97 protein-coding genes (2 of these 97 only partly in view) are annotated in these 114,037 nt (G+C 68.1%); 24 read left to right on the top strand and 73 right to left on the bottom strand.

Translation table 11 applies throughout. From position 1 onward, the window contains the following. From K7G19_RS01975 to K7G19_RS01950, 6 genes are all read right to left on the bottom strand, one after another. Positions 1–567: the 5' portion of a TauD/TfdA family dioxygenase gene (locus K7G19_RS01975; RefSeq protein ID WP_226105477.1), read on the bottom strand. Its footprint begins 363 nt before the window's first position; 567 of the gene's 930 nt are visible here — the first part of the coding sequence; the start codon lies at positions 565–567; its stop codon lies beyond the left edge, outside the window. Between the two features lie 92 nt (positions 568–659). Further along, a complete protein-coding gene (locus K7G19_RS01970) occupies positions 660–1,067 on the bottom strand; it encodes a cupin domain-containing protein (protein ID WP_226105475.1) in 408 nt (135 codons plus the stop codon). A 4-nt stretch (positions 1,068–1,071) separates the two neighbouring features. Then, a complete protein-coding gene (locus K7G19_RS01965) occupies positions 1,072–1,551 on the bottom strand; it encodes a carboxymuconolactone decarboxylase family protein (protein WP_226105473.1) in 480 nt (159 codons plus the stop codon). 165 nt (positions 1,552–1,716) lie between these two features. Continuing rightward, positions 1,717–2,217 carry an Ohr family peroxiredoxin gene (locus tag K7G19_RS01960; protein ID WP_226105471.1) on the bottom strand — a complete coding sequence of 167 codons (501 nt, stop codon included), beginning with the start codon at positions 2,215–2,217 and terminating at the stop codon, positions 1,717–1,719. Between the two features lie 13 nt (positions 2,218–2,230). Next, positions 2,231–2,983 carry an SDR family oxidoreductase gene (locus K7G19_RS01955; protein ID WP_226105469.1) on the bottom strand — a complete coding sequence of 251 codons (753 nt, stop codon included), beginning with the start codon at positions 2,981–2,983 and terminating at the stop codon, positions 2,231–2,233. Positions 2,984–3,198: 215 nt separating this feature from the next. Continuing rightward, positions 3,199–4,170, bottom strand: coding sequence for a GlxA family transcriptional regulator (locus tag K7G19_RS01950; protein WP_226105467.1), 972 nt, complete (start codon positions 4,168–4,170; stop codon positions 3,199–3,201). A 352-nt stretch (positions 4,171–4,522) separates the two neighbouring features. Between K7G19_RS01950 and K7G19_RS01945 the strand changes: the two genes are divergently transcribed. Then, entirely contained in the window at positions 4,523–5,551 is a 1,029-nt protein-coding gene (locus tag K7G19_RS01945; RefSeq protein WP_226105465.1) for a LysR family transcriptional regulator, read from the top strand. An 89-nt stretch (positions 5,552–5,640) separates the two neighbouring features. Here the strand turns inward: K7G19_RS01945 and K7G19_RS01940 are convergent, their stop codons facing one another. From K7G19_RS01940 to K7G19_RS01930, 3 genes are read right to left on the bottom strand one after another with little or no spacing between them, the layout of a single operon-like run. Next, positions 5,641–6,399: an enoyl-CoA hydratase/isomerase family protein gene (locus K7G19_RS01940; protein ID WP_226105463.1), complete on the bottom strand. Its 759-nt coding sequence runs from the start codon at positions 6,397–6,399 to the stop codon at positions 5,641–5,643. A 54-nt stretch (positions 6,400–6,453) separates the two neighbouring features. Beyond that, positions 6,454–7,191 carry a glutathione S-transferase family protein gene (locus K7G19_RS01935; RefSeq protein ID WP_226105461.1) on the bottom strand — a complete coding sequence of 246 codons (738 nt, stop codon included), beginning with the start codon at positions 7,189–7,191 and terminating at the stop codon, positions 6,454–6,456. A gap of 40 nt (positions 7,192–7,231) precedes the next feature. Beyond that, positions 7,232–8,212: a quinone oxidoreductase gene (locus tag K7G19_RS01930; RefSeq protein ID WP_226105459.1), complete on the bottom strand. Its 981-nt coding sequence runs from the start codon at positions 8,210–8,212 to the stop codon at positions 7,232–7,234. A gap of 212 nt (positions 8,213–8,424) precedes the next feature. On the opposite strand from K7G19_RS01930, the gene K7G19_RS01925 reads away from it, so the two are divergent. Both K7G19_RS01925 and K7G19_RS01920 read left to right on the top strand, forming a co-directional pair. Beyond that, complete coding sequence (locus K7G19_RS01925; protein ID WP_226105457.1) at positions 8,425–9,624, top strand: CaiB/BaiF CoA-transferase family protein; 1,200 nt, start codon at positions 8,425–8,427, stop codon at positions 9,622–9,624. A gap of 58 nt (positions 9,625–9,682) precedes the next feature. Beyond that, on the top strand, positions 9,683–10,711 hold the full coding sequence (locus tag K7G19_RS01920; RefSeq protein WP_370639467.1) for a Bug family tripartite tricarboxylate transporter substrate binding protein: 1,029 nt from the start codon (positions 9,683–9,685) through the stop codon (positions 10,709–10,711). A gap of 112 nt (positions 10,712–10,823) precedes the next feature. Here K7G19_RS01920 and K7G19_RS01915 read toward each other — a convergent pair whose 3' ends face one another. Further along, positions 10,824–11,507 carry a GntR family transcriptional regulator gene (locus K7G19_RS01915; RefSeq protein ID WP_226105455.1) on the bottom strand — a complete coding sequence of 228 codons (684 nt, stop codon included), beginning with the start codon at positions 11,505–11,507 and terminating at the stop codon, positions 10,824–10,826. A 406-nt stretch (positions 11,508–11,913) separates the two neighbouring features. On the opposite strand from K7G19_RS01915, the gene K7G19_RS01910 reads away from it, so the two are divergent. Next, positions 11,914–12,543, top strand: a complete 630-nt coding sequence (locus K7G19_RS01910; RefSeq protein WP_226105453.1) for a DUF4142 domain-containing protein — start codon at positions 11,914–11,916, stop codon at positions 12,541–12,543. Between the two features lie 170 nt (positions 12,544–12,713). On the opposite strand, the gene K7G19_RS01905 is transcribed toward K7G19_RS01910, so the two are convergent. Together K7G19_RS01905 and K7G19_RS01900 are read right to left on the bottom strand one after the other, a co-directional pair. Further along, complete coding sequence (locus tag K7G19_RS01905) at positions 12,714–14,408, bottom strand: hypothetical protein (protein WP_226105451.1); 1,695 nt, start codon at positions 14,406–14,408, stop codon at positions 12,714–12,716. A 70-nt stretch (positions 14,409–14,478) separates the two neighbouring features. Then, complete coding sequence (locus K7G19_RS01900) at positions 14,479–15,519, bottom strand: Bug family tripartite tricarboxylate transporter substrate binding protein (protein ID WP_370639466.1); 1,041 nt, start codon at positions 15,517–15,519, stop codon at positions 14,479–14,481. Between the two features lie 179 nt (positions 15,520–15,698). On the opposite strand from K7G19_RS01900, the gene K7G19_RS01895 reads away from it, so the two are divergent. Next, the gene (locus tag K7G19_RS01895; RefSeq protein ID WP_226105449.1) at positions 15,699–16,397 is read left to right on the top strand and encodes a GntR family transcriptional regulator; all 699 of its coding nucleotides are present in this window, start codon (positions 15,699–15,701) and stop codon (positions 16,395–16,397) included. A gap of 133 nt (positions 16,398–16,530) precedes the next feature. On the opposite strand, the gene K7G19_RS01890 is transcribed toward K7G19_RS01895, so the two are convergent. The 3 genes from K7G19_RS01890 to K7G19_RS01880 all read right to left on the bottom strand — a co-directional run bounded on the left by K7G19_RS01890 (position 16,531) and on the right by K7G19_RS01880 (position 18,832). Further along, the gene (locus tag K7G19_RS01890; protein ID WP_226106277.1) at positions 16,531–17,283 is read right to left on the bottom strand and encodes an amino acid ABC transporter ATP-binding protein; all 753 of its coding nucleotides are present in this window, start codon (positions 17,281–17,283) and stop codon (positions 16,531–16,533) included. 40 nt (positions 17,284–17,323) lie between these two features. Continuing rightward, positions 17,324–17,977, bottom strand: a complete 654-nt coding sequence (locus tag K7G19_RS01885; protein ID WP_006576339.1) for an amino acid ABC transporter permease — start codon at positions 17,975–17,977, stop codon at positions 17,324–17,326. A gap of 63 nt (positions 17,978–18,040) precedes the next feature. Continuing rightward, the gene (locus K7G19_RS01880; RefSeq protein ID WP_226105447.1) at positions 18,041–18,832 is read right to left on the bottom strand and encodes an amino acid ABC transporter substrate-binding protein; all 792 of its coding nucleotides are present in this window, start codon (positions 18,830–18,832) and stop codon (positions 18,041–18,043) included. 187 nt (positions 18,833–19,019) lie between these two features. Between K7G19_RS01880 and K7G19_RS01875 the strand changes: the two genes are divergently transcribed. The 4 genes from K7G19_RS01875 to K7G19_RS01860 all read left to right on the top strand — a co-directional run bounded on the left by K7G19_RS01875 (position 19,020) and on the right by K7G19_RS01860 (position 23,146). Continuing rightward, positions 19,020–19,901 (top strand): Ku protein, encoded by an 882-nt coding sequence (locus K7G19_RS01875; RefSeq protein ID WP_226105445.1) that lies wholly within the window; start codon positions 19,020–19,022, stop codon positions 19,899–19,901. Next, a complete protein-coding gene (locus K7G19_RS01870; protein ID WP_226105443.1) occupies positions 19,898–20,818 on the top strand; it encodes a tetratricopeptide repeat protein in 921 nt (306 codons plus the stop codon). Before K7G19_RS01875 ends, K7G19_RS01870 begins: the two co-directional genes overlap by 4 nt. A gap of 778 nt (positions 20,819–21,596) precedes the next feature. Continuing rightward, positions 21,597–22,457: a DUF342 domain-containing protein gene (locus K7G19_RS01865; RefSeq protein WP_149318239.1), complete on the top strand. Its 861-nt coding sequence runs from the start codon at positions 21,597–21,599 to the stop codon at positions 22,455–22,457. A 53-nt stretch (positions 22,458–22,510) separates the two neighbouring features. After that, the gene (locus tag K7G19_RS01860) at positions 22,511–23,146 is read left to right on the top strand and encodes an N-acetyltransferase (protein ID WP_226106276.1); all 636 of its coding nucleotides are present in this window, start codon (positions 22,511–22,513) and stop codon (positions 23,144–23,146) included. 59 nt (positions 23,147–23,205) lie between these two features. On the opposite strand, the gene K7G19_RS01855 is transcribed toward K7G19_RS01860, so the two are convergent. The 3 genes from K7G19_RS01855 to hppD all read right to left on the bottom strand — a co-directional run bounded on the left by K7G19_RS01855 (position 23,206) and on the right by hppD (position 27,132). Beyond that, the gene (locus K7G19_RS01855) at positions 23,206–24,408 is read right to left on the bottom strand and encodes an amino acid aminotransferase (RefSeq protein WP_226105441.1); all 1,203 of its coding nucleotides are present in this window, start codon (positions 24,406–24,408) and stop codon (positions 23,206–23,208) included. 96 nt (positions 24,409–24,504) lie between these two features. Continuing rightward, positions 24,505–25,890, bottom strand: a complete 1,386-nt coding sequence (locus K7G19_RS01850; protein WP_149318237.1) for an amino acid permease — start codon at positions 25,888–25,890, stop codon at positions 24,505–24,507. Positions 25,891–26,058: 168 nt separating this feature from the next. Then, positions 26,059–27,132, bottom strand: a complete 1,074-nt coding sequence (hppD, locus tag K7G19_RS01845; RefSeq protein WP_226105439.1) for a 4-hydroxyphenylpyruvate dioxygenase — start codon at positions 27,130–27,132, stop codon at positions 26,059–26,061. Between the two features lie 261 nt (positions 27,133–27,393). Here hppD and K7G19_RS01840 point away from each other — a divergent pair, with 261 nt between their 5' ends. Beyond that, the gene (locus tag K7G19_RS01840; RefSeq protein ID WP_149318235.1) at positions 27,394–27,867 is read left to right on the top strand and encodes an Lrp/AsnC family transcriptional regulator; all 474 of its coding nucleotides are present in this window, start codon (positions 27,394–27,396) and stop codon (positions 27,865–27,867) included. Positions 27,868–28,098: 231 nt separating this feature from the next. After that, positions 28,099–28,797 (top strand): SDR family NAD(P)-dependent oxidoreductase, encoded by a 699-nt coding sequence (locus K7G19_RS01835; protein ID WP_150083509.1) that lies wholly within the window; start codon positions 28,099–28,101, stop codon positions 28,795–28,797. A 148-nt stretch (positions 28,798–28,945) separates the two neighbouring features. On the opposite strand, the gene K7G19_RS01830 is transcribed toward K7G19_RS01835, so the two are convergent. From K7G19_RS01830 to K7G19_RS01820, 3 genes are all read right to left on the bottom strand, one after another. Then, on the bottom strand, positions 28,946–29,896 hold the full coding sequence (locus K7G19_RS01830) for a tripartite tricarboxylate transporter substrate binding protein (protein ID WP_226105437.1): 951 nt from the start codon (positions 29,894–29,896) through the stop codon (positions 28,946–28,948). A gap of 72 nt (positions 29,897–29,968) precedes the next feature. Then, a complete protein-coding gene (locus tag K7G19_RS01825; protein ID WP_226105436.1) occupies positions 29,969–30,871 on the bottom strand; it encodes an oxaloacetate decarboxylase in 903 nt (300 codons plus the stop codon). After that, complete coding sequence (locus tag K7G19_RS01820; RefSeq protein WP_226105435.1) at positions 30,868–32,049, bottom strand: TauD/TfdA family dioxygenase; 1,182 nt, start codon at positions 32,047–32,049, stop codon at positions 30,868–30,870. Before K7G19_RS01820 ends, K7G19_RS01825 begins: the two co-directional genes overlap by 4 nt. Positions 32,050–32,152: 103 nt before the next feature. Here K7G19_RS01820 and K7G19_RS01815 point away from each other — a divergent pair, with 103 nt between their 5' ends. Further along, entirely contained in the window at positions 32,153–33,049 is an 897-nt protein-coding gene (locus K7G19_RS01815; protein WP_149318230.1) for a LysR family transcriptional regulator, read from the top strand. Between the two features lie 127 nt (positions 33,050–33,176). Here K7G19_RS01815 and K7G19_RS01810 read toward each other — a convergent pair whose 3' ends face one another. From K7G19_RS01810 to tcuA, 13 genes are all read right to left on the bottom strand, one after another. Then, positions 33,177–34,115, bottom strand: coding sequence for a LysR family transcriptional regulator (locus K7G19_RS01810; RefSeq protein WP_226106275.1), 939 nt, complete (start codon positions 34,113–34,115; stop codon positions 33,177–33,179). Between the two features lie 124 nt (positions 34,116–34,239). Further along, a complete protein-coding gene (locus K7G19_RS01805; protein ID WP_226105434.1) occupies positions 34,240–34,755 on the bottom strand; it encodes a DoxX family protein in 516 nt (171 codons plus the stop codon). Between the two features lie 112 nt (positions 34,756–34,867). Continuing rightward, complete coding sequence (locus K7G19_RS01800; protein WP_226105433.1) at positions 34,868–38,032, bottom strand: CusA/CzcA family heavy metal efflux RND transporter; 3,165 nt, start codon at positions 38,030–38,032, stop codon at positions 34,868–34,870. A 14-nt stretch (positions 38,033–38,046) separates the two neighbouring features. Beyond that, on the bottom strand, positions 38,047–39,273 hold the full coding sequence (locus K7G19_RS01795; protein WP_226105432.1) for an efflux RND transporter periplasmic adaptor subunit: 1,227 nt from the start codon (positions 39,271–39,273) through the stop codon (positions 38,047–38,049). Positions 39,274–39,291: 18 nt separating this feature from the next. Next, positions 39,292–40,596 carry a TolC family protein gene (locus K7G19_RS01790; RefSeq protein WP_226105431.1) on the bottom strand — a complete coding sequence of 435 codons (1,305 nt, stop codon included), beginning with the start codon at positions 40,594–40,596 and terminating at the stop codon, positions 39,292–39,294. An 80-nt stretch (positions 40,597–40,676) separates the two neighbouring features. Further along, positions 40,677–41,132, bottom strand: a complete 456-nt coding sequence (locus K7G19_RS25000) for a cobalt-zinc-cadmium resistance protein (RefSeq protein ID WP_304524162.1) — start codon at positions 41,130–41,132, stop codon at positions 40,677–40,679. A gap of 126 nt (positions 41,133–41,258) precedes the next feature. After that, on the bottom strand, positions 41,259–42,266 hold the full coding sequence (locus tag K7G19_RS01780) for a D-2-hydroxyacid dehydrogenase (RefSeq protein WP_226105429.1): 1,008 nt from the start codon (positions 42,264–42,266) through the stop codon (positions 41,259–41,261). 26 nt (positions 42,267–42,292) lie between these two features. Further along, a complete protein-coding gene (locus K7G19_RS01775) occupies positions 42,293–43,228 on the bottom strand; it encodes a Bug family tripartite tricarboxylate transporter substrate binding protein (protein ID WP_370639491.1) in 936 nt (311 codons plus the stop codon). Between the two features lie 97 nt (positions 43,229–43,325). Next, positions 43,326–44,219, bottom strand: a complete 894-nt coding sequence (locus tag K7G19_RS01770) for an amidohydrolase (protein ID WP_226105425.1) — start codon at positions 44,217–44,219, stop codon at positions 43,326–43,328. A 34-nt stretch (positions 44,220–44,253) separates the two neighbouring features. After that, complete coding sequence (locus K7G19_RS01765; protein ID WP_226105423.1) at positions 44,254–45,231, bottom strand: tripartite tricarboxylate transporter substrate binding protein; 978 nt, start codon at positions 45,229–45,231, stop codon at positions 44,254–44,256. Positions 45,232–45,280: 49 nt separating this feature from the next. Beyond that, positions 45,281–46,069: a class II aldolase/adducin family protein gene (locus K7G19_RS01760; RefSeq protein WP_149318221.1), complete on the bottom strand. Its 789-nt coding sequence runs from the start codon at positions 46,067–46,069 to the stop codon at positions 45,281–45,283. A 48-nt stretch (positions 46,070–46,117) separates the two neighbouring features. After that, complete coding sequence (tcuB, locus tag K7G19_RS01755) at positions 46,118–47,290, bottom strand: tricarballylate utilization 4Fe-4S protein TcuB (RefSeq protein ID WP_226105421.1); 1,173 nt, start codon at positions 47,288–47,290, stop codon at positions 46,118–46,120. Then, entirely contained in the window at positions 47,277–48,719 is a 1,443-nt protein-coding gene (gene tcuA / locus K7G19_RS01750) for an FAD-dependent tricarballylate dehydrogenase TcuA (protein ID WP_226105419.1), read from the bottom strand. The genes tcuB and tcuA overlap by 14 nt, the downstream gene beginning before the upstream one ends. 403 nt (positions 48,720–49,122) lie before the next feature. Here tcuA and K7G19_RS01745 point away from each other — a divergent pair, with 403 nt between their 5' ends. Next, positions 49,123–51,303, top strand: coding sequence for a DUF6351 family protein (locus tag K7G19_RS01745; RefSeq protein ID WP_226105417.1), 2,181 nt, complete (start codon positions 49,123–49,125; stop codon positions 51,301–51,303). A gap of 128 nt (positions 51,304–51,431) precedes the next feature. Here the strand turns inward: K7G19_RS01745 and K7G19_RS01740 are convergent, their stop codons facing one another. Further along, on the bottom strand, positions 51,432–51,953 hold the full coding sequence (locus K7G19_RS01740) for a hypothetical protein (protein WP_226105415.1): 522 nt from the start codon (positions 51,951–51,953) through the stop codon (positions 51,432–51,434). A 13-nt stretch (positions 51,954–51,966) separates the two neighbouring features. Next, positions 51,967–53,088: an XRE family transcriptional regulator gene (locus tag K7G19_RS01735; protein ID WP_226105414.1), complete on the bottom strand. Its 1,122-nt coding sequence runs from the start codon at positions 53,086–53,088 to the stop codon at positions 51,967–51,969. A gap of 241 nt (positions 53,089–53,329) precedes the next feature. Between K7G19_RS01735 and K7G19_RS01730 the strand changes: the two genes are divergently transcribed. Continuing rightward, positions 53,330–54,250: a tripartite tricarboxylate transporter substrate binding protein gene (locus K7G19_RS01730; RefSeq protein WP_226106274.1), complete on the top strand. Its 921-nt coding sequence runs from the start codon at positions 53,330–53,332 to the stop codon at positions 54,248–54,250. Between the two features lie 144 nt (positions 54,251–54,394). On the opposite strand, the gene pcaD is transcribed toward K7G19_RS01730, so the two are convergent. From pcaD to K7G19_RS01695, 7 genes are all read right to left on the bottom strand, one after another. Further along, positions 54,395–55,177, bottom strand: coding sequence for a 3-oxoadipate enol-lactonase (gene pcaD, locus K7G19_RS01725; RefSeq protein ID WP_226105412.1), 783 nt, complete (start codon positions 55,175–55,177; stop codon positions 54,395–54,397). Between the two features lie 160 nt (positions 55,178–55,337). Next, positions 55,338–55,622, bottom strand: coding sequence for a muconolactone Delta-isomerase (gene catC, locus K7G19_RS01720; protein WP_149318216.1), 285 nt, complete (start codon positions 55,620–55,622; stop codon positions 55,338–55,340). A 45-nt stretch (positions 55,623–55,667) separates the two neighbouring features. Beyond that, complete coding sequence (locus K7G19_RS01715) at positions 55,668–56,723, bottom strand: cyclase family protein (protein ID WP_226105409.1); 1,056 nt, start codon at positions 56,721–56,723, stop codon at positions 55,668–55,670. 82 nt (positions 56,724–56,805) lie between these two features. Then, positions 56,806–57,102, bottom strand: a complete 297-nt coding sequence (locus tag K7G19_RS01710) for a YciI family protein (RefSeq protein WP_149318214.1) — start codon at positions 57,100–57,102, stop codon at positions 56,806–56,808. A 57-nt stretch (positions 57,103–57,159) separates the two neighbouring features. Continuing rightward, positions 57,160–58,503: a short-chain fatty acid transporter gene (locus K7G19_RS01705; RefSeq protein WP_149318213.1), complete on the bottom strand. Its 1,344-nt coding sequence runs from the start codon at positions 58,501–58,503 to the stop codon at positions 57,160–57,162. Positions 58,504–58,814: 311 nt separating this feature from the next. Next, the gene (locus K7G19_RS01700; protein ID WP_150083573.1) at positions 58,815–59,603 is read right to left on the bottom strand and encodes an IclR family transcriptional regulator; all 789 of its coding nucleotides are present in this window, start codon (positions 59,601–59,603) and stop codon (positions 58,815–58,817) included. A 167-nt stretch (positions 59,604–59,770) separates the two neighbouring features. After that, positions 59,771–60,556: an IclR family transcriptional regulator gene (locus tag K7G19_RS01695; RefSeq protein ID WP_226105407.1), complete on the bottom strand. Its 786-nt coding sequence runs from the start codon at positions 60,554–60,556 to the stop codon at positions 59,771–59,773. A gap of 225 nt (positions 60,557–60,781) precedes the next feature. On the opposite strand from K7G19_RS01695, the gene K7G19_RS01690 reads away from it, so the two are divergent. Together K7G19_RS01690 and K7G19_RS01685 are read left to right on the top strand one after the other, a co-directional pair. Further along, on the top strand, positions 60,782–61,936 hold the full coding sequence (locus tag K7G19_RS01690) for an acyl-CoA dehydrogenase family protein (RefSeq protein ID WP_226105405.1): 1,155 nt from the start codon (positions 60,782–60,784) through the stop codon (positions 61,934–61,936). 72 nt (positions 61,937–62,008) lie between these two features. After that, on the top strand, positions 62,009–62,986 hold the full coding sequence (locus tag K7G19_RS01685) for a tripartite tricarboxylate transporter substrate binding protein (protein ID WP_226105403.1): 978 nt from the start codon (positions 62,009–62,011) through the stop codon (positions 62,984–62,986). Positions 62,987–63,177: 191 nt separating this feature from the next. Here the strand turns inward: K7G19_RS01685 and K7G19_RS01680 are convergent, their stop codons facing one another. Continuing rightward, positions 63,178–63,615, bottom strand: a complete 438-nt coding sequence (locus K7G19_RS01680; protein ID WP_149318210.1) for a PRC-barrel domain-containing protein — start codon at positions 63,613–63,615, stop codon at positions 63,178–63,180. A gap of 184 nt (positions 63,616–63,799) precedes the next feature. Between K7G19_RS01680 and K7G19_RS01675 the strand changes: the two genes are divergently transcribed. Further along, positions 63,800–65,404 (top strand): alkaline phosphatase, encoded by a 1,605-nt coding sequence (locus K7G19_RS01675; protein WP_149318209.1) that lies wholly within the window; start codon positions 63,800–63,802, stop codon positions 65,402–65,404. Between the two features lie 189 nt (positions 65,405–65,593). Here the strand turns inward: K7G19_RS01675 and K7G19_RS01670 are convergent, their stop codons facing one another. The 8 genes from K7G19_RS01670 to K7G19_RS01635 all read right to left on the bottom strand — a co-directional run bounded on the left by K7G19_RS01670 (position 65,594) and on the right by K7G19_RS01635 (position 75,435). Next, positions 65,594–66,424 (bottom strand): M55 family metallopeptidase, encoded by an 831-nt coding sequence (locus K7G19_RS01670; RefSeq protein ID WP_226105401.1) that lies wholly within the window; start codon positions 66,422–66,424, stop codon positions 65,594–65,596. A 76-nt stretch (positions 66,425–66,500) separates the two neighbouring features. Beyond that, positions 66,501–67,685 (bottom strand): P1 family peptidase, encoded by a 1,185-nt coding sequence (locus tag K7G19_RS01665; RefSeq protein ID WP_226105399.1) that lies wholly within the window; start codon positions 67,683–67,685, stop codon positions 66,501–66,503. A gap of 15 nt (positions 67,686–67,700) precedes the next feature. Next, a complete protein-coding gene (gene gsiD / locus K7G19_RS01660; protein ID WP_223819641.1) occupies positions 67,701–68,615 on the bottom strand; it encodes a glutathione ABC transporter permease GsiD in 915 nt (304 codons plus the stop codon). Between the two features lie 8 nt (positions 68,616–68,623). Then, positions 68,624–69,544: a glutathione ABC transporter permease GsiC gene (gene gsiC, locus K7G19_RS01655; RefSeq protein ID WP_149318206.1), complete on the bottom strand. Its 921-nt coding sequence runs from the start codon at positions 69,542–69,544 to the stop codon at positions 68,624–68,626. A 147-nt stretch (positions 69,545–69,691) separates the two neighbouring features. Beyond that, positions 69,692–71,257 (bottom strand): glutathione ABC transporter substrate-binding protein GsiB, encoded by a 1,566-nt coding sequence (gsiB, locus tag K7G19_RS01650; RefSeq protein WP_149318388.1) that lies wholly within the window; start codon positions 71,255–71,257, stop codon positions 69,692–69,694. A gap of 147 nt (positions 71,258–71,404) precedes the next feature. Further along, positions 71,405–73,324 (bottom strand): dipeptide ABC transporter ATP-binding protein, encoded by a 1,920-nt coding sequence (locus K7G19_RS01645; protein WP_226105397.1) that lies wholly within the window; start codon positions 73,322–73,324, stop codon positions 71,405–71,407. Between the two features lie 31 nt (positions 73,325–73,355). Further along, positions 73,356–74,360, bottom strand: coding sequence for an isoaspartyl peptidase/L-asparaginase family protein (locus K7G19_RS01640; protein WP_226105395.1), 1,005 nt, complete (start codon positions 74,358–74,360; stop codon positions 73,356–73,358). 49 nt (positions 74,361–74,409) lie between these two features. Beyond that, positions 74,410–75,435, bottom strand: a complete 1,026-nt coding sequence (locus K7G19_RS01635) for a MurR/RpiR family transcriptional regulator (RefSeq protein WP_226105393.1) — start codon at positions 75,433–75,435, stop codon at positions 74,410–74,412. 217 nt (positions 75,436–75,652) lie between these two features. Between K7G19_RS01635 and K7G19_RS01630 the strand changes: the two genes are divergently transcribed. Next, a complete protein-coding gene (locus K7G19_RS01630; RefSeq protein WP_149318202.1) occupies positions 75,653–76,390 on the top strand; it encodes a type 1 glutamine amidotransferase domain-containing protein in 738 nt (245 codons plus the stop codon). A 205-nt stretch (positions 76,391–76,595) separates the two neighbouring features. Here the strand turns inward: K7G19_RS01630 and K7G19_RS01625 are convergent, their stop codons facing one another. The 5 genes from K7G19_RS01625 to K7G19_RS01605 all read right to left on the bottom strand — a co-directional run bounded on the left by K7G19_RS01625 (position 76,596) and on the right by K7G19_RS01605 (position 83,236). Further along, entirely contained in the window at positions 76,596–78,047 is a 1,452-nt protein-coding gene (locus K7G19_RS01625; RefSeq protein WP_226105391.1) for an FAD-binding oxidoreductase, read from the bottom strand. A gap of 24 nt (positions 78,048–78,071) precedes the next feature. Then, a complete protein-coding gene (gene hpaI, locus K7G19_RS01620; protein WP_226105389.1) occupies positions 78,072–78,875 on the bottom strand; it encodes a 4-hydroxy-2-oxoheptanedioate aldolase in 804 nt (267 codons plus the stop codon). A 109-nt stretch (positions 78,876–78,984) separates the two neighbouring features. Beyond that, positions 78,985–80,460: an NAD-dependent succinate-semialdehyde dehydrogenase gene (locus K7G19_RS01615; protein WP_226105387.1), complete on the bottom strand. Its 1,476-nt coding sequence runs from the start codon at positions 80,458–80,460 to the stop codon at positions 78,985–78,987. A 142-nt stretch (positions 80,461–80,602) separates the two neighbouring features. Continuing rightward, entirely contained in the window at positions 80,603–82,126 is a 1,524-nt protein-coding gene (locus K7G19_RS01610; RefSeq protein ID WP_226105386.1) for an altronate dehydratase family protein, read from the bottom strand. Between the two features lie 75 nt (positions 82,127–82,201). Next, positions 82,202–83,236, bottom strand: coding sequence for a tripartite tricarboxylate transporter substrate binding protein (locus K7G19_RS01605; RefSeq protein ID WP_226105384.1), 1,035 nt, complete (start codon positions 83,234–83,236; stop codon positions 82,202–82,204). A gap of 155 nt (positions 83,237–83,391) precedes the next feature. Here K7G19_RS01605 and K7G19_RS01600 point away from each other — a divergent pair, with 155 nt between their 5' ends. Further along, entirely contained in the window at positions 83,392–84,378 is a 987-nt protein-coding gene (locus K7G19_RS01600; protein ID WP_226105382.1) for a LysR substrate-binding domain-containing protein, read from the top strand. 16 nt (positions 84,379–84,394) lie between these two features. Here the strand turns inward: K7G19_RS01600 and K7G19_RS01595 are convergent, their stop codons facing one another. From K7G19_RS01595 to K7G19_RS01585, 3 genes are all read right to left on the bottom strand, one after another. After that, the gene (locus K7G19_RS01595) at positions 84,395–85,918 is read right to left on the bottom strand and encodes a TAXI family TRAP transporter solute-binding subunit (RefSeq protein WP_226105380.1); all 1,524 of its coding nucleotides are present in this window, start codon (positions 85,916–85,918) and stop codon (positions 84,395–84,397) included. Further along, the gene (gltS, locus tag K7G19_RS01590; RefSeq protein ID WP_226105377.1) at positions 85,903–87,096 is read right to left on the bottom strand and encodes a sodium/glutamate symporter; all 1,194 of its coding nucleotides are present in this window, start codon (positions 87,094–87,096) and stop codon (positions 85,903–85,905) included. Before gltS ends, K7G19_RS01595 begins: the two co-directional genes overlap by 16 nt. Before the next feature lie 151 nt (positions 87,097–87,247). Continuing rightward, positions 87,248–88,588 (bottom strand): dicarboxylate/amino acid:cation symporter, encoded by a 1,341-nt coding sequence (locus tag K7G19_RS01585; protein ID WP_150083476.1) that lies wholly within the window; start codon positions 88,586–88,588, stop codon positions 87,248–87,250. Positions 88,589–88,914: 326 nt separating this feature from the next. On the opposite strand from K7G19_RS01585, the gene K7G19_RS01580 reads away from it, so the two are divergent. Together K7G19_RS01580 and K7G19_RS01575 are read left to right on the top strand one after the other, a co-directional pair. Beyond that, positions 88,915–90,864: an ATP-binding protein gene (locus K7G19_RS01580; RefSeq protein WP_226105375.1), complete on the top strand. Its 1,950-nt coding sequence runs from the start codon at positions 88,915–88,917 to the stop codon at positions 90,862–90,864. After that, on the top strand, positions 90,861–92,261 hold the full coding sequence (locus K7G19_RS01575; protein WP_149318191.1) for a sigma-54 dependent transcriptional regulator: 1,401 nt from the start codon (positions 90,861–90,863) through the stop codon (positions 92,259–92,261). Before K7G19_RS01580 ends, K7G19_RS01575 begins: the two co-directional genes overlap by 4 nt. Before the next feature lie 199 nt (positions 92,262–92,460). Here the strand turns inward: K7G19_RS01575 and K7G19_RS01570 are convergent, their stop codons facing one another. From K7G19_RS01570 to K7G19_RS01560, 3 genes are read right to left on the bottom strand one after another with little or no spacing between them, the layout of a single operon-like run. Beyond that, a complete protein-coding gene (locus K7G19_RS01570; RefSeq protein WP_226105373.1) occupies positions 92,461–93,444 on the bottom strand; it encodes a tripartite tricarboxylate transporter substrate binding protein in 984 nt (327 codons plus the stop codon). A 19-nt stretch (positions 93,445–93,463) separates the two neighbouring features. After that, positions 93,464–94,411, bottom strand: a complete 948-nt coding sequence (locus tag K7G19_RS01565) for a phosphate/phosphite/phosphonate ABC transporter substrate-binding protein (protein WP_226105371.1) — start codon at positions 94,409–94,411, stop codon at positions 93,464–93,466. Then, complete coding sequence (locus tag K7G19_RS01560; protein ID WP_150083471.1) at positions 94,408–95,409, bottom strand: ornithine cyclodeaminase family protein; 1,002 nt, start codon at positions 95,407–95,409, stop codon at positions 94,408–94,410. Before K7G19_RS01560 ends, K7G19_RS01565 begins: the two co-directional genes overlap by 4 nt. Positions 95,410–95,525: 116 nt before the next feature. Between K7G19_RS01560 and K7G19_RS01555 the strand changes: the two genes are divergently transcribed. After that, positions 95,526–96,413, top strand: a complete 888-nt coding sequence (locus tag K7G19_RS01555) for a LysR family transcriptional regulator (RefSeq protein WP_149318187.1) — start codon at positions 95,526–95,528, stop codon at positions 96,411–96,413. Between the two features lie 104 nt (positions 96,414–96,517). Here the strand turns inward: K7G19_RS01555 and K7G19_RS01550 are convergent, their stop codons facing one another. The 5 genes from K7G19_RS01550 to K7G19_RS01530 all read right to left on the bottom strand — a co-directional run bounded on the left by K7G19_RS01550 (position 96,518) and on the right by K7G19_RS01530 (position 102,032). Continuing rightward, the gene (locus K7G19_RS01550; protein WP_226105369.1) at positions 96,518–97,705 is read right to left on the bottom strand and encodes a cytochrome c; all 1,188 of its coding nucleotides are present in this window, start codon (positions 97,703–97,705) and stop codon (positions 96,518–96,520) included. Between the two features lie 124 nt (positions 97,706–97,829). After that, positions 97,830–98,696, bottom strand: a complete 867-nt coding sequence (locus tag K7G19_RS01545) for an ABC transporter ATP-binding protein (RefSeq protein ID WP_226105368.1) — start codon at positions 98,694–98,696, stop codon at positions 97,830–97,832. Further along, positions 98,690–99,793, bottom strand: a complete 1,104-nt coding sequence (locus K7G19_RS01540; protein ID WP_226105367.1) for an ABC transporter permease — start codon at positions 99,791–99,793, stop codon at positions 98,690–98,692. The genes K7G19_RS01545 and K7G19_RS01540 overlap by 7 nt, the downstream gene beginning before the upstream one ends. Before the next feature lie 3 nt (positions 99,794–99,796). Beyond that, positions 99,797–100,825: an ABC transporter substrate-binding protein gene (locus tag K7G19_RS01535; protein ID WP_150083467.1), complete on the bottom strand. Its 1,029-nt coding sequence runs from the start codon at positions 100,823–100,825 to the stop codon at positions 99,797–99,799. A 94-nt stretch (positions 100,826–100,919) separates the two neighbouring features. Next, the gene (locus tag K7G19_RS01530) at positions 100,920–102,032 is read right to left on the bottom strand and encodes an LLM class flavin-dependent oxidoreductase (protein ID WP_226105366.1); all 1,113 of its coding nucleotides are present in this window, start codon (positions 102,030–102,032) and stop codon (positions 100,920–100,922) included. 181 nt (positions 102,033–102,213) lie between these two features. On the opposite strand from K7G19_RS01530, the gene K7G19_RS01525 reads away from it, so the two are divergent. Next, a complete protein-coding gene (locus K7G19_RS01525; RefSeq protein ID WP_226105365.1) occupies positions 102,214–103,419 on the top strand; it encodes an acyl-CoA dehydrogenase family protein in 1,206 nt (401 codons plus the stop codon). Between the two features lie 52 nt (positions 103,420–103,471). On the opposite strand, the gene K7G19_RS01520 is transcribed toward K7G19_RS01525, so the two are convergent. Beyond that, positions 103,472–106,381, bottom strand: a complete 2,910-nt coding sequence (locus tag K7G19_RS01520; protein ID WP_226105364.1) for an EAL domain-containing protein — start codon at positions 106,379–106,381, stop codon at positions 103,472–103,474. 339 nt (positions 106,382–106,720) lie between these two features. On the opposite strand from K7G19_RS01520, the gene K7G19_RS01515 reads away from it, so the two are divergent. Next, positions 106,721–107,176: a nuclear transport factor 2 family protein gene (locus tag K7G19_RS01515; RefSeq protein WP_226105363.1), complete on the top strand. Its 456-nt coding sequence runs from the start codon at positions 106,721–106,723 to the stop codon at positions 107,174–107,176. A gap of 123 nt (positions 107,177–107,299) precedes the next feature. Here the strand turns inward: K7G19_RS01515 and K7G19_RS01510 are convergent, their stop codons facing one another. From K7G19_RS01510 to K7G19_RS01495, 4 genes are all read right to left on the bottom strand, one after another. Continuing rightward, positions 107,300–108,316 (bottom strand): tripartite tricarboxylate transporter substrate-binding protein, encoded by a 1,017-nt coding sequence (locus K7G19_RS01510; RefSeq protein ID WP_149318179.1) that lies wholly within the window; start codon positions 108,314–108,316, stop codon positions 107,300–107,302. A 239-nt stretch (positions 108,317–108,555) separates the two neighbouring features. Continuing rightward, the gene (locus K7G19_RS01505; RefSeq protein ID WP_149318178.1) at positions 108,556–109,482 is read right to left on the bottom strand and encodes a LysR substrate-binding domain-containing protein; all 927 of its coding nucleotides are present in this window, start codon (positions 109,480–109,482) and stop codon (positions 108,556–108,558) included. Between the two features lie 137 nt (positions 109,483–109,619). Further along, on the bottom strand, positions 109,620–112,751 hold the full coding sequence (locus K7G19_RS25030) for an autotransporter outer membrane beta-barrel domain-containing protein (RefSeq protein ID WP_226105362.1): 3,132 nt from the start codon (positions 112,749–112,751) through the stop codon (positions 109,620–109,622). A 314-nt stretch (positions 112,752–113,065) separates the two neighbouring features. Continuing rightward, on the bottom strand, positions 113,066–114,037 hold the 3' portion of the coding sequence (locus K7G19_RS01495; protein ID WP_370639465.1) for a tripartite tricarboxylate transporter substrate binding protein. It continues 33 nt past the right edge of the window; 972 of the gene's 1,005 nt are visible here — the last part of the coding sequence; its start codon lies beyond the right edge, outside the window — the gene reads right to left on this strand; its stop codon occupies positions 113,066–113,068.

The following is a 114,037-nucleotide window of genomic DNA, read 5'->3' as shown; positions in this document are numbered from 1 at the left end:
ACGATACTTCTTGCGCCCCTCCGCCTCCTGCTCGCTCGCGCCGTGGTCGACGCGGGTCTCGGCGTAGTCGAAGTCGTTGCCGTGGACGGCCCACAGACGATCGGCGATCGCCTTCAGTTCTTCCGGCAGCGCGTCATAGGCGGCCACCGTGTTGGCCCACACGGTATCGCCGCCTACCGGCGGCAAAACCACGGCCCGCAGGATGCAGACCTTGGGCGGCGCGACCTTGAAGGTCACGTCGGTATGCCAGGAATCGGCGCGGCCGCCATGGCGCGAGTCGAGTTCGAGGAAGGTGGTGCCGTCGGGCGCGGGCACGGTGGGGTGCGATTCGATCTCGCCCCACAGCCGGCCGAACGCCTGGTGCGTGGCGTCGTCCAGATGCTGCTGCCCGCGCAGGAACAGCACGCGATGCCGCAGCAAGGCGGCCTTCAGCGCCTCCAGCGTGCTCGGGTCGAGCGAGCCGGACAGGCGCAATCCGCGCACTTCGGCCCCGATGCGGGGCGAAACCGGAACGATGTCCAGCTCGCTGGACGTGATGGCAGGACGATCCTGGATGACGGCGCTCATCGCTTCTCCGTGGCATGAATGGGACCAGACAATGGTATGGGTCCCATTCCGCCAGGAGAACGAAGCAAAACGTATGTCGATATGCGCGCGAACTACTTCACCGGCGTCAGAATCGGCGCGCCCTGCTTCTTGATCAGGAACACCACGAACTTGGCCGGCTGCGTCTTGCTGGCGTTGCGCCCGACGGTGTGGATGTCGTTCGGGCCCTCGTGGAAGGTGTCGCCGGCCTTGAGCATGACCTCCTTGCCGCCCTTGACGCCCATCACGATGCTGCCCTCCAGCACATAGACGAAGCCGTGTGCGTCATGGCGATGCACGGGGTCGGCGCCGCCCGGCGCGTAGTCGACGACGATCATCTCGACTTCCTTGCCGGGGTACTCGGGCAACGGCTGCGTCAGCAGCGGCTTGACCGAGACGCCTTCTCCGGCCGCGATGGCGGGCTGCCCCATCATCATGGACGACAGCAGCAGCGTTGCGGCAAAAGCAGTGACTGGCTTCATCGCATTACTCCAGGTTGGCCTTGTCGAGGCCGAACGCCTTGTCGGACGAGCCCGGCACGGTGCGGAACGCGACGTTCAGGCGGTTCCAGGAATTGATCGCGCCGACCAGGAAGGTCAGGTCCGACAGCTCCTTCTCGCTGTACTGGGTCCGCACGCGTTCGTAGATGTCGTCGGGCACGCCGTGGGCCGGGATATGGGTCAGCACCTCGGCCCACGCCAGCGCGGCGCGCTCGCGCGGCGAGAACAGCGTCGATTCGCGCCAGACGGCCAGATGATGCAGGCGCAGTTCGCGCTCGCCGTGGATCTTCGCCATCTTGATGTGCATGTCGACGCAGAAGCCGCAGCCGTTGAGCTGCGAGGTGCGGATCTCGACGAGTTCGCGGATATGGGGCTCGATCGTCGTCTTCTGGAACATCGTGCCGAGTTCGATCAGCTTCCTGGACAGTTCCGGCGATTGCTGGAAATAGTTGAGGCGTTGGGTCATGGTGGCTCCTGGTGAGCGGAAATCAGTGTTGTCTTCACCGAGGCCGCATCGCGAATCGATGCGGCTCGGCTTGGATGGCATCGTAGGGTTGGGGCCGTTTCCCCGGTAGTACCGCCAAGGTGCGCACGCTGTTGCCGCTTCGGCACCAATCGCGGATTCCCGTCCTCAAACCGACACGGTAATGACGGTGCGAATGCCTTCGCGCGCCATCTTGGCGTAGGGACAGAAGCGCTCGGTATGGCGAACGAGTTCTTCGGCGACCGGCTTGTCGACCCCCGGCATGCGGATATGGATCTCGGCAATCAAGGCGTAGCCGCCGTCGCTGGGATCGCGGCCGAACGAGACCTTGGCCGCGACGGTCATTGCGGTGACATCGATCTGCTCGCGCTGCGCCAGCAGGCTCAAGGCCCCGTGGAAGCACGCCGCGAAGCTAGCGGCAAAGAGTTGCTCGGGATTGGTGCCGCCGCCCGGGCCGCCGAGCGCCGCCGGCAACCTCAGTTCGAATTGCAGGTTGCCGTCATCGGACCGCGCGATACCGGAGGCTCGGCCGTGCCCGGACTCGCCTCCCGATACCGTCACGGTGGTCGTGTACAGCGTGGCAAAGTCGCGTCCGCGATAGCGGTCGAGCAGCGTCAGCGGTGGCGGTTTGAGCCCCTTGTTTTCCATCGGCACGCCGCGCCTAGTGGGCTTGCGACTTGCGCATCCAGTCTTCGAAGCGGACGCGCCCGAGATGCGCCTGGCCCTCCGGCACCAGCGTGCCCGTCTGCAGCTCGGCGCCGAAGTAGCGCGCGGCGGGATCGACCTGCACGGTCCGTGCATCGCCGATCGCCTTCAGATAGCGCTGCACGAGGTCGCTCATCTTGAACTGCTCGGGACCGGCAATCTCGACGATGCCGTTCGCCGGCGCGGCCAGCGCGCGCTCGGCCACGGCCTGCGCGACGTCGTCCGACGAAATGGGCTGGATCAGCGCCGACGACAGCCGGATCGCGTCGCCCTGCGCCGCGGATTGCACGATGCCGCCGAGAAACTCCATGAACTGGGTCGAGCGGACGATCGTGTAAGGCACGCTGGACTGGCGGATCAGCGCCTCCTGCGCGATCTTGGCGCGGAAGTAGCCGCTCTGCTGCAGCTTGTCGGTGCCCACCACCGACAGCGCGACGTGGTGCGCCACGCCCGCTTCCTTCTCGGCAACGGCGAGATTACGCCCCGAGGTCTCGAAGAAATGCAGGACCGCCGCGTCCTCGAACGACGGCGAATTGGCGAGATCGACTACCACCTTCGCGCCCGCCAGGGCCTCCGCCAGGCCTTCGCCGGTCAGCGCGTTGACGCCGGTCTGCGGCGCGGCGGCAATCACCTCATGGCCCTGCGCCGACAGTCTCGCCACGACCTTCTTGCCGATCAGGCCGGTCCCGCCAATGACAACGATCTTCATGATGCGTCTCCCTGCTGTGTGTGGAGTGAGTGGAAATGGAACAGCTCCACCTCATGCTAGGGGTCGCGGGGGTTGGGCACCAGACCGAAGCGCGGACCACGGTGTTTCCCGTTTGGCACCAATCGCGCGGGCAGCAGGCATCCCGGCCGCACTGCCGGTCGCGGCGGCGGGACGCGGGACGGAAATCGCAGGATGGCTCGAAGGCGATGCGCGGATCAGCGATTGACCCGCAGCCGGTATTCGCTGGGCGAGAAACCGAAGTGCCTCTGGAAGGCGACCCGCATGCGCTCCTCGCTGCCAAAGCCGCATTCGCGCGCGATCTGGTCGACCGGCTTGTCCATGTCCTGCAGCAGGCCGCGCGCTGCTTCCATGCGGAAGTGCTCGACCCCCTTGGCGGGCGTGCGTCCGGTCTTTTCCTTGTAGACCCGCGCGAAGTTGCGAGGACTCATGCCGACGCGATCGGCCAGTTGCTCGACGGACAGGTCTTCGCGGGACAGATTCTGGACGATCCACAAATGCAGCGTCTCGAACAGCGGTACCTGCCGGCTCTGCGTGATCAGGATCTCGCTGAGCTGTGGCTGTGCCCCGGGGCGCTTCATATAGACCGCCAGCTCCTTGGCGACGTTGAGCGCGACCTCGTGGCCGCAATCGGCCTCCACCATGGCGAGCGCCAGATCGATGCCGGTGGTGACGCCGGCCGAGGTCCACAGATTCTGCTGCTGCACGAAGATCGCATCGGCATCCAGGTCGACCGTCGGGAACATCTCGTGAAACCGCTGCAGCATCGCCCAATGCGTGGTGGCCCGCTTGCCATCGAGCAGCCCGGCGTGGGCCAGCAGGAACGCCCCGCTGCAGACAGAGGCCGTGCGACGGACCCTGGCGGAGGCCATGCCCAGCCATTCGATCAGCGATCCGGAGTCGATGGCGACCTGGAGAATGTTCGGCGAGCCCGGCACGATCACGGTGTCGACCTCGCGCAGGTCCAGGGTATCGAGCGCCACGGTCTGCATCGCCGTGCCCTCCACCGCCGCGACCGCCCCGCCGGACTCGCTGGCGACATGGCAGCGATAGCCCGGCATGCCGCGCTCGTGGGCGTAATGGGATGCGGCCCAGAACACGGTCTGCGGGCCGGCGAAATCGAGCAGGCTGACCTCGGGATACAGCACAAACACGACATTGCGCGGCATGGGTTCAATGGGCGCGGAGGCGGAGGGCGAGGGATTCAATTCCATGGCAGCCGAGAAGAGGACACCGGATGTTATGTCGTGCCGGCGATGGCGTGCAAGCGCGCGCAAGCGTGTGCAACGACATGCAAGGGCGTGCGAGCAGCGTATCCATGCGGCGCCCCATGCGGCAATGCGGCAATGCGACGCCGTTTCCATTTCTGCACCAATCTCGATCGCACATGGCAAAGCGCGCGGAAACCCGATGGCAGCCTGGCAGAAAATCAGGGAACGCTGTCATTTACCGTACACCGGCGCCTGATTAGCATCCAGGCACGCCTCATTTCTTGCGGCGATGCATTCAGGGAGTGCTGAAATGAACGAACCGGAAACAGCGGAACGCGCCTTCCGCCTCAGCCTGCCCAATCGCGCCGACGCGCTTTCCACCGGCTTTGCGGCGAGCTATGCCGGCATCATGGCGTTCATGGCTGTCGCCAGCGAGGGCAGCTTTGCCAAGGCCGGCGAGCGCCTGGGCATCGGCCGCTCCGCGGTCAGCCGCAACGTGCAGAAGCTGGAGACCCAGCTCAGTACGCGGCTGTTCCTCCGTACCACGCGCACCACGCAGCTGACGCGCGAAGGTCAGCGCTTCTTCGAAAACTGCCACCAGGGCGTGACGCATATCGTCGAGGCGATGAACGACATGCTGGAGCTCCGGGAAGGTCCGCCGCGCGGCCTGATCCGCATCAGCTCGACGGTCGGCTTCGGCAGGAAGATCATCGCGCCGCTGCTGGAACGCTTCATGAAGGCCTATCCGGATATCGCCATCGACCTGCTGCTCGACGATCGGCCCACCGACTTCGCCTCCGAGCAAATCGACGTGGCATTCCGCAACGGTCGCATCGAAGATTCGAGCATCATCGCCAAGCGGCTGATTCCGATGCAGATGGCGTTGTGCGCTTCGCCCGCTTATGTGGCCGCGCACGGATTGCCGCAGACGCTGGAACAACTCGCCGAGCACGATTGCATCAATTTCCGCTTTGCCAGCGGGCGGATATTCGAATGGGAATTCAAGGTCGATGGCGCCGTGCGCAAATACATGCCCACGGCGCGGCTGACCTTCAACGACGCCGATCTGGTGTTCGAAGCGGTGCTGCAGGGATGGGGCATCGCGCAAATGGCGGGATACCAGATCTGCGATCACATCGCGGCCAATGAACTTGTCGTGGCGCTGGCCCGGCACGCGCCGGACGATCGCGGCCACTTTATCTGCTATCTCAGCCGCCAGCACCTGCCGACCCGCATTCGCGTCTTTATCGACTTCATGACCGATCAGATCCGCGCGCTGGATCTCGATTGCCTGACGGGATTCAACGCGAAAACGCTGGAGCAGGAACTGGCGGCTTGATATCCGGTTCAACGCCCTGACAATCCGACGACCTGGCGCCCCGACGAACTTGACGGCCTACGGGCCTACCGGCCTGGCCGCCGACCGTACTATCGCCCGACAAACCTCGGCACCCGCTTTTCCTTCCAGGCGATGGCCCCCTCCTTGATGTCCTCCGATTGCACCGAGCGCTGCATATCGGCGGCCAATGCTTCGACGTCCAGCACGCCGCGCGCAATCGCATTCAGATGCTTCTTCATGCCGAACACCGAAATCGGCGCCAGCGACGCGATGGTGGAGGACAGTTGCTCGACGCGTTCGCGCAGCGCCGAAGCCGGCAGCAATTCGGTCAGGAAGCCACAACGGAACATCGCCTCGGCATCGATCTTCTCGGCCGTCAGGAACAGATGCTTGGCGGCATTCAAACCCAGCCGCGAGACATAGCGCTCCATGCCACGCTGATAGAAATGCAGGCCCAGCCGAGCGGCCGGCATGAACATCTCGGTGGCGAGTGTCCCGATGCGGAAGTCGCATGCCAGCGCGAGATCGGTGCCGCCGCCGTAGACCCCGCCGTGAATCTCGGCAATCGTCACGGGGCGGCAATCTTCCAGCGCATTGACCAGCGGCTCGAACCCGGCGCCGCGCTGACCCGCGGCCAGCTTGCCGATATCGAAGCCGCTGCAGAAATACTTGCCGCTGCCGCGGATGCGTAGCACCAGCACGTCGGCCTCATTGACCGTGTCGACATGCTGGCGCAGCGCGGCCAGGTCGTCCGGGCCGAGCCGGTTGGCGACCTCCGGCCGGCTCAGCGTAATGGTGGCGATGCGGTCTTCGATTTCCAGAATGGGGAGCGATCCGGTGTCTGACATGGGCTGGCCTTGCAATGAGAGGGAGTGGTCGAATCAAGGGGAAAGCAATGCGGCTTACGCGCTTGCCACGGCGGCATCGAAGCGATCGATCCGTGCTTCGGCAAACGCGGGACGTGCCTGCACCCGCCGCCACCAGTCCGCCACGGCGGGCGCGGCATCCGGCGACAGTGCGTCGGCATCGAGTTCGGCAAGACGGGCCACGAACGGCACGGCGGCGATATCGGCCAGCGTGTAGCGATCGCCGAACAGCCAGGGGCCGTCCTCCAGCATCGCCTCCATCTTCGGCACGATGGCCTTCAACTGGTCCAGCGCGGCGCGCTTCTCGTCGTCGGTATAGGGCCGTCGCGCGACGCGCAGCCACGCCTCGCGCCGCTGCGCGGTCGGCACGCGGGCCAGCCGTTCGGCCAGCTCCGCGTCGGTCCATTGCGACGCCTGCGCCTGGAATACCTGGCTCCAGTTCAGGATCAGCAGATTCGGCAGCGCGCGCTCGTCGGTCCAGCGAATGAAATTGCGCATCTCGGCGCGCCGATAGGGATCGGCCGGCCGCAGCGGCGGCTCCGGATGCGTGTCGTCGAGGTATTCGCAGATGGTGCTGCTTTCGTGCAGCGCCCGGCCGTCGTCCAGTACCAGCCCGGGCACCACGCCGTTGGGATTGACGGCCAGATAGGCCGCGGAGTGATGCTCCTGCCGGCGCATGTCGACCGGCACGCTGTCGTAGCGGATGCCCTTCTCCGCCAGGCACAGGCGCACGCGGCGCGACGCACTGGACAGCCAGCTGTGATAGAGCTTCATGCCGCTTCTCCTGGTAATACGGTTTCCATCGCAGGCGGGACTACGGAATCAGGACCACGGCGCCGCTGGTCTGCCGGGCTTCGAGCTGCCGGTGGGCCTCGCGCGCGTCGGCAAAGGCAAAGCGCTGGCCGACTTCGAGCCGCACATGCCCTGCCCCGACCGCCTCCGACAGCGCGGCCATGCCCTGGCGCAGCGAGGCGGCATCGGCAATGAAGGTGCGCAGCGTGGGACGGCAGACCATCAGCGACTTCGCGTGCAGCAGTTGCAGGTCGAACGCCTCGACATCGCCGGACGCGGTGCCATAGTTGATCGCCATGCCCAGCGGACGCAGGCACGACAGCGACGGCACGAACACATCCTTGCCGACGGCATCGTAGACCACCGCGACACCGCGGCCGTCCGTCAGTTCAAGCGTGCGGGCGACGAAGTCCTCGCGCCGATAGTCGATGACGTGATGGCAGCCATGGGCCAGCGCGATCTCTCGCTTGGCCTCCGAGCCGACCGTGCCGATCACCGTCGCGCCCAAGGCACGCGCCCATTGGCACAGGATCACGCCCATGCCGCCGGCCGCCGCATGTACCAGCACCGCATCGCCGGGTTGGACCGGGGAAATCCGGCGCAGCAGATATTCCGCGGTCAGGCCGCGCAGCAGCGTGGCGCCTGCCACGTCTTCGGGGATCTGCGCGGGCAATGGCACCACGCGTGCCGCCGGAACGTTGCGCACCACCTGATAAGCCCCCGGCTGGAAACAGCCGACCGATTGGCCGACCTCCAATCCGCTGACGCCCGGCCCCACCGCTTCGATGCGGCCCGCCCCCTGCGAGCCGAGCACGATCGGGAACGAGGTCGGCTGATGGGGGCCGTGGCTGCCGCGCCGTTGGTAGATGTCCGCGAAATTGACGCCGATCGCGCTCTGCCGGATCTGGACTTCGCCTTCGCCCGGCGGCGGCACGGCGACTTCGATGAACTCCAGTTCGTCCGGGCCGCCGTTTCTCTGTATTTGTATTGCCGCCGATTGCATACGATTCCTTGAAGGGGGACGCACGTTCGTCGCCTGGAGGTCACTTATTGGTGCCGCACTCTGGCCGTGCGAGCGATCACGTGCGGCCGCAGGCCACCGCACAGCGCAAAGTCTAGGACACAGAGCGACTCTCCGCATCCATACAACCCCCTATTCGTATACATACGATTGTTGTGCGTATACTCCCAGCACCCAATCATCCTTCCCCTGCCATGGCCCAATCCGAATCCCAACTTCCATTGCACGGCATCAACGTCCTCGACCTGACCGTCGCCCGCGCCGGCCCGGCCGCGGTACGGCTGCTCTCCGACTGGGGCGCCAATGTCATCCGGCTCGAGCCGCCGCCGCCAAAGGACCACGGCTCGGTGACCGGCCAACGCCGCGGCTCGGATGAGCAGAACCTGCACCGCAACAAGCGCAGCATGTGCGTGGACCTGAAGACGCCGGAGGGCGCGCAGATTCTGGCGCGGCTGCTGGAGAACACCGACGTGGTGGTCGAGAACTTCCGCTCGGTGGTCAAGGCCAGGCTCGGGCTGACATACGAGGCGCTGAGCGCCCGCAATCCGCGCGTGATCCTCGCCAGCATCTCGGGCTTCGGCCAGGATGGCCCCTACAGCGAACGGCCCGGCGTCGACCAGATCGTGCAGGGGATGTGCGGGCTGAGCTCGGTCACCGGCGAGCCGGGGCGCGGCCCGGTCCGCGTCGGCATCGCGATCTCGGACACCACGGCGGGCATGTTCCTGGGCCAGGGGATTCTGCTGGCGCTGTTCCACCGCGAACGGACCGGTCGCGGCCAATGGGTCCATACCTCGCTGATCGAGTCGATGCTCAACAAGCTCGATTTCCAGGCGGCGCGCTACACGGTCGACGGCGAAGTGCCGACGCAGCAAGGCAACGCCCATCCGACGCTGGTGCCGATGGGCACCTATCGCGCCAGCGATGGCCTGGTCAATATCGCGGCCAGCACGCAACGGATGTGGGCCAACTTCTGCCAGGCGCTGGAGGCGCACGATCTGATCGACCACGCCGACTATCGCGACGCGCGTTCGCGTGCCCGCAATCGGGCCGCGCTCGACAAAGCGATCCAGGCCCACACCTCGCGCTTTACCTGCTCGGAATTGATGGCGCGGCTCAATCCGGCCGGCGTGCCTTGCGGCCCCGTGCTCGATATCGGGCAGGCCTTCGAGGACCCGCAGGTCCGCCACCTCGGCATGACCCGTACCGCGCGCCATCCTGTTTTAGGCGAACTCGACCTGCTGCGCTCGCCGATCAACCTGTCCGCCGCGCCCCACCCCGAGCGCTTTGCGCGCGCGGCGCCGGACCCCGGTGAGCAGACCGACGAGCTGCTCGGCGAGCTGGGCTTTGCGCCGGAGCTGATCGCGCAGTGGCGCGACAAGGGCGCCATCGCCTGACGATCGACGAGGGGCCGCAGAGCCCCATCGACCCAAGGAACATAACAAGGAGACACCGATGCACAGCCATTCCACAGCGACCTCCGCGGCCTCCCGGGCCTTTAGGGCTTCCAGGGCCTCTGCCACTGTCGCGGCCCTGGCGGCCGTGGGTCTGATCGCCGCCATCGCGCCCGGCGCCGCGATGGCCGAAGGCTATCCGAACAAGCCGATCCGGCTGGTGATCGGCTACACGCCGGCCGGCGCGGCCGATTTCGTTGCGCGCGTGGTGGGCGAGGCCATGTCCAAGGAGCTGGGACAGCCGGTGGTGGTCGAGAACAAGCCCGGTGCCGGCAGCACGCTCGCATCGGCATGGCTGGCGCAGGCGCCGGCGGACGGCTATACGCTGGGGCTGGCCACGGCGACGATCTATGGCATGGACCAGCACCTGTACAAGGTCAAGTACAAGGCCGACAGCTTCACGCCGATTACGCGGCTGACCATCTCGCCGCTGATCCTGGCCGTCAACAAGGACCTCGGCATCGCCGACGTGAAAACGCTTGCGGCGAAGGCCAAGGCGAATCCCGGCAAGTTCAACTACTCGTCTTCGGGCATCGGCGGATCGCCGCATGTCGCCGGGCTGTCGTTTGCGAACGCGGTCGGTGTCGACATGACACACGTGCCGTACAAGGGCGGCGCGCCGGCCTTGCAGGCGGTGGCGGCGGGCGAAGTGGAGTTTTCCTTCGGCACGGCATCGTCGGTGCTGCCGCTCGGCACGCAGGGCGTGGTCAAGATGATCGGCGTCACGACGCCGCAGCGCTCCGCCGTGGCGCCGGGGCTGCCGACCATTGCCGAGCTCGGTTTGCCAGGCTTCGACTACACGTTCTGGTTCGGGCTGTTCGGACCGGCGGGGCTGCCGAAGGAGGTCACGGACAAGCTCTACGCCGTCGCCACCAAGGTGCTGGCCGATCCGGCCATTCGCACGCGTCTTGTCGACAACGGCAGCGAACCGGCACCGTCGCGCTCGCCAGCCGAGTTCAAGCAATGGGCGCAGCAGGATGGCAAGAACGCGCTGCAACGCACGGTGCAGGCGGGCGTGAAGATCGATTGAAACGCGCGGCGCCGGCTGGCGCGGTTGTTGGTGCACAGGCTGGCGTGTCTTCTGTCGCGCTTGCTGACGCGCACGCTGCCGTGCTTTCTCGCGCTTGCCTGGGCGCCCCGGCTCAGCGCGCCCCCTTGGCGCCGACGGCCTCGTCCGGCATCGACGCGATCATGTCCGCATAGACATTGCCGCCGGTCGAGATGTGCTCGACCATCGCCCGCGCCGCTGCCTCTTCATCGCCGCGCAGGATCGCCTCCATCACCGCGCCATGTTCCTCGAGCGACGCGCGAATGCGCGCGGGCTTCTCGAAGCGGTAGTCGCGCATGCCACGCATGCGGGCCCGCATCGTGCGAATCTGCGCGCTCAGGATCTCGTTGCGGCAGGCCTCGTAGATGACCGCGTGGAAACGGTCATTGGCCTCGCGGTAACGGTCGGCACTGGCCTGCGCCGCCGCCTGCTGGCAAGCCGCATAGGCTTCCCGCAGCGCCTCCCGTTCGGACTCGGTGATACGCCGCGCCGCCAGCTGGGCCGCCAATGCCTCCAACTGGACCAGGATCTCGCTCATGGCAACGTATTCGCGCAGCGTGATGGCGGACACTATGGCGCCGCGGCGCGGCACCAGATCGACCAGCCCCGCCGACGCCAGCCGGATCAACGCCTCCCGCACCGGCGTACGCGATACCGAGAAACGCGACAGCAGTTGCTGTTCGTCGAGTTGGGCGCCGCTGGCCAGCTTGCCGGACAGAATCTCCTGTTCGATGGTGGCGCGGATCGTTTCCGCCAGACTCGTTCGCTCTTCGGGCATGCGGCAGGGACATCGGTTTGAGTGGGGGCAATTCTACTACGGGGGCCACCCGGAACGCCGTTTTTGCATGCACTGCGCGGCGTTATGTGTACGGAGACGTGGCCGGACGTTGAACTGCCTGCCAAGCCGGCCACCGGGCCGAGCGTTTTTACCGTCGCATGCAATTTTTTCGCCGGCCTTGTCGCCGCCTTGGTCGCCGGCCATACGCCGACCGATATGCGGCGGTGTCATTGCGATGGCGCACGACATCCCAACGCCAGCCTTGTGCAGGCCCGGCACAGGCCCTGCACAAGCCCCAGCAAGCCCTGCGCGAGCCACGGGGCGAAGGCGGTGATCGGCGAGGCCGGCGTTGGGCGCGGATATTGCTGATTGGTCGTACCTATCCACCTTCAAGGGAGAACACGCCATGCCTATCCGTACCGCAGCACTCAGTGTCGTCAGTACCGCCGCCTGTTCCCTGCTGCTGTCCACCGCGGTGATGGCGCAAGGCACCAGCACCGCGCCGAAGAACACGGCGCCCGGCAATATGCCCGCCACGACCGCAACGGATCAGACCACCACGCGAGGCACCGCGGGCGACACCAGCAAGCTGGTGCGCGCCGACCGCAGCTTCCTGGAAAACGCCGCGCAGGGCGGCCTGGCCGAGGTCGAGGGCAGCAAGCTGGCCGAACAGAAGGCTTCCAATGCCGACGTCAAATCGTTTGCGGCCCGCATGATCAAGGACCACACCGCGGTCAACGAGGAGCTCACCAAGCTGGCCTCGAGCAAGGGCTATACCCCGCCGACCGAGCCTTCGGTCGTGCAGCGCACCGAGCTGAAGGGGCTCAGCGCGCTCGATGGCGAGCGCTTCGACAAGATGTACGCCAGCCGGATCGGCGTCGCCGCGCATGAAAAGACCGTGAAGCTGTTCCAGGAAGCCGCGAAGAACGCGAAGGACCCGGACATCAAGGCCTTCGCCGCCAAGCACGTGCCCGATCTGGAGCAGCATCTGCAGATGGCGCGTGACCTGAACAAGAAGGTCGGCAACGACAAGTAAGGTCCCGTCGTTAGAGGCCCCGTCGTCAGGCCCTCTTGCGGGGCCAGTCGTAAGGCCCTGCTATCAGTCCCAGTCTTGCCGCTGGCAGGCCGCCGCATCTGACCGCGGCGGCCTGCTGGTCCGGTCGATCACCGCTCCGCTTCGCCCCAGGCCTATCCGCCGCGCGCGCCTCACTCCGATGTCGCACCGCCATGGCAGCAATGGCCGCCCTGCACCGGCGCTGCCTCCGTGCCGCAGCAGTTGCCCGGCAACACCGGCGCCTGCACGCCGCTGTGATTACAGCACCCGCCCTTCCACCAGCGCGCGCCCTCGCCTTCGCAGTACTTGGCATCGGCATCGACCATCCGCATGAACATCGGGTGGTAGTTGCGGCAGACCTCCAGCTCGGTCTTGACCCAGTGCAGCGGGTCCTTTGCATAGTGCGACCAGTAGTCGCCCTGCATATTGATGCCCGGCACCGCGGGATTCCAGCTCTCGTCGAGCCACAGGTCCGGATCGCCGTATTTCGCGCACAGCTTGCGGATGGCGGGGTCGTCGAGCGCCAGCAGGCGGCCGTTCTCGATGATGTTCTCGTTGTCGCCGGACCGCTCGGTGGTGTACGTGGGGAAATACAGGTGCAGGTGCCAGTGGCCGACCAGATGCCCCATCCTGGCGGCCTCGCGCTCGGCCATCGAGGAGATGATGGTGCCGAAGCCCATATGGATGACGCCGGAGCGCACGCGCTCGTACAGGCAATTGACGAAGCCCGACGGGAAGTCCTTGCGCGGCCGGTGGATATGCGGATTGGTGCCGATCGACGCCTCCCACCAGTACATCAGGCCCTTGCCTGGGAAGGTCGGATACTGGATGTCCCGGGTCTGCTCCATCACGTTGCGCAGCTTGTCGCCAAAGTCGCCGCCGGCGTTGATGCGCGTGATCTTCGAATTCTCGACCACGAGCTGGGTCCAGTCGCACGGCGCGATATGGTTGGTGGTGCCGGCGATCACGCCGCAGCCGTCCTCCTTGAACGGATGAAACATCCACGGCCGCCCGGTGATATGCCCCGGCAGATAGGTCTTGCCGAAATGCTCGTTGCCGCGCCAGGTCGCCGCGGTCAGGTCGGGGTGATAGAACTCGCGCCGCGCGTCCCAGTAGTCGTCGTGATTGGTGAAGCTGATGTCGGTGCCCTCGGGGTCCGTAATGCGCGCCCGCCGCGCGGTACGGATGCGGTCCCAGGTCCAGCGGTCGATCGCGTTGATGACCTCGATCGGCATCGCATGCGCGGGCGAGGCCAGGATCTCCGGCGTGATGAAGGGCATGCGCTGGATCTTGATGAAGCGCTCGGCCAGCACCGGGCCGCCGTAGCCCATCAAGATCTTGTCGTACTGCTGCTTCTTTTCTTCCTCTTCCCACATGTCCATCCACTGCGCCAGCTCGCGCGTGCGGAACAGGTAGTAGTCGACCTCGTCGGCCCCGACCCAGGTCGGGATCGGGCCGCGATCGACCTTCTGGATCTCGTACCTGACCTTGTACTTCTCGAGGATGCGCTGGCATGCCTGGATCGTCAGCTCGCTGTGCCAGTTGTCGACGCGCAGCAGCACGCGCTCGCCCTCCTTCAGGTCCCAGCAGGCGTTGAGCCCGTGGTTGTACGGACGGCGCGCGACGTGTTCGAGATACGGCAGCAGCTGGTCGGCATCGGTGATCTCGACGAACGGCGGGCATCGCGGGCGGCGACTGTCCTTCAGCGGCGGACGGTCGTAGTGCGGCAGGCCGCTGCGATCGTCGGCGGCAGGCGAGCGGTGGTTGGCGTTGGCGTTGGCGTTGGCGTTGGCGTTGGCGTTGGCGTTGGCGTTGTGGTTGGGCTTGGGAGCGGAATTGGCGGTCATGTCTCTCTCGGTCCTTGCGATGGGATGGCAGCCAGCCGGTCGGGGCGGCGGGACGTAGGGCTTTCAGCGATCAATCGACGCTGGCGCCGGAGCGCTTGACCAGCGCCCCCCAGCGGTCATATTCGGCACGAACGAATTGCGCGAAGGCGGCGCTCGATTGCGGTACCGGCTCGGCGCCGCGGTCCAGCAGCTGCTGCCGCAGCGCGGGGTCGGCCAGCGCCTTCTGAATCGCGGCGTGGACCTTCGCGACGACATCGGCCGGCGTGCCCTTCGGCACGAAGATGCCGTCCCACGCGCTGACCTCGAAGCCGGCCAGGCCCTGCTCCGCCACGGTGGGCGCATCGGGAAAGCTCGGCACGCGCTGCGCGGTCGTCACGGCGAGGCCCTGCACCTTGCCGCCGCGCACCGCCGGCATGACGTTGGGCATCACCTCGATCATCAGGTCGACCTGGCCGCCCATCAGGTCCGTCAGCGCCAGCGCGCCCCCGCGGTACGGCACATGGACCATCGAGACGCCGGCCGATGCCTTCAGCAGTTCGGAAGCCAGATGCGAGGTGGTGCCGTTGCCGGCCGACGCAACCGTGTATTTGCCGGGATTGGCCTTCAGCACCTGCAGCAGTTCGGGGAAGGTCTTCGCCGGAAAGCCGGGACGCGTGACCACCATCGTGGCGATGCGCGTCAACTGCGCGACGGGCACGAAGTCCTGCATCGCATCGAAGCCGGTGCGCTTGTACAGCGCGTGATTGATGGCGAAGGTGCCATTGGTGCCGTACAGCAGCGTATAGCCGTCCGGCGCCGCCTTTGCCGCGGCCTGCGAGCCGATATTGCCGCCGGCGCCCGCCACGTTCTCGATCACCAGCGACTGGCCAAGCTCCTTGCCGGCGCGGGTCATCACGAGGCGGGCCAGCGTGTCGCCGCCACCGCCGGCGGGGAACGGGACGATCAGGCGGATCGCCTTGGACGGATACGGCTCGGACGCGGCAACGGCTGCAGCGGGGCCAGCCAGCAGTCCGGTTGCCACCGCCGCGAGCGCGAAGGCTGTCGCACGGCGGCGCGGGGAAACGACGGGCGAGCGCGGGGCTTGCCGCCGCCGCAGGAATCGGGATGGCACGGCGCTTGTCTCCTGTCCGGCATTTTGTCGCTGTTTGCATGCAAACATGCTTGCCAATGCCGTTTATCGTCGCCCTATGATGCCTTTTGCATGCAGTATTGGCGATGCACCCGGCTGCGTCAAGCTGGCCTCATGCCATAATGAAACCCCACATGTCTGCCCAACTCCACTTTTGATCGATGGCCTCCCAGATAGAACGCGTGACGATGGAATTGCGGCGCCGCATCCTGGCCGGCGACCTGCGGGCCGGCGAACGGATCCGCGAGGTGCAGTTCTCCGGGGAATTGGGCGTGTCCCGGACCCCGCTGCGGCTGGCGCTGGGCGAGCTGGAAAAGGAGGGTCTGCTGGAGCGTCTGCCGACGCGCGGGTTCCGCGTGCGTCAGGTCACGCTGGATGAAGTGGCCATGGCGATCGACGTGCGCGGCACGCTCGAAGGCATGGCGGCACGGCTGCTGGCGGAGCAAGGCGTCACCAGAGAGATATTCGCGGTGCTGCAGGCCTGCGTCGACGAGGGGCGGCTACTGGTCGAGCAGGCGCTGCTCGGGAAGGATGCGCCGGTCGATACCGCACGCTGGGCGGCGATGAATGCGCGCTTTCATCGGGCACTGGTCGAGGGCGCGGGCAATCCGGCGCTGGCATCGGCGCTCGACCATATCGCCAGGACGCCGATGGCGGGCCCTGGCGCGCTGGGCGCGGCGGGAGTGCAGCCGTCGCTGGAACTGGCCTTCGTGCAGCGCGCGCAGTTCGATCACGAGGATGTGGTGCGGGCCATCGTCGCGCATGAAGGGGCGCGGGCCGAGGCGCTGATGCGCGAGCACGCGCGCCGCAGCCGGGACAACAAGCGCGCGCTGGTGCAGGGGCTGCATCCGGCGACGTAGCGGGCCAAACGCCCGGCCCAGTCCAGCCCAGCCCAGCCCAGCCTCGCCTCGCCTCGCCTCGCCTCGCCTCGCCTCGCCTCGCCGCGCAGCGCAGCGCAGCGCAGCGCAGCGCAGCGCAGCGCAGCGCAGCGGCTTACAGCATATGGGCCAGAAACTCCCGCGTGCGCGGATGCTGCGGCGCGCGGAAGAATTCCTCGGACGGCGCGCTCTCGACGATGCGGCCCTGGTCCATGAAGACGACCCGGTGCGCGACTTCGCGCGCGAAGCCCATTTCGTGCGTGACCACCAGCATCGTCATGTGGTCATCCGCCAGCTGCCGCATCGTGCGCAGCACCTCGCCGGTCAGCTCGGGATCGAGCGCCGAGGTCGGTTCGTCGAACAGCATGATGTCCGGCTCCATCGCCAGCGCGCGGGCGATCGCCACGCGCTGCTTCTGCCCGCCCGACAGGCGCGACGGATAGTTGTCGCGCTTCTCCAGCAGGCCGACCTTGCGCAGCAGCGCATCGGCGATCGGCACGATGGCATCGCGCGCCATGCCCTTGACCGTCATCGGCGCCTCGATGATGTTCTGCAGCACCGTCATGTGCGGGAACAGATTGAAGGACTGGAACACCATGCCCATCTTGCGGCAGATGCGGCGCACCTCGGCGTCCGGCACGTAGCGGCTGCGCTGGTCCGCGCCGGGCTCCGCCAGCGTCTCGCCCTCGATCTCGATGCTGCCGCCGTCGATCGTCTCGAGATGGTTCAGGCAGCGCAGCAGCGTGCTTTTGCCCGAGCCGGACGGCCCGATGACCGCCACCACCTCGCCCTTGCGCAGCGTCAGCGAGACGCCGTGCAGCACGCGATTGGCGCCGAACGACTTGACGATATCGCGGGCGCGGATCATCACCGGGCGCTCCTGCCCTTCGCCGCCGCGGTTCTGCGGCTCATTGATCGTGTGCGGCATAGCGTTTTTCCAGGCTTTGGAACATCCAGGTCAGCAGCAGCGTCATCAGCAGATAGAACGCCGCGGCGACCAGGAAAGGCGTGGTGGTGAAGTCGCGCTGCACGATGCCGCGCGCGGTGCGCAGGATGTCGTTCAGCGCCAGCACGTAGATCAGCGAGGTGTCCTTGACCAGTGTGATGGTCTCGTTGCTGACCGGCGGCAGCACGCGCCGCACCATCTGCGGCAGCACCACGCGGCGCATCGTCTGCAGGTAGGTCATGCCGAGCGCCTTGCTGGCTTCGTACTGGCCGCGGTCGACGGACTGGATGCCGGCGCGGAAGATCTCGGCGAAATACGCCGCGTAGTTCAACGCGAAGGCGACCACCGCCGCGGGAAAGTCCGGCAGGCGCACGCCCACCACCGGCAACAACGGCAGCGCGAAATAGACGAACAGCAGCTGCAGCATCAGCGGCGTGCCGCGCATCAGCCAGATATAGCCGTTGACGGCCACGCTCAGCGGCCGCCATGCCGACAGCCGCGCCAGCGCGAGCGCCAGGCCCAGCGGGACCGACAGCGCCAGCGTGATGAAGAACAGCGAGAGCGTGATCCGCGCGCCCTGCGCCATCGGTCCCAGCAGGGAGAGAACGTAGTCCATGGATCGAAACCCGGCGCGCGGGATCCAGAAAAAAGCGGCGCCCCGTGAAGGGGCGCGGCGGGCTTACTTGATCAGATTCGCGCCGAACCACTGCTGCGCGATGCGGGAGGCCGTGCCGTCCTGCTTCATCTCGGCCAGCGTCTTGTCCAGCTGCGCCAGCAGTTCGGTGTCGTCCTTGCGCAGGCCGACGCCGTAGTCCTCGGTGCCGAAGTTCTCGTCGAGCACGCGGTACTCGCCGGCGCGCTTGCTGACCAGATAGCGGCCCACGACCTCATCGACCACGATGGCGTCGAGGCGGCCGGCGGCCAGGTCCATCAGCGCCGTCACGTTGTCGCCGAAGGTCTTCAGCTCCTTGATGCTGGCGGCCACCTGCGCCTCCTTGCGGATCGCGTCGACCGCGCTGCTGCCGTCCTGCGCGCCGACGATGCGGCCGGCCAGGTCGGCCTTGGCCTTGATCGGCGAGGCGCTGCCCACCACGATGATCTGGTGGTTGCTCATGTAGGGCGCGGTGAAGCTGATGTTCTTCTTGCGCTCGTCGGTGATGGTCAGGCCGTTCCACAGCACGTCGACGCGCTTGCCGTTCAATTCGGCCTCCTTGGCGCTCCAGTCGATGGGCTTGAACTCGACCGTCATGCCGAGGCGGCGCGCGGCCTCCTTGGCCATGTCGATATCGAAGCCGACCAGTTCATTGTTGGCATCGCGAAACCCCATCGGCGGGAAGTTGTCGTCCAGGCCGACCACGACGGTCTTGGCGGCCGCGGCCGGCGCACCGGCGGCGGGGGCTTGTTCGGACTTGCCGCAGGCGGCGAACAGGGCCACGGCGGAGACGATCAGGAGGGCTTTCAGAGTTTTCATGGTGGGAGAGGCGCAGAGGGAGATCAGGGCGTCAGAGCAGAGGGCGGGCGGTGCCCGGCAGCCGTCCGCATCCCGCGTTGGCGCGGTGACATGGCGGCAAACCCGCCATTATACGAAAGCCTGAGGCAGGCGTGCAGACGAAGCGTCGACTATTCTTTAGCAATACGCCAACCCGAAAGGTGACGACATGGCCGCACGCTCCATTGCCTCCCTCTCGCTGAGCTTCGGCTTGGTTTCCATTCCGGTCCGGGTCTTTTCCGCGACCGAAAGCAAGTCCGGCATCGGTTTCAACCTGCTGCACAAGGGCTGCGGCTCCCGGCTGCGGCAGCAGTACATCTGCCAGCGCGAGGGCGTGGTGGTCGAGCGCGCCGACATGGTCAAGGGCTACGAGTTCGAGAAGGACCGGTACGTGGTATTCACGCCCGACGAGCTCGACGCGCTGGAGACCGGCGCGCGCCACACCATCGACATCGTCGCCTTCATGCCGATGGGCGCCATCGACCCGATCTATTTCGACAAGGCCTACTATCTGGCGCCCGACAAGCGCGGCGCCAAGCCATACAGCCTGCTGACCGAGGCGATGCGCAAGACCGGCACCTGCGCGTTGGCCACCTGGGTGTGGAAGGGCAAGCAGTACATGGTGCAGGTGCGTGCCAACGACGAGGGCCTGGTGCTGCAGCAATTGCTCTATGCGGACGAGGTCCGCTCGATGGCCGACCTGAACGTCGAGCGCACCGATATCCGCCCCGCCGAACTGACGCTGGCCGAGCAGCTGATCGAGCAGAGCACCGTGGAGGCCTACGACCCGGCCGCCTATCAGGACGAGGAAAAGCAGCGCGTGCTGGCCGAGATCGACAAGAAGATCGAGGGCAAGAAGATCACGGTCTCGGCGACGGCGGAGCGGCCCAGCGAGGGCGGCGAGGTGATCGACCTGATGGCGGCGCTCAAGGCGAGCCTGAGCAAGTCGCAGGCCACCGCGAAGAAGCCCGCGCGCGAGGCGGCGCCGCGCAAGGGCGCCAAGCGCGCCACGGAGGCCGCGACCCCGATCCGACGTACTGCCAGGAAATGAGCGCGGTCGGCAAGGACAGCTTCACGCTGAAGGACATCGAAGGCACGTTCGGCGTCTCGCGCGGGACGGTGGCGAGCCTGACGCGAGCGGGTTTGCTCGAACCGATCAAGGGCAGCCGCGGCGAGCGCCAGTTCTCGTTCCAGGACGTGGTGCTGATCCGCACCGCCGATTCGCTGAAGAAGGCCAATGTGCCGCCGCGGCGCGTCACGCGGGCCTTGCAGCGATTGAAGGCGTGGTCGCAGGACCGGCCGCTGTCGGGTGTGCGGATCGCGGCGGTCGGCAATGGCGTGGTCGTCTCCGAGGCGCATCGCCAGTGGGAGGTCGAGACCGGCCAGCTGGTGATGGAATTGCAGCCGAGCCGGTCGCAGCCGGGCGCGGTGCTGTCGATCCAGTCGGCAAGGAAGGCCGACAACCGGGCCGAAAACAGCGCTGATAACTGCGCTGACAACCGCGCTGACAACTGCACCGACCCCACCGAGCACCGCGCGGAGGAGCATACCGGCCACGGCCCCGACGCCGCTACATGGTTCCAGCTCGGCTGCCAGCTCGAAGCACAGGACATGCGCAAGGCCGAACAAGCCTACCGCCGCGCGATCGCGATCGCCCCCGACTACGCCGATCCCTATTTGAACCTCGGCTGCCTGCTGACCGAGGCGGGGCGCGTGCAGGAGGCCGAATCGCTGTATCGGGACGCGCTCACCGCGATCTGCGACGAACCGCTGCTCCACTTCAATCTCGGCGTCACGCTCGAAGATCTGGAGCGATACGAGGACGCGCTGCGCAGCTATCACCGCTGCATCGACATCGCGCCGGACATGGCGGATGCGCATTTCAATGCGGCCCGGCTGCATGAGCAGCTGGGCGACGCGCATCGCGCGATTCGGCATTTCAACCAGTATCGGAAGTACTGTCGCTGAGGGCTGCCGATGATGGGCTGCCGATGAGGGGCTGCCGATGAGGGGCTGCCGATGAGGCTCGGCCGTTGAGCGTCTGCCGCTGGGGGGCTGTGGCACGGGCTCTGTCGAGGGCGCATGGTGCGCCGCAGGGTTGAGACTTCTCAACGGCTATGGGATACTCGGCCTGCTTTCAGCCGTTTTTCCCCGGTTTTCCGGGCGATGGAGCAAACGCTCCACCGAAGACACCGGCTCACTCCTTCCTCTTCTTCGCGACCGAATGCAACTCGTCCTGCGCCGCTCCGCCCTTTTCCAGCATGCCCTGCATGCTGTGGCGGCACGCGCGTACGGCGACGCTTGCGGCTTTGCCGCGCGCCAGGCCATGGTCGCCCGCACATCCCATATTCCCGCCGTGCTTCTCTCAGCCGTGCGGGGAGTCCGGGACTAGCACCAACAGTCCCACACCGGTCTCCCTGGCACGGCACATTGCCCGGGGATCGCCATCGACGATCGGCGATCCACTGTTCAACGTGCAATTGGGAGAGCGCATGTCCGCCAAGACCAGAAAATCCGCCGTCGTCTATCGCCGCGCCCTGCTCGCCATGGCCGGCATTGCCGCGCTTTATCTCGCGGTTGAATTCATCGTGATGAATCCGCTGTAGGCGGTTTGAACGCGGTTTCCCTCCGCGCCTCCCTCTCCCGCGTGGGGAGAGGGAGCGCGGCATCGCGCTTGCATTCGTGCGTGCCACCGCCCAAGGCACGACAGCCCCACCCTTCACCGACTACCGAGGTCCCGATGTCCATGGAACTCACCCAGAATTTCGTCAAGGCGAAACGCCCCTGCGCGGACGGCTACAAATGGTTCCTGCGCAACCGGCATGACGGCAGCGACTACCAGCGGCTGCTCGATGCGCTGGTCGATGCCGGCCGCGTCGGCGATGCGTGCTGGCTGCTGGACCAGTTCGGCCCCACCGATGCCGTGCTGACGCTCGATGCGCTGAACGCCGGCGCGCTGGTGTTCGCCGGCACGCTGGTCGTGCGCGGCGCCATCGATGTCGATTCGGTGGTCCGGGCCGGCCGCACGATCCGCGTCGGCGGCGGCATCCGCGCGGGCACGGCGATCATCGCCGGCGAAGATATCGACTGCGCCGGCAATCTCTACAGCGGCGGCGCCATCGAGGCCGGCGGCGACATCAAGGCCGCGTGGGGCATCGACGTCGCAACCTTCCTCGATGCCAAGGGCAGCGTGCGCGCGGGCTGGGACATCAGCGCGGGCGAGCACATCCACGTCGGCCGCAATCTGCGCGCGGGCGACAGCATCGCCGCGCAGCACGCGATCCGCTGCGGCGGGACGCTGAAGGCCGACGGCGATCTGCAGGGCCACGGCATCAGCGCCGGCCAGGGCATCGAGGCCGGCGGCGCGATCCGCAGCAGCCACCATATCGAAGCCGGCTGGGGCATCAAGGCAACGGGATCCATCGTGGCGGAGAGCGCGATCAAGGCCGGCGAAGGCGTGCAGACCGACGAGGACATCGTCACCGGGCCGGGATATGGCATTCATGCGGGACTGAACGTGCGGATCGACATCTGGGACGTCAGCGCGCGCATCGTTGCCCGCCGCAAACCCGAGAACCTGGTCAGCGGCGCCTGGCAGAGCGGTTGACGACGGCCATGTCGCTCCTTCTCGCCCATGCGGCCGCCGGCCCCGCTTCATGGATGGACTCGCCGCGACAGCGGCATACAAGCCGCTCCACCCTCGCCCGCCTGCTGCGCGCCATCGAACTGCGCATCGATGTCGATCACGCCCCCGACGCGCTCGAGGCCGAATTGCAGGCGCTGTACGACCGGCTCTACCAGCCCGGCGACTGCCTGCATGGCATCGCGGCCACGCCCTCGGCCCTGCCGGGGCTGGTGGTGCGCTACCGCGAGGCGGATGGGGAGTATTACTTCTATGTCGAAGACACCGTGCGGCGCCGGCTTGCCGGCTATACCGTCTTCAACCGGCTGGTTGAACTGGACCGCCGCGCCGACCGCCATCTGCGCGCCCCGCATTCGAAGTTCGCCCCGCCCTACCAGCGCCGTGGCCTCGCCTCGGCGATCTATCGCCGGTATCTCGATGCGGGACACTGCCTGATCACCGGCGCACGCCAGTCGCCGGGCGCGCATGCGCTATGGCATGCCCTGGCGGCGGACTACGAACGCGGTTATGTGGAACTGCGCGACAAGGCGCTGCGCGACCTGGGGCCGCAGGTGTCCGAGACCGTGCGGGACGACCTGCATACCCGCATGGTGCTGCTGGGACGGGGATGGACGATGGCGGCGCTGGGGGCCGCGACGGGGATGGTGGTGTAGATGGAACAAGGGCCCGCGCCTTGCCGTGCGCGGGCCCTTCGTTTTACTGCGCTACGCGATCAGCCCTTCGCGGCCATCACGCCGGCGATCGCCTTCGCGACCACCGCCACATTGCCGTGGTTCAGGCCGGCCACGCACATGCGGCCCGAGCGGACCAGATAGACGCCGTGCTCGGTGCGCAGCGTATCGACCTGCTCGGCGGACAGGCCGGTATAGGTGAACATGCCCCGCTGCGCCAGATAGCGCGACAGGTCCGCATCGCCGACCAGGCGCTGCAAATTGCCGTGGATCGCCGTGCGCATCGCCGCGATGCGCTCGCGCATGGCGGCCAGTTCGGCCTCCCACGACTGGCGCAGCGCCGGCGTGGTCAGCACCTTGCCGACGATGCGGGCGCCGTGCGTCGGCGGGTTGCTGTAGTTGGCGCGCACCGCGCCGGTCAGCTGGCCCAGCACGCGGCCGGCTTCCTCGGCGTTCGCGCAGACCACCGACAGGCCGCCGCAGCGCTCGCCGTACAGCGAGAAGTTCTTCGAGAACGAATTGGCGACCAGGCACGGCACGCCTTCGCGCACGAGTTCGTGGATCACGAAGGCATCGTCCTGCAGGCCGGTGCCGAAGCCCTGATAGGCCATGTCGACGAAGGGCAGCAGCCCGCGCGACTTGACCACGGCGATGACTTCGCGCCATTGCGCCTCGTTCAGGTCCACGCCGGTCGGGTTGTGGCAGCAGGCGTGCAGCAGCACCACATGGCCCTTCGGCACCTGGCGCAGCGCGTCGATCATCGCGTCGAAGCGCAGGCCGCCGGTGGCGTCGTCATAGTACGGATAGCTGTTGACCTGGAAGCCGGCGCGCTCGAACACCACGCGATGGTTGTCCCAGCTCGGATCGCTGATCCACAGCTGCGCCTCGGGGAAATAGCGCTTCAGGAAATCGGCGCCGACGCGCAGCGCGCCCGAACCGCCCAGTGTCTGGATGGTGGCGACGCGGCCCTCGGCCAGCGCGGGGCTGTTCTCGCCGAACACCAGCTTCTGCACGGCCTGGCGATAGCCGGCGATACCGGCCATCGGCAGATACGGGCGCGGACCCTGGTCGGCGACCAGCGCGGCTTCTGCTTCGCGCACCGCGGCCATCAGCGGCAGGCGGCCTTCGTCGTCGAAGCAGACGCCGATCGTCAGATTGACCTTGTCCTGACGCGGGTCTTGCGCGAAGTTCTCGTTCAGGGACAGGATGGGGTCGCCGGGGTAGGCGTCGATATGAGCAAACATGAAAACCTCAAGCCAGATTGAGACCGATGCAAGATCGGAGATGACGCGCGGCGTCGCGAGCGGCGCCGGGCGCCGCCTCGCATTGCCGTCACTGCCTCAGCGCACCGGTGCGCCCTGCGGCAGCGCCTGCGCCGCGTCCTTGTTCCGCAGCCGGTAGCACACGGCCAGCACGCCCAGCCACACCGGGATCAGATAGACCGAGAGGCGCAGGTCCGGCGTCAGGTACATGATCACCAGGATGCCGGCCATGAAGACCAGGCACAGGTAATTGGTCAGCGGGTAGCCGAAGCTCTGGAAGCGCGTGGTCAGGCCGGCGCTGCGCTTGTGGGCGCGGAACTTCAGATGGATCACGCTGATCATCGCCCAGTTGATGATCAGGGCCGACACCACCAGGCCCATCAGCAGCTGGAAGGCCTTGCCCGGGATCAGGTAGTTGATCAGCACGCAGACCGCGGTGGCAGCCGCCGATGCGCCCAGGGCCACCACCGGAATGCCGCGCCGGTTGACCTTCAGCAGCGCCTTGGGGGCGTTGCCCTGGCGTGCCAGGCCGAACAGCATGCGGCTGTTGCAGTAAACCCCGCTATTGTAGACCGACAGCGCCGCGGTCAGCACCACCACGTTCAGCACGTTGGCGACCCAGTTGCTGTTCAGCGCATGGAAGATCAGCACGAAGGGGCTGCCGCCGCTGGCGACGTTCTCCCACGGGTACAGCGACAGCAGCACGCCGAGCGCGCCGACATAGAAGATCAGGATGCGATAGATGACCTGGTTGGTCGCCTTGGGGATGGTCTTCTCGGGCGAATCGGCCTCGGCCGCGGTGATGCCCACCAGCTCCAGGCCGCCGAACGAGAACATGATCACCGCCATCGCCATCACCAGGCCGGACACGCCGTTCGGGAAGAAGCCGCCGTGCTGCCACAGGTTGGCGACCGAGGCCTGCGGGCCTGCCTCGCCGGACACCAGCAGATAGCCGCCGAAGCCGATCATGCCGATGATCGCCGCGACCTTGACGATCGAGAACCAGAACTCGGTCTCGCCGAAGGACTTGACGCTGGCCAGGTTGACCGCGTTGATGATCAGGAAGAAGGCCAATGCCGACACCCAGGTCGGAATCTCCGGCCACCAGTACTGGACGTAGATGCCGACCGCCGACAGCTCGGCCATGCTGACCAGGATATAGAGCACCCAGTAGTTCCAGCCCGACATGAAGCCGGCGAAATGGCCGTAGTACTTGTCGGCGAAGTAGCTGAAGGAGCCGGCCACCGGCTCGTCGACCACCATCTCGCCGAGCTGGCGCATGATGAAAAAGGCGACGATGCCGGCGACGGCATAGCCCAGCAATACCGAGGGGCCCGCCATCTTGATGGTCTGGGCAATGCCCAGGAACAGGCCCGTGCCAATGGCACCGCCCAGCGCGATCAGCTGGATGTGCCGGTTCTTCAGGCCGCGCTTGAGCGAGCGGTCCGATTGATCTGCATGCATGAAGTGTTTCCTCTACCCATTCTTTTGGAATGATAGCCGGGCGCCTCTATGGGGGCGGGCGCTTATGGCTGTGCGCTGCCGCGGCGCGGGTAGCGCCGGGCAGTCGGTGGATATGACCCTGTGAACAATCCCGACGCGAGCGGCCGGGGTCGCCGACGAGCTGACGGATCAGACGTTCAGCACGCCCCGCTCGATCTGGTCACGCTCGAGCGATTCGAACAGCGCCTTGAAGTTGCCTTCGCCGAAGCCTTCATCGCCTTCGCGCTGGATGAACTCGAAGAACACGGGACCCAGCAACGGCTTCGAGAAGATCTGCAGCAGCAGGCGGCGCTGGCCGCCCTCGGTGGTGCCGTCGAGCAGGATGCCGCGGGCCTGCAGCTGGTCGACCGGCTGGCCATGGCCGGGCAGGCGCTTGGCCAGGTTGTCGTAGTAGTACTGGTTCGGCGCGGTGGCCAGCGGCACGCCCGACAGCTGCAGGTTGTCGATGACCTCGATCAGGTTGTCGCACAGGAAGGCGATGTGCTGGATGCCTTCGCCGTTGAACTGCATCAGGAATTCCTCGATCTGGCCGCCGCCCTTCTGCGATTCCTCGTTCAGCGGAATGCGGATCTTGCCGTCCGGCGCGGTCATCGCCTTCGAGGTCAGGCCGGTGTATTCGCCCTTGATGTCGAAGTAGCGGATCTCGCGGAAGTTGAACAGCTTCTCGTAGAAGTCCGCCCAGTACGCCATGCGGCCACGGTAGACGTTGTGCGTCAGGTGGTCGATCAGCTTCAGGCCATGTCCGGCCGGGCGGCGGTCCACGCCTTCGATGAATTCGAAGTCGATGTCGTAGATGCTCTTGCCGTCCTCGAAACGGTCGATCAGGTACAGCGGCGCGCCGCCGATCCCCTTGATCGCCGGCAGGCGCAGTTCCATCGGGCCGGTCGGGATCTCCACCGGTTGCGCGCCGAGCTCGAGCGCGCGGGCATAGGCCTTGTGCGAGTCCTTGACGCGGAACGCCATGCCGCAGGCGCTGGGGCCGTGCTCGGCGGCGAAGTACGCGGCCAGGCTGTTCGGCTCGCGATTGACGATGAAATTGACGTCGCCCTGGCGATACAGCACCACGTCCTTGGAGCGGTGGCGGGCCACCAGCGTGAAGCCCATCTGTTCGAACAGGGGCTCCAGCACATTCGGCGTCGGCGAGGCGAATTCGACGAATTCAAAGCCCATCAGCTGCATCGGGTTGTCAAAGAGATCGCTCATATCGTCTTCTGGCAAGTGGGTTGTGGGTCCGGGATGCCGGGGCATCCCCCGGGAAATATTATTTCGGCTGCTCATGCGTCGAATCGCGCCGGCGGGTGTCGGGTCCCAGCAGGGCCCCGACATGTCGCCTGAGGGTCGAACGCATGCAGCGATGCGATGCAGTTTATATTTCGCGGCGCCAAATTGGATTTCGTTAAAACCACAGGGAAACCCTAGGATGTGAGATAACATTTCATCAAATATGGCTCCGGAGAAATAAAGATGCATTCGATCGAACTGGACCGCACCGACCGCCGCCTGCTGGACGTCCTGCAGGAGCACGGCCGCGCCTCCAACCTGGAACTAGCCGAGGCCATCAACCTGTCGCCGGCCCAGACTTTGCGGCGTCACCGCCGCCTGGAGGAAAGCGGCATCATCAAGCGCTACGAGGCCCGGCTCGACGGCGCCATGCTCGGCTTCGGCGTGGTGGCCTTCATCCATGTGACGATGGAGCGCGGGCATATCCGCGACCTGTCGAAGTTCAAGGGCCTGGTGACCGAGCTGGCCCAGATCCAGGAGTGCTTCTCCGTGACGGGCGATATCGACTATGTATTGAAGGTGGTCGCGCGGGACCTGAAGTCGCTTTCGGACTTCCTGCTCGATACGCTGATGCGGATTCCGGGCGTCAGCGGCGTGCGCTCCAGCGTCTGCCTCGACGAAATCAAGTGCACCAGTGCGATGCCGCTGGATTTGTAGGCGACTTTTTTAGACAACTCGGGGACGCCGCCGAGGCCTCTCACGCCAGGACCGGCGCGGTGCCGCAATTTTCTGCCGCGACACAGGGTTAGCCCGAGCCGCAATCGCAACATCCTGTTGGGCGCGTCGCCATACACTGGGCGCCGGCCGCATCGGCCGACATACATCGGGACGCCGGCCGCATCCGCCGACGTCAGCGGCGCGATGCAACGCATTCCCTGGAGACCTGACATGGCATTCGACTTCCACGACAAGACCGTCCTCATCACCGGCGCGGCCGGCAACCTCGGCCGCGCCGTCGCCGACGCCTTCGCGCGTGCCGGCGCCCGCCTGGTGCTGGTGGACCGCCCGGGCGTCAGCCCCGCCCTTCCGGCCGGCGCGCATCTCGCGGTGGAAGCGGACCTGCTCGACGCCGGGGCGGTAAAGCGCGCGATCGAACAGGCGATCGGCAGTTGCCAGCGCATCGACGTGGTCTGCAATCTGGCGGGGGGCTTCGGCATGGGTCCGGTCGTCGGCGAAGGCGCCGATGCCCAGTGGGAGCGGATGTTCGACCTGAACCTGCGTACGGTGCTGAACGTGTCGCGCGCGGTGGTGCCGCACATGATCGCGGCCGGCGGCGGCAGGATCGTCAATGTCGGCGCGAACTCGGCCGCGCGCGGACTGGCGCAGATGGGTGCCTACTGCGCGTCGAAGGACGCGCTGGCGCGGCTGACCGAGGCGCTGTCGGCGGAGGTGCGCGACCAGGGCGTGCACGTCAATGCCGTGCTGCCCAGCGTGCTGGATACCCCGGAAAACCGCGCGGCGATGCCCGACGCTGATGCCTCGCGCTGGGTCGATCCCGCGGCGCTGGCCGACGCGATCCTGTTCCTGGCCTCGGATGCGGCCCGCGCCATTCACGGCGCGCTGCTGCCGGTGGTGAACCGGGCCTGAAGGCGGCATGGGCGGCATGGGGGGCCTCGCGCCGCCCGCCGCGCTCACCTGGGCCGACGTCGGCTCGTCGGCTCGTCGGCTTCTCGGCTCCTCGGCTCCTCGGCTCCTCGGCTGACCTCGGCCGACCTCGAATTGAACTCGGCTCCCCTCAGCCCACCCGCGTGCCGGTGAGCGCGACCACCTTCGCCCAGCGGGCGATCTCGCTCTGCAGGAAGCGCGTGAATTCGGCGGCATCGCTGCCGACCGGCACCAGCCCCTCGCCCTGCAGACGCTTGCGCATCGCGGGCGAGGCCACCGCGGTGCGCACGGCCTTGCCCAGCTGCCCCACGGTATCGGCGGGCATGCCGGCAGGCCCGAGCAGGCCGTACCACGAGCTGTAGTCGAAGTTCGGCACCACCTCGGCGATCGGGGCCAGCTCCGGCATCGACGGCAGGCGCTGCGCGGTACTGACGCCCAGCCCCTTGATCTTGCCGGCCTGCAGCAGCGGCTGCACCGTGGCCACATTGCCGAGCAGCAGATCGGCCTGGCTGGCGACCACGTCGGCCACCGCCGGCGCGGCGCCCTTGTACGGCACGCTGATCATCTCGATCCCAGCCTCGCGCTTGAACATCTCGCCGGCAAGATGGTTGGCGCTGCCGACGCCGGCCACCGCCAGGCTCAGCTTGCCGGGCCGCGACTTGGCCAGCGCGATCAGCTCGCGCACATTGCCGACGCCGAGGTCCGGACGGGACACCAGCACCAGCGGCGAGCTGGCGATCAACGAGATCGGCGTGAAGTCCTTCAGCGGATCGAACGGCTTCTTGTCGAACAGCGCGGGGTTGATCGCGTGGCTGGTATAGCTGAGCAGCAGCGTGCCGCCGTCGGGATCGGCCTTGGCCACCGCCATCGCGGCGATATTGCCGGCGGCGCCGCCGCGATTCTCGACGATGAACGATTGCTTGAGCCGCTGCTCCAGTTCGGCGGCCAGCGCGCGGGCCACCAGATCGGTACCGCCGCCCGGTGTCGCGCCGACCATCATCCTGGTAACGGCGGCCGCCTGTGCCGCGCGGGGCCATATCGCGGCCGCAGCGAGCAGCCCGAGGAAATCGCGTCGTTGCATGGTTGTCTCCCCCTGGGGGTTTTTATATAGGTCTGTCGATCGATGGGCGCGCTAGTGGACGGGAATTGGCGCTCAGTCGTCGCCGGCATACCGCCTGGCGGTGTCGAGCAGCTCGGGCGTGCCGAGCAGCGCGTTCAGCGCATCGAAATCGTTCATCTCGCCGGCGAAGGCGCGCGTGGTGCCCGCCGCCTTGAGGCCCGCGAAATAGCGTTGCAACTGGCGCGAGGCGAAGCGTACCGTGCCGCCGGGATAGATGACGATGCAATAGCCGCGCCGGCCCAGTTCGGGCGCGCTCTGGATCGGCGTCTTGCCGCCTTCAACCATATTGGCCAGCAAGGGAATGCGCGCGGCGAAACGGCCGCAGACGCGGTCCATGTCCTCGGCCGACACCACCGCCTCGATGAACAGCGCATCGACGCCGCAGGCCAGATAGGCCTCGGCGCGCTCGATCGCGGCGTCCAGACCCTCCACCGCGACGGCATCGGTGCGCGCGAGGATCAGCGTGTCGGCATCGTGCCGGGCATCCAGCGCGGCCCGCAGCTTGCCGCACATCTCGGCGGTCGACACCAGCGACTTGCCGGCCAGATGCCCGCAGCGCTTCGGAAAGCCCTGGTCCTCCAGCTGGATCATCGCGGCGCCGGCGCGCTCGAACGCACGCACCGTGCGCTGCGTGTTCAGCGCGTTGCCGTAGCCGGTATCGCCATCGACGATGATCGGCAGCGAGACGCGGTCGGCGATGCGCGCCAGCACGTCGGCGGTCTCGGTCGCCGTGGTCAGGCCGACGTCGGAGCGGCCCAGCAGCGTGTAGGCGACCGCGCCGCCGGACAGATACAGCGCCTCGAAGCCGGCCTGCTCGGCCAGCAGCGCGGACAGCGCATCGTAGACGCCCGGCGCCAGCACCGGCTCCGCCCGCGCCTGCATCAGCCGCGCCTTCAGCGAGCGGGACCGTCCCGCTTCCCCCGCGGTGCCGCTCATGCGACGGCCACCGCGTTGGCGTAATTGGCCAGGATGCGCGCCATGTCCTCCTGCCGAACCTGCGGGCGCCACGGCTCGAACAGCATGTTCAGCGCCGCGGCCTGGCGCTTCTCGTAGTCCAGGAAGGCCTGCGTGATCGCGCTGCCGCGCACGCCGCCGCGCACCGAGCCGGCGCGCACGTCGCCGTAGTACTCCTTCCAGTCGTCCGGCAACGGCTGCGAGCCGGGCACCGCCAGCCACAGCCGGAACAGATGGCGCTTGCGGTCGGGCTCGTCATGGTCCTCGAACGGCGTGCGCGAATGCAGCGTGACGTAGTTGTTCAGCAGCTGCATGTCGCCCTGCTCCAGCTCCATCGTGTAGCACAGCAGCTCGCTTGGCATCAGCTCGTCCAGCAGATCGAGCGCCGCGATCTGCTGCGGGCTCAGCCGTGGCAGTTCGGGAAAGTCGCGCTGCGCGGCCACGGTGTTCTTGCGGTTGGTGCGCGCCGCGAAGTACTCGGGATGGCTGCCAAAGATCGGGCAGCGGTAATACGGCGGCTGGCTCGGGTCCTGCGTGCCCTGGTAGCTATGGAAGAAGGTGCCCTTGAGCACCGGGATCAGGTCCGGGCGGCGGCGCTGCACTTCATCGTACAGCGCGATCGAGCTGATCACCTTGCTGGTGCCGCCGGCCTTGGCGGTGCGGCGGCACAGCAGGCCGACCACATCGCAGGAATCCTGGTGGAAGTCGAGGCCGGCATTGGTGTTGTAGCCGCGGCCGCCCTTGACCTTGTACTCGCCGCCTTCGTTGCGCACGTCGTTCATGATCTCGCTGGCGCGGTTCTGCGTGCGGGCCACACCCATATGCAGGCTCATGCCCCAGTAAGCGAGCCTTGCCTCCTGCTCGGTCCACTCGTCGACCGGGAAGCCCTTGAGCAGGCACATGCCCCAGCGGCCCTGCGTGGTGTCGATGGCTTGCCGCAGCACGTCGCGCGCGGCGTCGTTCAGCGGGAAATCGGCCTGCTCCATCTCCAGCAGCGGCTTGTTGACGGCCTTGGCATGGGCCAGTGCCTCGCGCATGCCCTGGACCTGCGCAGCGTTCAATCGCAGGACCCAGGAGCGGTCCTCGCTGGCCTGCCGCGCCGTCCAGGGCTGCGGACGTTGCGCGCGTTGCGCGGGTTCGGTTGCGGCGGTGACTGCCATCGGGACTCCTCCACATGTTGTTCGATACGTTGGGAACAAGTCTAGCGAGCCGGCGTATGATGAGAAAAGCGAACTTATTTGAGATGCTTCATAAGGATTTTTGATGAAGATCGAGACCTTCCATACGCTTGCCGCCGTGCTGGAGACGGGCACCTTCGCCGCCGCGGCGCGGCAGGCCAACGTGACCCCGAGCGCCGTCAGCATGCAGATGAAGCAGCTGGAGCAGTATCTGGGCAGGCCGCTGTTCGACCGCTCGGGACTGCAGGCGCGCCCCAATCGCCTGGCTCATCAGGTTTCGGAGACGATGCAGCAGGCACTGCAGAACCTGGAGGCCCTGCGCGCGGGCAACAGCATTGCGGTGGAAGGCGTGGTGCGTCTGGGGATCATCGAATCGTTGCAGCCGGTGCTGCTGCCTGGCATCGTGCGCTTCGTGCGGGAGCGCCATCCTCGGCTCGAATTGCGGCTGGAGCGCGGCCGCAGCAGTACCCTGACCGCCTCGGTCAAGGCCGGCGAGCTCGATGCGGCGCTGGTCGCGCAACCGCCCTCGGGCGGAACCGCGCGCTTGCGCTGGACGCCGATGCTGCGCCGCGAACTGGTGCTGATCGCTCCGCCGGGCGCGATGGAAAGCAATGTGGCGTCGCTGTTCCGCCTGTACGACTGGATCCGCTACGACCGCAATACCGTGTCGGGCGCGCTGGCAGCGCAGTATGTCGGCAACCATGTGCCGGAGATCCGTGGCACCGTGGAATTCGACAGCGCGCCGGCCATCGTGGCCATGGTCAGCGCGGGACTGGGCGTGTCGATCGTGCAGTCACCGGACCCCGTGGTGCTGCAGGGATATCCGGTACGCATCGTCCGGCTCGGCCGCGCGGCGCCGGTGCTGACGCTGTCGATGGTGACCCGCAAGGCCGATGACGACAACCGCTCGGTCGCCGCCGTGCGCGACGCGATGCGGCATACCGCGGTGTCGTTTCAGCGTGCCGTGGCGGCGGCGCATTGACGCGGAGGGTCGTCAAGGGCGGTCCTTCGGGACGGTCGGTCAGGACGGTCGATCAGTAGGGTCGTTTCGGGATGGTCGTTTCAGGAAGGTCGTGCCGGACAGTCAGGACGGTCATCCAGCGCCATCGTCATGACGCCCGCCGCCGCGACGATGCGCCGGCCCGCACCGGCCCGAAGCGCTCTTCATACAGCGCCGACACCCAGTCGACAAAGACCCGCACTCGGGGCGCCAGTTGGCGCTGCGAGGTGTACATGACCGACACCGGCAGCTCCGAACACGGCCAATCGGCCAGCACCTGCACCAGCCGGCCCGTGCGCAGATGGTCCTCGATGCGGAAGCGCGGCACCTGGATCAAACCGCAGCCGGCCAGCCCGGCCTGCGTATAGCACTCGGCGTCGCTGACGGTGATCCAGCCGCGTGGCTGGTATTCGACCACCTCGCCGTCGACGCGCACGGTGAACGGATAGCGGTAATCGTGATTGCGGGCGAAAAAGCCCACGCCCTGATGCCGGGCGAGTTCGTCCGGGTGGCGGGGCACGCCGTGCCGGTCCAGATAGGCCGGGCTGGCGCAGATCACCTCGGTCAGGTTGGCGAGCCGTCGCGCCACCAGCGAGGACTCGCGCGGCACGCCGGCCCGGACCACGCAATCGATGCCCTCGCCGATCAGATCGACCAGCCGGTCGCCGCTGCTGATCGCCAACTCGATATGCGGATAGCGTTGGTGGAATTCGCCGATGCGCGGCAGGATGATCATCGCCGCGTGCGTGCCATGCAGATCGAGCCGCAGCGTGCCGCGCGGATCGGTGGCGTGGCTGCTCAGCGAGGTCTCGGCATTCTCGAGTTCGGCGAGCACGCGCTTGCTGCGCTCGTAGAACGCCTGGCCGTCGAGCGTGGGGCGGACCTGGCGTGTGGTGCGTTCCAGCAGCCGGGCGCCGAGCCGCGCCTCCAGTTCCTTGATCGCATGCGTGGCCGTGGCGCGCGGGATATTGAGCGCATTGGCGGCACCGGAGAAGCTGCCGAGCTCCACGATGCGGGTAAACAGTTGCAAGGCGTCGAAGCGGTCCATGCCGTTGGGATCGATCTGCATTGAAGGTCCGGCAGAATTAACAGATCGATCGGGCGGCGGTCAATCCTTTCCTTGCCGTGGCGGCGCGCTGCCGCCGGGCCGCGCCGGGCCGTGCCGGCCTGCTCTAGGCCCGCCGGCGCGCATGCAGCGCGGCATCGACCGACCACGCTCCGCCGCCTCGCGCGGCGATCAGCAGCACCACGGCCAGCAGCACCAGCGGATATTCCATGCCCCGGTCGATCCACGCGAAGTGCTGCCGGTGGATATAGCAGATCGCGATCATCTGCACCGTCATCAGCGCTGCCAGCGGCCGGGTCCATGCCCCGGCCACCAGCATCGCACCGCCGAAGGTCTCAAGCACGGCCACCAGCCAGGCGAGCACCGGCGCGCCGGGCAGATGCAGGACCTCGGCAATCAGCCGCGTCGCGCCCGCCATTGGATCGGCCATCGAGCCGTGGCTGGTGCCCAGCAGCTTGGGAAGGCCGTGGGTCATCATCACGATGCCGAAGACGATGCGGAGCAGCAGATAGGCGACGGGTTCAAAGCGCGCGCCAGCGGCGTGCCGGCGCCGCACCGATCCATCGGACATCCCGGCAACTGCCGGCCCCGGCTGCCCCTCTTCGATGATTCGCTTCGTCATGTCTCTCTCCACCACTGCGGCACCCCGGCCGCGATGGAGCCCATTCTGTCGATGGCGGCCGGAGCGGACAATCCGGCCGCCATTGGCTTGTGTTTCCAATGGACTCCAACAATCAGGCGGAGTGCGGCACGGCAGCGGCCGGCACCACCGCATCGCGCCGATGCGCGAGCCGATACAGCACCGGCAGCACCAGCAGCGTCAGCGCCGTCGATGACAGGATGCCGCCGATCACCACGGTGGCGAGCGGCCGTTGCACCTCGGCGCCGGTGCCGGTGGCGATTGCCATCGGCACGAAGCCCAGCGAGGCGACCAGCGCCGTCATCAGTACCGGGCGCAGCCGCGTCAGCGCGCCGAGCCGGATCGCCTCGTCGAGCGGCTTGCCTTCGTCGCGCAGCGTGCGGATGAACGACAGCATCACCAGGCCGTTGAGCACCGCAACGCCCGACAGCGCGATAAAGCCGACCGCCGCGGTGATCGACAGCGGCAAGCCGCGCAGCCACAGCGCCAGGATGCCGCCGGTCAGCGCAAACGGAATGCCGGTAAACACCAGCATGCCGTCCTTGATGTTGTTGAACATCGCAAACAGCAGCACGAAGACCAGCAGCAAGGCGACCGGCACGACGATCTGCAGCCGGGCCGTGGCCGAGCGCAACTGCTCGTAGGTGCCACCCCAGCCCAGCCAGTAGCCGGCCGGCACGCTGACCGCCTTGTCGATCGCGGCCCGCGCTTCGGGCACGAAGCTGCCGATATCGCGGCCGCGGACATTGGCGCTGACGACGACGCGCCGCTTGCCGTTCTCGCGCGAGATCTGGTTCGGGCCGGGCGCGATCTCGATCGTCGCGACCTCGGCCAGCGGGATATAGCTGACTCGAGCATCGGCCCCTCCGCCCTTGGGCAATGCGATCGGCAGCCGGCGCAGCGCCTCGATGTCCTGCCGGACCGTATCGGGCAGTCTTACGATGATGTCGAAGCGCCGATCGCCCTGGTAGAACATGCCCGCCTCCTTGCCGCCGATGGCGATCGCCACGGCGTCCTGGATATCGGCCAGATTGAGCCCATAGCGCGCCGCCTTGTGCCGGTCGATGCCGACGGTCAGCATCGGCAGGCCGGTAGTCTGCTCGACCTTGACCTCGGACGCGCCGGGCACGTCCCGCAGCACCGCCGCAATGCGTTCGGCGGTCCGGTCGAGCACCGCCTGATCGTCGCCGAAGACCTTGACCGCGACGTCGGACCGAACGCCCGAGATCAGCTCGTTGAAGCGCAGCTGGATCGGCTGCGAGAACTCGTAGCGATTGCCTGGCAGCCTGGCGACCTCATCCTGCATCGCTTCGAGCAGCGCCTCGCGTGTCCTGGCCGGCTGCGGCCATTCGGATCGCGGCTTCAGCATGATGTAGCCGTCGGAGATATTGGGCGGCATCGGGTCGGACGCCACCTCCGCGGTGCCGGTACGCGCAAACACGCGCTCGATCTCGGGGAATTTCGCCATCAGCGTCGTTTCGAGCTGCTTCTGCATCTCGACCGACTGCGACAGGCTCGTGCCGGGAATGCGCAGGGCCTGGATCGCGATATCGCCCTCGTTCAGATTGGGAATGAACTCGCTTCCGAGCCGGGAGGCCATGGCCAGCGAAAGCACGACGGCGACGCCGGCAAAGGTCAGCACGACCGGCGCATTCGCCAGCGACCGCTCCAGCCAGACCGCATAGCGCCGCTTCGCCCATGCCATCAGCCGGTTCTCCTTCTCGGCGACGCGCTCGCCGATGAACAGCGCGACGGCGGCCGGCACGAACGTCACCGACAGCAGCATCGCCCCCAGCAAGGCCAGCACCACGGTGAACGCCATCGGGTGGAACATCTTGCCTTCCACGCCGGTCAGCGCAAAGATCGGCAGATAGACGATCATGATGATCAGTTGGCCGAACAGCAGCGGCCGCCGCGCCTCGCGCGCGGCGGCGAACACCTCTTCGAAGCGCTCCGACCGGGTCAGCGGCCTGCCGCGATGCGCCTGCGCATGGGCCAGTCGCCGCACGCAGTTCTCGACGATCACCACCGCGCCGTCGACGATGATGCCGAAGTCCAGCGCGCCCAGGCTCATCAGGTTCGCGCTGATCCGATAGCTGACCATGCCGGTAAAGGTAAACAGCATCGACAGCGGAATCACCAGCGCCGTGATGATGGCCGCGCGGATATTCCCGAGAAACAGGAACAGTACCGCGATCACCAGCACCGCGCCCTCGAGCAGGTTCTTCTTGACGGTGGCGATCGCCTTGTCGACCAGCCGGGTCCGATCGTAGACCGGCACGATGCGGACGCCCTTCGGCAAGGTGCGGTTGATCGCGTCGACGTGCTCGCCGACCGCCTGCGCCACCGCGCGGCTGTTCTCGCCCATCAGCATGAAGACGGTACCCAGCACCACCTCCTTGCCGTTCTCGGTGGCGGCGCCGCTGCGCAGCTCCCTGCCGACGCCGACCTCGGCGATATCGCGCACGCGGATGGGCTGCCCTTGTGCGCTGCCGACGATCACGTCGCGGATGTCGGCCTCGCTGCGGACCTGGCCCGGCGCGCGCACCAGATACTGTTCGCCGCTGCGCTCGATATAGCCGGCACCGACATTGTCGTTGTTGCGGTAGAGCGCGCTGACGACATCGGCCAGCGTCAGTCCATACGACGCCAGCTTTTCCAGGCTCGGCGCGACCAGGTATTCCTTGTCGAAGCCGCCGATCGAATTGACCTCCGTGACGCCCGGCACATTGCGCAATTGCGGCTTGACGACCCAGTCCTGCAGCTCGCGCAGATCGGTCGGCGTGTAGGGCGAGCCATCCGGCTTGCGCGCGCCCTCCTCGGCCTCGACGGTCCACAGATAGATTTCGCCCAGTCCCGTCGAGATCGGCCCCATGGCCGGCGACACGCCGGCCGGCAGCCTCTCCCTGGCCTCCTGGATGCGCTGGTTCACGAGCTGGCGTGCGAAATGAATGTCCGTGCCTTCGTGGAAGATCACGGTGACCTGCGACAGCCCGTAGCGCGACAGCGAACGGGTCTGCTCGAGGCCCGGCAGGCCCGCCATCGCGGTTTCGATCGGATAGGTGATCCGCTGCTCGGTCTCCAGCGGCGAATAGCCCGGCGTCGAGGTATTGATCTGGACCTGGACGTTGGTGATGTCGGGCACGGCGTCGATCGGCAGGCGCGTGTAGCTGAGCGCGCCCAATACCGCCATGCCGAGCACGGCGAGCAGCACCAGCCAGCGCTGCGCGATGGCGAAACGGATGACACGTTCGAACATGGCGACCTCCCGTGTCAGTGCTCGTGCCCGGCAGCGTCCTTGCCGAGGTCGGACTTCAGCACGAAGCTGTTGCGGGCGGCATAGCGCACGCCGGGGCGAAGCCCCTCGCGGATCTCGACCAGCTGGCCGTCGCTGCGTCCCGGCACGACGCGTTGCGCGACAAAGCCCTTCGGGCCGGCGACAAATACCACCCGCTGGCCGTCGACCTCCTGGATCGCATCGGCCCGCACCGCGACGGGAACTGCCGCCTTGGCGGTCAGCACCTCGACCGTGACGAACAGGCCGGGCCGCCAGGCCAGATTCGGATTCGTCAGCGTCACGCGCGCCTTGGCCGTGCGGGTCTGCTCGCCCAGCAGCGAGCCGACATACGAGATCTTCCCTTCGGCCTTGCCGTCGGACGCGGCCGAACGGATCCGCGCCGTCTCGCCGACGCGCACGTGTTCCAGATCCTTGGCGGCAACGACGAATTCGGCCCAGACGGTCGACAGGTCCGAGATCGTGAAGATATTGGCGTTGTCCGCCACAGCCTCGCCCAGGGCCAGGTGTTTCTCGACGATGACGCCGTCGAATGGCGCGCGCAGCTCGAACTGGTTGAGCCGCGCCGCCGAAGGCGTGGCACCGACCGCGGTCAGCTTCTGCTGCGCGTTCTGCACGGCGATGCGGGCCTCCTCCAGCGCCGCCCTGGCCTGCAGATAGTCCTGCTCGGCGGAAATCTTTTCTTCCCACAGCTTGCGTTCGCGCTGGTAGGTCGCGCGGGCAAGCTCCATGCGGCGTTGCGCGGCAAGCAGCTCGCTGCGCTGATCCGACAGCGCGGTGCTGGCGATCACCGCCAGCAACTGCCCCTTCCTGACCTGCTCGCCCAGCGTGGCCGGCACGCTTTCGGCGACGCCCGCCAGACGCGGCACCACGTGCGCGGTGCGGTCCTCGTTGAAGCGGATTTCGCCGGGAAACTGCAGTCCCGACTGGATCGTCGCGGGGCCGGCGGTCTCGATCGCGATGCCGGCGCGCTGGATCTGTTCGTCGGTCAGCGCGATGGGCGCGTCGGCGTCGGCATGCTTGTCCGCGGCCGGCGTCGCGGCGGAAGCGGATGCCTGCCCGGCGCCATGCGCGTGCGCGTCGCCGTGGTCCCCATGCGGGACCGCCGAGCCTGAGCGGCCGGTCAGCAGCACGGCCGCGGTCGCCAGCGTGCCGGCCGCGAGAATGGCCGCGATGGCGGCCCTTTGCTTCGGTGTGATTGCCATGATTGAAATCGGTCCTGATCAGCGTCCGACGATGCGGTCGATGGTGGTGGCCGCCTGATAGGCGCGGGCCAGCACGCCGAGGTAGCGGATGCGCGCCTGGAACAGCGTGCGCTGGGCGTCGAGCACGTTCAGGAAGTCGAACTTGCCGGCCTCGAAGCCGCGCGTGGCGGCCTCGTAGGCGCGCTCGGCCGCGGGCAGCACGGTGGTCTTGAGCGTCTGCGCGGAGCTGCGCGATACCGTCAGCTGGTTGCTCGCCTGTTGCAGCTCGTTGGTCAGCCGGATGCGGTTGGCGAGAAATTCGTCCGCGGCCTTGTCGGCGCGCCGGATCGATTCGTACAGATTGCCCTGGTTGCGGTCGAACAGCGGCAGCGGTATCGCCACGCCGAGCACCGGCATGGTGCGATTGGCCTCGTTGTCCCGCTTGGTGCCCACGCTGACCGTGATATCGGGATAGCGGCGGCTGCGTTCGACATCGACCAGCGCCTGCCGGCGTCCCACTTCGAGACGGCTGCTCTGCAGCAGCGGCGAGTCCTCCAGCGCGGCCAGCAGCTGCTCGGGCGCGGGACGGGACGGCAGCGCATCGAGGTCGCCGCGGACTTCGGTGAATTGCGGCGAGGCATTGCCCCACAGCGCGGCCAGCGCCTGCCGGGCCGACTGCAGTTCGGCCGTGGCGTCGGCCAGTTCCAGTTCGGCATTGGCCTGCTCCACCGCGGCCCGGGTCTCCTCCAGCGGCGAGACCTTGCCCGCGGCGACGCGTCTTGCCGCCGCATCGGTGCCCTTGCGCGCGATGTCGACCGAGGCGGCGGCCAGCCTGACGCGCTCCTGGGCCACCGCCACGCCGAAGAAGGCGGCGATCACCGTGGCGCGCAAGTCGGCCTGGGTGCTGCGCCATTGCGCCTGGGCGACGTCGCGGCCCAGCTCGGCGGCGGAGATGCGGGCCGCGCGCTTGCCGCCCAGTTCGATCGGCAGATTGAGCTGCGCCGTGGTGGCGCGGGTCTCGCGCCGCGTGTCCTCCATGGCGAGCGCCACTTCGGGATTGCGCAGCGTGCGGGCCTGGCGGATCGCGCCTTCGGTGGCGTCGAGCTCCCTGGCCGCGGCCGAAAGCGAGAAATTGCCCGCGGCGGCCAGCGCCAGCGCCGTGTCGAGCGTCAGCGGTTCAGCGGCCTCCCGTGGCCATGCGGAGGCCCCGGGCGCGGCTGGCTGTGCTTGTGGGTATGGCTGAGCGTATGGCTGAGAGGCTGACTGCGGGGATGGCTGTGCCCCAGCCCGGCCCGGACCAACAAGAATCGCCGCCATGCACAGCGGCACCATGAATCGTCGCATCGAATTGCACCTGGAAAAGACACCAAGGGAATCCGGCGAGACGGGAATTCAGCAGGAAATCGAACCGTTCGTCTCGCCGCTCAAGCGAGACGACGCCACTGCGGGCGATCGGGGGCGCGGGGATGGAGAGAGGTGTAGTGGAAATCGTGCGTCACCAGCACGGTCCGCGGCAGGCGCAGCGCCGGCAGGACGGCCGGCTCGGGGCAGGCGAACGGCAGCGAAGCGAGATGGCAGATGCCGCAGTCGGGATCGAACAGGCCCTTGGCATCGGTGCCGTGATTGGCGTCGGCCCTGGTGGTGGCGTTGTGATCGGCGTTGTGATCGGCCGCGTTGTCGGCACCGAGATTAGCTCGGTTATCGGCCTTGCCGTACGTCCCGGCCTCGGCGTTGCCGTCGCCCCGATGCTCGTGCTGATGATGGCCCAGATGCCATTTGGCCGCCGGCCGCTGTTCGTGCTGGCAATACGCGGTGGCCGCGGCCCAGGCGGACTGGAGCGGCAACAGCAATACCAGAAGGATCAGGAAGAACCGGCGCATCGACGATCGGGACAAGGGCTGCGGGCGGCGCAGGGCTTGATGCCCCCGTGGTGCCTCCGCGAGCGGCACAGTGTACCGCAAACATCCCCTGCCCTTCAGACCGATGCGAAGCGCCGGCTGGCGATGTCAGTCCCGCGCGTCGGGATCGCCGTGTGTCGCCAGCGCGCGCAGCCTGTCGAGAAAGATGTCGACGACCCGGGCCGCGTTGCCATCGGAAAAACCGGCGCTGTGCGGCGTCACGATGACGTTGGGCATGTCCCACAGCGGCGATTCGGCCGGCAAGGGCTCGTGGGCAAACACATCCAGATAGGCGCCGGCGAGCCTGCCCTCGCTTAGCGCGGCGATCAGGGCCGGCTCGTCGACGACTTCGCCGCGGGCGACGTTGATCAGGTGCGCCCCTTCCGGCAAGCGCGCCAGCGCATCGGCGCCGACCAGCCCACGGGTTTCGTCGGTCAGCGGGCAGGCCAGCACCAGCCAGTCCGTGTGCGGCAGCACCTCGGGCAGCGTCCGGTATGTCACGGTCTGATAGTCCGGGCCGGCTGAGTCGGGACGTTGCCGCACCGCCACCACACGCATGCCGAGGGCGTGCAGGACCGCGCCGATCTGCTGGCCGATCGGTCCCCAGCCGACGACGGTCGCGGTCTGTCCGTGCAGGTCGCGCGGCATGCCGGTGGCGATCAGCGGCGCCCATTGGCGTTCCCGCTGCGCAGCCAGCATCCGGGGAAACTGGCGCGCCAGCGTCAGCAGACCGGCCAACGCCGTTTGCGCCACCACGCTGGCATTGGCACCGGACGAGGTGGTCACCTTGACGCCGCGCTCCCGCAACTGGATGTAGACCGGCCGGTCGGCACCGGCGGAATGCACATGGGTCCAGCGCAGCGACGGCGCCTCGAGCAGCGCGGTGTAGAAGCGCTGCGTCGACGGCAATACCTCATGCTTGGTCGACAGGCCGGTGACATCGCGCGAGACGAAGGCGATATCGGCGTCGACGGCGCGCGGGTCATCGATGGCGGGCGCGAGCACCGCGGCCCACGGACGGTCCTGCAGCACCGCGGCGATGGCATCGCCATGGGCCTGCAGGGCCGGCTCGGACAACAGGATGCGCAATGGCGCGGCACGCGGAGAAGCGGTCATGGTGTCGGCGTATCGGATGCGGGGCTTCAGTCTACCGAAGCGCCCGAGGCGCGCACGACGAGCTTCCACTTCTCGTATTCGGCGCGGGTGAACTTGCCGAACTGCTGCGGCGTGCCGCCGACCGGATCGGCGCCCTCGCGGATCATCTGCGCCTGCAGCGACGGCAGCACCTCGTTGACGGCGCGGTTGATCTTCATCACGACGGCCTCGGGCGTGCCCTTGGGCGCGAAGAAGCCGAACCACGAACCGGCCTCGAAGCCGGGGAAGCCCTTCTCGGCGACCGTCGGCAGATCGGGCAGCGAACGCGAGCGTTTGGCGCTGGTCACGGCCAGCGCGCGCAGCTTGCCGCTCTGGATGTGGGAGATCACCGACGGAATGGTGGCGAACATGAACTGCACGCGGGCGGACAGCAGGTCGTTCAGCGCGTCTGCGCCCTTGTAGGGGATATGCGTGGCGGGTGCCCCGATCCGCTCGGTCAGCATGAAGCCGGACAGGTGCGAGGAGGTGCCCACGCCCGTCGAGCTGTAGTTCAGCTTGCCGGGGTTGGCCTTCAGATAGGCGACGAACTCGTCCAGGTTCTTGACGGGCAACGAGGGATGGACCACCAGCACGTTCGGCACATCGGCGATCTGCACGACCGGCACCAGATCCGTCAGCGGGTCGTAGCTCAGCCGCTTGTACAGCGTCTGGTTGATCGAGATCGGCCCGACCGAATTGACCAGCAGCGTATAGCCGTCGGCCGGCGCGCGGACGACGAACTCCGTGCCGATATTGCCGCCGGCGCCGGGACGATTGTCGACGACGAACGACTGCTTGAAGCGCTGCGCCAGCTGCTGACTGACATTGCGCGCCAGGATGTCGGTGGTGCCGCCAGGGGTGAAGGCCACCACCACGCGTACCGGCTTGGTGGGATAGTCGGCCGCATGGACCTGCGGTGTCAAAGCCGCGGTGGCGGCGATCATCGCCGGCGCGATGGCGCGGACGATCGGTTTGGTGAAACGGAACATCGTTGTCTCCTCGTTGCTTGTTGTGTATGGCCGACCGCCGTGTGTCACGGACCTAAAAGCCGTAGAGCCGCGCCGGATTGGTGACCAGCACGCGTTCGCGCGCCTCCGCGTCGGGCAGCCAGCGCGCCAGCAGGTTGAACAGCACGCCGTCGTCGGGCATCAGGTGCGGCTCGAAGTAATTGATATGCGGCCAGTCGGAGCCCCAGACCACCTGGTCGGGATTGGCTTTCAGCAGCGCCGTGGCGAACGGGTCCACCTCGTAGTAAGGCGCGCCGCCGGGATTCAGGCGATCGGCCCCGGATATCTTGGTCCAGGCCACGCCCTCGGCCAGCATCGCGCACAGCGTCTGGAAGCCGGGGTCGCCAACCCCGCGTGCGGTCGACATCCGGCCCATGTGGTCGACCACCAGCGGCAAGCCGAGCGCCTTCAGGCGCGGACCCAGTTCGACCAGGTCCGGCGCGTGAATCCAGATCTGCGCGTGCCAGCCTCGTTCGCGCAGGCGCGGTGCCATCGCTTCGAGCACGTCGATGCCGACGCCGTTGCGGTAGACCGCATGGCCGTCGACCCGATACAGGTTGATGCGCACGCCCCGCACGCCGGCTTCGTGCCAGGCATCGAGCTCGGCGTCGGTGGTATCGGCGGACGGCACGGCAATGCCGCGCAGCCGCGTCGGATAGCGCCGCAGCGCATCGACGACCACGGCGTTGCCCGCGCCGGTGCCGCTGGCGCTGGCGGTCACCAGCACGCCGCGCGTCAGGCCGAGCGCGTCGAGATGCGCGATGAACGCCTCGGCGGGATAGGCCGCCGGCGTATAGCTGCGATCGCCGGCGAGCGGAAATCGCTCGAACGGGCCGAACACATGGGCGTGGCTGTCGCACGCGCCCGGCGGCGCGCGAAAGGCCGGCGGCGTGATGTGCTCGCGGGCAGGCAGGCAGGGGCGCGTCATAGCGGCAGCTCCCAAGACGAATGGATGCCGGCGCTCATTCCGCGGCCTTCAGCCGGCCCGCGGACGCCAGCGTCTGCGCGCGTGCATCCTCGCGCTGCAGCAGCGTCGACAGCTCCTGCGGCGACGATGGATGCGCGACGCTGCCGACCGTCAGCAGCCGGCTCTTCACCGCTCCTTCGGCCAGCGCCTTGCGCAGCGCGGCGTTGATGGTGTCCACCACCGCGGCCGGCGTGCCGGCCGGCGCCAGCAGGCCGGTCGCGGTGGTCGCCTCGAAGTTGGCCAGGCCGGCCTCGCGCAGCGTCGGCACCTTGGGCAAGGCCGCATCGCGCTCGCGCGACATCACCGCCAATGCGCGCAGCGCGCCGGACTGGATATGCGGGGCCGAGCTGGTCAGCTGGTCCACCACCATGTCGATCTGGCCGCCCATCAGGTCGACCAGCGCCGGCGCCGAGCCCTTGTAGGGCACCTGATTGAGCCGGATGCCGGCTGCGTCTTCCAGCTGCAGCATCGCCATATGGTTGGTCGTGCCCGGACCGGCATGGCCGGCGGCGAGCTTGCCCGCGTTGCTCTTCGCGTACGCCAGCAGCGACTGGATATCGCGGAAGCGCTTGTCGTCGCCCTTGACCACCACCACCAGCGCGGTGGTCGACACCAGGCCGACCGGATGGAAGCTGGCCAGCTTGAAGTTGGTCTTCGTCATGCGCGGCAGCACCACGATCGCGTTGGGCGTGGTGACCAGCAGCGTGCTGCCGTCGGGCTCGGCCCGCGACACCAGCGTGGCGCCGATCACGCCGCCGGCGCCGGGCCGGTTGTCGACGATCACGTTGCGGCCCAGGCCCTGCTCCAGCGCTGGCGCGATCGCGCGGGCGACCACGTCGAGGTTGCCGCCGGGCGCAAACGGCACCACCAGCGTCACCGGCTTGTTGGGCAGCGACTGCGCACGCGCGGCGGTCATCACCATGTGGGCGGCGCCAAGCGCCAGCATCTGCGCCAGCAGGCGTCTGCGGTTCATCGTGGTCTCCATCCTGCAAACTTGTTCTTGTTCGGCGGGGGCGCCGCGCTCAATCCCGATAGCTCGGATCGATCCGGTCCAGCTTGCGCAGCAGCGCCGGCCACTCCATCACGCCGTAGGGGCGCCGCGTGCCGGGCTGGTAGTTGTTCCAGGTTTCCTCGAGCACCTGCTGGCCGACCTGCTGCAGCGGCGTGTTGCACGACATCGCGCCGATCTGGGCGCGGCAGGCCAGTTCGAGCCGGTGCATCCAGTTGAAGGCCTCGCCGACGGTGTTGCCGACCGTCAGCGCGCCGTGATTGCGCAGGATCAGCGCCTCGCTCTTGCCCAGGTCCTCGATCAGCGAGGCCTGTTCCGCGGTATCGAGCACCACGCCCTGATAGTCGTGGTAGCCGATCTTCAGGAAGCGCATCGCGGTCTGCGTTAGGGGCAACAGCCCGCATTCCAGCGCGGACACCGCCATCGAGGCCCAGCTGTGGGTGTGGATGACGCAGGCCACTTCGGGGCGCGCCGCGTGCACGGCGCTGTGGATCACGTAGCCGGCCTTGTTGATGCCGTAGTTCAGCGCGCCGAAGTCGGGCTTGGCGAGGATGTTGCCGTCGTGATCGACCTTGATCAGGCTCGATGCGGTGATCTCCTCGTACATCATGCCGTAGGCGTTGATCAGGAAGGCGCCCTCCTCGTCCGGCACGCGCACCGAGATATGGTTGGCCATCATGTCGGCCATGCCATAGAGCTCCACCAGCCGGTAGCAGGCCGCGAGATCGACGCGCGCCTGCCATTCGGCATCGCTGCAACGGTCGCGCATCGAGGGGATGTTCAACACGCCGGGTTTGGTCATGGTCTCTCTCTCCTTGTGTTCGTTCGATCGATCGTTCGATCGCCGGACTCAGTCCGACCCCAGCGCCAGATTGCTGGGCCGGCGTTTTTCGATATGCCATTTCAGCAGCGCGGCGCTGCGATAGATGCCGTGCGCGAACTTGCCGTAGGGCAGCGTCAGGAACAGCGCCATCACGATGCCCAGATGCACCGCCAGCAGTGCCGCCATTGCGCCCGTATCGCGCCAGGCCAGCAGCGCCAGGCCGCTCGCGCTGGTCAGGAACAGCAGCGCGATGAAGCCGCGGTCCATCGGACGCTGGTCCGGGTCGCCGGTGCGCGGATCGCGGCGCAGATTCAACCACAACAGTCCCGCCGGACCGATCAGCAGGCCGATGCCGCCCAGCGTGCCGAGCGCCACCGGCAGGCTGGTATACGCATACGGCGCGTGCAGGCCCAGCGCATAGTGGTAGAACGTCGCCACCGTCGTCGCGGCGAAGCACAGCATGAAGCCGTAGAAGGTGAAATGGTGGAAGCGCCGGCGGGCCAGCGTGAAGGCGTCGTCCTCGTTGTTGCAGCCCTCGCCGTGGCCGCCGTCGAGATAGCGCAGGCGCAGCGCGTCATTGGCGGCGCCGGTCGCGGCCGCGGCGCGCGATTCGCCCGCCCGCGTGCCCGGGGAGACCTGCCGCCAGAAGCGCGTCACGCCCACGCCGAGCGCGACGATCGCGAACAGGAAGACGATGCCGAACATCGTCGCCAGCAGGTTGTGCGGGAAGATCGCGTAAAAATTGCCGGCCAGCGGCTCGTGCCACAGGCCGCCGCCCATCGCCACCGCCATCAGCAGGAACAGCGCGAGACCGGCGGCCAGCGCCAGCGCGGTCGCCAGTCCGGCGCGCCGGTACAGGCCGCCCAGCGCGGCAGGAAACGCGTAATCGCCATAGGTCTGCACGCGGACCTTGGCCATCGCCTGCGGAATATTGACCGCGAACTCGTGCGGCGGCGCGTACTGGCACGCATGAAAGCAGGCGCCGCAGTTGTGGCACAGGTTCGACAGGTAGTGGATATCGGCCTTGCCGAATTCGAGCCGGCGCGTCATCGCCGGGAACACCGCGCAGAAGCCCTCGCAATAGCGGCAGGCATTGCAGATCTGCAGCGTTCGCGCGACTTCGCTTTCGTCGCCGGTCAGCGGCAGCGCCGACTGCGCCAGCGCCGCCGCTTCGCGCGTCAGGGCTTCAAGATGTTGCATGTTGCTGTTCCAGAGATTCGGTGCGGGGCGCCGCGGCGGCGCCCCGTTGTGCGGCGGCGGCCCGCGCCGCCTGCGTGCCGGCGATGCGGCCGAACGCCGTGCCGATCGACATGCCGACGCCCGCCGTATAGCCCTTGCCCAGCACGTTGCCCGCCATCATTTCGCCGGCCACGAACAGGTTGGCGCTCGGCTTGCCGCCGAAATGCACGGCGGCCTTGTCGTCGACCTTCAGGCCGAGATAGGTGAACGTGATGCCCGGGCGCAGGGCATAGCCGTAGAACGGCGGCGTGTCGATCGGGCGGGCCCAGTGCGTCTTCGCGGGCGCCAGGCCCTCGGTATGGCAGTCGTCGAGCACCGTATGGTCGAAGGTGCCGACGCGGCAAGCCGCGTTGTAGTCGCCGACGGTGCGCATGAAGGTGGCCTCGTCGAGGCCCAGCTTGCGCGCCAGCTCGGGCAGCGTGCGGGCCGTGACGCCGGGAAAGACCGGCGGCATGAAGCGGCCGATCGCCTTCGCGTCGATGATCGAGTAGCCGATCTGGCCGGGCTGCTGCGCCACCAGCCGGCCCCAGATCGCATAGCGCTTGGGCCAGAAGTCCTCGCCCTCGTCGTAGAAGCGCTCGGCGTTGGCATTGAGCACCACGCCCAGCGAGACGCAGTCGATGCGGGTGCAGATGCCGCCGTCGTACAGCGGCGCGCGGGCGTCGATCGCCACGCAGTGCGATTGCGACGGATCGCCGATCGCGTCCGCACCCGCGTCGATCATGTACTTGAGCAGCACGCCCTGATTGAAGCGCGTGCCGCGGATCAGGAAATTGTCGGCGGGCCATTCGCCGCGCTCGTTCTGGCCCCAGGCCTCGCGCAGCCATTCGCGGTTCGATTCGAAGCCGCCGGCCGCCAGCACGCAGGCGCGCGCCTCGATGCGCTCGCCGCCGACGCGCGCGGCCACGAAGCGGTCGCCGTCAAGCTCGATCGCATCGACCGGCGCCTCATAGCGGATCTGCACGCCCAGCTTCTCGGCGCTGCGGTAGTAGGCATTGACCAGCGCCTTGCCGCCGCCCATGAAGAAGGCGTTGGTGCGCGCGACATGCAGCGCGCCCGACAGCGGCGGCTGGAAGCGGACACCATGGCGGCGCATCCAGTCCCGGCAGTTCGACGACGCGCGGATGACCAGGCGGGCCAGGTGCTCGTCGGTGATGCCGCCGGTCACCTTCAGCAGGTCCTGCCAGTATTCCTCTTCGGGATAGGCGTCGACCAGCACGTCCTGCGGCGCGTCGTGCATGCAGCGCAGGTTGCGGGTGTGCTGCGAATTGCCGCCACGCCATTCGCGCGGCGCGGCCTCGAGCAGCAGCACGGAGGCACCGGCTTCGCGCGCCATCAGCGCGGCGCACAGGGCGGCGTTGCCGCCGCCAATGACCAGGACGTCGATCATGCGGCGTCCTCGGATGAGGGCATGGGGAAGAAAGGCACGGTTCGGTCTTGTCGATGTTTGACGCGACTCTACCGATACCTGGGGGCCCTGCTAAGGCGCCGGACGGAATGGGGGCTTCACGATTTGTGAAGGGTACAGCGGGGAGGCGCCGCCGGGCGTTTCAGCGCTGGGCTCGGCACACCTGGAGCGCGCGATGTACCGTCCCCGATATCCGCTTCTGGTCAGCCTCCTGGTCAGCTTTCCTCGACATTGTATTTGGCAGGACCGGACACTAAGCTCGTCGTACGCATGCATGTCGGCGCAAGCCCGGAGCGGCTTGCAACCCACCACGACTCACTACGGAAGAGGAGTCGACGACATGAACATCCTACGGCGATGGCCCAGGATGGCGCTCGCATGCGCCATGCTTGCGGCCCTGACAGCATGCGGCGGCGGCCACGACGATGACGACGGCCCCGAAGCGGCACCTACCATCCAGCTGCTTTCCTCCTCACCCGATCACGTGACCGGCGGCAACGCGTTGATCGATATCACCGTGCCGCGCCAGATCAAGCTGGACCGCCGCCCGTTGCGGATCGAACTCAACGGCAACGACGTGACGCGGGAATTCCGCCCGCTGCTGGACGATCTTCGCCATCTCCAGGCTGTCCTCGGAGGGCTGCGTGATGGCGAAAATACGCTGACGGCCAAGATCGGCCGCGAAACGGCCACGCTCAGAATGACCAACTACCCGATCACCGGCCCGGTGATTTCGGGGCCGTGGCAAACGCCGTTCATCTGCCAGACCGAGAGCTTCGTGCTGCCGGACGGCTCGCGCCTTGGTCCGCCGCTCGATGCCAATTGCAGCGTGGCCACGCGCGTGCACTACGTCTATCAGAAGAACACCGGCGGCGCGCTGGTGCCGATGCCGAGCACGACTTCCCTGCCCGCCGATGTCGCCAGCACGACGACGCTCGACGGCCGCACCGTGCCCTTCGTGGTGCGCGTGGAAACCGGTACGGTCAATCGCGGCATCTACCAGAACGCGGTGCTGCACGACCCCACCAGGGAGTCGGCCCCCACGCCGCTGAAACCGCCGAAGGCATGGAACAAGCGGCTGATCGCGGTGGAGGGCTTCGGCTGCCCGGGCGGCTGGTACATCCAGGGCGCGGCGCAGGGCAACATCTCGGTCGCCGGGTTCGACTTCACGCTGCTCAATGTCAGGCGGCTCGGCGAGGGCTACGCTACCTTCGCCAATACGCTGCAGCACGCGTCGAACAACTGCAACGCGGTGCTGGCCAGCGAGGCGGCGATGATGTCCAAGGAGGCAGTAATCGAGACCTTCGGCGTGCCGGTCTTTACCGTCAGCGCCGGCTGCTCGGGCGGGTCCTATGGCAGCGCCCAGCCCGCCGACCGCATTCCCGGCCTGTTCGACGGCGTGCTGATCGCCTGCACCTTCCCCGACCCGCTGTCGATCGCACTGTCGGGCTCGGATGGGCACCTGATCACGCACTACATCATGGGGAATCCCAACGCGCTGACCGATGCGCAGATCGCCGCGGTGACCGGCTACAAGAGCCGCAAGGCCTTCGAGGACGCCGCCAATCAGGCGGGACGTACCGATCCGGTCCCCGCGCGCCAGGATTATCCGGGCTATGTGTCGGGCGTGTTCAACGCCGCCGTGCCGCAGGAGCTGCGCTATCACCCGGTCAATAACCGGACCGGTGCACGGCCGACCGTGTACGACGCCGCCAGGAATATCTACGGCATCGACAAGGCCACCGGCTTCGCGCTGCGCCCGTTCGACAACGTCGGCGTGCAATACGGACTGGCGGCGCTGAACGGCGGAGGGATCACCGTCGATCAGTTCCTCGACCTGAACGAGAAGGTGGGCGGCTACGACCAGGACGCGAACTACGTCCCGGCGCGCTCGCCAGGCGATCTCGGCGCGATCCTGCGCGCGCAGCAGTCGGGCCTGCAACTGGGCGGCAACGGCGGACTGGCGACGATCCCCGTGGTGGACGTGACGGGCGTCTATAACGAGGACACGGCCTACCACTACCAGTGGTTCCATTTCGCGCTGCGCGAACGGATGCTCGTCGCCAACGGCGATACCGCCAACCACGTGATGTGGCGCGGCAATCCGGTGCCGGCCGATACCGCCTGGGACATGTTCATCCGGTGGGTGGCTGCCTACAAGGACGACAAATCGCAGGCGCCGCAGAGGCAGCGGGTGGTCACGCACAAGCCGCGGGATGCGGTGGACGGTTGCTGGCGTTCGCAGACCGATTTCGTCGCCGAACCGCAGACCCTGAGCAGCACGCCGGACACGACCTGCAATTCGCTGTTCCCCTCGTGGACCGCGCCCCGCATCGCAGCCGGCGGCCCGATCGCCGGGGACGTAATGAAATGCACGTTGAAGCCGGTCAATCCCGCCGACTACAGCGTGCCGTTCACCCCCGATCAGCTGAACCGCCTGCGCGCGATCTTCCCGACCGGCGTCTGCGACTGGACCCAGCGCGGGGTCAACCAAACGGGCGTGGTGCCGAATGGATCGTTCGGCCCGTCGCCGGTGAATCTGGTGTTTGATATTACGAAGTCTTGAGATTGGCGGTAAGTACGGGAGCGGGGCCAGTTCGGCCCCGCTTCCCTACCGCGCCGCGTGCGAGGCTATCGAGTGCTGGCCGAAAAGGCCATGGATGAGCGCACCACCCTCCGCCTGGAGGAAAGCGGCTACGGGAGGATTCCGAGCCGAATCTTCATCTTGATCTCTCCCAGCCAATCTTCCCTGTAATGCCGAGCTAGGCGACCGATCTGCCCCGGCGTGGCGCCCGACGTTCGAGCAAGATGTTCGAGCGACGTCAGCGAATCGATCCAGCCGAGACGACCCGTCGCGACGATCGCCGCCTTGTCCGCCGTGGACAGCAGGATCAGGGCTTGCGGCAGCAGCTTGTTCGCGTGCAGCCAGGCGAGCAAATGCAGCTCTCCGTCGTCCAGGGTTTGGCAGTGAGGATAGGCCAGTACCAGGTCGACCAGTTCGCGCCTGCCAACGGCATGCCTTCCACTCAAGCCGGCGACCAGGGCGCTGCGGTCCACCGGAATACGCCGGGGATCCGAAAGATCTCCGGTAAGCGCCTCCTCAATACACTTCTCTACCGTTTCAATCGCGTAACGCTCGCAGACGGCGAACCAACATCCCGTCCGGAACGCTTCCAGGATGATGTTGGTGTCGACGAACACCCTGACCTTCGCCATGCGATGCCGGTCCTCATAGCTCGAACGGTGCCGGCAACGAATGCTCGGCGAACAGGTCGTTCAGCATCGGCAGGCTCATGCCCATTGCCTTGGCCGCCTTGCGGGCAGAGAGTTGGCCGCGGTCGATGGCTGTGTGAAGCATGCTGACGAAGCTGTCCGAGAAGCGCTTTGGCTTGCGACCTGCACTGGATCGTTGACGCTCTTTGCGCAGTCCTTCCCGCGTAGCAGCGTCGATACGCTTCATGTTGTACAGACGCCAGGCCAGCGCAATGGGACAAACGCGCAATTCGGCGGCGACATCGACTAGATGATCGATATCCGAGCATCGCCGCGGGTCGATCAATTGCTGCAGAGACTGGCTCGGCATCAGCAGCGCCGCGGCGAAGTTGTCCGCAAGCTGCTCGATGCGTTTTGCCCTGCCCCGGGCTTCGAATGAGTTTGACTCCCGGTGGTCGGGTTTCATGGCGTCCCATGTCAATGCATGGAACAGTTCATGAGCGAGGTCGAAGTAGCGGCGAGCCTCGGATTCGTTGCGATTGATCAGGATCACGCCGAGGTCCTGCAAATGACAGGTCGCCCCCGAAATGGAGTCGCCCCTGGGTGTTTCGACGGCGTCGACAAACAGGACCGGGATATCCAGATCCCGCTCGATACGCTCGGCAAGCCGCTCAGCGGGCACCATGCCCAGGTCCAGCGCGGAGACCAAGGCTTCGGCGCGCGCGATGGCATCCTCGAACGATGACTGCGCGCTCAGGCGCAAGCTGTGCTTGAGTGGATTGGTGCCGCCGCGCTGGCTCTCGCGTAGCCAGCGCAATAAACCGATCCATTTGCCGGCGCTCGATTCAAACCCATCGAGCTCTTCTTCCGGCACGCTCGGGGCCGCTCGCCAGGAAAACTGAGCCTCGCCCGCGACGGCGAATGGATCGAGAAAAAAATCGACGTCGCGGTCCAGCAGTTCGGATATGGCCAGGATCTCGTCGGACTTGAGGGCGCGCTTGCCGTTTTCGATGTCCGACACCGATTGGCGGTCGTTCAGGCCGAGAGCCTGGGTGAGCTGATCCTGTGTCCATGCCTTGGCCTCGCGTGCCGCCTTGACCCGATAGCCGATCAGCTTTTGCGAGATTCGTTCAAACATCGTCACCTCCCCGGGGAGAAAGCATTCTATTCTTGCGCATGGCGTTTCGCAAGATATTCATGCAGAACCAGGATCGCAGGACGGACTAGCACCGCCTTTCCGATGAGATTGAGCGGTTCCATGGCCGAGGCAACGTACGGGGTGCTATCGTCGGCACTTGGCATCCCGTGCCACACCCAGACATTGTTGGAAGGAGACAACCTTGAAGCCACGCATCACGTGCCTGGCGGCGATTGCCTTGATGGCGAGCGCCGCGGCACACGCCGCCTATCCCGAACGCCCCATCAAACTGATCGTGCCCTTCCCGCCCGGGCAGGCGACCGACATCTTTGCGCGCGCGCTCGGCGAGCGGCTCGGCAAGCAGCTGGGGCAATCGGTGGTGGTCGAGAACCGCGCGGGCGCCGGCAGCAATATCGGCATGGAACTGGCCGCTCGCGCCGCGCCGGATGGCTATACGCTGGTGATGGCCGGCAGTGCGATGGCGATCAACCAGACGCTGTACGCATCGATCGGCTACGATCCGCGCCGCGATTTCCAGGCGATCTCGGGCGTGTTCTCGGTGCCGCTGGTGTTCCTGTCGACGCCCGCGTCCGGCATCACGTCGCTGCGCGATCTGGTGAGCAAGGCCAAGGCGGCGCCGGGCAAGCTGAGCTACGCGAGCGCCGGCATCGGCGGCACGCAGCATCTGTCGGCCGAGATGCTGAAGGCGCGCGCCGGCATCTTCATGGTCCATATCCCGTACAAGGGCAGCGGCCCCGCGCAGGCGGACTTCCTCGGCAATCAGATTCCGGTGATGGTCGACTCGATCACCGCGGCCTTGCCGTTGATCCAGTCGAAGAAGGCGGTGCCGCTGGCCGTGACCGCGGGCAAGCGCGTGCCGCAGCTGCCGAACGTGCCGACCGTGCAGGAGCAAGGCGTGCCCGACTTCGAGGCACTGGGATGGGCGGTGCTGATGGCGCCGGCCGGCACGCCGCCGGCCATCGTGTCGCAGCTCAATGCCGAAACGGTGAAGGCGCTGCAATCGCCGGAGCTGCAGAAGTTCATCGTCGACCGCGGCTCGGAGCCGATGCCAATGTCGCCGGAGCAGACCGCGCGCTTTGTCGACAGCGAGATCCGCAAATGGTCGACGGTGGTCAAGCGTTCGGGCGCGAAGGTCGATTGAGTTGGTCGTCTCCCGTGCGCAGGCAGGGGGGACGGCTGCACGGACGCGTCGTCCCGCCTGCGCGGGGGACGACGTGGCGTCGTTACCGAGGCCTCTGCCCTGGCCTTCCGGCGCAAGTCAGAGGAACCACGACCACCTGGGCTTTCAGGCGCCAGTCAGAAAATCGACGACCGCCTGCGTGAACCGCTCCACCTGCTGCAGATTCGACAGGTGGGCCGCCTCCAGTTCTACATAGGACGCGCCCGGAATCGTCTCGGCCATATAGCGGCCGTCGGACGGCGGCGTCGGAATATCGCCCGAGCCCGCGATCACCAGCGTCGGCACCGCGATCCGATGGATGTCGGCGCGCAGATCGTTGTCGCGAATCGCGCGGCAATTGGCCGCGTAGCCGGCGGCATCGGTCGCGCTCAGCATCGCGCGCAACTGCTGCACCCGTTCCGGATGCGCGGCGGCGAAGTCCGGCGTCAGCCATCTGTCGACGACCGCGGCCGCGATCGACCCCACCCCATCGCGCTCGACCGCCGCGGCGCGGTTGGTCCAGTTCTCCGGCGGGCCGATGTAGGCCGCGGTATTGCACAGCACCAGCTTGTTCAGCCGCGCTGCGTGGTTCAGGCCCAGCCACATGCCGGTGATGCCGCCCATCGACAGCCCACAGAAATGCGCGCGCTCGATCTGCAGCGTATCGAGCAGCGCGATGACGTCGCCACCGAGCTGGGCGACGCTATAGGGGCCGGCAGGCACGGACGAGCGGCCATGGCCGCGCGTGTCGTAGCGCAGCACGCGGAAATGCTGCGTGAAGGCCGCGATCTGCGGCTGCCACATGTCGAAGTTGGTACCCAGCGAATTGGACAGCACGAGCACCGGCAGGCTCGGGTCGCCATCGAGCTGGTAGTGGAGGCGAACGTCGGAAAGGTCGGCGAAGGGCATGGCAGAAGCGGTTCTCAGCGGTTCTCAGCAGTTGTCGGCGGTACCCAGCGATTCTCGGTGATGCTCGGTGATGCTCGGCGATTCGCGGCGGTACTCGGGACGACGATCGATCGATGCCCCGCGCGGCGCGGGAAAGCGCCCACACGGAGCGACACAGACATCAGTTCTGCGCGATCGCGGAACCGTGTTGCGCCAGCGGCGTGACCTTCATCTCCATATACGGATACAGCGGCAGCGAGGTCAGCAGCGTATGCAGCTCGTCGTTGTCCTTGACGTCGAAGATGCTGACGTTGGCGTACTGGCCCACCACGCGCCACAGGTGGCGCCACTTGCCTTCGCGCTGCAGCTGCTGCGAAAACGCCTTCTCGTCGGCCTTCAGCTTGTCGACGGCCTGCGGGTCGGCCGAATGGGGAATGCGGACGGTCATTTCAACCATGAACAGCATGGCGATCTCCTTGTTGTAGCGGTACGGTGAAGAGAGTAAGCGAGGTCATACCGTGGCGATCGGCGTCACGGGCGAGCCCATCGCGCCGGGCAGGCGCAGCGGCGGCGCGGTCAGGAAAAAGCGCGAACGCCTTTCTGCGCGCAGGCACGCGGCGAGATCGCGCAGATACCACAGCTCGCCCAGTGGCAGACCCAGCTTGAACAGGCAGTGATGATGCAGCGGCAGCATCGGCACCGCGCCCTGCCCCGGCGCCGGTGGCCGGGCCGGAAAGCGTTCGACCGCGTAGTTGTCGGCGGCCAGCGCGGCGATGCCCGCATCGGTGATCCATTGCAGCAGCCGCTCGTCGCGGCCATCGAGCGCGCAGCAGCTGTGATGCAGCGCGTGCGCATCGGGCCTGCCGCCCATCTCGAGCACCATCTCGGCGAAGCCGGTGCGCAGCACCAGGATGTCGCCGGTCTCGACGGCGACCTGATCGGCGTCCATCACGCGCAGCAGGTCGTCGTAGCCGACGGTGCGGAAATCGCGGCCAAAATGCTCCGCCAGATCGACCAGCACGCCCCGCCCCTGCACGCCATGCACGGCCAGCGTCTCGATGCCGAGCGCATCGGCGTGGCTATGGTCATGCCCGCAGGGATGCGCGGCGAAATCATCGGCCTCGGCATAGTCGACCGGCCCGACGATCTCCGCATTGGGCCGGAAACCGTTGTAATAGACGCGTTCCGCCACCCCATCGCCGTCGGCATCGAACAGCGCGCCGACGTGGGCCAGCGAGTCCCACTGCGTCGAATACTGCAGCGACAGCAGGACCTGGTCGTCGCTGAGCACGTCGAGCGCATTGGCATCGACCCTGGCCAGCGGGAAATTGACGTACGGAATGTCGTCGCGATAGGTGGGCCGCAGCACCGGCGGATGCCGGCGCACGTTCAGCGCATTGCCACCCGGCAGATCGAGCGGCAGCGACAGGCAGAACGTGCGGCCGCTGCGGATCTCCTGCGCGGCGGCGCGGATCTTGTCCGCGGTGATCAGGTTCAGACGGCCGAGCTGGTCGTCGGCGCCGAAATCGCCCCAGTTGGAGCCTTCCGGCCGTTGTTTCCATCGCATCGGGGATAGCCTCCGGCACGGACGCGCCGCGGTGCCAGCGCCGATGCGCCGGCCCGCGCGGTCCGATCGATCGGGATGTCAGTCAGAGACAGCAGACGCCATCGAGATAGGCCTTGCGCCAGCGCGTGATCCGCACTTCGGCGAACAGGCCCGCCTGATGGAAGGGATCGGCTTCGATCAGCGCCTGCGCGGCCTCGCGGGTCTCGACATCGACGATATAGAGACCGCCGCCCGCATCGCTGCCATCGTCGTTCAGCTTGGCACCGCAGGCCAGCAGCAGCGACTTGTTGGCTTCGAGGAAGTCCAGATGCGCCGGCCGCTGGGCCTTGCGCACGTGCTGGTGGTCGGGCTTGTCGAAGGTCTCGATGATGTACGGCATGGTGTCTCCTGTGTTGTCGTTGGCAAAGCGCGGTGACCGATGGCCAGACCCGGATCGTCAGATCTGCGCGCCCCACGCCAGCATGGCGACGATGTAGATCAGGCCGACCCAGAACATCATGATCACGGTGTAGCCCATCACGTCCTTGAGCTTCAGCTTCGACAGCGCCAGCGCCGGCAGGATCCAGAACGGCTGCACCAGGTCGTTCCAGGCATTGCCGAGCATCACCGACATCGAGGTCTGCGCGACCGAGCTGCCGATTGCCTTGGCCGCATCGATCATGAACGGTCCCTGGATGACCCAGTGGCCGCCGCCGGAGGGCGCGAAGAAGTTGATGAAGAACGAGCTGACCAGCCCCCAGAACGGCAGCGTCTGCGGCGTCGCGATATCGACGAACACGCGCGAGATGGTGTCGACCAGGCCCGATCCGGCCATCACCGCCATGATGCCCGCATAAAACGGATACTGCAGGATGATGCCCGAAATCGTCTTGATGCCCTCGTTCAGCTTGGCCACGTAGTTGGCCGGCGTGCCGAGCAGCAGCACACCGATGAACAGGATCAGGAAGTTGATCAGGTTCAGGTCGAGCGTGCCGCCCTGCGTGAAGTACAGCCCCACGTAGGCCAGCCCGCAGACACCGATCACCAGGCTGAGCAGCCGGCTGTTGTTCATCCGCGTGGCCAGCGTGTTCTCCAGCCCCATGCTGTGGCCGCCGGCCGCACTGCCCTGCTCCGCGCGCGTTTCGGCTTGCGCATTGATTTCGGTCACGTCCTTCGGATCGCGCGGATGCAGCATCGCGTTGAGCAGTGGCAGCGTGATGATGACCGCCAGGCTGGTCAGCAGCATCGGCGTCGAGAAGATCGTGTCCTTCAGCGCGATCACGCCCATCAGCTTTTCCATCGGATGACCCGGCGTGGAGATCAGCACCGGGATGCTGGCCGACAGGCCGAGGCCGTACAGCGTGAAGCCGCTGTAGGCCGCGGCGATGATCAGCGGATAGTGGACGCCCTTGACCCTCAGCGCCAGCTTGCGCGCGACGATACCGCCGATCACCAGCCCGAAGCCCCAGTTCAGATAGCTGCCGATGCCGCCGACCAGCGTGGCGACGATCACCGCGCCGCGCGGCGTGGCCACGCGTTCGACGATGCGGTCGAGGAAACGGTCGACCAGCGGCGCGGTCGCCAGCACGTAGCCCATCGCGAGGATCACGGCCATCTGCGTGGTGAACGCCAGCAGGTTCCAGAAGCCCTTGCCCCATTCCAGGATCACGGCGGGCGCGGCCTGTCCCTGCACCAGCATGGCCATCACCATGCTGAGCAGCGTCAGTCCGATGGCAAAAACGAAGGGGTCCGGCAAATACCGGCGCATCAGTTCAGTAAAGAACCCGGCGACCTTGCTCAAGATCTGTCTCCAAAAACATGCCGAAAGGCGTCGCGTGTTGCTGCGCTAGTGCCGCATTTCGAACTAACGTTCTATATACGAACACATTGGCTATAGGACGGGGATCGTAGAGGCGTGTTTACGCAAGGTCAAGTCAATGAAGAGCAGGATTGAATCGGATTTCGCAATAACGGAAGCGGGTCAGTGACGAACGGGCCATTGCTGCGATGCGGAATAACGGCACGGTGACCGGCACTTCGGTCTTGCTCTTCTCCAGGCCGGCCCTTGTCGCATCGCAGCATGCCGGAGCACGAAGCCGGGTTACCGGCGCTCTATCGCAACCCCAGCATCCTCTCGATATCGAGCATCAGCGCGCGCAACTGCGGCCCGGCCTGCTTCTCGATCGCCGCGAAACTGCCCTGCGCGGCCGGCACGCCGCAGTTCAGCACGAACAATTGCGAGCCGACCGGCTGGCACATTGGCACCGCGAAGCCGTAGACCTCGGGACGCCATTCGGCGCGGTTGGCGCAGTAGCCTTGCCGCTCCAGGTCGCGGCGGGCATCGGCCAGGCGCGGCTGGGCGCGGGCGAAGGCGTCGGGGTCCTGCAGCCGCAGCTGGTTCAGCACCGCCTCGCGTTCGTGCGCCGGGGCGTGGCTGAGCCAGGCGCGGCCGATGGCGGTGGACAGCATCGGCAGCGCGGCGCCGATCTCCGGCGTCACGATCAGGCTGTCGGTCGAGCGCGCGGTCTCGACATAGATCATCTGCGTGCGATCGCGGATGCCGAGCGATACCGCGCCGCACAGCCGGTCGGCCAGCGCCTTCATCAGCGGCCGCGCCAGCTGGCGCAGATGCATGCTGGCCAGCAGCGGATAGCCCATCGACAGCACCGCCGCGCCGAGCCGGTATTTGCGCAGCACCGTGTCGTGGCGCAGATAGCCCAACGCGGTCAGCGTGTGCGTCAACCGGGCCACTGTGGTCTTCGACAGTCCGGTACGCTCGGCGAAATCGCGATTGCCGAGCATCGCATCGCCGCTGTCGAAGGCCAGCAGGATGTCGATGCCGTTCGCCAGCGTGGCGGCGAACTGCCGGTCCTTGTCGGCCGGCTCGTTGGAGCGCGGCAGGGGCTGCGCCGCGCTGGCGCGCGAGCCGGGGCGCGAGCCGGCGCGCACATCGGAACGCTCGCCCGAGCGCGCGTCGGTCCGCGAGTGGGAGCGCGAGTCTTGGCGCGACTCCGAGCGCGAGCCGGAGCGCAATCCAGGGCGCGAGTCAGAGCGCGAGCCAGGCCGCGTCATCGGCTCTTCCTCAGCGCGGCCTCGACCTTCGCGACCATCCTCAGCAGCCGAGGCCCCATCTGCCGCTCGAGCTTGCGCGGGGTCATCCGCACGCCGAGCACGCCGCAGTTGAACACCATGACTTCCCCATCGATACGCGTCGGCAGCGGCGCCGCCACGGCATGGATGTCGCTCTGCCATTCGCCGCGCGAGGTACAGAAGCCGAACTCGGCCATCTCTTCCCGGGCGCGCTCGAGCGCGGACGCCTGCCGCCGGAATTCCGCCTGATCGGCCTTGCGCAATGCCGCCAGCACCGGCGCGCTTTCCCGCGGCAACGCCGTGCACAGCCAGGCGCGCCCGATCGCGGTCGGCAGCATCGGCAGCGTCGCGCCGATATCGGGCCGGAACGCCATCGCGTCGTGGCCGCGGCTCGTCTCCACGTAGACCATCTGCGTGCGGTCGCGCAGGCCCAGCGACACGGAACCGTCGATCTCGTCGGCCAGCTGCTTCATCAGCGGCCGCGCCAATTGCCGGATGCGCAGCGTGGCCAGCAGCGGGTAGCCGAGCGCCAGCGTGGTCGATCCCAGCCGATAGCGGCGCAATTGCGCGTCGTAGCGCAGCAGGCCGCGTGCCGCCAGCGTGTAGGTCAGGCGGCTGACGGTCGCCGGCGACAGGCCGGTGCGCTCGGCCAGTTCCTTGTTGCTGAGCACGCTGTCGCCGATGCCGAAGCACTGCAGCAGCGACAGGCCGTGCGCCAGCGTGGTGGCGAAGGCGGGATCGGGATGATGGGGGCGTGGAGCCATCGGCGGCGCTTCGGGAGGTACGGCGACAAGAGGCGGCACGCCGCGCGCATCGCCCCACTGCCTCGATCATAGCGCGCCGGGCCAGCCTGGCAATGGCGAGTTGTTCAAGATAGCGAAACAACGATCCACTATTTCCGCCCGCATTGCTACGCTGCCTTCCACTCCGATGTCGGACCACGGGCATGTCCCCCGGTCCACTGCCAACCGAAACAGGAAGCCATCACGATGATCCGAGACCCTGAGACCTACCCCGCATTTCTGGCGCAACTGCGCCGCTTCGTGCAGCAGCGCCTGGTGCCGCGCGAGGCCGAGGTGGCATCGCGCGACGAGGTGCCGGCCGACCTGGTCAGGGAGATGGCCGACATCGGGCTGTTCGGCTTCTCGATCCCGGAGACCTATGGCGGCGCCGGCATGACGACCGAAGAACTGGTGCTGGCCGCGATCGAGCTGTCGCAGTGCTCGGTGGCCTTCCGCGCGCGCGTCGGCACCAATACCGGCATCGGCTCGGAAGCGCTGGTTGCCGATGGCACGCCAGAGCAGAAGCAGCGCTATCTGCCGCGCCTGGCGAGCGGCGAGATCACCGGCTCGTTCGCGCTGACCGAGCCCGAGGCCGGCTCGGATGCAACGGCGCTGACCACGTCGGCGCGCCGCGATGGCGACCACTATGTGCTCAACGGCACCAAATGCTTCATCACCAATGCGCCGATCGCCGGGCTGTTCACGGTGATGGCGCGCACGGATCCCGAGACCACCGGCGCCTCCGGCATCTCGGCCTTCCTGGTCGAGCGCGGCACGCCGGGCCTGAGCACCGGGTCGGCCTACCGCAAGATGGGGCAGGAAGGCTCGCCGGTGTCGGAGGTCCATTTCGACGATTGCCGCGTGCCCGCCGCCAACCTGATCGGCGGCGTCGAGGGCCAGGGCTTCCGTACGGCGATGAAGGTGCTGAACAAGCAGCGCATCCATCTGTCGGCGCTGTGCATCGGCCCGGCCATCCGCATGCTCGACGATGCGATCCGCTTCGTCCGCACGCGCAAGCAGTTCGGCGAGCCGCTGTCGAGCTTCCAGCTGGTGCAGGCGATGATCGCCGACTGCCAGACCGAAATCCACGCGGCCCGCGCGCTGGTGCTCGAGACCGCGCGCCAGCGCGACCGCGGCGAGGACGTGACGATGCAGGCGTCGATCTGCAAGTACTTCGCCTCGGAGATGTGCGGGCGCGTCGCCGACCGCTGCGTGCAGATGTTCGGCGGCTACGGATATATCGCCGACTACGGCATCGAGCGCTTCTATCGCGATGTGCGGCTGTTCCGCCTGTACGAGGGCACCAGCCAGATCCACCAGCTCAATATCGCCAAGCGCACGCTGGCGCAGGCCGGCGCTTGATCGGAACTTGATGGGCACTTGATCAGGCGCCCGATCCAGCGGCCCGGCCGATAAAACACAACAGGAGACACCATGTTCAAGACCCTTGTCGCCACCATCGCCCTGGCGATCGGCACCGCCACGCTGAGCGGCGCGGCCCGCGCCGACGCGGCCTATCCCGGCAAGCCGATCCGCCTGGTGGTGCCGTTCGCGCCCGGCGGTTCGTCCGATATCCTGGCGCGCCTGCTCGCCGATCGCCTGAAGGCAGAGCTGGGCCAGGTGGTGGTGGTCGAGAACAAGCCCGGCGCGGGCGGCAATATCGCCGGCGAAAGCGTGGCTCGCGCCGCGCCCGATGGCTACACGCTGCTGCTCGCCGCGGCAGGCCCTACCGTGATCAATCCGAGCCTGTACAGCAAGATGCCGTTCGATCCCGCGCGCGATCTGGCGCCGGTCACGGTGCTGGCGCGCGAGCACAACCTGATGGTGGTGAAGGCCCAGCTGCCGGTGCGCAACCTGTCCGAGTTCCTGGCCTATGCGCGCAGCCATCCGGGCAAGCTGTCGTTCGGCTCGCCCGGCAACGGCACCGTCGCCCATCTCGGCGGCGAGCTGCTGAACCGCACCGCCGGCCTGAAGATGCAGCACGTCCCCTACAAGGGCAGCGGCCCGGCCGTCGCCGACCTGATGGCGGGGCATATCGACCTGATGATCGACAACATGCCGGCGCTGCTGGCCCAGGTGCAGGCGGGCAAGCTGCGGCCGATCGCGGTCGCCAGCGACAAGCGCGCCGCCGCGCTGCCCGATGTGCCGACCTTCGACGAGGCTGGCGTCAAGGGCTATCTGGTCACCGCGTGGAAGGGCCTGATGGCGCCGGCCGGCACGCCCAAGCCCGTCATCGACAAGCTGCATCAAGCCTGCGCCCGCATCCTGGCCACGCCGGAGATGCGCAAGCGGGTGATCGAACTGGGCGCCGAGCCCGTCGGCAACAGCCCCGAAGCGTTCGCCGCGCAGATCCGCAGCGAGACAGCCTGGTGGGCCGCTCAGGTCAAGGCGACCGGCACGCGCCTCGATTGAGGCCCCTTCGCTGACAACGCCAGACCCCCCCGCCACGCAACTGGCCGCATTTTGCGCGGCCAGGGTGATCTAGCGGGGACTGCCTGCAACGTGGGGGGCGCCGCCTGCGGCCGCGTCGCCCATTGCGGAATTACATGCCGCTGTAAGAACGACGCGCCCGCATGGAAGGCATGCGGTGCGCGCCGCCAATATCACAGCGTGCCGCCGCCGGACAGCCAATACGGCTCGCGCTCGTAGTACTGGTGCAGCTGCGTTCCCCATTGCGGGTCCGCCATGCGCGGCCACTGGTCCTTGTTGAAGCCGGGCGCCGACTTGATGCGGTCGGCCGTGATGCCGAGGCGGAAGCATTTCTGGTCGGTATCCATGACCAGCGCGTTCCACGGAATCGCGTGCAGTGTGTCGCCCATGCCCAGAAAGCCGCCGGTGGTCAGCACGGCATAGGCAATGCGGCCGCGCGGTACGTCGAGCATGATTTCGCTGATCTCGCCGACGTGCTCGCCGTCGGACGAATAGACCTTGGTGTCCTCGAGGCTGGAGGCCGCCATCACTTCCGGGCCGGGGCCTTCACCGACGCCCGATCCTACGATGCTGGCACCGCCCTGATTCGTGCCGGGTTGCGAGGGATTCATCGCCATCTCCTTGATCGTTGGTACGCAGGAACCGGTGTTCCGCAACGACCATGCCATCCCGCTTGCCTCGCGTCTGCCGCGCGTCCGCCGCACGCCTGTCCCGGCCGGCGCCGGCTTTCATCATTCTTTCGCAATCGCCCGCTAAGGTCCTGCCTTTCCCTTCCCCACACCCGAGAGGCAGGACATGACCCGATCCCCCTACCCCCGTCGACGTTTCCTGATCCACACCGGCGCGCTCGGCCTCGGCACCAGCCTCGGCCTGACCGCCTGCGGCTCCGACGACTCGCCCGAGGCGCCGGCGGTCATCGTGCCCGACAGCGAGCGGCCCAAGCTGCCGTACGGCATCCAGATCGGCGATGTGGGCGATGGACGCGCGGTGGTCTGGGCGCGCGCCGACCGCGCCGCGCAGCTGCGCGTGGAGTACGACACCACCGACAGCTTCCGCAATCCGCGCAAGGTGCTCGGCCCCACCGTCAGCGCCGCGTCCGATTTCACCGGCCGCGTGGAGCTGTCGGGCCTGCCGGCCGGCGAATCGATCTTCCTGCGCGTAGCCTGTGACAGCATCGACAATCCGCGCGCGACCGGCGTGGTGGTGCCGGGCCAGTTCCGCACGATCCCGCGTACCGACGCCAATCGCCCCGTGCGCTTCGTCTGGGGTGGCGACGTCGCGGGCCAGGGCTGGGGCATCAATACCGAGTTCGGCGGCATGAAGATCTTCGAGGCGATGCGCCGCCGCGAGCCGGACTTCTTCCTGCACAGCGGCGACACGATCTACGCGGACGGCCCGATCCTGGCCGAGGCCACCGCCGAGAACGGCCGCGTGTGGAAGAACCTGGTGACGCCGGAGGTCTCCAAGGTCGCCGAAACGCTGGACGAATACCGCGGCCGCTATCGCTACAACCTGATGGACGAGAACGTGCGCCGCTTCTCGGCCGAGGTGCCGCAGATCTGGCAATGGGACGATCACGAGGTCACCAACAACTGGTCGCCGACCAAGGACCTGAGCGCCGACGCGCGCTACACCGAGAAGAACATCGCCACGCTGGTCGCCCGCGCCACCCAGGCGTTCCGCGAATACGCGCCGATGCGGATCGGCAGCACCGCGGCGGAGCAAACGCTCTATCGCAAGGTTTCCTACGGGCCGCTGCTGGACGTGTTCGTCCTCGACATGCGCACGTATCGTGGCGGCAATACCGCCAACCTGCAGACCACCGAGAACGGCGACACGGTGTTCCTCGGCAACGAGCAGCTGGAATGGCTGGTCAACGGCGTGAAGCAATCGCAGGCCACGTGGAAGATCATCGCCGCCGACATGCCGATCGGCCTGTGGGTGCCGGACGGCAAGGACGCGGCCGGCAACGCCCGCTGGGAAGCGATCGCCAACGGCAACGACGGCGCGGCGCTGGGCCGCGAGCTGGAAACCGCGCGGCTGCTGCGCGCCATCAAGGGCGTGCCCAATGTGGTCTGGCTGACCGCCGACGTGCACTATTGCGCCGCGCACTACTACGATCCGTCGAAGGCACAGTTCACCGATTTCTCGCCGTTCTGGGAGTTCGTGGCCGGCCCGCTGAACGCCGGGACCTTCGGCCCCAACCAGCTCGACGCCACCTTCGGCCCGCAGCTGGTCTTCCAGAAGGCGCCGCCCGCGGGCCAGGCGAACCTGTCGCCCTATTCGGGCTTCCAGTTCTTCGGCGAAGTCAATATCGATCCGTCGACGAAGGCCCTGACGGTGGACCTGCGCGACCTCGATGGCGTCAGCGTGTTCAGCAAGACGTTGCCGGTGGCTTGAGGTTGGGCGCCGGCGGACCGCCGGCACTGATTCTTGCCGGCGGAATTCTCCCTCCCCCTCACGGGGGAGAGGGTTGGGAGAAGGAGGTGGTTTCAAACTGCAGCGACATGGCGGCTGCCGTTTGCCCTCTCTCCCGCCCCTCTCCCGCAAGCGGGAGAGGGGAGAAAACCCACGCTGCCCCATTCGCCGCTACCGCAGCATGAACGACATCGCCGACAGGCAGTTCAGCATGCGCACCGCGTCGGTTACGCTGGGCGCATCGAAACTCAGCGTGACGCCATCGAGCCGCCGCAGCGTGGGCCATTGGCAGAACAGGTCGGCGTGTGCGGGCGTCAGGGTGCGCAATTGGCACGTGACGGGGCCAGGAATGGTGAAGGGCCGGGCCCCGGCCGGATCGGTCCGCAGCGCGCGGACCGCGGCTTGCGCGGCCGCGCCGATCGCCTCGCAGGCGGCGGCGGGCGTCATCGAATCCCCGCTGCCCTGCCCCTGCGCGCGCTTGGTGGCCACGTAGCGCACCCACGGCATCAGCGCCGACGTTTCCTCGACGAAGACATCGTCGCCGCTCGCCATCAGCACCGGCACATCGGCCTCGCCCGCCAGCGCGGCGTACAGCCCCGCTTCGCCGAGTTCGATGCCGCCGATCGTCACGCTGGCGAACGCGCTGCTGTTGATCGTATGCGCCAGGATGCCGCGGCCTTGCGCGCGGCCGTGATAGCCGATCATCAGCACGCCGTCGCAATCCTGCTCGATCCCGCTCATCATGCCGGCGTAGCGCGGCTTGCCTAGCACGATGCGCACACGCGGGTCCAGCAGGTCCGGCAGCAGGTTGCGAAAGCCCCCATGCGAGTCGTTGACCCAGACGGCCTCGGCCCCGGCCGCGAAGGCGCCCCGCGCCGCGGCGTCGGCTTCGCGCGTCATCCAGGCGCGGGCGCGCTCGTACTCGCCATTGCCCGGGCGTGTCTGTTCGAGATGGAAGACGCCGGCGACGCCCTCGATATCGGTGGAGATCAGGATCTTCATGGGAATGGCGCGCGCAAAACGCAGCGGCGACGCACGCAGGAATGGCGCGCGCCGGCGCAGCGGCGGCGTGCGCGGTTCAGTCGGCAAAATTCAATTCAGGCATCCACGACAGCAGGCTGCGGCGGCAATGGCCGTCGCGGCCGCTGACGGTCTCGGCGTGCCACAGCGCATGCAGGATGGCCTGCTCGACGCTGTCGGCTACGGCGTGGAACAGCGGATCGAGCTCGGTCTCGTGGACCATCGCGACGGCCGGCATCGGCGTGGCGGCGTCGTGCGGCACGGTATAGGCGGTGCTGAAGGCCAGCGCGATATCGCCGGAGCCATGACCGTAGACCGATCCGGTGCGTGCCAGCCCCGCGCCGGCACGCCGCGCCAGTCGTCCCAGCTGGCGGGAATCGAGCGGCGCGTCGGTGGCGACGATCATGATGATCGAGCCCTTCTCCGGCCTGGCGTCAGCGGCAGTCTGCGCGGCGTCCGTTGCGGCCCGCCCCGCGTCCGTTGCAGCGGGCGCAGCGTCCGTTGCGGCGGCGTTCGTTGTGGCGGCGTTCGTTGTGGCGGCGTCCGTTGCAGTGGGCGCGGCCAGCCGCTGCGCCAGTTCGGCACCGACCCGCCTGCCGGCGACCGTCAGCATCGCCGGCGTGCCGTAGTTCGCCAGCACCAGCGCACCCACGCGATAAGGCCCCGCAAGCCGCGACGCCGTGCCGATGCCGCCCTTGACGCCGAACGCCGACATGCCGCGCCCTGCCCCGACCGCGCCCTGCGCAACATCGGCGCCGGCCGCGGCGCAGGCCTGCCGATAGTGCGTTTCGCCGATGGGCATCGCCTGGATGTCGTTCAGATAGCCGTCATTGCATTCGAACACCAGCGGATTGACGGTGGGCCAGCCGCGGCCGATCTCGGCGTGGGCCGCGATCGCCTGCCGGATCTGCGCCTGCGCCACGGCGCCGACCGCAAAGGTGTTGGTCAGCGCGATCGGCGTCTCCAGTACACCAAGCTCGTCGACCTGCACCAGCCCGATGCTCTTGCCGAAGCCGTTGATCACCGCGGCCGCGGCCGGCACCTTGTCCAGATACGGATCGCCGGCGTGCGGCAGCACCACCGTGACGCCGGTCTGCACCGCGCCATCGGCCAGCGTGCAATGGCCCACGCGAACGCCCGGCACATCGGTGATCGCATTGCGTGCGCCCGCCGGCAGGTCGCCGATATGCGGAGGAACGCCCGGTGCAGGCGAGTCCGGCGCGGCGGAGGGTTCGTGCGGCATCGCGATGGCCCTCCGTCAGCGGCGATCGATCTTCGGATCGAGCGCGTCGCGCAGCCCGTCGCCCAGCAGGTTGAACGCGAGCACGGTCAGGAAGATCGCCAGGCTGGGAAAGATCGCCACATGCGGGGCCGTCACCATGTCGGCGCGCGCCTCGTTCAGCATCGCGCCCCACTCGGGCGTCGGCGGCTGCGCGCCCAGGCCGAGGAAGGACAGGCTGGCCGCGGTGATGATCGAGGTGCCGATCCGCATCGAGAAATAGACGACGATCGACGAGATCGTGCCCGGCAGGATATGCCGCATCAGGATGGTCCAGTCGGACGCGCCGATGCTGCGTGCGGCCTCGATATAGGTCAGCCGCTTGAGCATCAGCGTGTTGCCCCGCACCAGCCGCGCGAACGCCGGGATGCTGAAGATCGCCACCGCGAAGACCACGTTGACCATGCCGTTGCCCAGGATGGCGACGATGCCGATCGCCAGCAGGATGCCCGGAAACGCGAACAGCACGTCGGAGATCCGCATCACGATCCGGTCCCACCAGCCCTCGTAGTAACCAGCCAGCAGGCCCAGCAGCGTGCCGACGATGGCGCCGACGATCACCGAGAAGAAGCCGGCGGCAAGCGAGATGCGCGTGCCGGCCAGGATGCGGCTGAAGATGTCGCGGCCCAGCGAATCGACGCCGAACCAGTGCGCCGCCGACGGCCCGGCGTTCAGCGCGTCGTAGTCGAAGTAGTTCTCGGGATCGTAGGGCACCAGCTGCGGCGACAGCACGGCGACGATCACCAGCAGGATCACGAACACACCGGCGGCCAGCGCCAGATGCTGGCGGCGGAACTTGCGCCAGAATTCGCTCCACGGCGTGCGGACGGGCTCGGCCTGCGCCGCCGCGCCCGGCACGGCGGCCTCGTTGGCCACGGTCGATAGCTCGGTCATGGACGGCCTCACTTGTAGCGGATGGTGGGGTTGATCACCGTATACAGCAGATCCACCACCAGATTGATCAGGATGAATTCGAGCGAGAACAGCAGCACCTCGGCCTGGATCACCGGGTAGTCGCGCATCTCGACGGCATCGACCAGCAGCCGGCCGAGGCCGGGCCAGTTGAACACCTTCTCGACGACGATCGAGCCGCCCAGCAGGAAGCCGAACTGCAGGCCCATCATCGTGACGACCGGGATCATTGCGTTGCGCAGGCAGTGCTTGGCGACCACCAGCGACTCGCGCACGCCCTTGGCGCGCGCCGTACGCACGTAATCTTCCTGCAGCACCTCGACGAACGATGCCCGCGTAAAGCGCGCCATCACGGCGGCCACGGCGGCGCCGAGCGTCAGCGACGGCAGGATGTAGTGCTTCCAGCTTTCCGCGCCGATCGACGGCAGCCAGCCGAGCTGGACCGAGAAGATCTCCATCAGCAGCATGCCGAGGGCGAAGGCCGGGAACGAGATGCCCGACACCGCCAGCGTCATGCCGATGCGGTCCGGCCAGCGATTGCGCCAGACCGCCGAGCCGATGCCGATCAGCATGCCGAACACCACGGCCCACAGCATCGAGGCGACGGTCAGCCACAGCGTCGGGAAGAAACGGTCGCCGATCTCCTCGCTGACCGGGCGCTTGGTGCGCAGCGAGTTGCCGAACTCCCCTTGCAGCGCATTGCCGAAGAAGGTGACGAACTGCTCGTGCAGCGGCTTGTCCAGGCCCAGGTCCTTGCGGACCAGTTCGACGGTGGCGGCATCGGCCTCCGGTCCCGCGGCGAGCCGCGCCGGATCGCCGGGCAGCAAATGCACGAACAGGAAGACCAGCACCGCGACGATCAGCATCGTCGGCACCACGCCCAGCACGCGCTTCAGAAAGTAATTCAACATGACGACTCCGTGGGTCCGCGCCGATCAGCAATCGGCGACCGGCGCGGACACCGGGGGGCTTGCAACAATGGCAATGAGGATGGCCGCAAAAGACCGCCGGCCGCCCGCCCCGCCCCCGCATACCTGGGGCGGGCGGCGCTGCGCGGCTTACTGCGAGCTGCTCTTGATATCGATGTTCTCGAACTCGAACGAGCCGTCCGGCATCACATAGGCGCCGCTCAGCCGCTTGCTGCGGGCATACAGCACCTGCTCGGTCACCAGGAAGGCCCACGGGGCGTCGGCCCAGATGCGCTGCTGCGCGTCCTTGTACAGCCGCGCCTTCTCGTTGCGGTCGGTGGTACGCAGCGCGCCGGCGATGTCGGCATCGACCTGGTCGTTCTTGTAGTACGCGGTATTCAGCAGCTTGGGCGGCATCGATTCGGACGCCAGCAGCGGACGCAGCGCCCAGTCCGATTCGCCGGTCGACGATGACCAGCCGACGTAGTACATGCGCACGCCGGCGTCCTCGGGCCTGGGCACGCTCTCGACCTTCTCGACGCGCTGGCCGGCCTCGAGCGCCTGCACCGAGGCCTTGATGCCGACCTGCTGCAGCTGCTGCTGCACGAACTGGATCACCTTCTGCGCGGTGGTGTGGTTATAGGCGGACCACAGCGTGGTTTCGAAGCCGTTCGGATAGCCGGCTTCCTTCAGCAGCGCGCGCGCCTTGGCCGGATCGTACGGCCACGGGCCCAGCTTCTCGGCGAAATCGACGCCCGGCGGCACCACGCCTTCGGCCGGCACCGCATAGCCGGCGAACGCCACCTTGGCCAGCGCCTGCTTGTTGATCGCGTAGTTGATCGCCTGGCGCACCTTGGGATCGTTGAACGGCTTGACCTGCGTATTGAGCGACAGGTAGCGCTGGATGATCGACGGCGCCGCGATCAGGTCGACCTTCGGGCTGGCTTTCAGCACCGCGGCCTGCTCGAACGGAATGCTGAAGGCGAAGTCGGCCTCGCCGGTCTGCATGATGGCCGAGCGGCTGTTGTTGTCGACCACCGGCTTCCAGGTGATCGTGTCGATCTTCGGCAGGCCGCTCTTCCAGTAGCCGGCAAACTTCTTGCCGCGCAAGTGGTCGGGCTGCTTCCACTCGACGAATTCGAAGGGACCGGTGCCGACCGGGTGGAAGGCGATGTCCTTGCCGTACTTCTTCAGCGCGGTCGGCGAAATCATCACGGCCGACGGGTGCGCCAGCACGTTGATGAACGGCGAGAACGGCTCCTTCAGCGTGATCTTGACGGTGGTCGGGTCGACCACGTCGGTGCGCGCGACGCGGTTGAACAGCGTGTAGCGCTTGAGCTTGTTGGCCGGATCGGTGACGCGGTCCAGATTGGCCTTGACGGCGGTGGCGTCGAAGCTGGTGCCGTCGTGGAACTTGACGCCCTTCCTGACCTTGATGGTGTAGACCAGTCCGTCCTTGCTGACGTCATAGCTGTCGGCCAGCACGTTGACCAGCTTCATGTCCTTGTCCAGGCCGAACAGGCCCTGGTAGAAGCTCTTGGAGACCGCCTGCGACAGCGTGTCGTTCGAATCGTAGGGATCGAGCGTGGTGAAGGTAGAGGCCACCGCCATCACCGCGTCCTTGGCGGCGAAGGCCGGTCCGGCCGCAAACGCGGCCATCAGCAGGCCGCCGGCAATCAGGCGCGCGGCGCCACGTCGGGACAAACTGGCTTGCATCATTGTCGATTCTCCTTGGTAAGACTGGCAGGGTGATCGGGCTGGGTCGGCTCTTGGCGGCCTTGCAGCCCGGGTTGGCTCAATACGGTTGGCCCAACACGGTTGGCTCAATACGGGTCGGCACAATGCGGGTTGGCGCGGGCAGCCTCAATAGGCGCCGCCGACGGCGTGCCGCGCAACGAAGTGGTCCGGGGCGACGGCCACCAGCGGCTGCACCACCGGCTCGTCGCCGATCGCGCGGATCGGGCTCGGCAGCTCGTCGACCTGCGGCTCGCGCCGCAGATGCCGGCGCGCGGGGTCGGCCACCGGTACCGCCGACATCAGCTTCTTCGTATAGGGATGCTGCGGGTTCTCGAAGATCGCGCGGCGCGGGCCGATCTCGACGATCTGCCCCAGATACATCACCGCGACCCGGTGGCTGACGCGTTCGACCACCGCCATATCGTGCGAGATGAACAGGAAGGCGATGCCCATCTCGCGCTGCAGGTCGAGCATCAGGTTGACGATCTGCGCCTGGATCGAGACGTCCAGCGCGGACACCGACTCGTCGGCGATCACGACCTTCGGGTTCAGCGCCAGGGCGCGCGCGATGCAGATGCGCTGGCGCTGGCCGCCCGAGAACTCGTGCGGATAGCGGGCGGCATGGGCAGGTGACAGGCCGACCTTGTCGAGCAGCCAGGCCACGCGCTGCTCGGCCTCCTTGCCGCTGGCGACCTTGTGCACCAGCAGCGGCTCCATGATCGAATAGCCGACCGGCACGCGCGGATCGAGCGAGGCGAACGGGTCCTGGAAAATGAACTGGATATTGCGGCGCAGGCTCTGCAGCGCGGGCCCCGACAGTTCGCCGATGTTCTGGCCGGCGAATTCGATGGTGCCGCTCTGGCTTTCGACCAGGCGCAGCAGCGAGCGGCCCGTCGTCGATTTGCCGCAGCCCGATTCGCCGACCAGCGCCAGCGTCTCGCCGGGATACAGGTCGAAGCTGACGCGCTCGACCGCATGCACGCGGCGCGTCGGCCGTCCGAACAGCCCGCCCGGCACGTCGAAGCGGGTCACGAGATCGCGCACGCGCAGGATCGGCTGGGCCGAGGCATCGGGACGCGTGGCCGCGGCCGGTCTTTCGCCGGGGACTTCGGCGCTCGCATGCCCATCGCCGCCCTCCACCCGCACCAGCGGAAACTTGGCCGGCAGATCGGTGCCTGCCATCGCGCCGAGCTTGGGCACCGCGGACAGCAGTGCGCGCGTGTAGGGGTGCGCGGGCCGCGCGAACACGGTCGGCGCGTCGCCCTCCTCGACCTTCTCGCCGCGGTACATCACCAGCACGCGGTCCGCCATTTCGGCCACCACGCCCATGTCGTGCGTGATGAACAGCACGCCCATCTGCATCTCGGCCTGCAGATTGCGGATCAGCTGCAGGATCTCGGCCTGGATGGTGACGTCCAGCGCGGTGGTCGGCTCGTCGGCGATCAGCAGCGCGGGCCGGCACGACAGCGCCATCGCGATCATCACGCGCTGGCGCATGCCGCCGGACAGCTGATGCGGATAGCGGTCCAGCACGCGGCGCGCCTCGGGGATGCGCACCAGTTCGAGCATGCGCAACGCCTCGGCGCGGGCCGCCGCGCGGCTCTTGTTCTGATGCAGGCGGATCGATTCCGCGATCTGCTCGCCGACCGGGAACACCGGATTGAGCGAGGTCATCGGCTCCTGGAAGATCATCGCGATATCGGCACCGCGGATGCCGCGCATCGTGCCGGCGTCCGCGCTGGCGAGGTCGAGCACCTCGCCGCCACGGCGGCGCAGCAGCATGCTGCCGCTGGCCAGGCGCCCGCCGCCTTGTTCGACCAGGCGCATCAGCGCCAGCGAGGTCACCGACTTGCCGGAGCCCGACTCGCCGACCACCGCCAGCGTTTCGCCGCGGTCGATATGGAAGGACAGGCCGCGCACGGCTTCGACGGTGCGTTCGGAGGTGGCGAAGCGCACCGTCAGGTCGTTGACGGACACGACGCGCTGCGGCGGCAGCGCGAGGCGGGATGCGGAAGGCGCGGAAGACGTGGAAGACGATGTAGCCATGGAGTGTTCCTCGAAACCTGCGGGCATGGGGTCAGCGGTAGATCGCCACGTGGACCGGCTCGCCAACGCGGGCATGACCGCGGTACATGCCTTCGGTGTTGAACGGCAGCGCGACATTACCGGCCGCGTCGATCGCCACCAGCCCGCCCCGGCCCTGGATCGCCGGCAGGCTGTGCATCACGACCGCGTGCGTCGCGGCCTCCAGCGAGCTGCCGGCATAGCGCATGCGCGCCGAGATGTCGTAGGCGGCCACGGCGCGGATGAACATCTCTCCGGTGCCGGTGGTCGACACCGCCACCAGTTCGTCGGCATAGCAGCCGGCGCCGATCACCGGCGTATCGCCGACGCGGCCCAGCTGCTTGTTGGTGATGCCGCCGGTGGACGTTGCCGCGGCGAGCCGGCCCTGGGCGTCGAGCGCGACCGCGCCGACGGTGCCGAACTTGGTGCCGGGATCGAGCGGCTCGCCGCCCGCCTCATCGGCGTCGGCGCGCGCGGCCAGCGCGGCGGCGTCGTGATCGAGCAGGGCCATGCCGCTGCCCGCGCGGGCGCGTTGCCATTGCGCATGGCGCTCGGGCGTGTAGTAGTAATCCGCCTCGACCAGCGGCAGGCCCTGCGCCTGCGCGAAGGCTTCCGCGCCGTCGGCGGCGAACAGCACATGCTCGCTGCGTTCCATCACGGCGCGCGCCGCCAGCACCGGATTGCGCAGGCGCTTGACGCAGGCCACCGCGCCGGCGTCGCGGGTGGCGCCGTCCATTACCGCGGCGTCGAGTTCATAGGTGCCGGCATTGGTCAGCACGGCGCCCTTGCCGGCATTGAACAGCGGACAGTCCTCGAGCAGCCGCACCGCTTCGGTCACGGCATCGACGGCGCTGGCGCCGTCCGCCAGCAGGCGCTGGCCCGCGCGCAGGGCCTGTTCGAGCGCGGCGATGTATTGGGCTTCCTTGTCCGCGTCCATCGCGGCGCGGGTGATGGTGCCGGCCCCGCCATGGATGGCGATCACGGGCGTGGGCTTGGAGGTCGATCGGTCTGCGTTCATGGTGCTGTGTCGGCCTGCACGGCAGGCAACTCGGTGAGGCTCGGGAGCGTTATTCGGTGCCGGGGTCCGGGCGCCGGCGCCGTGGCGCCTTGCCGGACCCCGGACGGGGCTTGGTCTGCGTGTCGCCCGCCGCGGCGGTGCGGCTGGAATCGCCGCGGGCATGGGTCTGATGCAGCCAGGGCAGCACGAATTCGGTCATGTCGGCGGCGGCCTTGACCGAGCCGGTGGCGCGGTGTGCCACCGCGCCGCACAGCGCCTCGATCATCGCCAGCACGGCCGCATCCGAGTTCGGCGACAGCTGCCGGCCGGCGCTGACATACAGCGCGATATCGGCAAACGGCGCCAGCGGCGAGGTCGGCCCGTCGGTCAGCGCCAGGATGCGGGCACCGTGGGCGCGGGCGCGCTCGGTCAGCGCGACGCTGTCATAGACATAGCGGGGAAAAGCAATCGGAATCACCAGATCGCGGCTGGTCAGCTTGAACAGCTGCCGCGCCGCCGTCGACGCGCCGCCGACGCCGGCGACCGTGATCACCGTGCGGCAGTACATGTCGAGCCCGTGCTGCAGCAGGCCGGCCAGATAGCCGCTCGCGCCGAAGCCCAGCACATAGACATGCTCGGCCTCGAGGATCGCCGTCACCGCGCGTTCGCAGGCATCGGCATCGAGCGCGCGGCGGGTCGCCTGCAGGTTGCGCTCGTTCTCCTCCAGCGAGGCCGCGATGATTTCGGTGACGGTGGCCGGGCGCTCCAGTTCGGTGCGCAGCTTCTCGACCGGCGCCAGCGTGGCCTCGAACCCGCGCACCAGTTCGGCGCGGAACTGCGGGTACCCGTCGAAGCCCAGCGCATGGGCAAAGCGGTTCGCCGTCGCCACCGACACCTGCACCGCCTGCGCGAACTCGTCGATGCGCATCGTCGCCGCGCGGAACGGGTTGGCCAGCACGTAATCCGCCATGCGCTGGTGCGCCGGCGTCAGCGACGGAAACACCTTCGCGATGCGCTGCGAGACCGTGGTCTCGGGCGCGGCGTCTGGCGCGGAATCGTCCGGCCTGGCGGCCGGGTCCGGACGGGAAGCAGTCATGGCTCTGCGGTGGGCCGGGCGCAATCTGGTGCATCCGGCAAACAGCTATCGATGTAAACAAATTTACACGCAATAGCCGTGCCATGAAAATAGAGTTTACGAGAGCAAGGGTTAACCCCGACCTCGCCATTGCTGGACGAGCGCCCTGGGTCCGCCGCCGAACCTGCGGAACGCTTCTTGCAGCTTTCGAACTTCCCCCGAAAAACAGGAGGCACCCATGCCAGCGCAACGCCGAATCCTGGTGGTCGCGACCAACGTCGACCAGTATCAAAAAGTGGGCTTTCGTACCGGCCTGTGGCTCAGCGAACTCACGCACTTCTGGGATGTGGCCGAGGAAGCGGGCCATACGCTGCAGCTGGCGTCGCCGTCGGGCGGCATGATCCCGATCGATCCCGAGAGCCTGATGCTGTCGGAACTTGCACGAAGTGCCGGCATGCGCAGCAGTGTTTTCAAACGCTATGAGGACCGGATCTTCATGGACCTGCTGAACGACACGGTCAACGTGGCGTCGGTCGATCCGGGCGAGTTCGATGCCATCTACCTGACCGGCGGGCATGGCGTGATGTTCGACTTCCCCGGCTGCGAGTCGCTGGCGCGGCTGATCGCGGCGATGTACGAGCAGGGTCGCGTGGTGGCCGCGGTGTGCCACGGCCCGGCCGGCCTGCTGGACGTCAGGCTCGGCAATGGCGAGCTGCTGGTGCAGGGCAAGCGCGTGACCGGCTTCTCGTGGAACGAGGAGATCATGGCCAAGCGCGACTTTGCGGTGCCGTTCGGGCTCGAACAGGAGCTCGGCAAGCGCGGCGCGCAATACAGCAAGGCGATGCTGCCCTTCGCGCCTTATGTGGTCGAGGACGGGCGCCTGATCACCGGACAGAACCCGGGCAGCGCGTATGGCGTGGCCAAGGCGGTGCTGCGCACGCTGCGGCTGTCGGAGCCGGCGGCCGAGCCGGCTTGAACGGCCCGGCTTGAACATGCCAGCTCGAACGACCGGACTCTAAAGTGCCAGCCTGAGCCTGCCAGCTCGAACGGCCGGACTCGAAAGTGCCACCCCGAGCCTGCCGGCTCGAACGGCCCGGCTCGAAAGTGCCAGCCTGAGCCTGCCAGCTCGAACGCGCCGGCTCGAGGCCGCCGCCTGAACACCAGCGCGGCGGCCCGAAAGCTCAACCGTCCTCGCCCATCGCCGGCAACACCCTGCCTGGATTCATCAGATTCTTCGGGTCCAGCGCCCGCTTGACCTGCCACATCAGCTCGAGCTCGACCTCCGACTTGTAGCGCCGCAGGTCGTCGCGCTTGACCGCGCCGATGCCATGCTCGGCCGAGATCGAGCCGCCTTCGCCGTGGGCCAGGCCATCGACCAGATCGGATACCGGCTTGTACCACTGCGCGAGGAAGGCCTTCGCGTCGGCGTCCTTCGGACGCAGCGGATTGAAGTGGACGTTGCCGTCGCCCATATGGCCGTAGATCACCATGCGGGCGTCGGGCACCAGATCCAGCACGCGACGCGAGGCCTCGTCGACGAAGTCCGCGATGCGCGACAGCGGCACCGACACATCGCACTTGATGCTGCCGCCGGTGCGCGTCTGCGCGTCCGAGATTTCCTCGCGGATGCGCCAGAAGGTCTGCGCGTCCGCAACGCTGGCCGCGATCGCGGCATCCTGCACCAGCTGCTGTTCGTAGCCGCTTTCGAGGATTTCGAGCAGCGTCGCCTCGAGGCTGGCGGCGTCCGCGCCCGAACTCAACTCGATCAGCACCATCCAGTCGTGCCGCTGCGCCAGCGGCGAGGCGACATTGCCCAGATAGTCGAGCACCAGGTCGAGCGCCGGACCCGAGATCAGCTCGAACGCCGTGACCGCGCCCCCGGACAGCCGCTTGGCCTCGCCCAGCAGGCGCACGGCCGCATCCGGCGACGCCACCGCGACGAAGGCCACCGCGCTCGCGCGCGGCTGCGGCATCAGCTTCAGCACGGCGGCGGTGATGATGCCGAGCGTCCCTTCGGCGCCGATGAACAGGTGCTTCAGGTCGTAGCCGGTGTTGTCCTTGCGCAGGCCGCGCAGCGACGAGTAGATGCGCCCGTCGGGCAGCACCGCCTCGATGCCGAGCACCAGATCGCGCATATTGCCGTAGCGCAGCACCGCGGTACCGCCGGCATTGGTCGACAGATTGCCGCCGATCTGGCAGGAGCCTTCGGAGCCGATGCGCAGCGGAAACAGGCGCCCGCCCTCCTCGGCCGCGGCGCGGGCGGCGGCCAGCGTCACGCCGGCCTGCACCGTCAGCGTGTCGTTGACGGTGTCGATCGCCAGCACGCGGTTCATGCGGCTCAGGTTCAGCACCACGGCATCGCCGCGCGTGTCCGGCACCGCGCCGCCCATCAGCGAGGTATTGCCGCCCTGCGGCACCACGGGCACGTCGTGCGCATGGCACCACGCCATCACCGCGGCGACCTGCTCGGTGCTCGACGGCAGCACCACCACGCTGGCCTTGCCGCGGCTGATGCGCCGGTAGTCGGTGACATAGGACTCGGTATCGGCGTCGGCGACGAGGCAGGCGTTGTCGCCGACGATGGCTTGCAGCGCGCGCAGCGTGGCGTCGCGTGTGGAACTATCCAGGGACATGATGCGGAGAAATCGGGAAATCGTTCAGTAGGCGGCGGACGGCCGTTGTGCGGGGACGGCGCCTTCCTCTCGGAAGGACGCGGCCAGCTGGCGCGCGGCCTTCGCGAACAGCAGCACGTCGACGCCGGTGGCGACGAAGGTGCAGCCCAGCTCCAGATAGCACCGCGCCAACGCGGCATCGGAGGTCAGCGTGCCCGCGGCCTTGCCGCTGGCGACGATGGTGCGCATCGCGTTCTCGATCGCCGCTTGCACTTCCGGGTGGCCGGGATTGCCGCGATGCCCCATCGATGCGGCCAGGTCGGCCGGTCCGATAAAGACGCCGTCGATGCCATCGACCGCGCAGATCTCTTCCAGGTTTGCCAGCGCGGTCACGGTCTCGGCCTGCACCAGCAGGCAGACCTCGTCATCGGCGACATCGAGATAGTCGGTGCGGCCGCTCCAGCGCGAGGCACGCGCCACCGCGCTGCCGACGCCGCGGATGCCCTGCGGCGGATAACGCGTCGCGCTGACCAGCATGCGCGCCTGCTCGGCGGTATCGACCATCGGCACCAGCAGCGTGGTCGCGCCGATATCGAGCAGCTGCTTGATCAGCGGCACGTCGCCTGCCACGGCGCGCACGACAGGGGCGCTCGGATAGGCCGAGACCGCCTGCAACTGGGCCAGGATGCTGCGCACATCGTTGGGGGCGTGCTCGCCGTCGATCAGCAGCCAGTCGAAGCCGGCGGTGGCCGAGACCTCGGCCAGATACGGCTCGGCCATCGACAGCCACAGGCCGATTTGCGGCCGGCGGGCGGCCAATGCGGTCTTGAAGGGATTGGATGCGGGCATGACGGGTCCTGTCAAAGCAATGCGGGTTCGATGGGCCTGGCGACCGAGCCTTGTACGGCGTTGTACGGCCTTGAGGGTTTCCTGCGGCGTTCTACGGCTGCGGCCGGCCTCAGTCCAGTTGCCCCTGGCACAAATACTTCAAATGCAGGTAATCGTCCAGTCCATGGCGCGAGCCCTCGCGCCCGTAACCGGACTCCTTGACGCCGCCGAACGGCGCGGCCTCGGCCGCGATGGCGCCCTCGTTGATGCCGACGATGCCGGTCTCCAGCGCCTGCGCGACGCGCCAGATGCGGCGCACATCGTTTGAATAGAAGTAGGCGGCAAGGCCAAACGGCGTGTCGTTGGCGTGGCCGATCACCTCGTCCTCGCTCGCGAAGCGGAAGATCGGCGCGACGGGGCCGAAGGTTTCTTCGCAGGACAACGCCATCTGCGGCGTGGCCCCGATCAGCACGGTGGGCGCGTAGTAGTGCGGACCGTCCGCGGTACGCACGCGCTTGCCGCCGGTGACGACGCGCGCGCCCCGGGCCACCGCATCCTCGACATGGCGGGCGATCTTGTCGACCGCGCGCGCATTGATCATCGGGCCGATCTGCGAGCCCTCCTCGCTGGCCGCGCCGACCTTCAGCGCCCCGACGCGGCGAGCCAGCCGTTCGACGAAATCGTCGTGAACGGCCTCGTGCACGTAGATGCGGTTCGGGCAGACGCAGGTCTGGCCGCCGTTGCGAAACTTCGATGCCATCAGCCCTTCGACCGCGGCGTCGAGGTCCGCATCCTCGAACACGATAAAGGGCGCGTTGCCGCCGAGCTCCAGCGACAGCTTCTTCAGCGTCGATGCGGATTCGCGCGCCAGGTGCTTGCCGACCGGCGTCGAGCCGGTGAACGTGATCTTGCGCACGCGGCTGTCGGCGAGCCAGACGTCGACCACCTCGGGCGTGCGTTCGCGCGACGCAGTGACGATGTTCAGCACGCCCGCCGGCACGCCGGCAAGCTCGGCCAGGTACACCAGCGCCAGCGCGGTCAGCGGCGTGTCCTCGGCCGGCTTGGCGACCACGGTGCAGCCGGCCGCCAGTGCCGGCGCGATCTTGCGCGCGATCATCGCCAGCGGAAAGTTCCACGGCGTGATCGCCGCCACCACGCCGACCGGTTCCTTCAGCACCAGCATCTTTCGGCCCGGCACGGCCTCGGCCACGATGTCGCCGCAGATGCGGACCGCCTCGGCCGCGAACCATTCGACGTACGCGGCGCCGTACTGCACCTCGCCGCGGCTCTCGTGCATCGGCTTGCCCTGCTCGGCCGAGATGATGCGCGCCAGGTCTTCCTGGTGCTCGAGGATCAGCGCATGCCAGCGCTGCAGCAGACGCGCGCGCTCCCGGGCCGGGCGGCGGCTCCAGTCGGCGAAAGCCGCGTGCGCGGCATCGGCGGCGCGGCGCGCGTCCTCGGCGCCGCTGTCGGCAACCTGCGTCAGCGTCGCGCCGTCCGCGGGATTGGCGACATCGAGGCGCTCACCGCGCGCGGCAGGTTGCCACTGGGCGCCGATCAGGTTCTGGCCGCGCAGCAGCGCGGCGTGGGAAAGCTGCAGGGACATGATGCGATGGAGGTCTTGGAGAAGGACGGTAAGCGGGTGGACGCGGCCGCATGCGGGCGTAGGTGGCCGCATGCGGCCGAAGAAAACGCCGAAAGCCGCCGCAAGCAGCCACGGGCGGCCACAAGCGACCGCATATGGCCAATCAGCTGACGATGCCCATATGCCAGGGCACGAACTCGTTGTCGCCCAGGCCGAGCAGCTCGCTGCGGGTCTTGTCGCCGGAGGCCACACGCAGGATATGTTCGAAGATACGTTGCCCCATCTCGGCGACGGTCAGCTCGCCGTCGACGATGACGCCGCAGTTGATGTCCATGTCGTCGGCCAGGCGCCGGTACATCGGCGTGTTGGACGCCAGCTTGATCGTCGGCGCGGGCTTGGAGCCGAACATCGAGCCGCGGCCCGTGGTAAAGCAGATCAGGTTGGCGCCGCTGGCGATCTGGCCGGTGACCGCGACCGGGTCATAGCCGGGCGAATCCATGAAGACGAAGCCGGCCTTGTCGATCGGCTCGGCGTACTGGTAGACCGCCTGCAGCGGCGTGGTGCCGCCCTTCATCGCGGAGCCCAGCGACTTCTCGAAGATGTTGGCGAGGCCGCCCTGCTGGTTGCCGTGGCCCACCACGCCGTTGAACTGCGCGTTGTGTCCGGCGGTATAGCGCTCCCACCAGGCCAGCCGGTCCAGCAGCTTCTGCCCGACCTCCGGCGTGACGGCGCGCCGCGTCAGCATGTATTCGACGCCATGGATCTCGGGCGTTTCCGACAGGATCGCGGTGCCGCCGTGGCGCACCAGGATGTCCATCGCCGCGCCCAATGCGGGATTGGCGGTGATGCCGGAAAACCCGTCGGAGCCGCCGCACTCCAGGCCGATCTTCAGATAGCTGGCGGACACCGGCTGGCGTTGCGCTGCATTCGCTGCCGGCAGCATCGACTCGATCGCGCGGATACCGGCGGCGATGGTCTCGCGCGTGCCGCCGGTGTCCTGCATCACCATCGTATGCAGATGGCTGCCCGGCTCGAGTTGTTGCGACTCGACCAGCGAGGCGACCTGATTGCGCTCGCAGCCAAGCCCCACGATCAGCACGCCGGCCAGATTCGGATGGCGCGCATAGCCGGCCAGCGTGCGACGCAACAGATCGAAATGCTCGCTCGGCGACGACATGCCGCAGCCGGTGCCATGCGCAAACGCGACCACGCCATCGACATTGGGATAGGCCACGAGCCGCTCCCGCGTGAAATGGTCGGCGATATGCCGGATCACCGTGGCCGAGCAATTGACCGACGACAGGATGCCGATGAAGTTGCGCGTGCCGACGCGGCCGTCGGCGCGCACGAAGCCCTGGAAGGTCGCGCGCTCGGCCTCGGGCACATAGTCGATCGGCCGCACGTCGGTGCAGAAGGCCGGATCGCGATAAAAGTCGACCAGCTTCAGGTTGTGCGAATGCACGTGCTCGCCCGGCGCGATATCGCGGTCGGCGACGCCGATCACGGTGTCGTACTTGCGCACCGGCTCGCCCTTCGCGATCGCGCACGCGGCGATCTTGTGGCCGGCCGGCACCTGGGCCCGCGCACGCACGCCAAGCTCGGGCAACGGCTGTCCCAGCGCCAGGTCCTGGCGCGCGATCAGCACGTTGTCATTGGCGTGCAGGCGGATGACGGCATTGACGTTCACGTCGAACAATTCCTGTGGTTGGCGGGGGCAATCGGCAATCGGCAATCGGCAATCGGCGGTCGGCGGCTTGCGGGATCAGCTCTGCTGCAGCATTTCCTTCAGCTTGAGCCGCTGGATCAGCTGGGTCTCCTGCTCGTAGACCGTCGCCACGTACTTCTTGTAGTCGGGCCCATCGAGGTACATCACCGGCGCGTCGATGCGCGCGGCCACCTGCCTGAATTCCTTGCTGGCGACCGCGGCGCGGAAGGCGTCGCGCAGCTGCTTCTCGATGGCCGGGTCCAGCCCCTTCGGTGCGCCGATGCCGTTGGGCGCTTCGACCACGACGTCGTAACCGAGCTCGCGCAGCGTCGGCGTGTCCTTGAAGCGCGGCGTCCGCTGCTCCCCCCAGGTCGCCAGCAGCCGAAGCTTGCCGGATTCGACGTGTGGCGCCCACGAGCTGGAATCGGCCAGCAGGTCGACCTGGCCGCCGAGCACGTCCTGCAGCGCAGCCGAGCCGCCCTTGTAGGCGATCGCGTTGAAACGCACGCCGGCGGCCAGCGCGAACTGCTCCATGCCGACATGGGTCGCACCGCCGATGCCGGCGTGGGCATAGGTCAGCTTGCCGGGATTGGCCTTGGCCGCCGCGACGACTTCCTGCAGCGTCTTGTACGGCGAGCTGGCCGGCACCGCGATGCCGAAGGTCTGGCCCGACGTGCGCGCCAGATAGGTCAGCTCGGTGCGCGGATCGATCTCCAGCATGCCGAGCTGCGAGAAGCGCGTTACCGAGATCGGAATCTGGCCGATGGTGTAGCCGTCCGGCTTGGCCCGCGCCAGCGCGCGGGTGCCGATCATGCCCGAGGCGCCGGCGCGGTTCTCGACGACGATCGATTGCTTCAGGATGCCCGAGGCGACCTGGCACAGCGCGCGCATCGACTGGTCGGCGGTGCCGCCGACCGGCCACGGGCAGATGAAGGTGATCGGACGTTCGGGATAGGTGGCGGCACTGGCGCCGCGTGCCAGCAGCATGCCGGCGGTACCGGTGGCAGCCGCCGCCGCGGCCGTGGCAACACCGGCGCTGGCGCCGAGGAGCAGGCGGCGGCGCGCGGGATTGGTGGGGGAACCTTGGTTCATTGTCATCCTCGCACTGTGTTATCGGTGGTGCCCGGCGTGCATCGAGGCAACGCCATGGGCGGCATTGTGTCCGGCAACGACATAACGATCCAATCCAATATCGTCATTGCTTCATAACCTTTCCGTTAAGTAGGCCGCGAGGTAGACTGCGCGGCATGCCCCATATCGACCGCGCGCTGCGCTCCAATATCAAGCTACGCCATCTGCAGTTGCTGGTGGCGCTCGACGAGTTCCGCCACCTCGGCAAGACCGCCGAATTCCTGTCGATCAGCCAGCCCGCGGTGTCCAAGACGCTGTCCGAGGTCGAGAAGATGCTGGGCCTGGTGCTGTTCTCCCGCTCGACCCGCGGCACCGAGCCGACCGCGGCGGGAGAAGCGCTGATCCGCTTCTCCCGCCGCGTGCTGGCGCAATACGATCGCACGCGCGAGGAGATCGAGGCGGTCGACACCGGCGCGGCCGGGCGCGTGCGCGTCGGCGCGATGGGCGCGGCGCTGCCGGTGCTGCTGGCGCGCGCCACCGCGCGGCTGAAGTCGCGCTCGGCGCAGGCCACCGTGCTGATCGAGGAAGGCGATCTCACGCATCTGCTGCCGAAGCTGCGGCTGTCCGAACTGGACCTGATCGTGGGCCGGCTGGAGCCGGGCTATGCGGCGCCGGACCTGGCCACCGAGGCGCTATACAACGAACCGATGGTGGCCGTAGTGCGGCCCGGGCATCCGCTCGCCGCCAAGCGCAAGGCCGGCTGGGCCGACCTGGCGCAGCTGCCCTGCGTGATGCCGCCGCCCTGGGCCTCGCTGCGGGTCAAGCTGGAGCAGGCGTTCCTCGCCCAGGGCCTGGAGCCGCCATCGGACCGGATCGAGACCTCGTCCTATCTGGCGGTCTCGACCTTCGTCACGCAGCGCGACGCCGTCGGATTCCTGGCACGCTCGGTGGCGAAGCAGTTCGCCAGCGAAGGCAGGCTCGAGCTGGTGAATATCGCCGTGCCGATCGAGCTGCCGCCGGTCGGGATCATTACGCTGCGTGCATCGCGCGAGGCCGGGCTGGGCGCGAGCGCGGAGCATCTGATCGATTGCCTGCGGCTGGCGGCGGCGGAGATGGACGCCGGGGAAAAGCCGCGGCGACGGAGCGCACGACGCGGGACATGATCCGGTCGAAGGGTTGTCATCGCCCCGGCCGCGCTGCCGCGCCGCCCTTGACCAGCGCCTCGATCGCCCTCGCCGCCGCCAGATGCTGCGGCACCGACAGGCCTTGCGTCGCGTTGGCCGGGGAGATCTGCGCGCCCTGGGCGCTGCCGCGGGCGGTGAAGTCCGCGCCCGGCGCATAGACGTTGCGGGCGATCGCGCCGACCTCGGCGTCGGACAGATCGGCGGCGACCAGCAGTTGCGCGGCGACGGCCACGGTGGCCGCGCTGGCGGCCTGGTTCGCATAGGTGCCTGCCGGCACCGTATAGCGGAAATAGCCGCGGCCGGAATCGGCGAGCGCGGCGGCGGCCTTGTCGCCGAGCGGCAGCAGGCGCAGCGGAATCGCGGCCAGCGCGTCGCGGATACTTTCCGACGGCACGCCGATGATCTGGATCACGGCATCGACCTCGCCCTGCCGAAGCGCCACCAGCGAGGCGTTGATGCCCAGCTCGCGCCCGGCAAAATCCGCTGGCTTGAGGCCGTGCGCCGCAAGCACACGTAACGCCGTCCGTTGCGACGCGCCGCCCTTCTCGCCGATGGCGATGCGCTTGCCGCGCAGGTCCGCCACCGTCTTGACGGCTGCATCGGCGCGCACGAGAACATGGACCGCCTCCGGATACAGGCTGCCGATCGCGCGCAGCGACGTGAACGGGCCATCGGCGGCGAAGTCGCCGTCGCCGCGATAGGCGTCGAGCGCGGCATCGGCCTGCGCCAGCGCGAGTGAGGCCTTGCCCTGCCGCAGCATCCGCAGGTTCTCGTCGCCGCCGCGCGTGACCAGCGGCACCACGCGCGCGCCGGGATTGGCGGCCAGCGCCTGGGCGAAGCGCAGGTATTGCCCGCCCTCGGCGCCCGCTGCGAGCGGGTAGCCCTGCTTGGCGCGAGCCAGCCGGGCGCGGATGCTGGCATGCGCGGCGGCAAGTTCCTGCGTGATCATCGCGTGCTGCTCTGGCGACGATTCGGCCGGCACGGATTCGACGATGCGGCGCACGGCCTCCAGCATCGCGGCCGCGCCTTGCGGGGCGCTGGCCGCATAGGCGGGCGCGGTGACCGGGCGATAGCCGCCCGGCACCACGGGCATCCATCGCCCATTCTCTTCCCGGTACACCGCGGCGCCGTGCGCGCGGATGATGTCGCCCGCCTTGTTGCCGCCCAGCGCGATGCCCTGCACGCCCCTGGGCGCCGCACCGAGCGCCGAGATCAGGCCGGCGACGCCCGGCGCATCCCAAGCGCCGAAGTCGAAGTCGCGCGTCAGCTTCAGCTCGGCGTCGAAGTAGACGACACGCCGGTCTTCGCCCGGCGGGCCGCGCCGATCGGTCTGCGAGCCCTGGCGCCGCAGTTCCGCCAGCTGCACCGTGCCCGGCGGCAGCGCCTGGGCCAGCCGCGCGGCGACGTCCTTGCGCAGCGCGTCGGCGTCCGGGCCGCGCTCGCATCCCGCCAGCAGCGACGCGACGACCAGGGCAAACAGCGCGAAGAACAGGCGGCGCACGATCAGCCTCCCATCCATGGCATCGCCAGCATCAGCGTCAGCACGAAGGCATTCATGATGTCGACGAAGAAGGCGCCGGCCAGCGGCGCCACCACGAAGCTCTTCGGGGCCGGTCCGTGCTTGGCGGTAATCGCCTGCATATTGGCCATCGCGGTGGCGGTCGAGCCCATGTTGAAGCCGATGAAGGCGGCGGACAGCACCGCGGCCTCGTAGTCCCGCCCCATGAAGCGGAAGCAGACCAGCACCACATACAGCACGATAAAGACCACCTGCATCGCGATGATCGCGATGAATGGCCCCGCGGACAGCGCCACGTCGACCAGGTCGAGGGCCATCATCGTCATCACCAGGAACAGCGACAGGCTCACATTGGAGATCAGCTCGGCGGGCCGGTCGTCGAAGCGCACGCCGGTCAGCGGCAGCAGGTTGCGGATCACGATGCCGGTCAGCATGCACCACAGGAAGCCTGGGATCGTGATGGCCTGGCCCGAGAACAGCGAGGCGAGCCAGCGGCCGACCACTACCGCCACCAGGATGCCGCCCAGCGCGCCGACGGCCGCGACGGTGGTGATCGGAAATCCATGGGCCTCCGCCTCGACGCTCGCTTCGTCCTCGCCCTGCGAGCGCAGGCGATATCGCGAGATCAGGTACTGCGCGACCGGCCCCGCAATGATGCCGCCGACGATCAGGCCGATCGTCGCCACCGTCATCGACAGCTCCATCACGGACTGCAGATTGTTGATCTCGGCGAAGCGCTCGGCATAGGCGGCGCCGGTGCCGTGCCCGCCCACCAGCGTGATCGAGCCGCCGACCAGCCCGAAGATCGGATGCAGGTCCAGCGCCTTGGCCATCGCGACGCCGACGGTGTTCTGCACCACGATGTAAGGAAACAGCACGATCAGGAAGATCACCAGCGCCTTGCCGCCCTGCTTCAGCGCGCGCAGGTCCGCCCCCATGCCGACGCCGGCAAAGAACATCAGCAGCAGCACGGGCTTGATGGCGGCGTCGATGACGACGCGGAAGTCGAACAGCGCGACCGCAATCGCCGCGACGGCAGCAAACAGAACCCCGCCGGTGATCGGATCGGGAATGTTGTAGCGCGACAGAAAGGCGACCCGGCGATTGATCAGCGTACCGAGCAGCAGGACCAGCACGGCGATCAGCACCGAGGTGACCGGATCGAGGCGAATCTGCATCGAGTTCCCATCCTTGCCCGCCTGTGCCGGCGGAAAAGTGACGCGTATGGATCTATGCCAGCATAGACGCGCCAAATGCGAACCGCAATGCGCAAAAAAAATGCCGGACGCGATCGACCGCGTCCGGCATTCGGGCAAGCGCGACCGGAGGTTACGCCGCCGACTGCGTCAGCTCGGGCGTGCCCGGGGCGGCGGGCGCGACGGCCTCGCCGGCCATCGCCTTGCGCAGCTGATCCTTGTCCAGCTCGCCTTCCCAGCGCGCGACAACGATCGCGGCGGTCGCATTGCCGACCAGGTTGGTCAGCGCGCGGCATTCCGACATGAAGCGGTCGACGCCGAGGATCAGCGCCATGCCGGCGACCGGCACCGAGGGCACCACCGCCAGCGTGGCCGCCAGCGTGATGAAGCCCGCGCCGGTCACGCCGGCCGCGCCCTTGGAGCTGAGCATCGCGACCAGCAGCAGCAGGATCTGGTCGCCGAACGACAGGTGGATGTCGCAGGCCTGCGCGATGAACAGCGCGGCCATCGTCATGTAGATGTTGGTGCCGTCCAGATTGAACGAATAGCCGGTCGGCACGACCAGGCCGACCACCGACTTGGCGCATCCGGCCCGCTCCATCTTCTGCATCAGCGTCGGCAGCGCGGCCTCGGACGAACTGGTGCCCAGCACCAGCAGCAGTTCCTCACGGATATAGCGGATCAGCTTGACGATCGAGAAGCCGTTGTAGCGCGCCACCAGGCCCAGCACGATCAGCACGAACAGCAGCGACGTCAGATAGAAGGTGCCGACAAGCATCGCCAGGTTGGCCACCGACTTGATGCCGTACTTGCCGATGGTGAACGACATCGCGCCGAACGCGCCGATCGGCGCGACCTTCATCAGGATCGACACCAGGCGGAACACCGGCAGCGTGACGGCCTGCAGGAAATCGACCACCGGCTTGCCGCGCTCGCCGACCAGCGCCAGCGAGATGCCGAACAGCACCGCGACGAACAGCACCTGCAGGATGTCGCCATTGACCATGGGGCTCAGCACCGTGGTCGGGATGATGTTCATCAGGAAGCCGGTGATGGTCGAATCGTGCGCCTTGGCGACGTAGCCGGACACCGCGTTCGAATCCAGCGAGGCCGGATCGATATGCAGGCCGTGGCCGGGCTGGACCACGTTGCCGACGATCATGCCGACCGCCAGCGCCAGCGTCGAGAACGTCAGGAAGTAGATCATCGCCTTGCCGGCGACGCGGCCGACCTTCTTCAGGTCCGACATGCCGGCGATGCCGGTGACCACGGTCAGGAAGATCACCGGCGCGATGATCATCTTGACGAGCTTGATGAAGCCGTCGCCGAGCGGCTTCATGCTCGAGCCGATATCGGGCCAGTAGTGGCCCAGCGCGATGCCGGCGACGATGGCGACCAGCACCTGCACGTACAGATGGCGATAGAACGGACGAGGCTGCGCGGCCGTGGCCGCGGCGGTGTGGGTGTCGATCATGCGGGTGTCCCCTGCCAATGGGCTGCCGGGCGCCATGCGGGGGCACGCGGCGGCGAGTTTCTTGAAATATCCTGGCCGAGCGGATGCGGCGCCGGACCAGCCGCTATCGCAATGCGTGTGCCAGCCGAATGTCTTTCACAATTCGTTGATCTTTAAGGGAAAAATTCGGAAGCGCCGTGCGGCGCGCTGGCGTTTGAGTGGAAATCCACATAGAATTCGGGCCGCCTGTATGGAAATCCACACAATTTTTACGCACACAACCCCGCGTTAGCATCGGACGTGCGGGCCTGACCACTCCGCTACCTCCGCGCTCACTTCGCCAGCCGATGGCCCGACCGCCCGCCTCGACCCTGCCAACCGACCAAGCGCGCGCGCGCCGGTCCTTCACGCCGCGCGCCGCGGCGGGCGTCGCGCTGGCCGCGCTGCTGATGCTGGCGCTGACGGTCGCGGTGCTGCGGATGGTCGAGCGCACGGCGCATCGCGAGGCCACCGCGGCGGTCACCCAGCGTGCGCTGACGGCCGCGCAGTTCAACGTCGCCACGCTGCGGCGGGATCTCGAAAAGCATCGCGCGCTGCCGTTCGTGCTGGCGCAGGACCCCGACCTGAAGACGGCGCTGGCGACGGCCGACCCGCAGCGCCTTGCCGCGCTGAACGGCAAGCTCGAGGCGCTGGCGGCCGGCACGGGCGCCTCGGTGATCTACGCGGTGGACCGCCGCGGCCTGACGGTCGCCTCGAGCAACTGGCGCGGCCCCGACAGCTTCGTCGGCGAGAACTACGCCTTCCGCCCCTACTACCAGGGCGCGATGGCCGGCGGCGCCGCCGAGCACTTCGCCCTGGGCACGATCAGCCGCCGCCCCGGCCTGTACCTGTCGCACCGGCTCGACGATGCCGGCGGACAGCCGCTGGGCGTGGTGGTCGTCAAGGTCGAGTTCCCCGGCCTCGAGGAAGACTGGGCGCACCTGGCCGAGCCGGTCTTCGTCACCAACAGCGATGGCGTGGTGCTGTTGACCAGCGAGCCCGGCTGGCGCTTCCGCTCGATGGTGCCGCTGGGCGAGGCGGCGGCCGAGCAGCTGCGGCGCAGCCTGCAGTTCGGCGATGGCACCTTCGCCCCGCTGCCGATCCGGCCGTTTTCCGCGGCAGCCGGTGCCGCGCCGGCGCGCAGGCCGCCGGCCAGCGGCGAAGAGATACTTGCCGACGTGCCCGGACACCCGCCCGGCGACAGCTATCTCCACGTTGCGCTGCCCGTACCGTCCACGCATTGGACCTTCCATCTGCTGGCGCCCAGCCGCGACGAGCGGACCGGCATCGCGGCGCGGATGCAGGCGCAGGCGCTGGTGGTGCTGCTGCTCGCCTATATCGCCATTGCCACCGGGGTCTACGCGCGGCGCCGGCTGCGGCGGCACAACGCGCAGCAGGCCGCGATCCGCGCCGAGCTGACCGCGCGCGTGCAGGCGCGCACCGCGGAACTGCAGGCCGCCAACGACCAGTTGCGCGCCGAAATGGAGGAACGCCGCCAGGCCGAGCTGCGGCTGCACGCCGCGCAGGAGGAACTGGTGCAGGCCAACAAGCTGACCTTTCTCGGCCAGATCGCCGCCGGCGTCGCGCACGAGATCAATCAGCCGGTGGCGGCGATCCGCAGCTATGCCGACAACGCCGGCAGCTATCTGGAGCGCGGCGAGGCCGACGGCGCGCGCGCCAGCCTCGCGCGGATCGGCGCACTGACCGAGCGCATCGGCGCCATCACGGGCCAGCTGCGCGCGTTTGCCCGCAAGGGTTCGGGCGCGCGCGAGCCGACGCCGGTGGACGACGCGATCGAAGGCGCGCTGCTGTTGCTGGGGCCGCGCCTGCGCACGCAGCCCGTCGCCCTGGTGCGCTCCGGCGACAAGGGTCTGCGCGTGCAGGCGGAACGGTTGCGGCTCGAACAGGTGCTGGTCAATCTGCTGCAGAACGCGCTGGACGCCGTCGCCGGCCGCGACGATGCGCGGATCGACATCGCGACGCATGCGGACCATGCGGACGGTGCGAACGGTGGGGACGATGCGCGCGTGCGCATCGAGATCGCCGACAACGGCCCCGGCATCGCGCCCGAGATCGCCGAGCGGCTGTTCACGCCCTTCTCCACCTCGAAGCCGGAGGGCATGGGACTGGGGTTGGTGATCAGCCGCGACATCGTCGCCGAGTTCGGCGGCACGCTCGATACGCGCCCCCGCAGCGGCGGAAACGGCGGAAGCGGCAGCGGCGCGATCTTCACCATCACACTGAATTCAGCTCCATGATGCAAACCAGCGAAGCGCAAGCCAGTCAGGGTCCGGTACGCCGGGTCGCCCTGGTCGACGACGACCACGACGTTCGCGCCGCAGCAGCCGAAAGCCTGACCCTGGCCGGCTATCGGGTCGACGCGCACGCCAGCGCGCAATCCTTTCTCGACAGCCTGCGCGACGGCTATCCCGAGGTGCTGGTCACCGATATGCGGATGCCGGGGCTCGACGGCCTGCAACTGTTCGAGCGGGTGCTGGAGCGCGACGCCAGCCTGCCGGTGATCTTCATCACCGGCCATGGCGATATCGCGCAGGCGGTCGAGGCGATGCGCCGCGGCGCCTACGATTTTCTGGAGAAGCCTTACGCCACCCATCGCCTGCTGACCGCCGTCGGCCATGCCTGGGAACAGCGCCGTCTGGTGCTGGAAAACCGCCGGCTGCAGGACGCCGCGACGCAAGCGGAAAGCGCCTGGCCGCTGATCGGCGTGACGCCGGCGATGGAGCGGCTGCGCCAGACCATCCGTCATATCGCGGATGCCGATGTCGACGTGCTGGTGGTCGGCGAAACCGGCAGCGGCAAGGAAATGGCGGCGACCGCGCTGCATCGCTGGAGCCGGCGCAGCGCGGGCGAACTGGTCGCGCTCAATTGCGCGGCGCTGCCCGAGAGCGTGATCGAGAGCGAGCTGTTCGGCCACGAGCCCGGCGCCTTCACCGGCGCGCAACGCAAGCGGATCGGCCGCATCGAACACGCCAACGGCGGCACGCTGTTTCTCGACGAGATCGAAGGCATGCCGCCGTCGGTGCAGCTGAAGCTGCTGCGCGTGCTGGAGACGCGCAGCGTCGCGCCGCTGGGCACCAACGAAATGCGGCCGGTCGATCTGCGCGTGATCGCGGCCAGCAAGGTCGATCTGGGCGACCCCGCGCAGCGCGGCGATTTTCGCGAGGATCTGTATTACCGCCTCAACGTCGTCACGCTGTACATGCCGCCGCTGCGCGAGCGGCGCGAAGACATTCCGCTGCTGTTCGAGGTCTTCACCGGCCAGGCCGCCCGCCGCTTCCAGCGCGAGGCGCCGCCGGTCACCGACGCGGTACGGCGCTATCTGAACACGCACTCGTGGCCGGGCAACGTACGGGAACTGCTGCATTTCGCCGAACGCTTCGTGCTGGGCGTCCATACGTTGCCGACGCCCCCCGCCGCTCAGGCCGCGACCTCGGGCGACACCAGCGCCGAAGGCACGCTCGCCGAACGGATGGACCGCTACGAGGCCCAACTGATCCGCGACACGCTCGCCGCGAACGGCGGCAATGTTCGCGCCACGCTGGAATCGCTGGGCATCGCGCGCAAGACCTTCTACGACAAGCTCCATCGGCATGGGATCGAGCGGCGGGAGTATTTGAGCGACAAGACGGAATAGCCATCAAAGGCATTGCGAACGCGAGCAGTCGGGAAGGAGCGCGGACTTTTGAACTACGCTGGAATCCGACCGCTGCCCTAATCTGTCCTCTCCCGGATGTACATGCCGGTGATGACTCCAGGTACGTCAGTGGCCCGCCTTGCGCGGGCCACTTCATTTTGTACGCCGATCTGTCCCCGGGCGTTGCCTCACGGATTGCTCAATCCACCGTAATCCCCCGCTGCCGAATCACCCCGGCCCAGCGCGTCGTCTCCTTCTGGATCGTCTCGGCCAATTGCCGTGGCGTGCCGCCGCCGACGTCCATGCCGAGCGTCGCGAGCTTGCTCTTCAGGCCCGGATCGGCCAGCACTTCGCCGGTCTGGCGGCTCAGCTGCTCGACGACCTCGCGCGGCGTGCCGGCGGGCGCCATCAGCGCGTACCAGGACACCGCCTCGAACTGCGCAAAGCCCTGTTCGGCGATGGTCGGCACATCGGGCAGCACGGCCGAGCGCCTGGCGCTGGCCACGCCGAGCGCGCGCAGCCGGCCGGCCTGGATATACGGCAGCGCCGCCGAGATCTGCGCGAACATCATCGTGACCTGGCCGCCGACGAGGTCGGTCATCGCCGGGCTGACGCCCTTGTAGGGCACGTGGATCAGCTTGACGTTGGCGTCGAGCTGCAGCAGTTCACCGGCCAGATGCGCCTGGCTGCCGGCCCCGGGCGAGGCGAACGTCAGCTTGCCGGGCTGCTGGCGGGCGAGCTTGAGCAGATCCCCGAGCGACCTGGCCTGGACGCCAGGGTGGACCACCAGCACGTTCTCGGCCGTCGCCAGCATCGTGACCGGCACCAGGTCGGCCGCCTTGTAGGGCAGGTTCGGCATCAGCGAAGGATTGACGGCGATATTGCCGACCGGCACCACGGCGAGCGTATAGCCGTCGGGTGCGGCCTTGGCGACGTGATCGACGCCGATCGTGCCCGCCGCGCCGGCCTTGTTCTCGACGACGACCGGCTGGCTCCAGCGTTTCGACAGGCCATCGCCCACCGCGCGGCCGAGCACGTCGGCCGGGCCGCCGGCGGCAAAGGGCACCACCAGCCGGACCGCCTTGGCGGGATAGGCTTGCCCGCCGCCGCCCTGCGCCGATGCGCCAGGCGGCACACTTGCCGCAAGCAGCGCGCCCAGTATCGTGGAAAGCAGACGCATCATCGTGAATCTCCCGAGTGAATCAGGCCAATGGATCGGAGGGGTGCGGCAAGGGCTTCGACAAAGGTTCTGACAGCGGCTCCGACAGTGGCTCCGACAGCGGCTGCGACGACGGTCGCGACGATGGCTGCGACAGCGGCGACGAAAGCCCCTGCGCCACCGGCGTCGCCGCGGTCAGCGCGACGCCCGCGTGGTCGGCCTCGCGCGCCCACCGGACCAGGCGCCGGTAATCGCCCGGCTCCACCGCGGCAAAGCGCGCCAGCCGCAGCGTGGCGAGCGCTTCGGCACAGTCCGGATCGCGATGCGCGTCCAGCAATGCCCCGCGCAGCCGCGCGGCAATCTCCTCGTCGATGCCGGGCGAGGCGACCAGCGGCGGAATCGGCGAGGACTGCGTCACCGCCAGCGTGCGCAAGGCGGCGATCCGCCCGGGCGCATGCAGACGCAGCAGGTCCAGCACATAACTGTCGACTACGCCAACCTCCGCCCTCCCTGCAATGACGGCATCGATCACGTCCTGCGGGGTCGGCGTGGCCGCTTCGGTCGGCAGATACAACGCCCCGTCGACCAGCCCGAACTCCATCAGATAGCGGCGCGGCGCGTTATAGCCGGAATTGGATTCCGGCAGCATGCACGCAAGGCGCGTGCCGAAGGTCTGCGCCAGCGAGGCGCACGGCGAATCGGCACGCACGATGAACTCGCTGAAGTAGCGCGGCAGGCCGCCATAGCGCGGCAGATCGGGCACCGGCGCCGCCAGCAACCGGTAGCGCACCGGCGCCGTCGCAAACGGATAGCCGCACATCAGCACGCAGGCGCAATCGTCGCGCTCCCACAGCGCGCGGATCGGCGCCGGCGCATCGTGCTCGACATAGGCCAACTCCACGCCGGCGCGCTGTGCCACGCGCATCAGCAGCGTCCGCCAGACCGCGCCGGCCTGCGGCGACACCGAGTACATGCGTGCATTGGCGATCATGCGTAGACCAGCCTTTGGCCGATGCCCATGCGCTGCGCCTTCTGCATGATCGCGTGGCCGAGCGCGATATCGCTGAGCGACAGGCCGCGATGCCAGAACAGATTGGTCTCGTCGTCGCTCTGCCGCCCGGGCTTGCGGCCGGCAACGATCTCGCCGAGCTCGGCGTACAGCGTCTGCTCCGACAGCTTGCCGGCCTCGACATGGGCGCGCAGCGAGCCGAACATGCCTCCCTTGCACTGGCTCCAGTCGTCGACCACCAGCTTGTCCATGATGTCGGTCAGCGACAGCTCGACCGCGCTCATCGTGCCGTAGGGCACGACGAAGGCGCCGCGCGAGATCCATTCGGTCTTCAGCAGCGGCGTCGGCCGTTCCAGCCGCGAGGCTTCGACGACGATATCGGCGCCGCGCACGCACGACTCCCAGTCCTCGGTCACGACGATCGGCTTGCCCAGGTCGCGCTCCAGCCTGGCGGCGAACGCGTTGCGGCTTTCGGGGCGGCGCGAGTGCACGCGGATCTCGTCGAAGTCGAACAGGCTGTCGAGCAGCCGGATATTCCAGTACGAGGTCCCGCGCGCGCCGATATGGCCCAGCACCTTGCTGTTGCGCCGCGCCAGATGACGCGCCCCCAGCGCGGTCAGCGCCCCAGTGCGGGCATCGGTGATGAAGGTCGCGTCGATCACGGCGACCGGCATGCCGGTGCGCGGGTCGAACAGGTTCAGCAGCGCCATTTCCGACGGCAGGCCCTGCTTGTAGTTGTCGACGAAGTCGCCGACGATCTTGACCCCCGCCAGCCCGAGCGGCGCGACATAACCGCGCAGCACATTGAAGTGCCCGTTGAAGGCGGGGTCCGGGATCAGATGCATGCGCGGCTCGATCACGGTCTGCCCATTGCCCTGCGCCACCAGCCCCTGCTCGACCGCGGCAAGGATCTCCGCGTCGGTCATCGCCAGCTGCGCGATGTCCTTGCCGTTGAGGTAGGTCAGATGGATGTCGCTCATACCGTCTCCTGATGTCGTGGATCGTCGAATCGTGGATTCGTCGAAATCAGTGTAGGGAGCGCGGCCATGACTGTCATATGCTTATATATCGGTGACGCTTAACATCGTGTTATGTCATGAAAATCAATCTGCGCCAGATCGAAGTCTTTCGCGCGGTGATGCTGACGGGCTCCATCAGCGCCGCCGCCAAGCTGCTGTACGTCTCGCAGCCGGCAATCAGCCGCCTGCTGTCGCATACCGAGCAGCGCCTGGGCTTCGCGCTGTTTCGCCGCACCAAGGGAAGGCTGTATCCGACGCCGGAAGCGCGCCGCATGCTGGCCGAGGTCAACTCGGTCTACGAGGGCATCGAGCGCGTCAACGAGATCGCCGAGGACCTGGCGGCGAACCGCACCGGCAGCCTGCGTGTGTCGTGCAGCCCCAATCTGGGGCAGACGGTGCTGCCGCGCGCGATCGCGCGCTTTCGACTGGCGCATCCGGAGGTCCGCATCGTGGTGCGCACGCAGATTCCGGCCAATATGCTGCGCGCGCTGCTGTCGGGGCAGGTCGAGCTGGGCGTGTCGACCATGCCGCTGACGCACCCGAACCTGGAGGCGCGCGTGCTGGCGCGCAATCCGCTCGTCGCGCTGGTGCCCGAGGACCATCGCCTCGCCGGGCGCAGTGCCGTGCGGCCGGCCGAACTGGCCGGCGAGGCGCTGATCGGCTACGGCGACGACGTGCCGTTCGGCCTGCTGATCCGGGAGATGTTCGGTGGCGAGGCGGACCAGCCCGATTTCAGCGTGCAGGTGGAACAGGCACACGTCGCGCGTGCGCTGGCGCAGGCCGGCGCCGGCATCGCGCTGGTCGATGCGATGACCGTGTTCGGCCAGAGCTGGCCCGACATCGTCGCGGTGCCGGTCAAGACCCGCGTCATGGCATCGGCGCAGATCTTCCATGTCGAGACCGAGCCGCTGTCGCGGCTGGCGCTGGACTTCGTCGATACGCTGGTGGCGATGATGAAGCGGTAAGGCGCAATGCTGCACGCCACCGCATAGCGCCGCGCACTGCCGCTCACCGCCGCCCCCCCCCGCTCACCGCGGCTCACGGCCGCGCTCCGCTTGCCGGCCTTCCGCTAATGCACGATCCCGCCCTTGACGAAGCGCACCGGCTCGGCGTCCATCCGCAGCAGCAGCGCAGTCAGCCCATCGGGTGCAGGCTTGCCGCCCGATGCTGACTTCGCCGGCTGGCCCGACTCGCACAGCAGATCGGCATCGGACCAGCCCTTCTGCTGCGGCGTGCCGCGTGCACGCAGCCAGCCGTTGCGATCGGCCAGCAGCTCGGTGCCGGCAAGGCGTTCCGGCGCGACGCCGCCAAGCCGCGCGACGATATCCCAGGCCTGCGGCGACACCGCCGTGCACTCGCTGCGAAACTGCGGCACGGCGGCGGGCGGCCTGCCGTCGGGCGTCACCAGCAGCGTGAGAAAGCGTGGATCCTCGAGCGGAATGCGATCGGGCGAGCCGTCGAAGGCGACCAGCCGCAGCCGCTGGCCGTCGCGCCACCGCGCCAGCCGGCGCGGCGCATCGGCGCCGCAGCGTATCGCCATATCGGGAACCGGTACCGCCATCGGCCAGCTGCCGGCCGACTTCGCACCCTCGCCCGCCGCGAGCGCCTTGGCGTAGTCGAGCACGGCCCAGATTTCGTCATCGCGCAATACGCCGGCAAACGCCGGCATCACGAGGCGACCATCGTCATCGCGCATGCCATCGGCGATATGCCAGAACAGCTCGCCATCGGCACGGCGTCCGAGCAAGGGGCCGACCAGCGTTGGCGGCCAACGCGGCAGCGTCGCCGCCATCGGCCCTTCGCCGCGGCCGTCGTCACCGTGGCAGGCCGCGCAATGCTGCCCATAGATTCGCGCGCCGACGGCAATCGCTTCCACAGAAAATCCGGTCGGACTCGCATGAAAGCTGGTCGGCGCCGCCGGCACGAACAGCAGCGCCGGCGCAGGCCAGGGTGCAAACAGCAGGCTCGCGGCCGCGATCGTCAGCAACAGCACGCGCCGGCGCCGCCATGGCAGCGTGAGCACAATCGCCACCAGCGACAGCGCGACGGCGATCCCTGTCCACGCCAGTTGCCTCGCCACGCCGAGATCGATCAGCAGCGTTTCGCCGGCGATGCGATGGCCCCAGGGCCAGGCCGGCTGTCCGTGCGCGTCGCCGGTCAGCCCCAGCCAGTGCCATAGCCGCAGCAGGCCGAACTGCGCCTGCTCGACGATGGCCAACAGCGTATCGAGCCAGGGCGGCAATACCACGCCGTTCATCGAACCGTTCGCGCCGCGGCGTCCCCGAACGCTTCCCCCAACGCTGCCTTCAACGCTTGCGCCAACGCCTCCTTCAACGCACCCTCCAACGCCCCGTCCAACGTCTCCCGCAACGCTTCCTCCATCACCAGCTCGCGTCCAGTCCCAGATGCCGCAGCGCCTCGTGCCGCATCTCGGTCAGCCGCGGATCGCCGCGATGGCGCGGATACGGCAGATCGACCTCGATCTCCGCGCGGATGCGCGCCGGCCGATCGCTGAACACGATCACACGCTGCGCCAGGAACAGCGCCTCCTCGACATCGTGCGTGACCAGCAGGGCCGAGAACCCGGCGCGTTGCCACAGCGCGACCAGCTCGCTCTGCATCGCCAGCCGCGTCAGCGAATCGAGCTTGCCGAGCGGCTCGTCCAGGACCAGCAGGCGCGGATCGTTGACCAGCGCACGTGCCAGCGCCACGCGCTGCGCCATGCCGCCCGACAGCTGATGCGGAAAGGCGCGCGCGAAGTCCTTCAGGCCCACGCGTTCGAGCGCCGCGTCGACGCGATGATGTTCGCGGCCGAGCAGCCCGCGCGCCTGCAGGCCCAGCGCCACATTGTCCCAGACGCGCCGCCACGGAAACAGCGTCGGATCCTGGAACACGACGATGCGCGACGGGTCCGGCTCGGCGATCGTCGCGCCGTCCTGCAGGATTTGACCCTCCACCGGCGCATCGAGGCCCGCAACCAGTCGCAGCAAGGTCGACTTGCCGCAGCCGCTGGGCCCCAGCAGCGCGACGAATTCCCCCGGCTCTACCTTCAGATCGACCCGGTCGAGCACCTGCAGCCGTGTCTCGCCGTCCCCGAACCAGTGGCTGACCTGTCGTACCTCGATGCGCGCGCCGGCTCCCTCGCGCTCAATGACCCCACCCGTCCCGTCGTTCTTTTGTGGATGCAACCCTGCCGGTCCCTGCACCGCGGTCGCCTTTGCCTTGTCCGCAATCGCCGCGCTCACCATTTGACGGTCCCCTTCTGCCACGACAGTGCCCGGTCGCGCAGCGCGAACAGCAGCGTGATCACCCCGGAAAACAGCAGCGCCATCACGATCAGCGCCGCGTACATGTTGACGTAGGAGGCCCAGCCCTGCGCCCAGGTCAGGTACCAGCCGAGCCCCGACTTGACGCCCATCATCTCGGCGGTGACCAGCACCGAGAACGACGCGCCCAGCCCCATGAACAGGCCGACGAACACCTGCGGCAAGGCCGCCGGAATCGCCACGCGGAGCACCAGGAACCAGCCCGACGCCCCCATCGTGCGCGCCACGTCGTAGTAGCGCTTGTCGACGCTGGCAACGCCCGACCACGTCAGCACCGCCACCGGAAAGGCCGTGGCCAGCGCGATCAGGAACACCGCGGCCGAATAGCTGGACGGGAAGAAGTAGAAGGTCAGCGGCAGCAGGGCCGTCGACGGCAAGGGGCCGAGCACGCGCAGAACCGGATGCACCCAATAGCCGATCCGCCGCGACCAGCCGATCGAGACGCCGATCAGGAAACCGACCACCGCGCCGTGCGCGACACCGAAGCCGAGCAGCTTCAGCGTGTTCAGCGCGCTGTCGCCGAGCCGGCGCCAGTCGTCGAGATAGACCTCGATCAGCGCCTGCGGCGGCGCGAAGAACGGCGTCGGCAAGGTTCCGGTCTTGGCGGTCAGGAACTCCCAGCCGGCCAGCACCAGCGGCAGCGCGACCAGCCAGGGTCCGGCGCCGCGCAGCGCCGTCCAGCCGCGGCGCCCCGCCCACACGCGCGCACCGATTGCCGCGGACAGCGCCAGCGCCGCCGCCACGGCCAACGCCGCGACGCCGAGCTCGGCGGTATAGGCCCAGTCGCTGAAGCCGGCCACGCGGTTGGGCCAGCGCCAGGTCAGCAGGCCGAAGCCCGCCCATGCCAGCGCGGCAACGTAACCGACGGGCCATTGTGCCGGCGCGGCCGCGCTCGCAGCTGCGCCGGCAGCCGTGATCGAAGCCACCGAGGGCGAGGCGGAGGCCGAAGCGCGTGCGGCCCGGCGCGCCGCCCGGCCGGCATCGCGCGCGCCCTCGAACGCAGGTTGATGCGTACTCATGATTTATCCCAGGACATTGGCATAGACGTGCTGTGCCAGGCGTTGCGGATCGGTGGTCTTCTTGATCACGCCGATCCGGCGGAAATCGTCGGCATAGAACGCGATCTCGTCGCGCAGGTCGATGCCGGTCGGATGATGCGTATAGGTCAGCGTCGCGTAGAGCTTGCGCAGATCGTCCAGCGAGATCTTCGGCGAGTACTTGGCGAACACCCTGGCGGCCTCGTTCGGGTTCTCGTGCACGAAGTCGGTGGCCTGCACGATCGCGCGCGCCAGTGCCGACGCGGCGGGACGGTCGTTGCGCACCAGTTCGCCGCGCGCGCCGACCACGCAGCAGACCTTGCGCGCATACTCGCCGCTCAGGTTGGTCGCCAGTTCGACGTAGGCGCCGTTGGTGCGCTTCTCCAGCAGATAGAGATTCGGATCGCCGTCGGCAATCGCCTGGATCTCGCCCTTGTCGACCGCCACGCCGAGCAGGTCGGCCGGATACTGGCGCCAGGTCACGTCCTTGTCCGGGTCGATGCCGTTCTTGGCCAGCAGGATCGTGAAGAAGTGCTTGCCCGGCGCGGCCAGGTCGCTGACGCCGACGGTCTTGCCCTTCAGCGCCTGCAGACTGGTGACGCCGGCCGCCTTCGCGCCGACCAGCCGCACGCAGCCGCCGTGCGAGCTGCCGATGATCTTGACGTCGAAGCCCGCCTCCAGCGGCTTGAGCCAGCGGTGGATCATGCCGACGGCCGCGTCGGCCTTGCCGGTGGCGATCGATTCGAGCAGCTGGTCGGTGGAGCCGCTGTAGTTGATCAGATCGACCTGCAGGCCGTTCTTCTCGAAGAAGCCCTTTTCCTGCGCGACCACGATCGGCGTCAGGCAGAACGAGTTCTGATTCCACGCAAAGGTCAGCTTGCGCGGCGCGGACCAGGCGCGCCGGCCGAGCATCAGCGCCGGCGCGGCGAGGGCCGCGGCGCCGGCCAGGCGCAGCACGTCGCGCCGCCGTCCGGCGGCGGGCTTGGCATCGGCGGGGGATTCGAGTTGGCTCATGGTGATACGGCTCCCGTGGTTCGAGGTGTTCCTGATTTCGTCTTGGTTTGGTTTTGGTATGTGTTGTCGCGCATTGCGGGCGCGGCAATCGGGCTCATGCCGCTTGCCGTTGCCCCTGCGCGTGTTCAAGCGCCCGCTGCGCCTCGCGTTCGGCGACCAGCGCGCGCAGCCGCGGAATCAGCTCGCGGCCGTAGTCGATCGCATCGTCGAGCGGATCGAAGCCGCGGATCAGGAAGGTGGTGACGCCGAGGTCGTAGTAGTCGAGCAGCGCGTGCGCGACCTGTTCGGGCGTGCCGACCAGTCCGGTCGAATTGGAGCGGCCGCCGGTCTCGCGCGCGATCGCGGTCCACAGCCGGGTATCGACGCGATCGCCCTGCTCCGCGGCGGCCAGCAGGCGGCGTGCGCCCTCGCTCTGCTGCGGCCCGCCGCGGCTGTAGCCCTGCTGCACGCGCAGCGCGCGGGTGCGTTCGAGAATGCGGTCGGCACGCTCCCAGACCTTCTGCTCGGTGTCCGCCAGCACCGGGCGGAACGACACCGAGAAGCGGATCTGGCGGCCGTGCTTCGCCGCCTCGGCACGAACCCGCGTGGTCAGCTCGCGCACCTGCTCCAGCGATTCGCCCCACAGCGCATAGACGTCGGCGTGCTTGCCGGCGACTTCGATCGCCGGCGCCGAAGCCCCGCCGAAGTAGATCGGCACATGCGGCCGCTGTGCGGGCTTGACCTCGGAGAAGCCGCGCTGGAAGCGGTAATAGCGGCCCTCGTGATCGAAGGGCGCGTCTTCGGTCCAGATGCGGCGCAGGATGCCGAGATATTCGTCGGTGCGCGCATAGCGCTCGTCGTGATCGAGATAGTCGCCATCGCGCTTCTGCTCGTCGTCCGAGCCGCCGGAGATCACATGCACGCCGAGCCGGCCGCCGCTGAACTGGTCCAGCGTCGCGATCTGCCGCGCGGCCAGCGTCGGCGCGGTAAAGCCGGGGCGATGCGCCAGCATGAAGTGAATGCGCTCGGTCACTGCGGCCGCATACGAGATCGTCAGCGTGGCCGACGGCCCGGTGGAATGATGCGGCACCAGGATGCGGTCGAAGCCGGCCTGCTCATGCGCCTGCGCGAAAGCCCGCACATAGTCGCGATCGACGGCGGGCCCGCTGGGTGGATGGATCTCGGATTGCTTCTGGCTCTGGATCATGCCGATGATGTCGACGCTCATGGGTTCTCCTGTGTCGCCCGCTGCAGCCACGGCGGCGGAATCTGGCGACAAACGTAAGGCAAACCCGCGCGCGGCCGAACGAATAAAAACGAGACTCCATATTCGATTTGCATCGTTCATCGAAGCGGCATCGCGGCGTTACGCTAGGCGCCGATCCGAATCCGCACAGGGAACCACCGCCATGCCTTCCTCCGCCTTGCGCCGGCTGCCGAGCAGCGAGCCGCGCCTCGATGAAACGCTGGATGTCTTGCGTGCCACCTTCTCCGCCAACGCCGCGCGGCACGATGCCGACGGCAGCTTCGCGCACGAGAACTTCGCGCTGCTGCATCGCCATGGCCTGATCGCGCAGGTCGTCCCGCAAGCCCATGGTGGCGGCGGCGCGAACCTGGCGCAGGCGCGCCGCATCGTTGGGGCAGTGGCGGCGGGAGATGCCGCCACCGCGCTGGTGCTGACGATGACCTATCTGCAGCACCGCGCGATCGCGCGCGACGACCGGCATTGGCCTTCGGCGGTCGCGCAACAGGTGTTCGACAGCGCCGTGTCCGAGGGCGCGCTGATCAACGCGCTGCGCGTCGAGCCCGAACTGGGCTCGCCTTCGCGAGGCGGACTGCCGGGCACGGTGGCGGCGCGCACCGCCGACGGCTGGCGGCTGCGCGGGCGCAAGCTCTATTGCACCGGCATCCCGGCCCTGCGCTGGCTGGCGGTCTGGGCGCGCACCGACGAGCCGCAGCCGCGCGTCGGCGTGTTCCTGGTGCCGGGTCCTGCCGATCCGGCACGCGGCATTCGCGTGATCGAGAACTGGAACCACCTGGGGCTGCGCGCGTCGGGCAGCCACGAGACGGTGCTGGACGATGTGTGGATTCCGCCGGAATATGCGGTCGACATCCGGCCGCCCGAGCAATGGGCGCCGGCGGCCGCCAGCCAGGCCGATACCGACGGCAATGCCGATCAGCAGGCCTGGATGGTGGTGCTGCTCGGTAGTCTCTACGAGGCAGTGGCGCGCGCAGGCTTCGACTGGATTCGCGACTTCGTGCGCAACCGTGCGCCGGCAAGCCTGGGCGCGCCGTTGGCGACCCTGCCTCGCGTACAGCAAACCATCGGAGAAATCGCCGCGCTGCTGCAGGCAAACCGGGCGCTGCTCGACGACGCGACCGCGCGCGTCGATGCCGGCCGGCCGCCGTCATTCGGCGACAGCGGGCTTTTGAAATTCACAGTGACCGGCAACGCCATCCGCGCGGTCGAACTGGCGCTGCAACTGGCCGGCAATCATGGGCTGAGCCGCAACAACCCGCTGGAGCGCCACTATCGCGACGTGCTCTGCAGCCGCGTCCATACGCCGCAGGACGACGCGATCCTGATTGCAGCGGGCAGGCACGCGCTGGCATGAGGCCGACGGTCGTAAAGGCACGCTCGTAAAGTCATGCGCATAGAAGTCACGCTCATGAAGCGGGGCGCCCGGCGATATGCTCGCTGGCGCCGCGCTCCAGCAGGCGAGCGGCCTGCTCCGCCGGCACCGGCGGACTGAACAGGTAGCCCTGCCCCTCGTCGTAGCCCTCCTCACGCACCGCGGCGAGCTGGCTCGCGGTCTCGATGCCCTCGGCGGTGGTGACAAGCTTGAACGCCGCGCCGAGGCTCGCCACCGCGTGCAGGATCGCGCGCCCCTCGTTGCCGCCGTGAAGATCGGTGACGAAGGAGCGATCGAGCTTGATCTTGTCGAAGGCAAAACTGCGCAGATAGCCCAGCGACGAATAGCCGGTGCCGAAGTCGTCCATCGCAATGCGCACGCCGATCTGGCGCAGCGCCTGCAGCGTCGACAGGTTCGACTGGCTCTCCTGCAGCAGCACCGATTCGGTGATCTCCAGTTGCAGCCGTTGGGGCGATATCCCTGCGTCGCGCAGCGCCTGCCGCACCGTATCGACCAGCGCCGGATCGCGGAACTGCAGCGGCGACAGGTTGACGGCCATCGACACCGACGCCGGCCACGCCGCGGCCTGCCGGCACGCCTCGCGCAACACCCAGGCGCCGAGCGGCACGATCAGGCCGGTTTCTTCGGCCATCGGCACGAACTCGGCCGGCGAAATCATGCCGCGGTCGGGATGCTGCCAGCGCAGCAGCGCCTCGAAGCAGCGGATCTGTCCCGAACGGAGGTCGTACACCGGCTGGTAATGCAGCAGGAACTGTTCGTCGGCCAGCGCCTGGTGCAGATCGCGCTTGATCGCCACGCGGGCGCGCAGTTGCGCGTCCATGTCGGCGTGGAAGGCCAGCACGCTGGACGCGCCCTCGCGCTTGGCGCGGTCGAGCGCGATATCGGCGGCGCGCAGCAGGTCGTCGGGCCGGTCGCCGTGTTCCGGCGCGAGCGCAATGCCGACGCTCGCGCCGATGGTGACGGTATGCCCTTCGATCGTGAACGGCTCGGACAGGCATCCCTGGATGCGGCGCGCCAGCGCGGCCGCCTGCTCGCCATCGGCCACGGGCGTCTGTACCACCACGAATTCGTCGCTGCCCAGCCGCGCGACGGTATCGGCCTCGGTCAGGCAACTGCGCAGCCGGTCGGCAACCTGGCGCAGCACGGCGTCGCCGACCGCATGGCCGAAGGTATCGTTGACGGCCTTGAAGCCGCTCAGGTCGAGGCAATGCAGGGCGGCGCGGCTGCGCTCGCGCAGCAGCAGGTCCAGATGCTCGCGCAAGGCGACGCGATTCGGCGTGCCGGTCAGCGCATCGTGCCGGCTCAGATAGGCCAGGTGCTGTTGCGCGGCCAGGCGCTCCTGTTCGGCGCGGCGCCGTTCGGTGATGTTGCGGAAGAAGATCGACAGGCCCTCGGGCGTCGGATAGGCGTGCACCTCGAGCCAGATCGCCAGCGGCGGCAGGTATTCCTCGAAGGCCACCGGCACCTGCTCGTCCAGGGCGCGCCGGTAGTGCCGCGCGAACACGCCGTCCGCTTCCTCGGGAAACATGTCCCACAGGCTGCGGCCGATGGCGGGAGCGCGCTCCTGCAAGGCGCGCGCGGCGTTGCCGTTGAAGTAGGTCAGGCGCCAGTCGCGATCGATCACGATCACGCTGTCCATGGTGCTCTCCAGCACCGCGGACAGCCGCTGGGCCAGCTGCTGCGCCTCGCGTTGCGCGCGGTCGGCGGCCTCGCGGGCCTCGCGCGCCTCGGTGGCGTCCAGCGAGATCGCCAGCAGGCGGGCCGGCCGGCCCTGCTCGCCGGGAATCGACGCCGTCACCGTGTCGAGCCACTGGACGGCGCCGCTGCGGGTATGGCGGCGGATCGTGAAGCGGCCGATGCCGCCCGCGCGCGCCGCGTCCAGCGCCTTGCCGGCATTCGTACGGCAGCCTTGCGGAATCAGGTCGATCCAGCGCTCGCCGAGCACCGGTTCGTCGTCTTCGATCTCGAGCAGGCGGTAGGTGGTCGCGTTGGCGTACAGCACGCGTCCGTCCAGATCGAGCACGCGGATGCAGTTCGGACTGTTTTCCAGGATGCTGCGGCTGAATCGTTCGCTCTCGCGCAGCGCCGCCTCGGCGCGCATGCGATCGTCGATGTCCTCCAGCGTGCCGTACCAGCGCAGCACGCGGCCCTCGCCGTCGCGGCGGGCGGCGGCGCGCGAGCGGAACCAGCGGTATTCGCCGCCGCGCATGCGCAGCCGGAAGGCCTTGTCGAACGGCGCCCCGCTGTCGACGCTGGCCTGCCAGCGCCGCAGCGTTTCGTCGAGATCGTCGGGGTGGACCTGGCCGGTCCAGCCGGTCCCCATGCCCTGCTCCACCGCCATGCCGGTCAGTTCCTCCCAGCGCGGCCCGGCTTCGGACACCAGGCCTTGCGCGTCGGCGGTCCACTGCACCTGTGGATTGAGTTCGACCGAATGACGGTAGTGCTCTTCGCTCTCGCGCAGCGCGCTCTCGGCCCGGCGGATGTCGGTGATATCGATGATCGAGGCGATCACGACGGGCATCGGGGCCCCGCCCGGTCCGGCCAGCATGACGCGGCGCTTGCGGGTGGCCAGCACGCGCTTGCTGCCGTCGGCGGCGGTCAGGGTCTCCTCGACCTCGCGCTCCTCGCCGGTGTCGAACACCTCGTCGTCGACCGCCCAATAGCCGTCGGCCTGTTCCTTGGGCAGGAAGTCGTGATCGGTCCGGCCGAGCAGGGTCGCGCGGCTGTGGCCCATCAGCTCGCACATCTGGTCGTTCAACAGCAGCCAGCGATGCGCGCGGTCCTTGACCAGTACCGGATGGGGCAGCGCGTTGAGCAGCGCCTCGAGGGCGGCCGCGCCGCGGTCGCCGCGAAACAGCGCGAAGGGTTGCCGGCCATCGTCCGATGGCGCTTCTTGTCGGCCTGGCGCGGCGCGAGGGGTCATGGGCGTGGTGATGGTTGCATGGCGGACGGAAGGCGCGTCGTGGGGGCCGACTGGGCCGGTACCGGGCCATTGGGCGGCACTGTAGCGCACCTCCGATGCCCCTCGCTATCCAGCGCTGTCCGACACTCGATGAGCGGCCATCCGGGCAGGAAGACCCAGGCGATAGCGCTTCGCCGCTGCCTGAGGTCGAAGTGGACTCTCGCTATGCAACTGATTGCATAGCACCCTGCGCGCTGCTATTCTTATTGCAACTGGTTGCATAGCGCGAACACGCCGGGCATACGGATCCGGGCTCGCCGTAGCGCCAACCGGTGTCCCCCACCCGAAGAGGAGAGCCTGATGGAAGTCGACGACCAGCCCCTGTCCGACGCCGCCCGCCGCACGCTGGCGACCTGGCATCGGTTGCTGGAACGCAATGCGATGGAGGAACTGGACCCGCTGCTGTCGGACCGGATCGTGTTCCGCTCCCCGGTCGCGCATACCCCCTACCCTGGACGCGAGGCGATCAAGCTGGTGCTGAAGACCGTCAATACGGTGTTCCAGAACTTCCGCTATCACCGCACCTTCGCCAGCACCGACGGCAGCAGCGTCGTCCTCGAATTCAGCGCCGAGGTCGACGGGAAGGCGCTCAAGGGCATCGACATGCTGCGCTTCGACGAGGAAGGCCGGATCGTCGAGTTCGAGGTAATGGTGCGCCCGATGAGCGGGTTGCAGGCGCTGGGCGCGGCGATGGGCGAGCGGCTCGGCGCCGCGAGGGAAACGCTGACGGGCAAGGCGCCGCGCGCGAAACCGTGACAGGGAAGGCGCCGCGGCATTGAGCCGGCGGCGCCGTGGGATGTGCCCTGGGGGGCGTGCCCCCCCAGGTGTGTGGCACTGGGGTGTGCCCTGGTGTGGCCGCGAGGGGCCGGTGCTCGCCGCTCAGTCGGCGAAGGCGCCGGCCTTGCGCAGCATCGGCTGCCACTTGTCGCTTTCCGCCTTGAGCCAGGTCTTCAGCCCTTCGGGCGTCTGCTTGGCCGGCGGCACGATCTCGGCGCCCAGCTCATCCAGGCGCTTGACCACCGCCGGGTCCTTCAACGCGGCCTGCAGCGCGGCGGTCAGGCGCGCCACCACCGGCGCCGGCGTGCCCTTCGGCGCGTACACGCCGTGCCACACCTTCATCTCGAAGCCCTTGAGCCCGCCTTCCTGCAAGGTCGGCGCATTGGGCAAGGCACGGATCCGCTGCGGCGTGGTGACGCCGTACAGCTTGACCTTGTTGGCGGCGATCTGCGGCAGCGTCGCGGTGGTCTGGTCGCACAGCACGTCGACCTGACCGCCCAGCAGCGCCGTCATGGCCGGCGCCGTGCCCTGGAACGGAATCACGTTCAGCTTGACGTTGGTGGCCTGCTCGAACAGCAGCCCGCACAGCTGCGAGACCGCGCCGAGGCCGGCGTTGGCCAGATTGATCTTCGACTCGTTCTGCTGCACGTAGCGGACCAGTTCGGCGGTGTTGTTGGGCGGCAGGTCCTTCTTGCCCAGCAGCGTCATCGGCACGTCCGCGACCTGGCCGATGTACTCGAAGTCCTTCAGCGGGTCGTACGACAGCTTGCGGTACAGCGCCGGCGCGGTGGCCATGCCGTTGTGGTGGATCAGCAGCGTATAGCCGTCGGCCTCGGCGCGGGCGACATAGGCCGGCGCGATGGTGCCGCCCGCGCCGGTGCGGTTCTCGACCACCACGCTTTGGCCGAGGTGCCTGGACATGGCCTGGCCCAGGCTGCGCGCGACCACGTCGGTGGGACCGCCCGCGGAGAACGGCACCACCAGGGCGATCGGCTTGTGCGGGAAGGGATCGGCCGCCTGCACGCCGGCCGCGGCAAACAGGCCGAGCGCCGCGACGGTCAGGCGGCGCAGCGAAGCGAGCGGTCGAAGGGAACGGGTGGACGCAGTAGGAACAGCCATGGCGATGTCTCCGGATGTAATGCCCTGCGTATCCAGGGCTCGAAATCGCCGTAGTGTCGGCCAACCGACCGCTTCGGCGCCATCTGCCATTGCTTAAGCCATCGTACGGGTCAGCGGAAGCCGGGTTTATGCGGATCGTTGGTACCGGGGGTGCGGCTGCGCTCTTGCGGCGCCCCTTGCCGCCGGTCCTTGCTGCGGACCGCCGTTGCGCTTGCCGGTGGGGCGTCGCCGAAGACGGATCAGCGCTGCAGCGCGTCTTGCCCGTCGTCGGCCGCCATCCGCTGGAGATGCGCCACCAGCATGCGCGCGGCCGGCGACAGGCTCTGCTCGTCGCGGAAACAGATCGCGAAGCGCCGATGCGCCCAGCCGTCGGTCAGCGGCACGACGCGCACGTCCAGGCTCGCGGCGACCGGTTCAACCACCTCGCGCGGCATGATCGCCAGGCCCAGCCCGGCGCGCACGCAGCGCAGCGAGGCGTCGAAGGTCGACACCACCGCCCGATAGGTCACCGGCCGGCCGACGATCGCTGCGTGGCGCGCCAGCATGGTGTGCACCGCGGTCTGCGCCGGCAGGCCGATATGGTCGAAGTCCAGCGTATCGGAGAACGCGCATTCGTTTGCTTCGGCGAGCGGATGCGAGGCGTGCACCACCGCAGCCAGATGGTCGGCGCGATAGGGCCGCGTGGCGAGCCCTTCCAGATCGGCGGCATCCCAGCAGATGCCGAGCGGCGCCGAGCCCTCCCGCACGGCCCGCACCACCTCTCGGCTCACGCCCTCCTCGACCGAGACGCGGATATCGCGATGCTCGGGCTGCTGCAGGAAGCCGGCGATATCGTCGGGCAGCGACTCCGCCATTGACGACACCGTGGCCAGCAGCCTGACCTGCCCCTTGATGCCCGAGCCGTAGTCGGCCATGTCGCGCGCGACCCGATCGGCCGCGGCCAGCATCGCCCGCGCATGCTCGAGCAGGATCTCGCCGGCCGGCGTCGGAATCACGCCTCGCCGGCGCCGCTCGAGCAACTGCGCGCCGACCGTATCCTCGAGCTGCGCCAGCCGCTTGCTGATCGCCGACGCGACGATATGCTGCTGCTCCCCGGCCCGCGCCATATTGCGCGTCTCGCAGACCGCGACAAACAGGCGCAGGCTGGTCAAATCCAGGTCCCGCATCGTGGGCTTGCTCCTTGGCAACGCTAACGGCTCGTCAGGGGGCAAATCATAGCGCGCCGTTTCCCGGCAGGAGGCATATCCCCTTCGCTGAACGAGAACGCCATCGCCAGCGGCGACAGGAGCAAACCCACGCTGCATCACCACGTGTATTTCACCCCCGCCCGGACCACGTACTGGTGATAGCGCTGCTCGCCCCATGCGCCCGCCAGGTTGGCCCAGCCGGTCCAGCGCTTGTCGAGCTGCGCGTTGACGCCGAGCTTGGCCTCGTAGCGGTTCTCGGGATAGAGATCGCCGACGGTGACGCGGTCGAAGGTCATGCGGCGGTCGGTGTCGGCGTGCCACCAGTTCAGCGTCAGATAGGGCTGGATGCGGCGCGTGTCGCCCTGGACGAAGGTGCGATGCAGGCGCAGGCCGAGGCGCGTGATCGGACCGTGCGCATCGCCGCCGGCGATCCGTGTACCGTTGGTTTCCGCGATGTCGTCCTGCCGATAGTCGACATAGATCAGCTGCGCCTGCGGCTCGATCACCCAGCCGCCACGCAGCGGGATCGCATAGCCGACCTCGCCCGACACCGCCAGTCCATGCGCGTCGTACTTGACCGCCGGCAGCCCCGCTCCCTCCACCCGCTGGTCGAACCACCCGTACTGGAACCAGGTATCGGCATAGGCGCCGAGCTTGTTGTGGTCGTTCTGGTACCAGGTGCCATAGACGCCGGCGCTGAAGCCGTCGACCTTGCCGCGGGCGCGAGCCGGATTGCCGGCGGCCTCGGCGTCGGTGCTCGCCGCCAGATAGCTGCCCATCACGCCGAGATGGACGCGGTCCGCGGTGCCGAACAGCGCCCACTTCGCCAGCTCGGCGCCGCCCTGCAGCAGAAAGGTATCGGTATCGACCTGGAAGTTGCCGTCGCGGCTGTGGCTGCCCTCCCACTTGCCGACCACGCGCAGCCACCCGGAGCGCGGCTGCTGGCTGGCCGGCGCGAAGCCCTGCGATTCGACGAACTGCGGCTCGCCGAGCCGGTCGTGCAGGCTGTGCACGAACATCTCGCCGGCGACGCGGCGATTGGCGAGGTACGCCGCCGCTTCGGGCCGGAACAGCGGCCGCGGCGGCAGCGGCCCGGGCGGCGTCGATTCGCGCTCGGAACGCAGATACCACGACTGCGGCGACGAGGGATCGAGGCTGCCGCGAAACAGCCGGTACTCGTAGGCGCCGGCCACCACGCGGCCATCGAGCGCGAAGGCGTCGGTCGTGGTGGTGGCGCCGCTGGTCGCCTCGACCACCTGGATGCCGTTCGCGGTCGTCAGCGCGCCCGCACCGCCGGCGTTGACGATCCGCAGCCGTGACTGTCCGCCGGCACTGCCCTGCACCACCAGCTTGTCCGACGGCGAATCGTCGGCATCGAGCCGCGTGTTCAGCGCGATCAGTCCGCCGACCCCGGTGTATTGCTGCACCGTCAGCGTCTTGAAGGCACCGGCCACCGGCGGCGCGAATACGACCTGGCTCGCATCGATTGTCAGCCGCGTCAGGTTGGAATTGCCGGTCATGTCCCAATGCGTGTTCCGTCTCAGGCTCACATCGGACACGCTGCCCGGCTCGGTCAAGGCCGCGCCGGTGATGCGGCTGTTGTCCGCGACGATCGTGCCGAAGCCCGGCTCGGGGCCGGTGGTGACGATCGTGGTGCCGGTCGCAATCGACGGATCGCGTTCGGTCGCCAAGGGATTCGAGGATGCCTCGTTGTCCCGCTGCTCGCCCGGCGGCTGCATCGTGCGGCGGGCCGCCGCGGCAAAGGCGTCGTTCGGTCCGACCCGCAGCCACAGCGTGCCGCCGCTGACGGTGGCATCGGCCAGCCCGACCGTTGCGGTGCCGCCCGCTACGGCGATGGCAGGACCGGAGGCGCTGGTCAGCCGACTGCCGCCGATCAAGTCGGCGCGCGAGTGGGTTCCAGACAACCCCGTGAGGAACAGGGCCGAGGCATCGGTGCCGCTCGCCTCGGCCGTAATCCCCGTCGCGGTGACCGTGGCCCCCTGGTACACCGCAAAGGCATGGGCGCCGTTGCCCTGCGTGCCGACCGCGGTGCCGGCGAGCGCCGCCGACGATCCGTCGCCGATCGCGCTCAGGCCGTGACTGCCATCGCCGGTGGTGCGCACGGTGCCACGCGCCATCGCCAACGTGCCGGCGCGGAACACGGCGGCGCCCGGTGCATCGGCGCCGGCGGTCGACACGGTGACCTCGGTGGCGTTGAGCGTGGTGCCGGCATCGCCGACGAACAGGCCGACCGCGCGCTCGCCGGCGGTCGTCACCGCGCCACGCAGCAGCGCGATGCTGCCGCCTGCGCGGGCATAGGCGCCGTAGCCGTCGAGGCCGGCGGTGGTCACGGTGCTGTCCGTCGCGGCAAGTTGGCCGGTGTGGGTGGCAAACCAGCCGGCGGCACTGTCGCCGCGGATATTGGCCGTCGTGCGCACGGCGTCGATTCGCGCGCCGTCGGTGGCGAAGGCGCCGTGCGCGTTGCTGCCGGCGGTCGCCACAGTCGCGTCGGCGATCGCGATCCGCGCGCCCGGCCCGCCCATGCCCGAAGCACGCACCGCAGTGCCGGTCGCCCCTTCCGTGACGATCGATCCGCCATTCATCGTGATGGACGCACCCGTCTGCGCGTTCAGGCCATAGCGGCCGGCGGCCGCGGCCTGGCGCACCGTGATGGGCACGCGGGTCAGCGTCAGCGTGCCGCCGCCGACCGCCATCGCCCCGCTGCCGCCTCCGGTGGTGGTGATGGACCCTTCGACCAGGGCCGCGCGGCTGCCGGCGCCCTGAACGAATACGCCCTGCGCACGCAGATCGCCGCTCGCGCCGCCGGCGGTCGCGATCGTCGCACCGGACAAGGCGACGCTGCCGCCGGAAAACACGCCGACGCCGAATTCGCCGTTCGCACTGGTGCCGATCGACAGACCGCCCGGCGAGCCGGCGCCCGGCGCCGTCTCCACGACCGCGTTCTGCTCGACGCGCAACGCCTGGCCCGCGGCCGTGCGCGTCGCCAGGCGAATGGGCCCTTGCGTGGTATCGAACACCACGCGGCTGCCGTTCCTGGCAACCAGCGCCCAGCCCGCGCCGGGCGTGGCAGGCACGTCGATCGTGGTACCGCCGGCCACGACCGCGTCCTGCGCGTCGAGAATGATGGAATTGGTGATGAGGCCCGGGCCGATCGGCGTCTGCGCCTGCGTCTGCGCGCCGATGGCGCCCAGTGCCGCGAGTCCGATGCGTCCGATGCAATGCCTCACCAGTGGTTTGCCGCGCCGCGTGGGCGAGGGACGCGGGGGACGCACCCCCGCTTGCTGACAACAGGTTGTGCGCATGACAGTCTCCCCGGTTTCGAACGACATGCCGGCGGACCATCGTCGTCGGATCCGTGCCGCGGCCTTTCGCCGAAGGCCTGCGTGGGCCCGCCTGCATGGCGGTCTATTCTGCGACTGTCACGCGCAGAGAGTGCGCGTTTTTGTGCCGGGGATTTTTGATCTGCGGCGCTACCGTCACCGGGCGCGCCCCGCTGTCGGCGCATGCCCTGTTCGCATGCGCCGGCGCGAGACCGGGGACTTCAATCGAGGCTGAGCTTCGCCTGCGCGGCGACCTTCTTCCACTTGGCGATTTCGGCGCGGCGGAAGGCGTCGAGCTCGGCCGGCGTCGAGCCGACGGTCTCCGCGCCGAAGCCGGCAAGCTGTTCGGCCACGACCGGGTCCTTCAGCACCTGCGCCAGCGCGCGAGAGACCTGCTCGACGATCGCCGCCGGCGTGCCCGCCGGCGCGAACACCGCGTTCCACTCGTAGCTCTCGTAGCCCGGCACGCCCGCCTCCGCGATGGTCGGCAGTTCTGGCGCGGCCTTCGAGCGCTTGGCGCCGCCGACGGCAACCGCACGCAGCTTGCCGTTCTTGATGTGCTGCCACGCGGAACCCATGCTGGCGAACATCACCGGCACCTGCCCCGCCATCACGTCGACCATCGCCGGACCGCCGCCCTTGTAGGCGACATGCTCGAGCCGCGTGTTTGCCATCAGGTTGAACAGCTCGCCGGCCAGATGCTGCGCCGAACCGTTGCCCGCCGAGGCGAAGTAGACCGGCTTGCCGGCGTTGGCCTGGCCCAGCTTGATCAGGTCGGCCACCGTCTTGACCGGATACGACGGCGTGACCACCAGCGCATTGGGCACGCGCAGCAGCAGCGACACCGGCGCGAAATCCTTCAGCGTGTCGAACTGCATGCGGCTGTGCAGCGCCGGATTCTGCGCGTGATTCGAGGCATCGAGCATCAGGGTGTAGCCGTCCGGCTTGGCGCGCGCGACATAGGCGCCGCCGATCATGCCGCCCGCGCCGCCGCGGTTGTCGATCACCACCGGCTGGCCGAGCACGCTCGACAGCTTCGGCGCCAGCAGGCGCGCGACCACGTCGACGGTGCCGCCGGGCGGATAGGTGACGACCAGCGTCACCGGCCGCTCGGGATAGGCCGCGGCGGCGGGCGTGGCAACACCGGCCAGCAATACCGCCGAGGCGGCGAACAGACAGGCGCCGGCGCGGCG

This window comes from Cupriavidus sp. DB3 (assembly GCF_020418465.1).
GTDB classification, from domain to species: Bacteria; Pseudomonadota; Gammaproteobacteria; order Burkholderiales; family Burkholderiaceae; genus Cupriavidus; species Cupriavidus cauae.
Note: the sequence above shows the minus strand (reverse complement) of the source record. Positions and strands in the feature narration are given on the sequence as shown.

What these genes read in the sequence shown, in the direction of transcription:
- K7G19_RS01970 (WP_226105475.1), bottom strand. Translation starts at nt 1,067, where the DNA reads ATGAAGCCAGTCACTGCTTTTGCCGCAACGCTGCTGCTGTCGTCCATG.
- K7G19_RS01965 (WP_226105473.1), bottom strand. Translation starts at nt 1,551, where the DNA reads ATGACCCAACGCCTCAACTATTTCCAGCAATCGCCGGAACTGTCCAGG.
- K7G19_RS01960 (WP_226105471.1), bottom strand. Translation starts at nt 2,217, where the DNA reads ATGGAAAACAAGGGGCTCAAACCGCCACCGCTGACGCTGCTCGACCGC.
- K7G19_RS01955 (WP_226105469.1), bottom strand. Translation starts at nt 2,983, where the DNA reads ATGAAGATCGTTGTCATTGGCGGGACCGGCCTGATCGGCAAGAAGGTC.
- K7G19_RS01950 (WP_226105467.1), bottom strand. Translation starts at nt 4,170, where the DNA reads ATGCCGCGCAATGTCGTGTTTGTGCTGTATCCCGAGGTCAGCCTGCTC.
- K7G19_RS01945 (WP_226105465.1), top strand. Translation starts at nt 4,523, where the DNA reads ATGAACGAACCGGAAACAGCGGAACGCGCCTTCCGCCTCAGCCTGCCC.
- K7G19_RS01940 (WP_226105463.1), bottom strand. Translation starts at nt 6,399, where the DNA reads ATGTCAGACACCGGATCGCTCCCCATTCTGGAAATCGAAGACCGCATC.
- K7G19_RS01935 (WP_226105461.1), bottom strand. Translation starts at nt 7,191, where the DNA reads ATGAAGCTCTATCACAGCTGGCTGTCCAGTGCGTCGCGCCGCGTGCGC.
- K7G19_RS01930 (WP_226105459.1), bottom strand. Translation starts at nt 8,212, where the DNA reads ATGCAATCGGCGGCAATACAAATACAGAGAAACGGCGGCCCGGACGAA.
- K7G19_RS01925 (WP_226105457.1), top strand. Translation starts at nt 8,425, where the DNA reads ATGGCCCAATCCGAATCCCAACTTCCATTGCACGGCATCAACGTCCTC.
- K7G19_RS01920 (WP_370639467.1), top strand. Translation starts at nt 9,683, where the DNA reads ATGCACAGCCATTCCACAGCGACCTCCGCGGCCTCCCGGGCCTTTAGG.
- K7G19_RS01915 (WP_226105455.1), bottom strand. Translation starts at nt 11,507, where the DNA reads ATGCCCGAAGAGCGAACGAGTCTGGCGGAAACGATCCGCGCCACCATC.
- K7G19_RS01910 (WP_226105453.1), top strand. Translation starts at nt 11,914, where the DNA reads ATGCCTATCCGTACCGCAGCACTCAGTGTCGTCAGTACCGCCGCCTGT.
- K7G19_RS01905 (WP_226105451.1), bottom strand. Translation starts at nt 14,408, where the DNA reads ATGACCGCCAATTCCGCTCCCAAGCCCAACCACAACGCCAACGCCAAC.
- K7G19_RS01895 (WP_226105449.1), top strand. Translation starts at nt 15,699, where the DNA reads ATGGCCTCCCAGATAGAACGCGTGACGATGGAATTGCGGCGCCGCATC.
- K7G19_RS01890 (WP_226106277.1), bottom strand. Translation starts at nt 17,283, where the DNA reads ATGATCCGCGCCCGCGATATCGTCAAGTCGTTCGGCGCCAATCGCGTG.
- K7G19_RS01885 (WP_006576339.1), bottom strand. Translation starts at nt 17,977, where the DNA reads ATGGACTACGTTCTCTCCCTGCTGGGACCGATGGCGCAGGGCGCGCGG.
- K7G19_RS01880 (WP_226105447.1), bottom strand. Translation starts at nt 18,832, where the DNA reads ATGAAAACTCTGAAAGCCCTCCTGATCGTCTCCGCCGTGGCCCTGTTC.
- K7G19_RS01875 (WP_226105445.1), top strand. Translation starts at nt 19,020, where the DNA reads ATGGCCGCACGCTCCATTGCCTCCCTCTCGCTGAGCTTCGGCTTGGTT.
- K7G19_RS01870 (WP_226105443.1), top strand. Translation starts at nt 19,898, where the DNA reads ATGAGCGCGGTCGGCAAGGACAGCTTCACGCTGAAGGACATCGAAGGC.
- K7G19_RS01865 (WP_149318239.1), top strand. Translation starts at nt 21,597, where the DNA reads ATGGAACTCACCCAGAATTTCGTCAAGGCGAAACGCCCCTGCGCGGAC.
- K7G19_RS01860 (WP_226106276.1), top strand. Translation starts at nt 22,511, where the DNA reads ATGGACTCGCCGCGACAGCGGCATACAAGCCGCTCCACCCTCGCCCGC.
- K7G19_RS01855 (WP_226105441.1), bottom strand. Translation starts at nt 24,408, where the DNA reads ATGTTTGCTCATATCGACGCCTACCCCGGCGACCCCATCCTGTCCCTG.
- K7G19_RS01850 (WP_149318237.1), bottom strand. Translation starts at nt 25,890, where the DNA reads ATGCATGCAGATCAATCGGACCGCTCGCTCAAGCGCGGCCTGAAGAAC.
- hppD (WP_226105439.1), bottom strand. Translation starts at nt 27,132, where the DNA reads ATGAGCGATCTCTTTGACAACCCGATGCAGCTGATGGGCTTTGAATTC.
- K7G19_RS01840 (WP_149318235.1), top strand. Translation starts at nt 27,394, where the DNA reads ATGCATTCGATCGAACTGGACCGCACCGACCGCCGCCTGCTGGACGTC.
- K7G19_RS01835 (WP_150083509.1), top strand. Translation starts at nt 28,099, where the DNA reads ATGGCATTCGACTTCCACGACAAGACCGTCCTCATCACCGGCGCGGCC.
- K7G19_RS01830 (WP_226105437.1), bottom strand. Translation starts at nt 29,896, where the DNA reads ATGCAACGACGCGATTTCCTCGGGCTGCTCGCTGCGGCCGCGATATGG.
- K7G19_RS01825 (WP_226105436.1), bottom strand. Translation starts at nt 30,871, where the DNA reads ATGAGCGGCACCGCGGGGGAAGCGGGACGGTCCCGCTCGCTGAAGGCG.
- K7G19_RS01820 (WP_226105435.1), bottom strand. Translation starts at nt 32,049, where the DNA reads ATGGCAGTCACCGCCGCAACCGAACCCGCGCAACGCGCGCAACGTCCG.
- K7G19_RS01815 (WP_149318230.1), top strand. Translation starts at nt 32,153, where the DNA reads ATGAAGATCGAGACCTTCCATACGCTTGCCGCCGTGCTGGAGACGGGC.
- K7G19_RS01810 (WP_226106275.1), bottom strand. Translation starts at nt 34,115, where the DNA reads ATGGACCGCTTCGACGCCTTGCAACTGTTTACCCGCATCGTGGAGCTC.
- K7G19_RS01805 (WP_226105434.1), bottom strand. Translation starts at nt 34,755, where the DNA reads ATGACGAAGCGAATCATCGAAGAGGGGCAGCCGGGGCCGGCAGTTGCC.
- K7G19_RS01800 (WP_226105433.1), bottom strand. Translation starts at nt 38,032, where the DNA reads ATGTTCGAACGTGTCATCCGTTTCGCCATCGCGCAGCGCTGGCTGGTG.
- K7G19_RS01795 (WP_226105432.1), bottom strand. Translation starts at nt 39,273, where the DNA reads ATGGCAATCACACCGAAGCAAAGGGCCGCCATCGCGGCCATTCTCGCG.
- K7G19_RS01790 (WP_226105431.1), bottom strand. Translation starts at nt 40,596, where the DNA reads ATGCGACGATTCATGGTGCCGCTGTGCATGGCGGCGATTCTTGTTGGT.
- K7G19_RS25000 (WP_304524162.1), bottom strand. Translation starts at nt 41,132, where the DNA reads ATGCGCCGGTTCTTCCTGATCCTTCTGGTATTGCTGTTGCCGCTCCAG.
- K7G19_RS01780 (WP_226105429.1), bottom strand. Translation starts at nt 42,266, where the DNA reads ATGACCGCTTCTCCGCGTGCCGCGCCATTGCGCATCCTGTTGTCCGAG.
- K7G19_RS01775 (WP_370639491.1), bottom strand. Translation starts at nt 43,228, where the DNA reads ATGATCGCCGCCACCGCGGCTTTGACACCGCAGGTCCATGCGGCCGAC.
- K7G19_RS01770 (WP_226105425.1), bottom strand. Translation starts at nt 44,219, where the DNA reads ATGACGCGCCCCTGCCTGCCTGCCCGCGAGCACATCACGCCGCCGGCC.
- K7G19_RS01765 (WP_226105423.1), bottom strand. Translation starts at nt 45,231, where the DNA reads ATGAACCGCAGACGCCTGCTGGCGCAGATGCTGGCGCTTGGCGCCGCC.
- K7G19_RS01760 (WP_149318221.1), bottom strand. Translation starts at nt 46,069, where the DNA reads ATGACCAAACCCGGCGTGTTGAACATCCCCTCGATGCGCGACCGTTGC.
- tcuB (WP_226105421.1), bottom strand. Translation starts at nt 47,290, where the DNA reads ATGCAACATCTTGAAGCCCTGACGCGCGAAGCGGCGGCGCTGGCGCAG.
- tcuA (WP_226105419.1), bottom strand. Translation starts at nt 48,719, where the DNA reads ATGATCGACGTCCTGGTCATTGGCGGCGGCAACGCCGCCCTGTGCGCC.
- K7G19_RS01745 (WP_226105417.1), top strand. Translation starts at nt 49,123, where the DNA reads ATGCTTGCGGCCCTGACAGCATGCGGCGGCGGCCACGACGATGACGAC.
- K7G19_RS01740 (WP_226105415.1), bottom strand. Translation starts at nt 51,953, where the DNA reads ATGGCGAAGGTCAGGGTGTTCGTCGACACCAACATCATCCTGGAAGCG.
- K7G19_RS01735 (WP_226105414.1), bottom strand. Translation starts at nt 53,088, where the DNA reads ATGTTTGAACGAATCTCGCAAAAGCTGATCGGCTATCGGGTCAAGGCG.
- K7G19_RS01730 (WP_226106274.1), top strand. Translation starts at nt 53,330, where the DNA reads ATGGCGAGCGCCGCGGCACACGCCGCCTATCCCGAACGCCCCATCAAA.
- pcaD (WP_226105412.1), bottom strand. Translation starts at nt 55,177, where the DNA reads ATGCCCTTCGCCGACCTTTCCGACGTTCGCCTCCACTACCAGCTCGAT.
- catC (WP_149318216.1), bottom strand. Translation starts at nt 55,622, where the DNA reads ATGCTGTTCATGGTTGAAATGACCGTCCGCATTCCCCATTCGGCCGAC.
- K7G19_RS01715 (WP_226105409.1), bottom strand. Translation starts at nt 56,723, where the DNA reads ATGCGATGGAAACAACGGCCGGAAGGCTCCAACTGGGGCGATTTCGGC.
- K7G19_RS01710 (WP_149318214.1), bottom strand. Translation starts at nt 57,102, where the DNA reads ATGCCGTACATCATCGAGACCTTCGACAAGCCCGACCACCAGCACGTG.
- K7G19_RS01695 (WP_226105407.1), bottom strand. Translation starts at nt 60,556, where the DNA reads ATGGCTCCACGCCCCCATCATCCCGATCCCGCCTTCGCCACCACGCTG.
- K7G19_RS01690 (WP_226105405.1), top strand. Translation starts at nt 60,782, where the DNA reads ATGATCCGAGACCCTGAGACCTACCCCGCATTTCTGGCGCAACTGCGC.
- K7G19_RS01685 (WP_226105403.1), top strand. Translation starts at nt 62,009, where the DNA reads ATGTTCAAGACCCTTGTCGCCACCATCGCCCTGGCGATCGGCACCGCC.
- K7G19_RS01680 (WP_149318210.1), bottom strand. Translation starts at nt 63,615, where the DNA reads ATGAATCCCTCGCAACCCGGCACGAATCAGGGCGGTGCCAGCATCGTA.
- K7G19_RS01675 (WP_149318209.1), top strand. Translation starts at nt 63,800, where the DNA reads ATGACCCGATCCCCCTACCCCCGTCGACGTTTCCTGATCCACACCGGC.
- K7G19_RS01670 (WP_226105401.1), bottom strand. Translation starts at nt 66,424, where the DNA reads ATGAAGATCCTGATCTCCACCGATATCGAGGGCGTCGCCGGCGTCTTC.
- K7G19_RS01665 (WP_226105399.1), bottom strand. Translation starts at nt 67,685, where the DNA reads ATGCCGCACGAACCCTCCGCCGCGCCGGACTCGCCTGCACCGGGCGTT.
- gsiD (WP_223819641.1), bottom strand. Translation starts at nt 68,615, where the DNA reads ATGACCGAGCTATCGACCGTGGCCAACGAGGCCGCCGTGCCGGGCGCG.
- gsiC (WP_149318206.1), bottom strand. Translation starts at nt 69,544, where the DNA reads ATGTTGAATTACTTTCTGAAGCGCGTGCTGGGCGTGGTGCCGACGATG.
- gsiB (WP_149318388.1), bottom strand. Translation starts at nt 71,257, where the DNA reads ATGCAAGCCAGTTTGTCCCGACGTGGCGCCGCGCGCCTGATTGCCGGC.
- K7G19_RS01645 (WP_226105397.1), bottom strand. Translation starts at nt 73,324, where the DNA reads ATGGCTACATCGTCTTCCACGTCTTCCGCGCCTTCCGCATCCCGCCTC.
- K7G19_RS01640 (WP_226105395.1), bottom strand. Translation starts at nt 74,360, where the DNA reads ATGAACGCAGACCGATCGACCTCCAAGCCCACGCCCGTGATCGCCATC.
- K7G19_RS01635 (WP_226105393.1), bottom strand. Translation starts at nt 75,435, where the DNA reads ATGACTGCTTCCCGTCCGGACCCGGCCGCCAGGCCGGACGATTCCGCG.
- K7G19_RS01630 (WP_149318202.1), top strand. Translation starts at nt 75,653, where the DNA reads ATGCCAGCGCAACGCCGAATCCTGGTGGTCGCGACCAACGTCGACCAG.
- K7G19_RS01625 (WP_226105391.1), bottom strand. Translation starts at nt 78,047, where the DNA reads ATGTCCCTGGATAGTTCCACACGCGACGCCACGCTGCGCGCGCTGCAA.
- hpaI (WP_226105389.1), bottom strand. Translation starts at nt 78,875, where the DNA reads ATGCCCGCATCCAATCCCTTCAAGACCGCATTGGCCGCCCGCCGGCCG.
- K7G19_RS01615 (WP_226105387.1), bottom strand. Translation starts at nt 80,460, where the DNA reads ATGTCCCTGCAGCTTTCCCACGCCGCGCTGCTGCGCGGCCAGAACCTG.
- K7G19_RS01605 (WP_226105384.1), bottom strand. Translation starts at nt 83,236, where the DNA reads ATGAACCAAGGTTCCCCCACCAATCCCGCGCGCCGCCGCCTGCTCCTC.
- K7G19_RS01600 (WP_226105382.1), top strand. Translation starts at nt 83,392, where the DNA reads ATGCCCCATATCGACCGCGCGCTGCGCTCCAATATCAAGCTACGCCAT.
- K7G19_RS01595 (WP_226105380.1), bottom strand. Translation starts at nt 85,918, where the DNA reads ATGGATGGGAGGCTGATCGTGCGCCGCCTGTTCTTCGCGCTGTTTGCC.
- gltS (WP_226105377.1), bottom strand. Translation starts at nt 87,096, where the DNA reads ATGCAGATTCGCCTCGATCCGGTCACCTCGGTGCTGATCGCCGTGCTG.
- K7G19_RS01585 (WP_150083476.1), bottom strand. Translation starts at nt 88,588, where the DNA reads ATGATCGACACCCACACCGCCGCGGCCACGGCCGCGCAGCCTCGTCCG.
- K7G19_RS01580 (WP_226105375.1), top strand. Translation starts at nt 88,915, where the DNA reads ATGGCCCGACCGCCCGCCTCGACCCTGCCAACCGACCAAGCGCGCGCG.
- K7G19_RS01575 (WP_149318191.1), top strand. Translation starts at nt 90,861, where the DNA reads ATGATGCAAACCAGCGAAGCGCAAGCCAGTCAGGGTCCGGTACGCCGG.
- K7G19_RS01570 (WP_226105373.1), bottom strand. Translation starts at nt 93,444, where the DNA reads ATGATGCGTCTGCTTTCCACGATACTGGGCGCGCTGCTTGCGGCAAGT.
- K7G19_RS01565 (WP_226105371.1), bottom strand. Translation starts at nt 94,411, where the DNA reads ATGATCGCCAATGCACGCATGTACTCGGTGTCGCCGCAGGCCGGCGCG.
- K7G19_RS01560 (WP_150083471.1), bottom strand. Translation starts at nt 95,409, where the DNA reads ATGAGCGACATCCATCTGACCTACCTCAACGGCAAGGACATCGCGCAG.
- K7G19_RS01555 (WP_149318187.1), top strand. Translation starts at nt 95,526, where the DNA reads ATGAAAATCAATCTGCGCCAGATCGAAGTCTTTCGCGCGGTGATGCTG.
- K7G19_RS01550 (WP_226105369.1), bottom strand. Translation starts at nt 97,705, where the DNA reads ATGAACGGCGTGGTATTGCCGCCCTGGCTCGATACGCTGTTGGCCATC.
- K7G19_RS01545 (WP_226105368.1), bottom strand. Translation starts at nt 98,696, where the DNA reads ATGGTGAGCGCGGCGATTGCGGACAAGGCAAAGGCGACCGCGGTGCAG.
- K7G19_RS01540 (WP_226105367.1), bottom strand. Translation starts at nt 99,793, where the DNA reads ATGAGTACGCATCAACCTGCGTTCGAGGGCGCGCGCGATGCCGGCCGG.
- K7G19_RS01535 (WP_150083467.1), bottom strand. Translation starts at nt 100,825, where the DNA reads ATGAGCCAACTCGAATCCCCCGCCGATGCCAAGCCCGCCGCCGGACGG.
- K7G19_RS01530 (WP_226105366.1), bottom strand. Translation starts at nt 102,032, where the DNA reads ATGAGCGTCGACATCATCGGCATGATCCAGAGCCAGAAGCAATCCGAG.
- K7G19_RS01525 (WP_226105365.1), top strand. Translation starts at nt 102,214, where the DNA reads ATGCCTTCCTCCGCCTTGCGCCGGCTGCCGAGCAGCGAGCCGCGCCTC.
- K7G19_RS01520 (WP_226105364.1), bottom strand. Translation starts at nt 106,381, where the DNA reads ATGACCCCTCGCGCCGCGCCAGGCCGACAAGAAGCGCCATCGGACGAT.
- K7G19_RS01515 (WP_226105363.1), top strand. Translation starts at nt 106,721, where the DNA reads ATGGAAGTCGACGACCAGCCCCTGTCCGACGCCGCCCGCCGCACGCTG.
- K7G19_RS01510 (WP_149318179.1), bottom strand. Translation starts at nt 108,316, where the DNA reads ATGGCTGTTCCTACTGCGTCCACCCGTTCCCTTCGACCGCTCGCTTCG.
- K7G19_RS01505 (WP_149318178.1), bottom strand. Translation starts at nt 109,482, where the DNA reads ATGCGGGACCTGGATTTGACCAGCCTGCGCCTGTTTGTCGCGGTCTGC.